The organism is Candidatus Nitrospira neomarina (assembly GCF_032051675.1).
GTDB lineage: Bacteria > Nitrospirota > Nitrospiria > Nitrospirales > UBA8639 > Nitrospira_E > Nitrospira_E neomarina.
On record NZ_CP116968.1, the window covers coordinates 2,824,717 to 2,940,059 of the forward strand.

95 protein-coding genes, 3 tRNA genes and 1 pseudogene (2 of these 99 only partly in view) are annotated in these 115,343 nt (G+C 50.5%); 26 read left to right on the plus strand and 73 right to left on the minus strand.

Going from position 1 to position 115,343, the window contains the following annotated elements; genetic code table 11:
- From PQG83_RS12115 to PQG83_RS12150, 8 genes are all read right to left on the minus strand, one after another.
- On the minus strand, positions 1 to 4,134 hold the 5' portion of the coding sequence (locus PQG83_RS12115) for a hypothetical protein (RefSeq protein WP_312741350.1). 942 nt of this gene lie to the left of the window's left edge; 4,134 of the gene's 5,076 nt are visible here — the first part of the coding sequence; the start codon lies at positions 4,132 to 4,134; its stop codon lies off the left edge, out of view.
- Positions 4,134 to 5,327, minus strand: a complete 1,194-nt coding sequence (locus PQG83_RS12120; RefSeq protein WP_312741353.1) for a hypothetical protein — start codon at positions 5,325 to 5,327, stop codon at positions 4,134 to 4,136. Before PQG83_RS12120 ends, PQG83_RS12115 begins: the two co-directional genes overlap by 1 nt.
- A gap of 37 nt (positions 5,328 to 5,364) precedes the next feature.
- Complete coding sequence (locus PQG83_RS12125) at positions 5,365 to 5,991, minus strand: phospholipase effector Tle1 domain-containing protein (RefSeq protein WP_312741355.1); 627 nt, start codon at positions 5,989 to 5,991, stop codon at positions 5,365 to 5,367.
- Complete coding sequence (locus PQG83_RS12130) at positions 5,988 to 6,410, minus strand: T6SS phospholipase effector Tle1-like catalytic domain-containing protein (protein WP_312741357.1); 423 nt, start codon at positions 6,408 to 6,410, stop codon at positions 5,988 to 5,990. The genes PQG83_RS12125 and PQG83_RS12130 overlap by 4 nt, the downstream gene beginning before the upstream one ends.
- Positions 6,411 to 6,552: 142 nt before the next feature.
- Entirely contained in the window at positions 6,553 to 6,972 is a 420-nt protein-coding gene (locus tag PQG83_RS12135) for a hypothetical protein (protein WP_312741359.1), read from the minus strand.
- A gap of 92 nt (positions 6,973 to 7,064) precedes the next feature.
- Positions 7,065 to 7,385 (minus strand): hypothetical protein, encoded by a 321-nt coding sequence (locus tag PQG83_RS12140; RefSeq protein WP_312741363.1) that lies wholly within the window; start codon positions 7,383 to 7,385, stop codon positions 7,065 to 7,067.
- 1,194 nt (positions 7,386 to 8,579) lie between these two features.
- Positions 8,580 to 9,722: a pentapeptide repeat-containing protein gene (locus PQG83_RS12145; RefSeq protein ID WP_312741366.1), complete on the minus strand. Its 1,143-nt coding sequence runs from the start codon at positions 9,720 to 9,722 to the stop codon at positions 8,580 to 8,582.
- A 226-nt stretch (positions 9,723 to 9,948) separates the two neighbouring features.
- The gene (locus tag PQG83_RS12150) at positions 9,949 to 10,533 is read right to left on the minus strand and encodes a GNAT family N-acetyltransferase (RefSeq protein ID WP_312741369.1); all 585 of its coding nucleotides are present in this window, start codon (positions 10,531 to 10,533) and stop codon (positions 9,949 to 9,951) included.
- A 631-nt stretch (positions 10,534 to 11,164) separates the two neighbouring features.
- Here PQG83_RS12150 and PQG83_RS12155 point away from each other — a divergent pair.
- The 3 genes from PQG83_RS12155 (at position 11,165) to PQG83_RS12165 (ending at position 14,479) form a co-directional block, all read left to right on the plus strand.
- Positions 11,165 to 11,785: a cation efflux transmembrane domain-containing protein gene (locus PQG83_RS12155; protein ID WP_312741372.1), complete on the plus strand. Its 621-nt coding sequence runs from the start codon at positions 11,165 to 11,167 to the stop codon at positions 11,783 to 11,785.
- A gap of 186 nt (positions 11,786 to 11,971) precedes the next feature.
- Positions 11,972 to 13,231 (plus strand): acetate/propionate family kinase, encoded by a 1,260-nt coding sequence (locus PQG83_RS12160; RefSeq protein WP_312741374.1) that lies wholly within the window; start codon positions 11,972 to 11,974, stop codon positions 13,229 to 13,231.
- 495 nt (positions 13,232 to 13,726) lie between these two features.
- Positions 13,727 to 14,479: an endonuclease/exonuclease/phosphatase family protein gene (locus PQG83_RS12165; RefSeq protein ID WP_312741376.1), complete on the plus strand. Its 753-nt coding sequence runs from the start codon at positions 13,727 to 13,729 to the stop codon at positions 14,477 to 14,479.
- Positions 14,480 to 14,583: 104 nt separating this feature from the next.
- Here the strand turns inward: PQG83_RS12165 and PQG83_RS12170 are convergent, their stop codons facing one another.
- Both PQG83_RS12170 and PQG83_RS12175 read right to left on the minus strand, forming a co-directional pair.
- A complete protein-coding gene (locus tag PQG83_RS12170) occupies positions 14,584 to 16,146 on the minus strand; it encodes a hypothetical protein (protein ID WP_312741378.1) in 1,563 nt (520 codons plus the stop codon).
- Between the two features lie 96 nt (positions 16,147 to 16,242).
- Positions 16,243 to 17,826, minus strand: coding sequence for a hypothetical protein (locus PQG83_RS12175; RefSeq protein WP_312741381.1), 1,584 nt, complete (start codon positions 17,824 to 17,826; stop codon positions 16,243 to 16,245).
- A gap of 877 nt (positions 17,827 to 18,703) precedes the next feature.
- On the opposite strand from PQG83_RS12175, the gene PQG83_RS12180 reads away from it, so the two are divergent.
- A complete protein-coding gene (locus tag PQG83_RS12180) occupies positions 18,704 to 19,270 on the plus strand; it encodes a YcbK family protein (protein ID WP_312741383.1) in 567 nt (188 codons plus the stop codon).
- A gap of 138 nt (positions 19,271 to 19,408) precedes the next feature.
- Here the strand turns inward: PQG83_RS12180 and PQG83_RS12185 are convergent, their stop codons facing one another.
- Entirely contained in the window at positions 19,409 to 19,768 is a 360-nt protein-coding gene (locus PQG83_RS12185) for a GAF domain-containing protein (RefSeq protein ID WP_312741386.1), read from the minus strand.
- Positions 19,769 to 20,096: 328 nt separating this feature from the next.
- Here PQG83_RS12185 and PQG83_RS12190 point away from each other — a divergent pair, with 328 nt between their 5' ends.
- Together PQG83_RS12190 and PQG83_RS12195 are read left to right on the plus strand one after the other, a co-directional pair.
- Positions 20,097 to 20,621, plus strand: coding sequence for a QcrA and Rieske domain-containing protein (locus tag PQG83_RS12190; protein WP_312741389.1), 525 nt, complete (start codon positions 20,097 to 20,099; stop codon positions 20,619 to 20,621).
- A gap of 2 nt (positions 20,622 to 20,623) precedes the next feature.
- Positions 20,624 to 21,946 (plus strand): cytochrome b N-terminal domain-containing protein, encoded by a 1,323-nt coding sequence (locus tag PQG83_RS12195; RefSeq protein ID WP_312741392.1) that lies wholly within the window; start codon positions 20,624 to 20,626, stop codon positions 21,944 to 21,946.
- Positions 21,947 to 22,179: 233 nt separating this feature from the next.
- Here the strand turns inward: PQG83_RS12195 and PQG83_RS12200 are convergent, their stop codons facing one another.
- The 10 genes from PQG83_RS12200 to PQG83_RS12245 form a co-directional block, all read right to left on the minus strand.
- Entirely contained in the window at positions 22,180 to 23,640 is a 1,461-nt protein-coding gene (locus PQG83_RS12200) for a mechanosensitive ion channel (protein ID WP_312741394.1), read from the minus strand.
- Positions 23,641 to 24,036: 396 nt separating this feature from the next.
- A complete protein-coding gene (gene mscL / locus PQG83_RS12205; protein WP_312741397.1) occupies positions 24,037 to 24,498 on the minus strand; it encodes a large-conductance mechanosensitive channel protein MscL in 462 nt (153 codons plus the stop codon).
- A gap of 339 nt (positions 24,499 to 24,837) precedes the next feature.
- Positions 24,838 to 25,251, minus strand: a complete 414-nt coding sequence (locus PQG83_RS12210; protein ID WP_312741400.1) for a hypothetical protein — start codon at positions 25,249 to 25,251, stop codon at positions 24,838 to 24,840.
- A gap of 120 nt (positions 25,252 to 25,371) precedes the next feature.
- Positions 25,372 to 25,767 (minus strand): hypothetical protein, encoded by a 396-nt coding sequence (locus PQG83_RS12215; protein WP_312741402.1) that lies wholly within the window; start codon positions 25,765 to 25,767, stop codon positions 25,372 to 25,374.
- Positions 25,768 to 26,219: 452 nt separating this feature from the next.
- Positions 26,220 to 28,007: a sigma-54 interaction domain-containing protein gene (locus PQG83_RS12220; RefSeq protein ID WP_312741405.1), complete on the minus strand. Its 1,788-nt coding sequence runs from the start codon at positions 28,005 to 28,007 to the stop codon at positions 26,220 to 26,222.
- A gap of 100 nt (positions 28,008 to 28,107) precedes the next feature.
- Positions 28,108 to 28,605 (minus strand): Rab family GTPase, encoded by a 498-nt coding sequence (locus PQG83_RS12225; protein ID WP_312741408.1) that lies wholly within the window; start codon positions 28,603 to 28,605, stop codon positions 28,108 to 28,110.
- Positions 28,602 to 30,398: an OmpA family protein gene (locus PQG83_RS12230; RefSeq protein WP_312741411.1), complete on the minus strand. Its 1,797-nt coding sequence runs from the start codon at positions 30,396 to 30,398 to the stop codon at positions 28,602 to 28,604. The genes PQG83_RS12225 and PQG83_RS12230 overlap by 4 nt, the downstream gene beginning before the upstream one ends.
- A 118-nt stretch (positions 30,399 to 30,516) precedes the next feature.
- A complete protein-coding gene (locus tag PQG83_RS12235) occupies positions 30,517 to 31,146 on the minus strand; it encodes a hypothetical protein (RefSeq protein ID WP_312741414.1) in 630 nt (209 codons plus the stop codon).
- A gap of 450 nt (positions 31,147 to 31,596) precedes the next feature.
- Entirely contained in the window at positions 31,597 to 31,809 is a 213-nt protein-coding gene (locus tag PQG83_RS12240; RefSeq protein ID WP_312741416.1) for a hypothetical protein, read from the minus strand.
- A 23-nt stretch (positions 31,810 to 31,832) separates the two neighbouring features.
- Entirely contained in the window at positions 31,833 to 32,192 is a 360-nt protein-coding gene (locus PQG83_RS12245) for a hypothetical protein (protein WP_312741419.1), read from the minus strand.
- 198 nt (positions 32,193 to 32,390) lie between these two features.
- Between PQG83_RS12245 and PQG83_RS12250 the strand changes: the two genes are divergently transcribed.
- The 7 genes from PQG83_RS12250 (at position 32,391) to PQG83_RS12280 (ending at position 40,417) form a co-directional block, all read left to right on the plus strand.
- The gene (locus PQG83_RS12250) at positions 32,391 to 33,221 is read left to right on the plus strand and encodes an Fpg/Nei family DNA glycosylase (RefSeq protein WP_312741421.1); all 831 of its coding nucleotides are present in this window, start codon (positions 32,391 to 32,393) and stop codon (positions 33,219 to 33,221) included.
- Positions 33,222 to 33,314: 93 nt separating this feature from the next.
- Positions 33,315 to 34,361: a PhoH family protein gene (locus PQG83_RS12255; RefSeq protein ID WP_312741423.1), complete on the plus strand. Its 1,047-nt coding sequence runs from the start codon at positions 33,315 to 33,317 to the stop codon at positions 34,359 to 34,361.
- A gap of 6 nt (positions 34,362 to 34,367) precedes the next feature.
- Positions 34,368 to 34,820: an rRNA maturation RNase YbeY gene (gene ybeY, locus PQG83_RS12260; RefSeq protein ID WP_312741426.1), complete on the plus strand. Its 453-nt coding sequence runs from the start codon at positions 34,368 to 34,370 to the stop codon at positions 34,818 to 34,820.
- 49 nt (positions 34,821 to 34,869) lie between these two features.
- A complete protein-coding gene (gene ftsY / locus PQG83_RS12265) occupies positions 34,870 to 35,796 on the plus strand; it encodes a signal recognition particle-docking protein FtsY (protein WP_312741428.1) in 927 nt (308 codons plus the stop codon).
- Between the two features lie 87 nt (positions 35,797 to 35,883).
- Entirely contained in the window at positions 35,884 to 38,043 is a 2,160-nt protein-coding gene (locus tag PQG83_RS12270; RefSeq protein ID WP_312749133.1) for a M1 family metallopeptidase, read from the plus strand.
- A gap of 9 nt (positions 38,044 to 38,052) precedes the next feature.
- Positions 38,053 to 39,162, plus strand: coding sequence for a TolB family protein (locus PQG83_RS12275; protein WP_312741430.1), 1,110 nt, complete (start codon positions 38,053 to 38,055; stop codon positions 39,160 to 39,162).
- A gap of 223 nt (positions 39,163 to 39,385) precedes the next feature.
- Positions 39,386 to 40,417 (plus strand): phosphatase PAP2 family protein, encoded by a 1,032-nt coding sequence (locus tag PQG83_RS12280; RefSeq protein ID WP_312741432.1) that lies wholly within the window; start codon positions 39,386 to 39,388, stop codon positions 40,415 to 40,417.
- A 153-nt stretch (positions 40,418 to 40,570) separates the two neighbouring features.
- Here the strand turns inward: PQG83_RS12280 and PQG83_RS12285 are convergent, their stop codons facing one another.
- Entirely contained in the window at positions 40,571 to 41,062 is a 492-nt protein-coding gene (locus tag PQG83_RS12285) for a hypothetical protein (RefSeq protein WP_312741434.1), read from the minus strand.
- Positions 41,063 to 42,008: 946 nt separating this feature from the next.
- On the opposite strand from PQG83_RS12285, the gene PQG83_RS12290 reads away from it, so the two are divergent.
- Both PQG83_RS12290 and PQG83_RS21150 read left to right on the plus strand, forming a co-directional pair.
- Entirely contained in the window at positions 42,009 to 42,728 is a 720-nt protein-coding gene (locus PQG83_RS12290) for a class I SAM-dependent methyltransferase (RefSeq protein ID WP_312741436.1), read from the plus strand.
- A gap of 150 nt (positions 42,729 to 42,878) precedes the next feature.
- A pseudogene (locus tag PQG83_RS21150) lies at positions 42,879 to 43,848 on the plus strand (IS30 family transposase).
- Between the two features lie 733 nt (positions 43,849 to 44,581).
- On the opposite strand, the gene PQG83_RS12305 reads toward PQG83_RS21150, so the two are convergent.
- The 5 genes from PQG83_RS12305 to PQG83_RS12320 all read right to left on the minus strand — a co-directional run bounded on the left by PQG83_RS12305 (position 44,582) and on the right by PQG83_RS12320 (position 47,763).
- Positions 44,582 to 45,403, minus strand: a complete 822-nt coding sequence (locus PQG83_RS12305; protein WP_312741440.1) for a toll/interleukin-1 receptor domain-containing protein — start codon at positions 45,401 to 45,403, stop codon at positions 44,582 to 44,584.
- 81 nt (positions 45,404 to 45,484) lie between these two features.
- Positions 45,485 to 45,820 (minus strand): TIR domain-containing protein, encoded by a 336-nt coding sequence (locus tag PQG83_RS21015; protein WP_376753525.1) that lies wholly within the window; start codon positions 45,818 to 45,820, stop codon positions 45,485 to 45,487.
- Between the two features lie 180 nt (positions 45,821 to 46,000).
- Complete coding sequence (locus PQG83_RS12310; protein ID WP_312741443.1) at positions 46,001 to 46,198, minus strand: hypothetical protein; 198 nt, start codon at positions 46,196 to 46,198, stop codon at positions 46,001 to 46,003.
- Positions 46,199 to 46,214: 16 nt separating this feature from the next.
- Positions 46,215 to 46,562, minus strand: a complete 348-nt coding sequence (locus PQG83_RS12315) for a hypothetical protein (protein ID WP_312741445.1) — start codon at positions 46,560 to 46,562, stop codon at positions 46,215 to 46,217.
- 742 nt (positions 46,563 to 47,304) lie between these two features.
- Positions 47,305 to 47,763, minus strand: coding sequence for a winged helix-turn-helix transcriptional regulator (locus PQG83_RS12320; RefSeq protein ID WP_312741448.1), 459 nt, complete (start codon positions 47,761 to 47,763; stop codon positions 47,305 to 47,307).
- Positions 47,764 to 47,869: 106 nt separating this feature from the next.
- On the opposite strand from PQG83_RS12320, the gene PQG83_RS12325 reads away from it, so the two are divergent.
- Positions 47,870 to 48,412, plus strand: a complete 543-nt coding sequence (locus PQG83_RS12325) for a redoxin domain-containing protein (RefSeq protein ID WP_312741450.1) — start codon at positions 47,870 to 47,872, stop codon at positions 48,410 to 48,412.
- A 109-nt stretch (positions 48,413 to 48,521) separates the two neighbouring features.
- On the opposite strand, the gene PQG83_RS12330 is transcribed toward PQG83_RS12325, so the two are convergent.
- From PQG83_RS12330 to PQG83_RS12340, 3 genes are all read right to left on the minus strand, one after another.
- Entirely contained in the window at positions 48,522 to 50,261 is a 1,740-nt protein-coding gene (locus PQG83_RS12330) for an ArnT family glycosyltransferase (RefSeq protein WP_312741453.1), read from the minus strand.
- Positions 50,254 to 50,568, minus strand: a complete 315-nt coding sequence (locus PQG83_RS12335) for a lipid-A-disaccharide synthase N-terminal domain-containing protein (RefSeq protein WP_312741456.1) — start codon at positions 50,566 to 50,568, stop codon at positions 50,254 to 50,256. The genes PQG83_RS12330 and PQG83_RS12335 overlap by 8 nt, the downstream gene beginning before the upstream one ends.
- A 114-nt stretch (positions 50,569 to 50,682) precedes the next feature.
- The gene (locus PQG83_RS12340; protein WP_312741459.1) at positions 50,683 to 51,441 is read right to left on the minus strand and encodes a glycosyltransferase family 2 protein; all 759 of its coding nucleotides are present in this window, start codon (positions 51,439 to 51,441) and stop codon (positions 50,683 to 50,685) included.
- Between the two features lie 246 nt (positions 51,442 to 51,687).
- Here PQG83_RS12340 and PQG83_RS12345 point away from each other — a divergent pair, with 246 nt between their 5' ends.
- The gene (locus PQG83_RS12345; protein WP_312741462.1) at positions 51,688 to 51,942 is read left to right on the plus strand and encodes a hypothetical protein; all 255 of its coding nucleotides are present in this window, start codon (positions 51,688 to 51,690) and stop codon (positions 51,940 to 51,942) included.
- A gap of 82 nt (positions 51,943 to 52,024) precedes the next feature.
- Here the strand turns inward: PQG83_RS12345 and PQG83_RS12350 are convergent.
- The 9 genes from PQG83_RS12350 to PQG83_RS12390 form a co-directional block, all read right to left on the minus strand.
- A tRNA-Pro gene (locus PQG83_RS12350) sits at positions 52,025 to 52,101 on the minus strand.
- A gap of 49 nt (positions 52,102 to 52,150) precedes the next feature.
- A complete protein-coding gene (locus PQG83_RS12355) occupies positions 52,151 to 52,501 on the minus strand; it encodes a MerR family transcriptional regulator (protein WP_312741465.1) in 351 nt (116 codons plus the stop codon).
- A 67-nt stretch (positions 52,502 to 52,568) separates the two neighbouring features.
- Positions 52,569 to 52,844: an integration host factor subunit alpha gene (locus PQG83_RS12360; RefSeq protein WP_312644181.1), complete on the minus strand. Its 276-nt coding sequence runs from the start codon at positions 52,842 to 52,844 to the stop codon at positions 52,569 to 52,571.
- A 172-nt stretch (positions 52,845 to 53,016) separates the two neighbouring features.
- A complete protein-coding gene (gene cimA / locus PQG83_RS12365; protein ID WP_312741469.1) occupies positions 53,017 to 54,597 on the minus strand; it encodes a citramalate synthase in 1,581 nt (526 codons plus the stop codon).
- 41 nt (positions 54,598 to 54,638) lie between these two features.
- On the minus strand, positions 54,639 to 55,874 hold the full coding sequence (locus PQG83_RS12370; RefSeq protein WP_376753526.1) for an aspartate kinase: 1,236 nt from the start codon (positions 55,872 to 55,874) through the stop codon (positions 54,639 to 54,641).
- Positions 55,875 to 55,878: 4 nt separating this feature from the next.
- Entirely contained in the window at positions 55,879 to 57,114 is a 1,236-nt protein-coding gene (locus PQG83_RS12375; RefSeq protein ID WP_312741473.1) for a hypothetical protein, read from the minus strand.
- 73 nt (positions 57,115 to 57,187) lie between these two features.
- Positions 57,188 to 58,249, minus strand: a complete 1,062-nt coding sequence (gene thrC / locus PQG83_RS12380) for a threonine synthase (RefSeq protein WP_312741476.1) — start codon at positions 58,247 to 58,249, stop codon at positions 57,188 to 57,190.
- Positions 58,250 to 58,290: 41 nt separating this feature from the next.
- On the minus strand, positions 58,291 to 59,601 hold the full coding sequence (locus tag PQG83_RS12385) for a homoserine dehydrogenase (RefSeq protein WP_312741479.1): 1,311 nt from the start codon (positions 59,599 to 59,601) through the stop codon (positions 58,291 to 58,293).
- Positions 59,601 to 60,785: an aminotransferase class I/II-fold pyridoxal phosphate-dependent enzyme gene (locus tag PQG83_RS12390; protein WP_312741482.1), complete on the minus strand. Its 1,185-nt coding sequence runs from the start codon at positions 60,783 to 60,785 to the stop codon at positions 59,601 to 59,603. The genes PQG83_RS12385 and PQG83_RS12390 overlap by 1 nt, the downstream gene beginning before the upstream one ends.
- Positions 60,786 to 61,035: 250 nt before the next feature.
- Between PQG83_RS12390 and PQG83_RS12395 the strand changes: the two genes are divergently transcribed.
- From PQG83_RS12395 to mutS, 4 genes are all read left to right on the plus strand, one after another.
- Positions 61,036 to 61,749, plus strand: a complete 714-nt coding sequence (locus PQG83_RS12395) for a pyridoxine 5'-phosphate synthase (RefSeq protein WP_312741485.1) — start codon at positions 61,036 to 61,038, stop codon at positions 61,747 to 61,749.
- Between the two features lie 173 nt (positions 61,750 to 61,922).
- Entirely contained in the window at positions 61,923 to 63,476 is a 1,554-nt protein-coding gene (locus PQG83_RS12400) for an NAD(P)H-hydrate dehydratase (RefSeq protein ID WP_312741488.1), read from the plus strand.
- Positions 63,477 to 63,482: 6 nt separating this feature from the next.
- On the plus strand, positions 63,483 to 64,013 hold the full coding sequence (gene tsaE / locus PQG83_RS12405; protein WP_312741491.1) for a tRNA (adenosine(37)-N6)-threonylcarbamoyltransferase complex ATPase subunit type 1 TsaE: 531 nt from the start codon (positions 63,483 to 63,485) through the stop codon (positions 64,011 to 64,013).
- A gap of 169 nt (positions 64,014 to 64,182) precedes the next feature.
- A complete protein-coding gene (gene mutS, locus PQG83_RS12410; RefSeq protein ID WP_312741494.1) occupies positions 64,183 to 66,831 on the plus strand; it encodes a DNA mismatch repair protein MutS in 2,649 nt (882 codons plus the stop codon).
- Positions 66,832 to 66,898: 67 nt separating this feature from the next.
- Here mutS and PQG83_RS12415 read toward each other — a convergent pair whose 3' ends face one another.
- The 11 genes from PQG83_RS12415 to rimP form a co-directional block, all read right to left on the minus strand.
- On the minus strand, positions 66,899 to 67,588 hold the full coding sequence (locus tag PQG83_RS12415) for a hypothetical protein (RefSeq protein ID WP_312741496.1): 690 nt from the start codon (positions 67,586 to 67,588) through the stop codon (positions 66,899 to 66,901).
- Positions 67,589 to 67,646: 58 nt separating this feature from the next.
- Entirely contained in the window at positions 67,647 to 68,186 is a 540-nt protein-coding gene (locus tag PQG83_RS12420) for a hypothetical protein (protein ID WP_312741498.1), read from the minus strand.
- 189 nt (positions 68,187 to 68,375) lie between these two features.
- On the minus strand, positions 68,376 to 69,644 hold the full coding sequence (locus tag PQG83_RS12425; protein ID WP_312741500.1) for a M16 family metallopeptidase: 1,269 nt from the start codon (positions 69,642 to 69,644) through the stop codon (positions 68,376 to 68,378).
- A 20-nt stretch (positions 69,645 to 69,664) separates the two neighbouring features.
- The gene (gene pnp / locus PQG83_RS12430) at positions 69,665 to 71,770 is read right to left on the minus strand and encodes a polyribonucleotide nucleotidyltransferase (protein ID WP_312741503.1); all 2,106 of its coding nucleotides are present in this window, start codon (positions 71,768 to 71,770) and stop codon (positions 69,665 to 69,667) included.
- Positions 71,771 to 71,896: 126 nt separating this feature from the next.
- A complete protein-coding gene (gene rpsO, locus PQG83_RS12435) occupies positions 71,897 to 72,166 on the minus strand; it encodes a 30S ribosomal protein S15 (RefSeq protein ID WP_312741506.1) in 270 nt (89 codons plus the stop codon).
- 98 nt (positions 72,167 to 72,264) lie between these two features.
- Positions 72,265 to 73,197: a tRNA pseudouridine(55) synthase TruB gene (gene truB, locus PQG83_RS12440; protein ID WP_312741509.1), complete on the minus strand. Its 933-nt coding sequence runs from the start codon at positions 73,195 to 73,197 to the stop codon at positions 72,265 to 72,267.
- 56 nt (positions 73,198 to 73,253) lie between these two features.
- A complete protein-coding gene (rbfA, locus tag PQG83_RS12445) occupies positions 73,254 to 73,673 on the minus strand; it encodes a 30S ribosome-binding factor RbfA (RefSeq protein WP_312741511.1) in 420 nt (139 codons plus the stop codon).
- Positions 73,674 to 73,695: 22 nt separating this feature from the next.
- A complete protein-coding gene (locus PQG83_RS12450; protein ID WP_312741514.1) occupies positions 73,696 to 73,983 on the minus strand; it encodes a DUF503 domain-containing protein in 288 nt (95 codons plus the stop codon).
- 25 nt (positions 73,984 to 74,008) lie between these two features.
- On the minus strand, positions 74,009 to 76,615 hold the full coding sequence (gene infB, locus PQG83_RS12455; protein ID WP_312741516.1) for a translation initiation factor IF-2: 2,607 nt from the start codon (positions 76,613 to 76,615) through the stop codon (positions 74,009 to 74,011).
- 28 nt (positions 76,616 to 76,643) lie between these two features.
- Entirely contained in the window at positions 76,644 to 77,852 is a 1,209-nt protein-coding gene (nusA, locus tag PQG83_RS12460) for a transcription termination factor NusA (protein WP_312741518.1), read from the minus strand.
- Positions 77,853 to 77,924: 72 nt separating this feature from the next.
- Positions 77,925 to 78,404: a ribosome maturation factor RimP gene (rimP, locus tag PQG83_RS12465; RefSeq protein ID WP_312741520.1), complete on the minus strand. Its 480-nt coding sequence runs from the start codon at positions 78,402 to 78,404 to the stop codon at positions 77,925 to 77,927.
- A 275-nt stretch (positions 78,405 to 78,679) separates the two neighbouring features.
- On the opposite strand from rimP, the gene PQG83_RS12470 reads away from it, so the two are divergent.
- Positions 78,680 to 79,609, plus strand: coding sequence for a P-loop NTPase (locus PQG83_RS12470; protein WP_312741521.1), 930 nt, complete (start codon positions 78,680 to 78,682; stop codon positions 79,607 to 79,609).
- Between the two features lie 162 nt (positions 79,610 to 79,771).
- Here the strand turns inward: PQG83_RS12470 and PQG83_RS12475 are convergent, their stop codons facing one another.
- Positions 79,772 to 80,533 (minus strand): SWIM zinc finger family protein, encoded by a 762-nt coding sequence (locus PQG83_RS12475; RefSeq protein ID WP_312741524.1) that lies wholly within the window; start codon positions 80,531 to 80,533, stop codon positions 79,772 to 79,774.
- 185 nt (positions 80,534 to 80,718) lie between these two features.
- Between PQG83_RS12475 and PQG83_RS12480 the strand changes: the two genes are divergently transcribed.
- On the plus strand, positions 80,719 to 82,287 hold the full coding sequence (locus tag PQG83_RS12480) for an HDOD domain-containing protein (RefSeq protein ID WP_312741527.1): 1,569 nt from the start codon (positions 80,719 to 80,721) through the stop codon (positions 82,285 to 82,287).
- 369 nt (positions 82,288 to 82,656) lie between these two features.
- On the opposite strand, the gene PQG83_RS12485 is transcribed toward PQG83_RS12480, so the two are convergent.
- From PQG83_RS12485 to PQG83_RS12495, 3 genes are all read right to left on the minus strand, one after another.
- Positions 82,657 to 83,361 carry a hypothetical protein gene (locus PQG83_RS12485; protein ID WP_312741529.1) on the minus strand — a complete coding sequence of 235 codons (705 nt, stop codon included), beginning with the start codon at positions 83,359 to 83,361 and terminating at the stop codon, positions 82,657 to 82,659.
- Between the two features lie 651 nt (positions 83,362 to 84,012).
- A tRNA-Lys gene (locus PQG83_RS12490) sits at positions 84,013 to 84,088 on the minus strand.
- 78 nt (positions 84,089 to 84,166) lie between these two features.
- On the minus strand, positions 84,167 to 85,471 hold the full coding sequence (locus PQG83_RS12495) for an adenylosuccinate synthase (RefSeq protein WP_312741531.1): 1,305 nt from the start codon (positions 85,469 to 85,471) through the stop codon (positions 84,167 to 84,169).
- Between the two features lie 184 nt (positions 85,472 to 85,655).
- Between PQG83_RS12495 and PQG83_RS12500 the strand changes: the two genes are divergently transcribed.
- A tRNA-Ala gene (locus PQG83_RS12500) sits at positions 85,656 to 85,731 on the plus strand.
- Positions 85,732 to 85,815: 84 nt separating this feature from the next.
- Entirely contained in the window at positions 85,816 to 87,678 is a 1,863-nt protein-coding gene (locus PQG83_RS12505) for an ABC-F family ATP-binding cassette domain-containing protein (RefSeq protein ID WP_312741532.1), read from the plus strand.
- A gap of 232 nt (positions 87,679 to 87,910) precedes the next feature.
- Here PQG83_RS12505 and PQG83_RS12510 read toward each other — a convergent pair whose 3' ends face one another.
- Positions 87,911 to 88,678, minus strand: a complete 768-nt coding sequence (locus tag PQG83_RS12510) for a hypothetical protein (RefSeq protein WP_312741534.1) — start codon at positions 88,676 to 88,678, stop codon at positions 87,911 to 87,913.
- A gap of 432 nt (positions 88,679 to 89,110) precedes the next feature.
- Complete coding sequence (locus tag PQG83_RS12515; RefSeq protein ID WP_312741537.1) at positions 89,111 to 90,433, minus strand: replication-associated recombination protein A; 1,323 nt, start codon at positions 90,431 to 90,433, stop codon at positions 89,111 to 89,113.
- 174 nt (positions 90,434 to 90,607) lie between these two features.
- On the opposite strand from PQG83_RS12515, the gene PQG83_RS12520 reads away from it, so the two are divergent.
- Positions 90,608 to 91,402, plus strand: a complete 795-nt coding sequence (locus PQG83_RS12520) for an alpha/beta fold hydrolase (RefSeq protein ID WP_312741540.1) — start codon at positions 90,608 to 90,610, stop codon at positions 91,400 to 91,402.
- Positions 91,403 to 91,728: 326 nt separating this feature from the next.
- On the opposite strand, the gene folE is transcribed toward PQG83_RS12520, so the two are convergent.
- The 17 genes from folE to PQG83_RS12605 all read right to left on the minus strand — a co-directional run.
- A complete protein-coding gene (gene folE, locus PQG83_RS12525) occupies positions 91,729 to 92,307 on the minus strand; it encodes a GTP cyclohydrolase I FolE (protein ID WP_312749135.1) in 579 nt (192 codons plus the stop codon).
- 74 nt (positions 92,308 to 92,381) lie between these two features.
- The gene (locus PQG83_RS12530) at positions 92,382 to 92,861 is read right to left on the minus strand and encodes a 6-carboxytetrahydropterin synthase (RefSeq protein WP_312741543.1); all 480 of its coding nucleotides are present in this window, start codon (positions 92,859 to 92,861) and stop codon (positions 92,382 to 92,384) included.
- A gap of 87 nt (positions 92,862 to 92,948) precedes the next feature.
- Positions 92,949 to 93,275, minus strand: a complete 327-nt coding sequence (locus PQG83_RS12535) for a 2Fe-2S iron-sulfur cluster-binding protein (protein WP_312741546.1) — start codon at positions 93,273 to 93,275, stop codon at positions 92,949 to 92,951.
- 12 nt (positions 93,276 to 93,287) lie between these two features.
- Positions 93,288 to 94,583, minus strand: a complete 1,296-nt coding sequence (gene nuoF / locus PQG83_RS12540) for an NADH-quinone oxidoreductase subunit NuoF (protein WP_312741550.1) — start codon at positions 94,581 to 94,583, stop codon at positions 93,288 to 93,290.
- Between the two features lie 275 nt (positions 94,584 to 94,858).
- Complete coding sequence (gene mdh / locus PQG83_RS12545; protein ID WP_312741553.1) at positions 94,859 to 95,806, minus strand: malate dehydrogenase; 948 nt, start codon at positions 95,804 to 95,806, stop codon at positions 94,859 to 94,861.
- Between the two features lie 42 nt (positions 95,807 to 95,848).
- Complete coding sequence (locus PQG83_RS12550) at positions 95,849 to 96,259, minus strand: hypothetical protein (RefSeq protein ID WP_312741556.1); 411 nt, start codon at positions 96,257 to 96,259, stop codon at positions 95,849 to 95,851.
- A gap of 17 nt (positions 96,260 to 96,276) precedes the next feature.
- Positions 96,277 to 99,372 carry a nitric oxide reductase activation protein NorD gene (locus tag PQG83_RS12555; protein WP_312741558.1) on the minus strand — a complete coding sequence of 1,032 codons (3,096 nt, stop codon included), beginning with the start codon at positions 99,370 to 99,372 and terminating at the stop codon, positions 96,277 to 96,279.
- Positions 99,373 to 99,541: 169 nt separating this feature from the next.
- Positions 99,542 to 99,850, minus strand: a complete 309-nt coding sequence (locus PQG83_RS12560) for a DUF167 domain-containing protein (RefSeq protein ID WP_312741560.1) — start codon at positions 99,848 to 99,850, stop codon at positions 99,542 to 99,544.
- Between the two features lie 703 nt (positions 99,851 to 100,553).
- A complete protein-coding gene (locus PQG83_RS12565; protein ID WP_312741563.1) occupies positions 100,554 to 101,342 on the minus strand; it encodes an energy-coupling factor transporter transmembrane component T family protein in 789 nt (262 codons plus the stop codon).
- 77 nt (positions 101,343 to 101,419) lie between these two features.
- Positions 101,420 to 103,834: an energy-coupling factor transporter ATPase gene (locus PQG83_RS12570; protein WP_312741566.1), complete on the minus strand. Its 2,415-nt coding sequence runs from the start codon at positions 103,832 to 103,834 to the stop codon at positions 101,420 to 101,422.
- 255 nt (positions 103,835 to 104,089) lie between these two features.
- Positions 104,090 to 105,646, minus strand: coding sequence for a bifunctional metallophosphatase/5'-nucleotidase (locus tag PQG83_RS12575; RefSeq protein ID WP_312741569.1), 1,557 nt, complete (start codon positions 105,644 to 105,646; stop codon positions 104,090 to 104,092).
- Between the two features lie 46 nt (positions 105,647 to 105,692).
- The gene (locus tag PQG83_RS12580; RefSeq protein ID WP_312741571.1) at positions 105,693 to 106,919 is read right to left on the minus strand and encodes an SUMF1/EgtB/PvdO family nonheme iron enzyme; all 1,227 of its coding nucleotides are present in this window, start codon (positions 106,917 to 106,919) and stop codon (positions 105,693 to 105,695) included.
- A gap of 369 nt (positions 106,920 to 107,288) precedes the next feature.
- On the minus strand, positions 107,289 to 108,578 hold the full coding sequence (locus PQG83_RS12585) for a 4Fe-4S dicluster domain-containing protein (protein WP_312644303.1): 1,290 nt from the start codon (positions 108,576 to 108,578) through the stop codon (positions 107,289 to 107,291).
- Positions 108,579 to 108,635: 57 nt separating this feature from the next.
- Positions 108,636 to 109,052, minus strand: a complete 417-nt coding sequence (locus PQG83_RS12590) for a response regulator (RefSeq protein WP_312741575.1) — start codon at positions 109,050 to 109,052, stop codon at positions 108,636 to 108,638.
- A gap of 172 nt (positions 109,053 to 109,224) precedes the next feature.
- On the minus strand, positions 109,225 to 112,662 hold the full coding sequence (locus tag PQG83_RS12595) for a molybdopterin-dependent oxidoreductase (RefSeq protein ID WP_312741578.1): 3,438 nt from the start codon (positions 112,660 to 112,662) through the stop codon (positions 109,225 to 109,227).
- Positions 112,663 to 113,548: 886 nt separating this feature from the next.
- Complete coding sequence (locus PQG83_RS12600) at positions 113,549 to 114,472, minus strand: carboxypeptidase-like regulatory domain-containing protein (protein ID WP_312741580.1); 924 nt, start codon at positions 114,470 to 114,472, stop codon at positions 113,549 to 113,551.
- A gap of 127 nt (positions 114,473 to 114,599) precedes the next feature.
- Positions 114,600 to 115,343, minus strand: the final stretch of a protein-coding gene (locus tag PQG83_RS12605) for a hypothetical protein (RefSeq protein ID WP_312741583.1). 4,137 nt of this gene lie beyond the right edge of the window; 744 of the gene's 4,881 nt are visible here — the last part of the coding sequence; its start codon lies beyond the right edge, outside the window — the gene reads right to left on this strand; it ends in the stop codon at positions 114,600 to 114,602.

A 115,343-nucleotide genomic window follows, 5' to 3' on the forward strand; every position in this document is an offset into this window, starting at 1 on the left:
GCCCTGCAGCTCGTAGGTGAGCTGGTTCACGAACGTCGTGCGCAGTCTCACGCCCGTGGCGAACCCGCTACGCTTGGCGGTCATCATCCCGAACTCACCCTCAAACTCGAACAGCTTCTTAACACCGCTCTTACCGCGCAGCATGAGGACGAGGCCGTCAGTGTTCGGCAGTGGGGGAGGCACAAGCGCGATAAGCGCGTTCCGCTCCTCCTGGCTCAGCCCTACGAGACCGGAGCCCGGCGCCGTGCTGGGTTTGCCCCACTTCAACCCCGTAGCGAATTCTTCGCGCGTCGTCGCCGCCCAGGCCATGCTAATGAACTCGACAGGACCGAATACCAAGTCGATCTTGCCGCAGCGGTGCTCGAGCGGGATGCCCCGGAGGAAATCCGAGAGCGAGAAGAACTTGATGCCGTTGAGGACGTTTGCGAATGCCTCATAGAGATCGACTTCCAGCAGCGGTGCTCCCGCGGCGCCGAATGACTTGCCGCCCAGCAGCGCGGGGAGCCGGAGGTACGTCTTCCCGATCTTCGGCTCCAGTTCGAGGGCACCCTTCGTCGGTAGCTCGCCCTCGGGGCGGTCCTTGTACTTGGCGAAGTTATAGAGGTCGCGGAGCGTCGTGAGGACCTGCTCGAGGCCATTGGCGAGCGGGTCGAACGTGACGCTCGCCTCCATCGCCAGACCGGAGGGCCTGAAGCTGTGGATCCCGAGCTCCTTGAAGGAAACCGGGACGGGGATCGGGACGACGGCTTCGTAGATGATGAAACCGACGAGGTTGTTGATCACGATCGTCTCACGGGCTTCCTTCGCATTGGGTAGCAGCTTCTGCATCGCATCGCTCTCAGCGGCCGCAACCGCCCCGCCGATCGCCGCCACATCGAAGACGTCAATGTCGGCGTCGAGCTTCAACATGAAGAGCGCGCCGCCGAAGACCGGGCCAAAGCTTAGGCTGTAGATCGTGAGACCCATGAGATTCGGAACGCTTGGGAATAGCACCCGGAGTGGCTTCGGGTCTTTCTCGCCGTGGCGTTCCCGATCGGCCCCCGTCGAAAGTTTGACCGTGAGCGAGCCACTGGCGCTCGCCGTGGCATGAAAGTGGAACTCGTGAGGCAAGCCGGCCTCGAGATACTCGATGAACCGGGCAGGAAGACCCGAGGCCGCCTTGCCTAAGGCCTCGATCGACTTCCTCAGTACGGGGTTGAGCTTGAAGTTTTGGTCGGCGTGCTTGCCGATCTTCTCAATGGTTTCGATCAGCTTGTCGGTGAAGAGCTTGCCTTTGCTGAACAGCGGTGGCCGATCGTGCAGCAGCAAGATCTTGTCGGGAAGATGCTTCCCGATGCCACCGAGGTGGTTTCCGAGCAGCTCTTTGAACGGCGTGAGCGGAAGGCCGATCGGGTCGTCATCGTCCTGCTTGAAGCCGCCCCCGACCTCGAAGGCGCCGTTTGCGCCGGCCTTGAAGACCGGAACATCGATATTGATCGTGCCCGCCGGCCCGAGCTGGCACGGCAGGTAGCGCCCGAGCTCACTATCCTCCTTGATTTCAAGCTTCGCAAAAGGCAACTTGGTCAGGGCAAAGGATGCCCCCGGAGAACCGCCAATGAGCCCGAAGGCCAGCTCGGCGGCGATGGCGGCATCGGTCGCGAAGATCGTGTGCTTCTCGAGGCCGTCCTTGGTTTTGCCGAATAGCACCTGGTTGATGTTGTCGGGCAGCTGAATCGTCGGCTCTAGCGAGAACGTGATATCGCCGCCAAAGTTGACCGTCACCGTGGGTTTGTAGGCGTTCACCTTCAGGTCGTGGAGTTGCGCCCCGCTCAGTGGGAGCGCCGGCAGGTCGATCGGAACGTCTTCGATGACTTTGCTAACGGAGAACTTCACCGACGCCGCGTCGACGCTGATTGTGCCTTCAATGGTCCCACTCGGCAAAACCTGCTGAACACGCTCAGGGAACGATTCGAAGCTCACTTGCGTCCCGCCCGCCAAGGTCCAGGGGCCATTGCCTTGCTGCGCGAACTTGATGGATGCCTCATGGATCGAAAGCGTGGGTGGCGCGGCATCAGTACCGACGAGTATGCTCGGAGCCCGGATCTCGAGCGGCTTCTGGGCACGAAGCACGAACTCGAGCCCCTTCTCTTCCATTTCTTTCTTGTCGGCTTGGGCCCGAAGCAGGTGCTCGGGGAGCGCTCCGAGCTTACCGCATTGGAGGCGGCCCTCAAGGTCCAGCTTGTCTAGTACGGTCAAGCGGGCGCCGGCGTCGAACATGAAGGTCGTTAAACCCTCGTTCCCATCTGGCGTGACTTCGCGCGCAAGGATGAAGTTGACGTCTCGGACCTTGAGCGTCGCCTTGTCGGTGAAGGCCAGCACGTCGAGATCTGCCTCGCCGCGCAGCGACCGGAGCAGGAGCTTGTTACGTTCGTCGGCGTTCTCGGCGTGGTGCTTGCTCAGCACGAGGGCGCTCGACATCTCACCGTGCGTGTACATGGCGCCCAGGCGGATGTCCTTTGCCTCGAAGAGATCGATGACAAGCTCGCCTCCAGCTGTCCACCCGTCTTTGTTGTCTTTATGGTGTTTACCGTGCGAGAACTCGACATGAAAGCGCTTGGCGAGCACCCCGGCGACGATCGGCTCAGCCCGCTCACCATTGTCCGCCGATACCTCGATCGAGAACAGATAACTCGGGGTGTCGCCGTTTTTCTCCCGCGCGAGTCGAAAGGCGGCGCGGTCCAGATGAAAGCCGGCACCGTCCTGCAGGAGATCCCACTTGCCGTGCATCTCCCCGCGGAATTCGAAGGCTCCCGTCGCCGGCGTGACCGCGACGCTGACCTCGTCGAAGACCAGCTTAGGGACCATGGCAGGGAGTGCAACGTGCGGCATGCCAAACGTCTCGACCACGTCGGCGACGAGTTGCTCGAGGTCGACGTGCGTGAGGGTGCCTTTGAATGTCCACTGTTCCTTGCCCTTAACCGCGCCTCGAACATACCCTTCAACGGTTCCGATACTGAAGTGCGATTCAATTTGCACGGCGACCTTCATCTTGCCAGCTGCGGAAGGTGTGGCGGTTACGGACAACGTCGGCTGCAGAAGCGTAAAGTGGGGTACCAGATGAATCCCGTGCTCCGGGGCCACCACGAGGTCGAACCGCGCTTCCGTGAGATTTCTCGCGTCAAAGTCATAGCCCATCACCAGATCACGCAACTCGGCACCTGTGTTTGCAAATGCATCGGGGAGTATTGAACGGAGGTCTTGACCGCCGATCAGATCCGCGACATCGGACAGACTCGGAAGTGATATTCGTGAAGCGCCAAACTGAACGCTCCATCCAGCATCGCCAAGGACCACCCTCACCTCTACCTCTGTCTTGGTCCCAAGGTTTGCTCGGGCGACAATCACCGCGCCGATGCCAGGGTGACCACCGTTCCTGGATGGGCGCATACCAACATGAAGAGACAGGTCCCGCACCTTCAACCACCCCGGCGTAAGCTGCCAGTTTTTGTCCACCGTTAGCCGCGTTGAAAGACGTACCCATGTGACCACATTGTTCTTGGGATTGAAGTTTACGTCCAAGCCAAACAGTGCTAAGTTCTCGATCGCCGAATTGAGCCCCGCGGGCAGGAAGTCCAACCCTCTCCCCAGAACGGCATTCGCCAAGTCCATACTAATAGGCTCATTTTGACAGGCGATCGAAAATATCCAGGAATCGTCGCATTTCGGGATTTCGAGTCTGACCGGCAACGTCATTTCCCCAACATGGGCTTTACCGGTAACCCACCCAGACTCTTGGCTTCCTTTCACGACCGTGTGCACGTCGATGTTCTTGATGGACAGCCACTTCAGACCGGGCAACGAGAGGTCATGCTCTCTGGAAAGGCTCAAATCGGTTGTGACTCTCAACTCGGGTTCAGAGTCCGCGAAGCCAAGTTGGAGCTGCGTAGTGCCGTTTCCAAAGGCGGTCGTCGTACCGATTAGGGTGAATTCTGGCTCGTCTGAGATGCGGCAGTTGTCCAGCACAATTTGGTTCCCTTGGACCGCCTCGCCAATAAATTCCCACCAGGAACCAAGCCCGAGTTGATTTGGATCGAGCTCAAGCTTGCCTCCATGTATAGCACCTCTCAGGTAACGCTCTAGAGCTGCAGCGTCCATTACTTCTTCAACCCTACTAGGCTGAAAACTCTCGCGATGAATTCTGAAGACTCTTTAATTTTAAGATAATCTAGAATTGGGTCTGAGTAAGTTCTAGTTTCCACGCTGTTTCTGATTGTTTTTTTCCATTCTTCGAATGCGTTCACCCCTTTCTTGGGCTTGGGCAACACCTCCCAATCCACAAGATCACGTTCAATGTTGGATCCGGACGCGACTTTTTTATCCATATTGCTGCCCACCTTTGAAGCAGCCTCCAAAAGCTGAACTACGGTCGACTCTTTAACAACCTTACCTGCAACCTTTCTTTCTTGCACCGGTATATTGAATTCGTCAACTATACGTTTGAAATCTGTCCATTCGCCCGAAAGATAGGCTTTGCCCCAGGCGCTTCGATAATCCTTAGATTTTTTTTCAGAGTCAAAGTCCAAACCATGCTTCTGAAAGTATTTTTTTAACATCTGTTCGACAACCCGAATGAAGATTTCATATTTTGGTAGATTTTGGTCGTCGACCATGATTTCGATTTTCAGATCATTATTCTTTTTGTTTCTGCGGTAAGTTATCAAACGAGCCAGAAACTCAGTGAAACCCTCATCAACGCACCATTTTATAGTTTCGTTAATATTCTGTTGCGAGGGTTTCCAGTCGTTGAAACCACCATTGTGAGCATGAAGGTGCAAAAATTCATGAGTAACTAGATGCTCTAGTTGATTGGGTGCCCTCTTTAATTCGGGACATGCTGAATTCACATATAACGCCTTTTCTGTTGGCTTCTTAAGCCTGACCCCCCCGAAACCAGGGTAATTGTGACTGAATCTGCCCCCCGTCAGGGCATCTTTAAAATCTCGGTTGTCCCGCAGCGCGAAGTCCAGAGTTGCCAACCCTGGAATAAGGCAAATCGCCTTTTTTTTGGCCGTCGTCTCCTTGTAATATTCGTTGAGATTCAGGCGGTCATCAACGTTAAACTTCTGTAACAGAGGATTCAGCCCTTTGATAAGCTCATCCGCATACTTATCTGCGCCGTCTTGGAAGAGCATCTTGAAGTCATAGGCCAACGAGAACGCCGGATTCTCCATCTCGAAGTAATTCTCACCGAGTTTGATGCTGAGTTCTAAAGGCTCCGCCCCAAACTCTTTACGAATTTCACTGATTCCTTTCGCAATGTCGCTGCAGCTTTTTGGTGGTATTGGCATGCAAGCTCCTTCCGGATCCCCCGGCCTGGCGCCTCAGTTATGCACACGGTGTGCCGCGCGCAATGCGCGTCGTGTTGACCACTTTGGCGCTCGCGGTCCGCGACAGGTAGATGCGCAGATTCTTGGGATCATAGTGGCAGTCGGGAAGGTTCACACGATCAATCGCTGACTGATGCACTGCCTCATCGTCGCCAGCCTGTTGGCCGATTAATCTGGCACGTGGTCCCATCACTTTGCACATCGCACTCATCGAATCCTGGAGCACCAAGTTGAAGCACGGTTGGTAATGGTCTAGGAACGACTTGTCAAATTCGAGTCCCAACCCTTCAGCCTTTTCAACCATCCAGTGCAAAGCTTCGTTCGCCAATCCGTCTGGATGGTAGCCGCCGCCGACGTTGGAAAGCACGCCCGCAAACCAGACTTGCTCGAGCGTCCCGGTCCAGCCCGATGGTCGCTGCCAGACACTAGGTGCAAACGGTTTGCGGCGTTCGTCAATGGCCAGTGCCTGATAAGCATGCAGGATAGTCGGATGCAGACCGACGTCATGGTATTTGTACTTGTTGCGATTGAACAGTTGTCCCAGCGCACCCGGTACACCAAGCGCACCCACCGTGTCCCAGACACCGATGAAGTGAATCGGTGGATATGCTCTTGCCTCCTTCATATTACGAAACGCATGTTTCCACTGCGGGTCATCCGTTGGTGTGTTGAGTGATAGAGGTCGTAGATCTCGGCGGTGTAATACTCGTCATCCTTTTGCAGCAGCCCCACCTTATGCATGAAGCCCGCAAGCGTCCGCACCGTGAATGCGCCGCGGCTAAAACCGAAGAAATACACCTCATCCTCCGATTCGTAGTTATAGACGAGAAAGCGGTACAGGGCACGGACGTTGTGCGCCATACCACGGCCAAAGGCTCCGCCGGTCCATTTATCGAGCCCGCGTTCGGTCCCCACCCCCTCATGGTAGTAGACCACCTGCTCGACCCCCGCGCCCGATCGCGGCCGCACTGCGCGTGCCACCTTGAGCACGTTAGTCGGCTGCGGTCGACCGGATTTTTCGTCTTTCCTCTCAGGTCGTTCCACGTTCCATCATCATTTTTCGCGCTGCCACAATTCCCTACATACACCTCAGCACACCGGCCCTCGCCTGAGTTTAAGCAATCCAGATAAGGTGCGAACCGCAGAGTCCGTACTCTAGGTTTAGAGGTTTGGCTTTGCGGTTAAGTTATGCACAGCCATAACGTATCCAAACAGGGTCCAATGGTGCTGGTAAGATCCCGTTATTCCTGAGCTTGGCTCGTTCAAGAGTCTCGCAAATATAGATTTCAGCGTCTCGATCACACCTGTTCCGCTCGCCACGGTTTTGGGCGCCCCTCAGACACACAAGGTAATCGGTCTCGGCCTTTCTGATTTCGTCGGCTATGTAGTCGAGAATTGGTTTACTGATAATAAGCAAAGTGCCTACGAATTCAATACCCTCATCTGTCAGGAACACAGCCTGAGCGTCAGCCGGAATAGATTGTCCTCGGCTGGTCGAAGAAAAGAAGTTACGAACGCTTTCGACTGTGGCGCGAAGGCCCTCAGATGTCAGAAACTTGGCGATCTCAAGTGATGCCCAGAGTTGAATTATGTTGTCGGGTGTCATATTGTCTCCTTTTGGATGGCTTTGCCTCTGCAACGCCTAATATTCCTCCGCATGAGCGGCGCGACATTCAAATTATTTCCTCGGCACTTTATTCATATCCGAACCCGCTCCATGCGGTTGGTAGGAGGCGGTCTCAGCAACGGTTGTTGTTTCCAGTGCGTACCAACCGGTCCCTCAAGCCATGAATCGATTAGTGTTCCGCGGACAAACCGGCTGAGGTCGCTATGGCATGTCGAGGTATACGCAAGTTGCTTGGTGTCTGAATACAAGGGGCCCAACACAATCGTGTTCATGTGATTCAACCATTTGAGCAAAAATTGAGCACAGACTTTCCGTCCTTTGAGAGGGAGGGTGCCCTCATAGGGTTGAACCACTCTTCTCAGAACCGCTTCTGATCGAAAATTTCTTAGCATCCCACCCACGGTCCCCATCGAACTGAAAGACCAGACCAGGTTCGCGCCAGCACGGAGCTAGGCCATGCGTGTCGGTAGCTGCGTGCGAATTGCAAAACGAATACGAGTAGCGCAGTCGAATACAGAGCTGCTAAAGATGAGCTCTTTGCTCTCAAGTGACATCGCGTTTCCTGCATCTCTTAACATTGTTTAGACGGATCCGCATAAGAGCCGGATCTGTCCGTTTCTGTCCGTATAACACGCCATCGAATTTTCTGAAAATAATGACATGATCCTTGCCATTTCTAGTGAGTCCACCCGAATGGCATTCGGTCGCATCTGCTTCCCTTAAATGTTCTGCAGTCCCCTGGCATTTTCGGTCACTTATGTGTGCTCTCGAAACACAAGGACCACACCATACAGCCAGCCTCGATGCGACGAATTCTTGTACAATGTTGTAAATATGTCAAGGATTCAGATCTTCATTTATAGTGTCTCCAGAGCTCTTTCTTTGCCTCCTGCCAGTCAAAAATCTGCTCCGGTCCGGATGGGTAAATATGATGGGTGCAAGATTGCGGTTCATCTGGCCGGTATAGTTTTCTCATTGGTGGACACTCAATGGCACACACGCAAAGGGAGGCAAAGTATCCTAAGCCCTTTGACAAATTCCGGCCAAATTCAACGAAAACAGGGGGTCAAGTCTGTTGTTAAGAGTTTCGTGCGAAGGAATGGGGAAGCAATCCGCAGGCAAAAGCTTAAAGAAGCAGTTGGAACAGGTGGACAGAAATTCGTCACCAACAGATTTGTTCCCATACCCTTAAAAAAAAAGTTCCATTCCCCCCTGATCCGTTGCCTGCCGCCCGTCCCATGGTCGGACGCTCTTTTTCCTGGCGGGCCTTGTGTGAGCCTGCCGAGTTGGCCCGCTCTCCCGTGGTTAGCGTCCGATCAATCAGATGAGACGGGCGGGGGCGTCAATGGTTTTAGGTCCTTTTGCCTCCACAACAATGGTCGCGCTCTTCGAGACGCAGCAGGCAAAACCTCGCCTGCCGGGGCGAAACCCGGCAACACAGAACATCACGCTGAGACGAGGAACAGGGGGTGGCAGTAATTCAACAACCGATCTGACCTCAGACCCTACCCGGCATCATCTGCGGCCCGAAGCGTTGTTAGCTGCATGCCATAGTTAGGCTACTCTTAATGTTTCTCGAATCCGCCTCACATCTGTTTCAGGAATTCCCTGCGCCGCTGGATGATGTCCTCTGCCTTTCTGGCCGCTGGACTGACGATCTTATCGTCAAGCGATTTTATCAGATCTTCTAAGCCATCATAATGATAGGGCGTGAGAACCCACGGATAATCTCTGAAATCCGAGAACATCCCATATTCATATGTGGACGAGAGAATAATCGGCTGTATGGGAAGCGATGGCAGGCCCGGAACGATCCGTTGCAGCTCCTGTGGGATGCTCTTCGCTTCCGTAATGTCGGCGATAACAAATCGCGCCATGTGAGCGAGCGTCGATATCGTTTCCGTGAGATTTCGATTCGATGGCCTCTCAAAGTCGAAGACCACAGGCACCCAACTTCCGAGTCGGAGTTCACGCCGAAGCGCATCCAGGATCGACTTTCGCTCCGGTGTAAATCTGCCAAGGATCAGCACGACCTTAGAGGTAACAACGTCGATGACGTCACGAATCTCCTCGTTACCGAGCAGAAGATAAAGGAATTGAGCTAACCGCAGGTCGTCCGTGACAACGTCGTTCTCTCCTTGCGGTGTAATCACCAGATTCGTTTGATCCTTGGGCTTACCTTGGATTTGCCAAGCAGACAATCCGTAAACGAAGGAGCCCGTAAGAACAGCGTCAGACAAGTCGCATTCGATAAGCGATGCATGCTCGAGAATGGCGTTGCTCAGGTTCGCGTTCGTGAATTTCGTCCTGAACAGGTAGGTCGCGGAAAGATCGGAGCCCTCAAGGTCGGCGTCTCTGAAAGTGGAACCGGTTAGATTGGTTTCTTTTAACACGGTCCTATGCAGTATCGCTCGATCGAGATTGACATAGGCCAAATACGACCAGGCCACATGCGCGCGGCTGAGGTCGGCTGATTCGAAGCTAGCCTGGGAGATGTAGAGACGCCATAGATTCGCTCCAGTTAGGTTAACGTTGTCCAAACGGGCCCCACTCAAGTTAGCTTCACTCAAATTGACACCAGTCAGGTCCACGCCCGTAAAATCTGAATCTCTCAGATCGGGGCGAACTCCAGGATGTTGGTCTCTCCACTCGTTCCAGGCAGAGACCCCCTCAGGCCCTTGCGTCAACAGGGCACGAATCTCGCTCGGGATGGGCTGCGCGATTGCCATATGACTATATCTCTACCTGTGCGCCTAACAATGTTTAGGCGAATCCGCATAAGAGCCGGATCTGCTCATTTTCGGTCCATAAAATACGCCATCGAATTCCCGAGAATAACGACATGATCCTTGGCATTTCTCGGTAGCATCTTCCTCCCTTAATTGTTCATGCCGTTCCCTTGGATTTTCAGTCACGCCTGTGTGCTCTCAATCCATAAAGGCCATATGGGTTCACTTAACGTGCGGCACGGAGCATAGGGAAAATGGGTTGTGAACTGCCAGCCTGAATTTCTCCCACAATCTCGAACCCGAAGCGCCTATAGAGAGGAATATTGACCGGGTTGGTCGCCTCAAGATAAGCGGCAACGTGAGCCCCATCACACACTGCAACGCCCTGCGCAAGCAACGCACTGGCGTACCCCTTGCCCTGAAACATCGGCTCAACCCCAATGGCAGGCAGGTACCAGTGTGCCACCGGGGGATGTGAGGCGCTTGCCTGTTCTAATATGGCAAAGACTTCCCCTTGCCGTTCAGTGGCCACGCCTTCTTGCAAGACCGTGCCGAGCCCCTCTTCGTCAGGGCTGACGCCGGGAGGGAGCCAGAGCGCTGCGGCTTTAAAGTCCTCGGAACGATAGGCCGATCCGTGGTCGAAGGCGCGTCCAGCAAAGTTTTTGAGTGCTTGTGGGAAGTAATGCAGATACTGCTTTGCGTCGGGAAACATCCAGCGAATGAACGGATCGGAGATAAACGCGGTCACGAGAGTGGCGATTGTTCTCTCGTAGTCGGAAAAGGATGCGCATGTTGCTGACGGTGCGGACATTTTCCCTCTTGGAATGATGGTAGGGTGGGAAGGTATTGACTATGGCCACAGGAACTGCGAGCAAACGTGACTGAGGCCAAATGCCGCGTGCAGCGCTTTGTTAAACTCTTTTGGTTTCGCTTAACCTATTCCCCTGTTCATGTTGTTCCATACCATTTTCGGTCACTCATATGTGCCCCGAAACACAAGGGCCACACGATTCAGCCAGTCTCGATGCGACGGCATTTTTGTACAATGGTGTAAATATGTCAAGAATTCTGATATTCATTCATCGCGCTTTCGTAGATCTTTCTTCGCTCACTGCCAGTCAAATATCTGCTCCCGTCCGGATGAGAAAATATGATGACCAAGATCTCGCTGAAACCTGTCTGCTCTACCTGCGCACAGATCCCTTGCCTCCCGCTCAGGATGACAATAGGTTGATGGCTTTTTTATCTTATGTTTAGCCACCTGTGCCACGGTGATCTTCGCTCATTCTGGCACAAATCTTTAATGAGGATTTTGGAAAAATCAAGATACTGAGAAATGCGGTTTCTCGCTCAAGGCTCACACAATTTCATTTGATACAATGAATTCATTAACGTGTTAGGCTTCATTAATTATCCCGCTACAAATTCTCAAAGATTCAACTATGGCTGATTGTTGCAATGACAAAGCGTGTGAAATCGAGGTGCTTCAAGATCGCCAAAGCTCGATACTCAAAATCGTGTTGGCGATTAATGCGGTTATGTTCTTCGTCGAACTGATCGCAGGACTGCTCGCTGGTTCTGTTTCCTTGATCGCTGATTCGCTGGATATGCTGGGCGATGCTCTGGTCTATGGCTTCAGTATTTACGTTGTCGCGCGCGGCGCAAGAATGAAAGCCAAGGCCGCTCTTCTCAAAGGCGGCATCATGGCGGCCTTTGGTCTGTTCGTGTTTGGGCAGGCGATATATAAAATGATTCTTCCCCATGTTCCCGTCTTCGAGACCATTGGCCTTATTGGCTTGCTTGCGCTTGCCGCCAATAGCCTGTGCCTTGTGCTGCTCTGGCGACATCGGGGAGATGACATCAATATGAGTTCCGTATGGTTATGTTCCCGTAACGATATTATTGCGAATATGTCGGTGCTGTGTGCCGCCGTGGGCGTATGGTTCACCGGTTCAGGCTGGCCGGATATACTTGTGGGTTTGGGACTCGCGGCCCTTTTTCTGCGGTCGTCGATATTCGTCTTGCGGGGTGCGAAGGAGGAGCTTCGAGTCATTCAGACCTGAATGGACGCTTAATTTTGGGCACCACATCTCCTCGTGATCCTAAAGAATCCTGGATTCTCCATCTGAGCACCGATCTTTCGCCCTTGGAACAGGATAACTTCTTGTTGACGGTCCGCTTGTTTCTCATGGTTCCCTACCGATTAACGTGTTTTACGCCCATTTCAGCAAACGTTCTATAATCGTTCCATGCGCATTCTTATTTTGAACAGCGGCAGTTCCTCTTTGAAGTTCCGGCTGGTTGATTACCCGCTATCTTCGTCCGAGGCCGAAACCAATCCCAATACGTTACTGCAGGGGATTGTGACAGGTATCGGGAAAGAGGCCTCACTGAAGATCAGTGCTCCCGAGCGCGCCCCATGTACCTACACCCGGCAAAACATGCTGAACCATGGACAGGCAGTGGGTTGGGTATGGGAAAGCCTTCAAGGCCTGATGACACCAGAGGGAGAAACCTTAAGAGGATCCGGGATCACCATTGATGCGGTCGGCGTTCGCGTGGTGCATGGCGGACACCGGTTTACACAATCTGTCCTGATCGATGAAACCGTCTTGGGCCAAATTGAAGAATTGAGCCCCTTGGCTCCGCTCCATAATCCACCCTGCCTGGAAGGCATCTATCAGATTCGTGCTCTACTGGGTCCACAGATACCCATCGTGGCGACCTTCGATACCAGCTTTCATCGCACGCTTCCCGAACATGCCCGCACCTATGCGATTCCCCGGGAATGGACGACACAGCATGGCATTGAGCGCTTTGGCTTCCATGGAATTGCCCATGCGTCTCTGGCCCACAGCTATGCCCGCTATTCCGGTCGATCGTTGGAGGCAACCCGTCTCATCACCTTTCAATTGGGGCAGGGCTGCTCGGTCACCGCCATGAAGAATGGAGCCGTGGTTGACACGTCAATGGGATTCACACCGTTAGAAGGTCTGGTGATGGGCACACGATGTGGCGATATGGATCCGGCCATTATTGGATACGCCGCCGAACATGGACACCTTTCGATAGAAGAGATCGACCATCAATTGAATACACAATCCGGCCTATTGGGCTTGTCCGGCCAGACCTCCGATATGCGTCAACTTTTGAAGGCGGTCCAGGAACGACAGGATCCTCGCGCCACTCTGGCCGTTGAGGTGTTCTGTCATCGGGCACGAAAATATTTGGGGGCGTATCTGGCCACCTTGGGTGGAGCGGATGCGGTCGTCTTTGGCGGCGGCATTGGTGAACGGGCTCCTGACATTCGCGCTCGAATCTGCCAGGGAATGGACTGGTGCGGTCTCTCACTGGATAGCCCTCGAAATTTCGAGGCCTCTGAAGTGCAGGCAGGAGAGGCCATTCCCATTCATAGCAAGGAATCCGCTATTCAATTGCTGGTGATTGGAACCGACGAAGAATCGTGGGTGGCCCGTGAAACATTTCAATGCCTGAGAAATGTCCGATGAACACAAGCGAAAACGTATTGGCCAGACGAAAATGCCCTTCAGGAGCTGACAAAACCATTCTCATTTAGTTGATTATCAACAAGGCAACATCCATTCTGTGGATAAACCATTTTTAGATGATCATGATGAGAGTTTGAAGACACTCCCGAGGATCAACTAAATCAAAAAAGTCAAGACATAATCTTCAATCTACCTTTACGACTACGCCAAAAATTTCTCACCCCTAGATGTAGTATCGAAAAATATTTTTCATACAATGCCCAAAATATGTGCATTCCGCTCATTTCTTTATCAATCCATCGGAAAGAGGCCTGTCCTGGCCATTAACCACCAAGTTATCCACAAAATTTGTGGACGGCATTTTTCTCTGCTGGTCTGTAATTTGCCAATTATAAAAATGTGATTTTTTTCTAATGCCTCCGATCAGTATCGCGGCATGATATGGTCTCTATAGCAATCGCCACTTCCTGATTTACAAAGATTTTTCATTCACCCATGGCCCGGACACTTCAACAGGTTCCCTTATCGCCGACTTCCCTCGACATTCGGATCGTGACCTATAACGTTCACCGGTGCTGCGGGATGGATCGTCGAATCATGCCCAGACGGATTGCGGAAGTTCTGTCGGACCTGCATCCGGATGTCATTGCCCTCCAGGAAGTCCTGGGGCTTGGCCCCAAGGGCCGGGGACAGGATGAACTGCTTGGTGCATTGATGGGGATGGGATGGGTCATGGCATCTGCCAGGCTGCGTCACGGATATCCCTTTGGGAACATGATTTTAAGCCGATTCCCGATCGTCAATGATGCACAACATGACTTGACCTGGAGAACCCGGCGCGGCCGATGTTGTCAACGCGCTGACCTCCGGTTGGGTAATCAGACCTTACATGTCTACAACGTGCATATGGGGACCGGTTTGCGGGAACGCAAGTATCAAGCGGAGCACCTGGCTATGATTTTGGACCAGCATCGAGGGGCCGGACCGAAAATCATTCTCGGGGATTTCAACGAGTGGGGGCGTGGTGTGACCACCGATATCCTCACCCCACGATTTCAGAGCCTGGACATTCGCCCCTTTGTCAAACGACGACGGACCTATCCGGGATTTTTGCCCCTCTTGCATCTCGACCATATTTTTTATGAGGGCCGGATTGACGTGAGCCATGTGCACCTTCCGAAATCTCGTGCTGCACTCATCGCCTCAGATCACCTTCCGCTCGTCGCGGACCTTCGCATTCATTTCTGACCTCGTGCTTGCATTTTTTCCGGACGGTTGATCCGAACGTCGATATTTGAATGAATGTCGTCCCAAGAAATCCTTTGCCTTCACCACTCTCTCTCCTTTCTGAATCACCACTGTAGGGCCATATCGGGATCGGGGCATTTCGGTAACGGCTTACAAATGAACGCCAGTATATAAATGTTCTTGTCAGGAACGGTGGCCGGAGGCGATGCCGGCGTTGCAGGACGTGGCGCCGGCCTCCGAACCGGGGTCGTCGGCAACCGGGTATAGGCCGACGCCTTCAGGGTCACCATGGACCGGGGAAAAGCCGGTCGAGCGATCATTGGAGTCATGACCGCTGGTTTTACCAAGACATTCCCTCTGGTTGGCTGAGTTGGCACCCTGATGGCCGTTGACTTAAACGAGGCCATCGCCTGGGGCCGCATTTTCATGATTAAGGGTTGCACAGGTTGGGCTTTCATGTGTTGTGGTGGTATCGGCGGCCTTTTCATCAATTGCGGTTGCACGGCTTGCAGGACAGCAGGATTTATTCTTTTTATCGAATTTTGATCCTTCACCGCATAGTTAAAACGCAAATCTACAGACATTTTCGGGTTGGAAGAAGTTGATGGGGTTTGTTTTGCCTCGACGACCACCTTCCGTGCAAAAACGATTGCCGTGACATAGGCCGGACAATCTCCGGAAGGCGGACTGCCACCGTCAGAAAAAACCTTGGTCGAATCTGACAACCGCCAGAACCGTGCCCGGAATATTTCAGAGTCAAACCAGGACCGCTTGATGGCCGCAGAACTGAATTCCAAGGTCACAGATTTCATCGTGGACACTTTTCCATCAGCCGAAAATCGCTCGCGGAGATCTGCCGGTGCTTCATTCACCAATGTTTTGATCTCCGCCTCGCTGAGAGAAAAGGGATTCCACGAACCTTCTTCCAAGGCATTTGACGGGGTAAAGCTGCTTGGGAAAACCGTAAAATTATCCTGCGCAGTGGTCTCACTGTCGAGGTCCTGATTAAAACATCCTTTCCACTCATCCCAGGTCATTGTGGGAGATTTGGCTCCAAGATTCTGGTACTGACTTCTGGCAATATTGACTTCATTCTTGTAACCCTCCAGGATCCACTGATTATCCAGATCTTTGAGCTTTGCCCGAAACGCAGGCTCATCGACCTCCCGCCAGTGTTTTTTCTCGGATTCATCCTCTGCGGCCTCACCCGTACTTCTCGCCTCCATGAATTCCTGCTCAGCCATAATATAGGCATCCTTATACTGGTTATAGACCCTGACCTTCGGGCTGTCCTGTAAAAGGCCTCCCTCACCGGGTACTTTCAGAAAGGCCAATGCCTCATGATAGGCCACTTCTTCTTCCGGTGTACGCGTCGAAGATGCAAGCCTGCCTTCTCTCAACACATATTCCAACTCATTCCACAAAAAGCGTGTTTCGGTGGGTAGCCAGGCCTCATCATGGGGAATCAGATTCACGAGCGTTGAAAATGCAGCCAGATTAGCCTTGCTCTTGAGAAGATCACTCCCAGTTTCTTGTGAAAAGAAATCCAGATCTTCTTTGGTATAGGCCAACGGTGTCACAGGAAAACTCAGAAACGTTCCTTCCTTTTCAAAAACCTTTTTGGCTTTGGACATCAAGGCCAATTGCACAATAGAGTCGATAGCCATGTCTTACCTCATTAAGTAGTTATGTTGGTCGAATTCCCGCATTCCCCTGATAGCCCCGCCCCAACTTTTATTTTTGAGGCGGGGCTCCTTCGAGAGTTAAATCCAATCAGTGATTTCGCTTAACGGATCAGGGCTCTTCGGTAACACATGACATTTGAATCCAATGATTTGATGACCCGGCACTCGCATTTCTTGTTTTTCCGAATCGTAGTGGAATTTTGAGGACCGTTCTCCGCTGGCAGAACTCCGTCCATGCGAGCCACCGAAATGAAATGGCCCAAAATGCACGGCGCCACCACCACTCGCCGACGACCGTTGCCAACTTTGTGCGGCCTCTGAAAAACCACTGCTATTCCGAAAGCCTATCACGAGATCTTTGATGAAAATGATGGCAGTGGGATAAGCCGGGCAGAGTCCTGTTGCAGGTTTGCCGCCGTCACTAACAATTTGCTTTGATGATTCGGGATTATTTTGGTCAAAGCGCCACAACTTACTATTAATAAAACTTGTTTTAAACCAAGGCCGAACAATTTGGCATTGGGTAATCGAAAAATTCATATAAAATTGGTTGCTGTCAAACGTAATTTTAGATTCCGATTGTCCACTGGCATTGCTGGCAGACGCGCCACCGCCGAAAATGCCTAACCATCCCCCTCCGGCACTGGTCTTAGACCGTTTCATTTGGTAACTGGAATTGGAGGAATTATTATAATCCGAAGATTGGAAACTAAAATTGGTCCATCCTGCCGCCTGCATGGGGTTGCTGGGCACGAGCGAGGTATAGAAGAAATCGCTTCCGGATGACATCCCGGTGATTCTGGCTTTCTCCAAATCATCCTGATATTGAGCTTTCAGCAGTGCCATATCCCGTCTCATAACCTGATCAATAAACGCGTTAATGCCTTCATAATCATTTTTGTACCCATTACTGACCCAATCTCCCATAGCTGCCTTGACCCTGTTGCGCAGAATATTGGCGTTCATCCCCCAATAATGCACCGCTTTGACATTGTCGGCTGTCAGGGCATCGATGCGGGCACTGTTGTATGCCAATGCCGCCGCTTCATATTCCGTCATCTTCTGGTTATACAGATTCACTAAGGCACTGGGTTCTGAGACCTCGACCTCTTCATCAGTCACAAGATTCTTTTTGACCCTCGTCGTCGAGAGCAGCCCTCTGAATTTTTCAATTTTTTCTTTTGTTTTTTCATCTAATTTAGTTTCCATGATCTGGCTCATGCGTAAAATGTACTCGAAACGCTCTGAAAGCGATCCTTCATTGTTCATGATACTCATGGCCGCGAATTGATTATTCGTTGTTGCCGCCAGGTCGGGGACAAAATCGACGAGCCGCGCAAAGCTTTCTGCATTCATATACTGTTTGCTGGCATCTTGTGCACGCAATCCTTCTAATACTGCCGGTGTCAACTCTGGCTGATTTGATTCACCTTCTCCGGCCCCACCTTCAATCACCATGTCCTTCAGGGCTTTCTTTTTCACCACACCCGTTAACCCTTGTGTTAAAAAATCAAAATCATCAGGTTCAACAGCCAATCCGGGTGTGCACCAACTAAAAAAATTGTCTTCCGATTTGGGGACGGTATCATCCCCGTTGGTTAGCACATTGTAGATTTTCCCCATAATCGAATTAAGCATAACGCTCGGTTCAACCTGTGGCATGACGACTCCTCCTTACAGTAAGACGTACCCTTTGAAGGATACGTGAAGATTAAATAATTGGGCCCATTTGGTTCATTGACGTGAGCAAGACTTATTCCCAATTTGCATGTGGTATGTTGACGAGTGTTGTAAAGACTTATCCCCCTTGTATTGCAACTCTTTTCAACCTTATCTTCAGTGCTCCCCTGACGCAGGCGTTCCTTTCATAAGGTTCACGGTGTATCCGATTGTTAGACATGGTTATCTGTTTAGATAACCGGTACCATCTTCACGGTTTGTTAAAAATTTGATTGGAGGCAGGACTTCACATCCGATCTCCACGTGATCCCCTGCCATTCACGAAGCCGAACAAAAGATGATGAAAGACATGACCCAAAGTTTATACGTCGAGACTTCGAAGATCAGGGTCAACCGAAAACGGGTAGGACATTCTGGAAATGCACTTCCAAAATGAAATTCATGGACAGGCCAATGAGCCGCTCACGAACCGGAGCGGTAACAAAATGAGAGAATGACGCCAAGAGAGAGAGGAAAATGCCAATGGAATATTTTGTTTAACTATATCTTCATCGGCCGGAACGCTGTAGGTTAAAGAAAAAACTATGAGATTACCTGTTGAGTCTCGATATCCCAAATGCAGAATGTCGGAAAGAGCAGCAGTGCAGGTGGATTTCCGCGAAAAAAAATGGCGCCAAAAGAGGCGATTGGCCATTTCCATTCATACCCGTTGTGGCTTCCACAATAAGGGGTGAGGAGAAGATTGAAAATTTTCTATAAATTGGTTGACCTCATCATCCTATTTTGTTAAACAATCAGTGTTTCATGCCGCTTTATTCTCCCGCTACACTTCCCCATTCATAGTTCGGAGGGTGTCACCATGTCTCAGGAAACAGAAGAACTTTGGTCCAGGCGTTTTTTCCTGAAGTCCTCCCTTGCAGGCATGCTGATTCTTGGCAGCCGGTTGATGTTTCCGGAATCCGCATGGGCCCAGTCCCTGCCTGAAGGCCGGCTTCACCTCTATAACGCCCACACCGACGAACGACTCCAGGTGACCTATCGCAATCAATCCGGCCAATATGACCAGCAAGCCTTAAAAGACATAAATTATCTCCTGCGATGCCATCATTCCAAAAAAATATGCCAGATGGACATTCAATTGCTGGAATATATGAATCAGGTAGAAAAGTTAGTCGGTCAGGGGAAGGAAATTCACGTCTACTCTGCCTACCGTTCGCCCTCATACAATAAATTGTTGATTCGCCTTGGTCGAGGCGCCGCGCCAAATAGCCTACATACGGTCGGACAAGCGATGGACTTCTCGATTCCCGGCGTTCGGCTTTCAAAAATTCGACGCGCCGCTGTGAAGCTTCGGTTGGGTGGAGTCGGCTATTACGGCCGGCGAGGATTCATCCATATCGATACCGGAGCGGTCCGGTACTGGTAAATCCTTCTTTCATTATCACGTTCCAACCAACATCTTCCGGTTTTATAAGGGCTCTGAGGAATAGTCGGGGAATTAAATCCTGCCTATAGGATGGGCAAATCCCATGGGTAAATTCCGCATAGGACACCGGCCCCGAACTTACGCTTCAAGTGGCAGCCACTTCCCTTTTTTATTACGAATTACCTTGCGATTGGCACAAAGGGAAGCGACCCATTCAGGATTTTTACCTCTTTCACGGCATGCTTCAATCGCTTTAACAGAAAATCGCGATCTATCAACTGGCGACAGAATTCCATCTGGGCCATCACCTGACGGCTTAAGACTTATGACGAACAGAGCCCCCAAATGATGCCCCTCCGGCGTTTTCAGTGGAGCCCCGGCATACAATCGAAGGTTCGGTTCCTGGGTGACCAAAGGATTATCAGCAAATCGGGTATTGATAGCATCAGACACAACCACGACGTCCGATTGCAGGATGCAATGTGCGCAAAACGCCACGTCCCTGGAGGTCTCTCTCTCTCAGAGATCCCAACCTTTGACTCTGCACATATTTCCTGACATTGATGCTTCGAGGGTGTGAGTCATATCCTTTAGAAAAACAGGCCTCTCCAAACTCAACCCCGTCAATGAAAATTTTTTTGATATTGACTGCCCCTACTTCTGTGCTAGCCTTTTACGGGGGTATTTTTTACATGGTCTTATATCTTAATCCCGCATTATTCCGGCTCTCTTCCCGAACTATGATATCGTTATGTGAACAGGATGGAGCATGCCCTCCTCAAATGAGTCAGGCATCGTATTGTCCCCTTTTCCAAAAGGAACCCTAATGATGGAAGATGGCTTGTCCACCCCGGTAGGAACCCGCCGGTCATTCTTTATAAAAACCACCGTATTTATTTCATCCCTTATCGGAATTTCCCTTGCTGTCCCATTGATCGGATACGTCATCGCCCCTGCTCTTCAACGACGAAACAAGGAATGGGTCTCACTGGGAAAAGCCGATGCGCTTCCGGTTGGTGAACCCAAGGCGATGGATTACACCTTGACGCAAAAGGATGGCTGGCAGGAAATCCACACCACCAAGGGCGTGTGGGCGGTGAAACAGCCCGATGGAGAGGTGACAGTATTTTCGCCAATCTGTCCCCATTTAGGCTGTGGTTATCGATGGGACCAACAGGACCGTCTATTTAAATGCCCCTGCCATGGAAGCGTCTATGACATAAACGGAACCGTGAAAGCCGGCCCCGCACCACGCCCGTTGGACACACTGCCCTCCAGAATCGAAAATGGTGACTTGCTGGTCCAATACGAAGAATTTAAATCCGGCCTGGCGAAAAAGGTTGAACTCTAAGCATGGCCTCCCGTCTTTACCAATGGATCGACCAGCGGCTGAAATTAAAGCCCCTGGAGCAAACCCTCCTGGACGAGCCTATTCCCGGAGGTGCCAGCTGGAACTATGTCTTCGGCTCGGCCACACTTTTTCTCTTTGTTTTACAAGCACTGACTGGCATGTTTCTCATGGTGTATTACGTGCCGGCGACTGACCATGCCTACGACACCGTTCAGTATATTCAACATGAGGTGTGGGGCGGATGGTTTGTCCGTGGCCTGCATCATTGGGGTGCCTCAGCTGTCATGGTGGCCATCGGGCTCCACATGTTGCAGGTTTTTTTTGACGGTGCGTATAAACGCCCTCGAGAACTCATGTGGATTGTCGGCGTCATCCTCCTCGCCATCATGCTGGCGTTCGGATTCACGGGATATTTGCTTCCTTGGGATCAAAACGCCTATTGGGCGACCCAGGTGGGAATCAACATGGTGGGCAGCGTTCCTCTTATCGGAGATTTCCTGGTGAAAGCCCTTCGTGGCGGGGAAACTCTTGGCGCCCTGACCATTTCACGTTTTTTTGCCATTCACGTCGCGTTCCTTCCCCTAATCATTGCAGTGGGAATCATGCTCCATCTTTTTATTCTCAGACGGGTGGGGCCCGCCGGCCCTCATGATGAAAGGAGAGCCAGAGCCGGGAGTGAAACCTTCTACCCACGGCAGGTTTTCATGGATGCGGTGGTCATGCTTGGAGTATTTGGCGTTGTCGCCATGTTGGCGATCAGCGTGGAGTTCCCATTGGCTGACCGGGCCGATCCGTCAGACCATTCATTTGTCCCCGTCCCGGAATGGTATTTTCTGTTTTTTTATCAGCTTCTCAAATATGCCCCAGGGGCATGGGGACCTCTGGCGACCTGGCTTCTGCCCACACTCTTTTTCATCGGATTGCTGCTCCTGCCTTTTGTGGATCGCAACCCCGAACGACACCCGTCCTCACGCCGGGTCGTGTTGGGTGCGGGGTTGGGGTTTTTGGTTATCGTGTTCAGCCTGTTGAGTATTTCTTTCCGCGACCTGTACGCCGTCCCCAAACGTGATCCGTCAGTGGCTCGGGGAATGGCATTAGTAGAAGAACACAAATGTCAAACCTGCCATCGGATTCATGGGGAAGGTGGAAACTTGGCCCCGGACCTCTCGTATGTTGCCGATCGACGACCCGACCGAGAATGGCATCTTCAGCATTTTAAGGATCCGCAATCCGTTTCCCCTGGTTCCTTCATGCCGAAATTTCCCCTAAACGACAAACAGCTGAACGACCTTACCAATTACATGCTGACGCTCAAGAGTGGGTAACACGTCTTCCTACCCTGCGAGTATCGGTTACTCTCGTTAAGAGCAGCCATCAGCATGGAGCAAATTGTCCTTTCAACTGAGGGCTGGGGGAGAATAAATCAGCCACGACACCGGCATCAGATTCGGCCGATTGCGAGGCGAGAGTCAATAACCTCATACCCGATTGCAGGCACATCCCGACTGAACACAACGTGTCCCCCACGGCCATGTTCAACAGCCGTGGGGGATAGGCTCTACCCTCGACGTTCGCCACGGGCTTGACTGAGCCAATGCTCCATTTGTTTGCCTGCTGCTTCCCGACCTCCTAGACCAAAGGATAACGCCACCGCCACCGCAATGGCTCCAAGCGTCAGGCCAAATGCCAGGTTGACGATTTCATTGGCCAACCCCATGGCTCGGAGACCCATGGCGAGCACCAACCCGAGAATCGCGAATCGGGCAATATTTGCAACCCCTCCAGAATTCGCTCCATGAACACGAATGATGGCTTCATATGCGAGATTCGACAACCAGAACCCGATGGCAATGATCGCACTGCCCAATATCACCTGACTACCAAACTCTATAAACATGGTGACCAATTCAGACACCTGATGAAAACCTAACTGGTTGGCCGCTTCAACAACCGCAAATAACATAATAAAAAAGGCCAGAACATTTCCGACCACAGACGAAGGAGTGGTTTGACCGAATGCCTGTCCCAATCCCAGCTTTTCCGGCAGAGCGTCGAAACCGAGCCCGCCTAATAAACTCGCCACGATTTGCGAGACTAATCGGGCAATAGCAAAGGCGATTCCTAAAATAATTGCCGCCGCAAAAATATCGGGAATGGCCGACATCATGGTATTCAACATATCGGTGGCCGGTCCTGTAATCACTTCAATTTCCAAGGCTTGCAGTGCGGCAACGACCGCAGGGACCAAAATCAGGATATACACCACCAAAGCCAGTAAATGAGACAAGGACATCGTTCCGCGCAATCCTATTTGTTCACCCAACCGGTCGGTTCCGGCAGCCGTCAACAAGTTACTCACCAAGTCCCTGACGATTTTGGCCAAGAACCATCCAGCAACTCCAATTAACACTGCACCGAAAATATTCGGAAGCATGCTTAACATTTCATTGACCATGTTTTGGACCGGAATCAATAGGCCGTCAATCTCCAGAGTCCCTAAGATGGCGGGGAGGAATAACAGCACAACCAGCCAAAACACCACATTCCCCAAATTAGCGCTGATGGGTCGCACCCCGGCCCCCGCACTCAATTTTTCATCCATCGTCGTCGATTGCAAAGCCTTGGACACAAGGGTTCGAAGTACGGTGGCGATAACCCACACGATTAACATCAATACTCCACCAGCCACTAATTTCGGAACAAAGGCCATCACCTGATCGACCAAAGTCCCTAGAGGACCGGAGACCATTTCCAAATGTAACGCGTTAAAAAATGCCACTAAAACTAATAAAAGAATTAAATAATAGATTCCTACCGCTGTACCTCCTTCCACATCCATGGTGGTACCGGTGGTCGAACGCAATCGCTGATTGACGTTCAACATGCCCAGACCCTTTCTGATTCCAGCTCTCACAACCAGAGCCACTATCCATCCCAGGATGAGGATACCCAATGCACCCAATACATTTGGCAACGTTTCCCCAAGATTCACTTGTAACGTTTCGGTCAATTTACTCATGTCCATAGATCACTCCTTTCGATAAAAATACATAACGCCGAACACCCCGTAGATATTCTCTACAGTTTGATGGTGAGACAGGAAAATACTATTGGTCAGCTTATATTGAGAAAAATACGAAAGGTAGCTATCGAATTAGGAAGGCTCTTACCTTAACAATTGAGGAAAATTAAGTCCACCTACGCGCAGAAAACCTCAATTTCCTGGATATTTTTCATATTATTTAAAAAACGGCATATGCTCATTGTCGGGCTGGACACCGTGTCAGAAATTATTTTTTACCCTTCAAGTCGGGGTTTTGTCGTCAGCACATTTTTTTAAATGAACCAGTCGGCTGGTCACAAGTCATCTCTATTTGCCCTAACCTTATGCCAACCCTGGGCCAGTTATGATCCATTACGCGGACTTCGCAAATTCGGAAGTACAATGTCCGCACTTGGTGGCTTGTATGGGTATCGTCATGTGGCAGAATTTGCATTCTTTCGTTGTAGGATCGGCAGGCGGGGCCTCTTTTTCTTCACGTTTCATCTGATTGATGGCTTTAATCACCACAAAAACGGCAAGGGCCACAATAAGAAAGCTAATAACCGAATTGAGAAATACTCCATAATTCATGGTGACAGCGCCCGCTGCCTGAGCGTCGGACAAGGCCAGATATGGCCCTGGAGGCACACCCTCCTTAAGGGTGACAAAGAGGTTGGAAAAATCAACGCCACCCAACAAGAGTCCAATTGGGGGCATCAACACATCGGCCACCAGCGATTTGGCAATGGTGCCAAAGGCCCCTCCAACAACGATACCGACTGCCATATCGATAACATTGCCTCGCATGGCAAACTCTTTGAACTCTTTAAGCATCACATCCTCCTTATCATGAGTGTGAACTTTAGAACCGGTTGTTTTCCAGGATGATCCTAAAAAGACTGCATCATCCTCTCTCAACACACACACAAATGCAAGATTATTCCAGAGCTTCCCGGTCATGGCCTAACCGGGCTTTCACCTCAAAATTTTCTTCATTCCGTGAAACAACGGGACCGGCGGTAGTCAAAAAAACCTGGGGCGGCCCGCCTATCCTCGCCCACTTCCAGTTGAAGACCCCCTCTAAAAGCCCCAACTGTTAAGCTCAGCTCGAATAGGTTAGCCGCCCTGCGCGTTCCGCACCCTGACAAACCGTCTACCGTTACGATCCCCCTTTTAATCATCTTGTGATGCGCATCTTTGCGTTTTCAAAAAAAGACATTCATCCATTAATCTTCCCATCTGACGATAATCCAACGGTTTTTTCAGCTCACGAAAATGCCTCGTTTCACCCGATTGAGGAAGATCTCCCAATACCACCACCATCGGAGAACCTGAGGCATGGGATGTTCCAGACCTCATGCCATGCTTCAATTGCTCCAGAAAGTGGCTTTCAATGAAAAGTACATCAAATCCCTTCCAGGTTTGTTCCATCATGGCCTTTGGAAATTCCTCAAGGTATTCGCAATCATACCCGTGCAGTTTCAATATCTGTCCCAGAAAATCACGAATTGAATGATCCCTCGTGATGATCAAGACGCGGCCTGGCCTTGGGCTAGACTGAAGAACTTCATTTTTCGCCGTTCCCATAAGGTCTCTTCTTTCCCGGAGGATGCGAAGAAAGTCTGGTCTCGACACGTCCCATTCCGAGTTGGTTGCTCGATATTCATCAGGTCTGAATTTGGAATAGGCACAATGCTCTCCTGGCGTTCAGACAGGCCCCCATCTTCCATTTGACTCACTGATCTCTGTTGGATCTCGTCTATTCCTACTCCAGCAGGAGGCTTCTCTTTGCCAAAGAACATCTGAATCGGATGCGAATTCCGTGAGCGAGAACAAATCCCTCGACACCTCCGGAATATAACTCCTGACCGTGATGACCGTTCCCTTATCTTTTTTGACCACTTCGATGACTGATATCCCTCCCTGAACCTTTCCGTCACAATGTGAATAGATGGCTGGTCTCGCGGAAATTTTCTCGCCATCCCAGGCAATCCGTGGCTCAAGCCCTTCCGGTTCTATTCCCAAGCCGAAAAACACCCCTAACATTCCGATGGCACCGCAGAGACTCATGAAGGAAATTGTATGGAAGGTTTGAATGTTCATTGTTTGGGTTCCACCTAGTCTCTGTGTACCCATAATCATTAACAATAATGATGCCAAATGAATTTCCCTTAGAATTCAATCATTCCCATTCACAATAGGGAATGTTTCCCATTGTGAAACAGCAGGGTGTCTCAGGGTGTCCCAGTCAAAAACACTTTGAAGCAGGCGAGTGAGAAAACAAAAGGACACAGGAAAGTAACAGCGTTGAGGGCCCGAACATTTACCCTGTCCGAGCCCCTCCGATTAGAACCTCGCCTTATGCATCACATGCATATCCGAGCGACAGGATAATTAAGTGTCCGATTTTTTTTGGTTCCAGGAGCCGGGAGTTTTATGCCATATGGCCATGCACATAGGCCGTCGATGGCAACCGATATTGACGGATACCCCATTACTTGTACCCTGGTTTTAATCCCCGACGAATGTTCAGGATTTATACAGAAATGGAGGAATCAGCGGGAGGATTCTTCTTGAGAGATATTCAACTCGGTTAAGCGGCGGTAAAAGGTAGAACGGCTCATACCGACCAATTTTGCGGCTTGCGCACGTTTTCCTTTCGTTTGGGTCAGGGCATCAAGGATAAGCTGGCGTTCATTTGGTTTACAAAAAGGCGAGGCCTGAACAATCGGAGGCCCGTCACACAATTCAGGAGGCAGATCGGTCGGAAGAACGCTTCCTCCACGGCAATGTATCAGTGCATATTCCAAGGCCCCTTTTAATTCCCGGACATTCCCCGGCCAAGAATAGCGTAAGAACCGCTGCATCGTTTCCGGAGCAATGCTCAGAACATGCATTTTCCCAAGGGCGACGCGGCTTTTCACGAAAAAGGCCGTGCTCAACAACGGAATATCCTCGCGGCGCTCTCGCAGAGGAGGAAGCCTTAATCGCGCAACACGGATCCGATAGAGTAAATCCGCACGGAAGGCACCCTTGTCGACCAATGTTTGAAGCTGCTGATTGGTGGCCGCCAATACCCGGACATTCACTTTCCGTGGCCGGGACTCCCCGAGACGGATAATCTCTCCCTCTTGCAGCACACGGAGTAGGGTCGTCTGAATCGATAACGGCATATCTCCGATTTCATCCAACAATAACGTGCCGCCTTCAGCCGACTCGAAAAATCCTGCATGGTCACTCGTCGCTCCCGTAAAGGCGCCGCGTTTGTGACCAAATAACTGACTCCCTAAGAGGGAATCGGTCAATCCTGCACAATTGACCGGCAGAAATGGATGATCATGACGCGGACTTAATTGATGTAACGCACGGGCGACTAATTCTTTGCCCGTCCCGGTTTCCCCATCAATGAGCACCGGCACATCTACCGTGGCAATGTCTCGAATCCGTTCATATACCATGCGCATGGCGGGACATTTTCCAACCAGATCGTGAAATTGTGTTGTCCCCACCAACTGCCGGCGCAACTCTTCTATCTCGGTGACATCTTTTAACAACAAAATGGTTCTTCGAGAATCTCGAGGATCATCTTGAACTTCAACTTCCACCGCGCGTGGAGAACGGTTTTTCCCATCCATCGCGACCGACACAACCTGACGCTGCGGCCCAGGTAACCGGCCCATTGCCTCGACCCTGGCATTGTCTTCTGTTTTCCATGGAAGGCCCTTACCGAGAGAGCGGCCGATCATGGTGTCAGGATCGATCTGCAATAACTCACGGGCTTTTCCACTCACAAACGTCACCTCCCGATTCGCATCGACCATGATGGCCCCCAATCCCAGCCCGTCGAGCAGGGCCATCACATCATCCCGCTCTTGTTCGCTTTTCGCTAATCGATTACCAAGTTGAGTTTCCGTGCGTTCATGATGATCGACGGCCTGACGGTGCGAAAGCTGTTCTTCACGGGCCTTTTGCAGTAAGGGCTGGATCGGAAGGATCTCGGGTCCAAAGCGTTGTAAAATGACATATCGAACAGACCCATGACGGACGGCAGTGGCTTCCAGAACAACGTCTTCTCCAAATAATGCCGGTTCACTCCACAAACCGGATTTCCATTGGCCGGTCTCAGCTGAATCCCACCATGCCTGCGCTTCATGGAGAAAATGTTGAAGAAAAAATGAATGCCCCATTAATTGTCCAGGAGACACCTCACTCCCCTGGGACAGGCCAGGAGGAGGAAACCAACTGGGCAAATCACCCACACAGTCGAAACGATCCACAGTTTTTTGGAAAATTAACGCATTAAAGACACTGAGAAGAGCGGGATCGTGGATGGAACCGGACATGAGTCTCACCAATCACTGCTAGCGACAAGGGGATGAGGGAATCCTGTTAAGGATGCTAAAGAATATCTACCGGTTGACGCGTTTTTCATCCAGTCCGTCTTCAGGATTTCAGCATCGCTTCAGATAACGCGGAAAACGCCGCCTCGACACCTTCCCCGGTTTTTGCGCTAACCATGGACACCAGACAGGCCTGGCCACTGAGATCAGATACCATGGGACACTCCACCACCCACTCGTCCACCAAATCATGTTTATTAAGCAGGAGGACAAAAGGAACAGGACCGATGGTCTTCAAAGCTAATTCATGTAATCTGCATGCCACATCAACCGTTTCTTGCCTTGTGCCATCAATAACCAGGATATATCCCGATGACCCCTGCAAATACGACGCCCGAACTTTTTGGAAGTCATCATCGCCATAGAGATCCCAAAGAACCAGCAGAATGTCCTGCCCGCGTACCGACAAAGATTTTTGGTCAATCTTGACACCAACCGTGGTGAGATATTTTTCGGAAAAAATGCCGGAGACCAATCGTTTCACCAGGCTCGTTTTCCCCACGGCAAACCCACCCAACATACAAATTTTTTTCTGAATCACGGTCCGGTCCTCGCTCCCGCTTTCCTGGTCTGTGTTATCCCGGGCTCCACCACTTTGAAGGACACTCGCCGACTGGCAGAATACGCCTGTCCTTCCCCTGTCCCAGGCTTCACTTCGGGGTCAACCCCTTTGCCCTGGGCTGACAGTTTTAAGACATGAAAAGGCTTTTCACTGATGAGCTCCAGAACTTTGTTCGCTCGCCGTTCACTCAGGGATACATTGATCGGGTGAGAGCCCGCAGGGCTGGAATATCCCATGACCTCAATAGCGGGCTCCCGACCGAGCAGCATAGCTTTGTTATCCAATTCCTGAAGAATGTGTTTCACCTGCTGAATTTTTACCAATTCCCGATTCGGCAACCGCTCCTGCCCTGGCAAAAAGTAAATCGCCTGCCCTTCCAATTCAACTTGAAGTGCTTCAAATTGTTTCATGTCCGTGTCAATGAGACGTTCCAGGGAAATCTCCGAAATCCCCGGGATTGCCAATGCGGATTGCGTTACTTTGGAAATCCAGTCATGGGAACTTTCCCCCATCAGGATGATCCGGCTATCCTCAACGCGTACCTCTACCGATTGGGGTGGTTGTAAAGCTGTCACTGCCCGCTTACGAACCATCTCCGGAGTAAGGGCAATAAACGGTTCCAAATGAAATCCGACCGCATGGGAAGAATATCCCACCTCTTCCAGCAACCGTTCAGGATCCACCGCCAGAGGGTCCCTCAACCCATGGAACACCGTTCGCCCCCCTTCCTCCTGAATCGTCGTTACCACAATACCCGGCTCGGCCCCGATGCGCTTCAACAACTCAGTCCACTGTTGATGATTGAGAGAAGCCTGATAGGCCCACCATCCCAAAATAGCCAGAAGAAGAGCACACAATACCCAGAATACGACCGGAATGCCTTTTCGTTTTTTCAGGAATTGTGCTTGGAGACAATCTTCCAAATGAGGCCTGGTCTCTAAAAACACAGCGGCATCGCCTTGAAAATTCTGCAGAGAATCGGAATACTGGGCATGAAGGGATTCAAGCGTGTTTTGAAGAAAATCCCGCAATTTCACAGGTGGGGTTCCCCGAATCACAGTGGCCAAAATAGCCTTGGACCCCTGTTCTATCCAGACCGTCAAATCGCCAATCCTGAGCGATTCCAATCCTTCATCCTGACCTTGCTGAAACGAATCTCTCACAAAATCCTGAATGGCCGTCAACATGCCGGAAATGGCCGCTTCCCCCTGGCTGGAAATCCCTTCGGCCATCACGTGATTGAGTAACAATCCCGTTTTTTTATGAATCAAAAATACCTGCTCCACTCTAAATCGAAGGGTATGCAACAACACCACTTCCACAAAAGGTCTTCCTGTTTTCCAGGCCTCCCATCGCCACTGAAGTCCTTGCCAGGACATACTATATTCCAACGTCTGGTTGAGAGATTGGAGCATTTCCCGCATGGCCCGGGAAATGGCTTTTCGAATGGCGGATCCCAAGATGGGGGCAATGGAATCACTAATAAGCTGGGGAGATTGTTTGATGGAAAGGGCCAACGCTTCTTGTGTAATCGGGAGCATAGAAGCCAATAACCGATTATCCTGCCGAGCTCGAAGCCGTATCGCATCCGGTAGGACGCGGCTCACCTCCTGCGCATCGACCACCAACGTATCGAGTCGTTGTCGTAACCGATCTAATTGAACCTGCTCGGGGGACAGCAACAACCGGCGAAGAGCCGAAAAATCCTCAGACTTTCCTTTGTCATATTCCGATGGTGCCTGAGTTGGAGACGAACGACCCGTACGTTCCATAATTGGCCTTCAGGGGGAAGCTGACGTTTTTCTGATGGTGGGAGGGGGAAAAAATTCGTGGAATTGATCGTCTGCCTTCGTCATGGGAGGTATAACGCCAAGGACCGCTATCAAGGCTTCATGATTGGTTCTCAGTGTCCTTAGCCCCCACTTTGAGGCGCAAGGCGACTTCCATCAACATTTCGGCCAATACAGCCCGATCGGTTTTCTCAATCTTCAATTCATTGACCGCTTGGTGAAATTGAGATTCCATTCGGCGCATGGCCTCCTGATCCTGCTCAATCAGCTCATGCTTCTGCTTCTGCATTTCCTCGTTCATTGCCCGGAATTGATCCGAAGCATGTTCCGTTAATTCCAAAATCCGTTGACTGACTTGGGCTTCAACGGTCTTGATTGTTTGTCCCATGTCCTGAATGGTAGAGACGCGTCGGTCCTGTTCCTGCTGTAATTTTCCGACCAACCCCAGGATTTCCTGATTCATTTGCATTTTCAGATCCTCAACGGACTTGGTGAGGTCTTCTCGTAGCCGCCCGCTTTCCTGTAACAACCGATTCTCCAATACAGCGAATCGTTTGTCGATTTCCCGACTTTGGGCCCCGAAGAGAATATCCCTGACTTTATCCAGGCTCCCCTCTTCCGACTGCGTTGCCCATTCCTCCTCTTGAGATGACGAAGCTCCCTCTGAGGAACTCGAAACTTCATACGCCACGTTTTTGAATGTTTTTTTTGAGGGTTCGATCACGCTCATAGTCGTCACTCCACGAGGTAGGTCAACAACTTCTACGTCTTAGGGGACACTTATTAAGCGCCATTATCCTAACATTGGTAAAAAATGGTAACAAGACACCAACCCCAGCAAATACAGCGGGAACTTTTTATCTTTAGATGAATTTTTTGTTGAAGCGTCAGAATCCCGTTTCATTTTTTCGTTACAGCACGAAGATGAAACGGCCACACGTATTTAGAACGTCTCCTCCAATTATCAAAGACCATTTCCATCTTAATGCACAATGAATTCATGCACTTAGAACAATAAATCATTAATGAGCGTATCAAAAAGGACAGAGGGAAGGCCTACGCGTTGGAAGGGGTAAAACCCAGAATCTCTCTACAGAGGCAACGCGAGGATTAAAACCACGATATGGGGGAATGGGAATAAGACGCTCGGGAAAGGCAGGAATCTAGATTGGTCTTTTCCCTAATCTTTTTCGGGCTCGGCATTTCCATGTTTATGCGTGACTCGATCCTCGTCAAACAGATCCGCCATTTCCTGAGCCATCACATCATTATCATGCGGGAGAGACATAACCGACAATTCTTTTTTGATTTTTTTTTGAGAGACAGCCTTAGGATCCTCGGCGTCGGTACGTTCAGGATCGTTGGGTTCTTCGGACGTGTTATCGTGATTCATGATGACATTCTCCTCTACGATGATTATTCAAACGATTCCAAATGGGACCGCTCAGGAAACTTGAGCTGACAACTGGGACAGGTTACAAAATAGACCGATTCACGAACCGAGAGCACCGCTCTGAAATCCAGGGACACCCCGCGATGCCGACAAGATGGACATGGGATTTCCTTGAGATGATAGGGGATATCCGGCTGTGTTTGTACATAAAACTCCATATCGGTATGGACGGGAAACATATAATGACACCCTATGCAAATCGCTTTCCATTCCCCATCTTCCGTTGCCGTCCTGGAGTCGATTCCAAAGCGATTGGCCTTGCAAATAGGGCACTTCACTTCTCCTAACCGCGCTTCAACCTGCTTGACGCTTAATTGGGTCATTCTTCTTCCTTATCCATTCTGTTGAACATTTCTCTTTTTCAAGTATAGGCTTCCCCCCAGAGATCCCGCAACCAACGACCCCAGGCCGCCGGAGGACTTTTTCAACACCCTGCTAATCTGATACAACCTTCCAGGCCATCAGGTAAAACTGACCCACGCACGCTCAACCCTTTTATTTTCCTCACGTCACCACCCTTTATGCCCGAGCTCCCTGAAGTCGAAGTCATTCTCAACCATCTGACCCGGCAGGTCCTGGGTGGGACCATTGCAACACTCACCATACACCGTTCGGACATTGTGCGCACGGGGCACGACCTCATCCCCTGGTTTCAGCGCTCAACGATCACCAATATCACCCGGAAAGGCAAATGTTTAATCTTTACCTGCCATCGAGGCAACGATACCCGGTATTTGCTTTCGGAGCAGGGAATGACCGGACTCTGGTTTTATAATCCTGCCTTGGCCTCAACTCCTCAACACATCCATTGCCGCATCGAGATTTCCGGAGCGGCGGCCACGGAACTACATTACTGGAATCCTCGCCGGTTTGGCCGGCTCTGGCTGTTCACCCCACCGGAATTGGATGCCTTCATGCAGCGCCGATTCGGCGTTGACGCCATGGATATAGGTGCACAACCCTTTATCCAGCTCATTCAAAGTTGTCGAGGCAGGCTGAAACCCTTTCTTCTCGATCAACATCGGCTCGCGGGTATTGGAAACATTTACGCCAATGAAATCCTGTTTCGGGCCCGGGTGCACCCCCAAGCTCGCGGCTATCGGCTGGGCGTCTCAGCCTGTCAACGGCTTTATGACACCATGCAGACCGTATTAGGTGAAGCCATTGCCGCTGGAGGGTCCTCCATCAGAGATTTTCGTGCTCCGGATGGGTCGTATGGACGGTTCCAGCAAGCGCACCAGATATATCAGAAGGCAGGATTGCCTTGCTTGCATGGATGCCCCACTCTGATCACCCGCCTGCAGAGTGAACGCAGCTCGTTCTTTTGTTCGATCTGCCAAAAGAGACGGTAGCCTCCCATTTCATTCCTTGAGCCAAACTGAAACCTTTGCTAGAATCAAGTATCAGTTTAATGGCGGCTAACCGGAGGTTGAGTCGAATACGACGTGCGAAAAATTAAACTACGAGAAGGGGTCGATTTAGCCAATCTATTCGGCCCGCACGATCTGCACCTCAAAATGATCGAAGGGGAGCTCCAGGTCCGAATGGCAGCCAGGGGCGATGAAATTACCCTTCATGGTCAACCGGAGTCAGTTCTGCGGGCCGAACACATTTTGCGGGAGTTGGCTGATTGGACCCGAACCTATTACGAATTGAAACCCGACGATATTTCACGAGCCATTCTGGCGACAGAAGAAAAACGAGATACCCCACTCAAACCCTATACCGTTTCGGCAAGCGCGCTTCCGACAAAAAAAGGGAATGTCAATCCGAAAACTCCCAATCAACAGGCCTATCTGGAAGCCATTAACAAGTCAGATCTGGTCATAGCCATTGGCCCCGCCGGAACCGGGAAAACCTATTTGGCGATGGCCATGGCCCTTGCCGCTCTCACGCATAAACAAGTCAGTCGCATCATTCTCGCTCGGCCAGCCGTGGAAGCAGGGGAACATCTCGGCTTTCTTCCGGGCGACCTCTTTGCCAAAGTGCACCCCTACTTACGTCCATTGTACGATGCGTTGTACACCATGATGGATATTGATCGGGCCAATCGGCTCATCGAACGTGGCGAAATTGAAATCGCCCCGCTGGCGTTCATGCGGGGACGAACGCTGGACGATGCCTTTGTCATTCTGGATGAAGCCCAAAACGCCACCACCGAACAAATGAAAATGTTTTTGACGAGGCTCGGACTGAATTCCAAGGCCATTGTGACTGGGGATATCACCCAAATCGATCTCCCCGATTCGCAGAAATCCGGATTGGCGCAGATTGCTGACATTCTCCTCAATATTGACGGAATACAATTCGTATATTTTTCCGAACAAGATGTGGTCCGGCATCGATTGGTTAAAGAAATTATCAAAGCGTACGACCGGTATGAGCACCAACTGCCCAATAACAACCCCCACAATCTCTCAGCCGACCATTCCACCGCATCTCCCGGAATCCATTCAAAATCAGACACCAACGGCGAGAGGCCCACGCGGTAACACCCGATGGCTGTGTGGCTTCGTTCTCATCTCCGGCGAGTATCCGTTCGCCCCAGAACGGTGCGCCGACTGGCACAAGCCGTGTTACAACAGGCAGGGTATGCTTCGGCTAATCTGAGTCTCACCTTCGTCGGCAAGATTCGCATGCAGAACCTCAACCGGACGTACCGGCAGCGGGACTATGCGACCGATGTGCTAGCCTTCCCCATGCAGGATGCCTTACAGTCGCCACTGGCATTCGTGGGTGATGTCGTGATTTGTCTTCCCGTGGCACTGGCTCAAGCTCCACGGTTTGGCAACACCGCCGATGAAGAAATCCTGCGTTTACTCATTCATGGCATCCTTCATCTGCTGGGGTATGACCATGAAACAACCGATCGGGAAGCCAAACGGATGAAGCGAAAAGAACGCACGATCTTCGGTCGCCTTTCTTCGCCTGCCCTCCGTCTTCTTGCATAACCAAAAGCCATGCATCACGTATTTGTCGTAATCGTCGGGAACATCAACTATGAAATGGGTTGAACGTCTTCAACAGGGGTTAGCAAAAACACGTCAGACCGTGCAAAAGTCATTGCGCCGCCTGGGGCGGGGTCACCTGGATCCCGTCGCCCTGGAGGATGTCGAATCCAGTCTCCTGGAAGCCGATGTCGGCATACACACGGTCGAGCGATTTCTTGAGATGCTGAAAGATAAAACACGGGTGTTCAGTGGGACCGATCCGACAGCAGTTCTCCATACTCTCCTCACGGACATTCTTCGGAAGGGCGAGTCCGAACCGCTGGAACAACTCATTCGACGCGGCCCTCGTCCATTTGTGATCTTGATCATCGGCATCAACGGTGTCGGCAAAACCACGACTATTGCCAAACTCGGGCATCGGTTAAAGCAACAAGGGTTACACACACTCTTTGTCGCCGGCGACACCTTCCGGGCTGCTGCGATTGAACAATTGGATATTTGGGGAAAACGCACAGGCATTGAGGTCATTAAACAAAAGCAGGGCTCCGATCCTGCCGCGGTAGTGTTTGACGGCATGGTCGCGGCGAAAGCTCGAAATGTGGACGTCGTGCTCATCGATACCGCCGGTCGGCTGCATACCAAAATTAATTTGATGGATGAATTGAAAAAAATCAAACGGATTATTGCACGGGAAATGCCCGACGCCCCACACGAAACCCTCCTGGTCCTGGATGGCACGCTGGGGCAGAATGCCATTGCACAAGCCCGACAATTTCATGAGTCACTCGGCGTCACCGGCTTAGCCTTGACCAAACTGGATGGAACCTCCAAAGGCGGAGTGGTCGTGGCGATCGTCGACGAACTCAATCTTCCCATTCGTTTGATCGGTGTGGGGGAAGGGGAAGCGGACCTCCAGGATTTTCAGGCTTCAGCGTTTGTCGAGGCCTTGCTCCCGACAGAAAACTCAGAGGACTGACCCGACCCAGCATTCTTCCACACAGCATTCTGTCGGAGAAAAACATGGTGTTCGGAAATTAACCAAGGAAATTGGCTAGTGGATTTTATGCACCGAATTTTCCCGCAAGCTATACGAGTCCCATCATTTGTCCTCGGATTGGTATTGCTGTGCCTGGCGATGGCGAATCCCGTCCAAGCCAAGGCATTGATGCCTATTCACCATGGATTACATATTGAACTCAATCCAGACACCCATGCCATTACCGGATCGGACATCGTTCATCTTCCTCCATCCCATCGCGCCAACTCATCTGTCTCATTTATCCTCCATCCTCAGCTCACAATCGATCGGGTTGAATTCAACGGCACACGGCTTCCAATCCCTCATCCCTCAAAAACCGCGATCCCGCCGTCATCAACGCGCCGGGTGATTGAAATTCCCCTCCCTCCCCTTCATGATCCGGACCAACCGGCAGTCCTGACACTGACGTATCACGGGCAGATTGATGATTCTCCAAAAGCCTCAGGTGGACTTCGCTTCGTCAAACCGGATGACACCAACGGACATATTGGACCCAACGGGGTGTATTTGACCTATGAAACATTCTGGCATCCCACATGGGAACAGACCCTCTCGACGTATGATCTCACCCTCAGCCTCCCTTCAGACTGGGAAACGATCACCCAAGGCCGGGAAGTTATCAATACCGTGACTGCCGGACGCCGAACCACCCAATGGAAGGTGAGTCTGCCGAGTGAAGCTCTGACGTTGGCGGCTAATCATTTTGTGGTGCAAAAGCAGGAATGGAAGGGCATTCAACTCGCCACCTATCTTTTCCCCGAAGACGCGCACTTGGCTCCGCAATATCTAGAAGCGACCATCGATTACCTTCAAATGTATACCGATCTTTTGGGTCCTTACCCGTTTACAAAATTTGCCGTCGTGGAAAACTTTTTCCCAAGCGGACTTGGTCTCCCCTCATTCACCCTCTTAGGTGAAGGGGTCATTCGGCGCGGATATACCCAACCCTATTCTCTCGGTCATGAAATCGTTCATTCCTGGTTCGGAAATTCCGTCTTCAATGACTTTGCTCAAGGCAATTGGGTGGAAGGACTCACCACCTATCTTTCCAATTACTATTTTGACGAGGCCAAAGGGCATCAGCAGGAGGCCTTCAATACCCGACGGCGGATGGTCTATGAATATAATCTGTATGCCGAGCCGGACAAGGAATATCCCGTGCGGGCATTCCACCACAAAGAAACCCGGTTGGATAATGCCATTGGCTATCAAAAAACAGCCATGGTGTTTCACATGCTCAGACACGAAATGGGAGACGTGAAATTTTTCAACGGAGTTCGCGGAATTATTCAGGAAGGGACGGGCACCTATCTGGAGTGGAACGATCTTCTCCGGATCTTTTCACAGGCGGCTGAAAGAGACCTCAGTTGGTTTTTCCATCAATGGATCGATCAACCCGGCGCACCAAACCTGGACATCCAGGATATCTTGGTCCAGGAAGATCCCGCGCAACAGGGACAGTTCACGCTGACCGGAACAATCCTGCAGGCGGACCCAATGTACACCATCCGCCTTCCCCTCCACCTCGATCTCCAAGGAGGACTCATGCATGACTCCGTCCTCAACGTGCGGGCCACACAACCGTTCACGCTGCATCTCCCGGCGAATCCGACCACACTGGCCATTGATCCCGAGCACCATCTTCTGCTCCACCTTCTCCGTGCACACATTCCGCCCATGTTAAATAAATGGGAAACCGACACCCGTCGGATTCTCATCAAACCTCAGACCCTGACAAAAGAGGAGGCTCAAAGCTTAGGATCTCTATTTCAACGTCTAGAGGAACAACCCGGCATCGAAACGATCCAATCCGATGATCCGGTCATTTCTGAAGCGGCCTCCTATCTGGTCATCGGGCCCTCTGCCCGTCGTTTGTTGGAATCCGGTTCCTTCAATAGCTGCGAAAAGTTCATGGACATGCATCCGGGACACCTCTCCATTGGGGAACAGACATTCGAGGGCCCGGAAATGGCCTTCCTGATTTCGTGCGCCCATCCCCAGGATGCGAACCATACCGTCACATTCTTTTTTGGATGGTCTCCTGAAGCCGTCAAGCCCGTTTCACGGCTGTTGTTTTTTTACGGGTGGGATAGCTATCTGGTCTTCAAGCAAGGAAAAGTGATTGCCCGGGGGATGTTTCAACCCGTACACTCTACACCCGAGATTATTCGCCATTCACCGTGAGGTTCATGAATGCATCCAACCTTCTCTAGCCTTCGATCCACATTCTCGATACGAAACATTCTCCCGTTAACCCTGCTGTCCTTGTTGCTAGTGTGGCATAACGCCCTGGCTGCCGAACCACCCAAGGATCAGGAACAACCGGAACCTCATTTGGCCAATATCCGGCAGCTCACCTTTTCAGGAAAAAATGCCGAAGCCTATTTTTCAGCTGAGGGTGACCGTTTGGTGTACCAATCAACCCTGGAACCGGATGGCAAGACCCTCAGGTCCTGCTATCAAATCTATATCATGGACCTCGATGGCACGAATGTCCGGCGAGTCAGCCTGGGCTTGGGCGGCACCACGTGCGGATACTTTTTCCCCGGCGGCCGGCGTGTTCTTTTTTCCTCCACGCATATCAGTAGTCAATTTTGTCCACCCGTCCCCGAAAGGACCGAACGCTACCGGTGGGCTCTTGATGATTATGACATCTTCTCCATGAATATCGGCGGCCGGGACGTACAACGGTTAACCTCCGCCCATGGGTACGATGCCGAAGCCACCATTTCTCCGGATGGAAAAACCATTGTCTTCACCTCCATTCGTGATGGAGATTTAGATGTGTACACCATGGATATCGATGGAAAGAATCTGAAGAGACTGACACAGGAAGTCGGATATGATGGCGGGGCCTTCTTTTCTCCCGACAATACACGAATTGTCTATCGGGCCCATCATCCGAAAACTGACGAGGACGTGAAGACCTATCGCGACCTGCTCAGTCAAAACCTTGTGGAACCCTCAAACCTGGAAATCTTCATCATGAATGCTGATGGCTCCAACAAGATACAGGTCACTCACAACGGGCGTTCGAATTTTGCTCCCTTCTTTGCTCACGATGGGAAACGCATCATCTATTCCTCTAACTTGTCGACACCGCCCGATCATCAGGGGCGTCCCTCTTTTCACTTGCATATCATCAATGAAGATGGCACGCACCCCGAACAAATTACCTTCAAAGGGCACTTCAATAGCTTTCCGATGTTCTCGCCTGACGGAAAACAGGTAGTATGGTCATCCGATCGGAATGCCGCCAACCCAAAAGAATTCAACATCTTTCTCGCTGATTGGGTACCCTAACCTGACGAATATCATGTGGACTGAGCGCTTTGATTCCTCGCTTTGATCTTCACTGGTCGGGAGGGGGATCAAGGAGGAGAAGAATTTCCATAGACGGAAGAAAAAATACGACCAAGGCTGTTGACGAATCCCGTTCCCCAATCCTGTGACTGACCAATCACCCGCACCTCCTTCACCTCGACGTTCGCAGTTTCTTCTCCGCCAGACTCCTCTCGTGATATTCGTGCTATCCGGGCTCCTTTTTCTTGGCTTATTTGCTTTTCTTGCTCAGATAGATGGTCCAACTCTCCAGATCGTTCATAGCTTCACGCATCCGGCCATCGACCACATTGGCACTATAGGAAACCATATAGGAGACGGGGTCACCCTGGTCCTCATTTCCTTGGGAATTGGGGCAGTGGGATTCCGATTTGGATGGCCTACCTGGAAATCCGCATCTATTCATACTTTACTTGCACATGGAGTCGCCGGACTCTTTACCCAAATATTGAAACACACCATCGGCCGCCCTCGCCCGAGACTCAAGCAAGGCCAGGACTGGGAAATGGCCCCGTCACTTGAAAGTGGATGGGACTCTTTTCCCTCCGGTCATACCACTGCATCCTTTGCCGTGGCCACAGTCCTGGCCTATCATTTCCCAAAAGCCAAAATGCTCTGGTTCGGACTTGCTGCATTTAGTGGGGCCTGTCGCGTCATCACCGGCGCCCATTTTCCTACCGATGTGCTTGGCGGTGTACTGGTGGGAATCGGAACTGCGCTGATAATCATTCATCCTCCTGAAAAGTGGAAGACATTCTTTCAGCGCACACTCACCCATGGTCTCCCCTGGCTGATCACGGCCTTTGGTATCGTATGGATTAGTGTTCCCCATCCAGGTATGGAATTGGAACCATCCCTCTCACTCTTTCTCGGCCTGATAGCTATAGTTATTGGATTAGGGCAAAGACTCTGGTGGATACGGGAACTCTCTTCCGCAGGATTTCCATCTGCCGGACAAATGCCCCCTCAATGGCCACGCCTGGTCATGGGACTTGGTTTAGCGACCACAACGGGAAGTGCTGTGGTGCTGGGAGCAAGTCTGATGGCGGGAATTATCTGGTGGCGGGGGACTCAATCCGAATTAACAACTGAGTGCAGGAATCGCTTTTACGCAGGTCTCAATCCCATGTGGATTGAAGTGATTATAGGACTCGGCATATTTTCCCTCACCATTGTGACTTTTGTCATTCGATCCGGTTCACTTTTGCCGGCTTAATAATATAAATCAGAAGTCACCAACTGTTGGGATCGAGTACTTCCTCGAAAATGCCTACAATCTTTCTGCCGAGGGGGTTTTGCATCCCCCCTCGGAATGACCGTTAACGAATGGCGAGAAATTGCCTCAGCGGAAATCCTATGTAGAATTTGGTTATTGTCCAAGATTCGGGTTTTGTCCCTCCATTGAATTTCCGCTCTCCATCCCGCTTTGGCTCTGGCTTTTAATTTGGCCTTGGCCTCCCATCTGATTATGACCTTCATTTTGGCGCTGCCCGGTAGTCTGGTTTTGTTTCGTCATATGTTCTTGTCCCGTCATCTGTTCCTGGCCACCCATTTGAGACCGATCACCCATCTGGTTCTGGCTCTCGGATTCGTTTGCTCCCGGTACACCGGACCGACGGGTTTTCAGATCTTCAGTATACTCTTTAGTTGCAGCTTCCAAGGCTTTTTGGCCATACAAATTTTCTCGCCCTGGGTCATTGGCCGTCGACACACCACTCACCGGACTTTTCGATTCTTTCATCGGATAACCGGGATGATCCGGCACCATGGATGGATTGGCAAAGGCGACAGTCCCTAATAAGCATATTCCGCCCAAACTTCCCAAAATTACGGAAGATTTATTTTTCATCACGTTTTTCATAATGCCTCCTGAGTAAGTTATCTTTAAAGTTGATTTGGAGTACCCGCGAAATTCCCGGATCCTCACTCTTCATTTTCCTCTTCTCAATCCTCGCTAATGAAAAATAGTGTCGCTAGGTTAAAATTAAGGAAGAGGATTAATGCTTTGTGTATGCCTCCTTCCCGAAAAGCGATTAAAAGTTGAGGCTCCAACAGGTAGAAAATTAATACTATTCAACTTCATCCTAAACCTCGTTTGCCAAGCCGTAACTGTCAAAAACCCTTGAAGGCCATGTTTAGGTATTTTTTTATTTCCGGCTGATCGGGCATGTCTGGTACGGAGAGGAACACCTCAGTAGCTTAACCCGTGAAGGTATTTACATATACCTACGGATGGTCCCGGCGGTATGGTAGTGGAATTTGTCCTAAGACGGGCCACTATCCATCATTCTTAACCAAAATGAAGGAGGTCTTTATGCAACCCCTCACTCATGATCTCCATCCTTGGTAAAGGACTTTTGTTTATATGAATTCTTGTTCCACACCTTGGACTCGAATCAGCGCTGCCCTTCTCACTCTTCCTTGGATGAACAGTTCTAGAGGTTGGCTTAGGACTCAGACTCTGGGGGATTCATAAATTGCTCCACGAAGGACACCTATCTCACAGGCGTTTCCCCTCAAAATAGCCGTGGCCTACTTATAAGCCGTGGTTCAGCAACCACAACGGAAAAAGCGGTGGTTCCACGAGCAAGCCTGGTGACGGTGACCATCAGGCAGTTAGGGGATTATCTAATCACTCGCATTTAATTGGGATAGACTCAGATCATTGGATTATTCCCACTGTCATCTGGACTCCTCATGTCATGGCTTCATCTTTTACTTGAAACTCGTCTCCTCAATCGTTATAAAAGTAAGATATTTGCCGTTTACCCCTATCCAAATCAGGCATGAATGCAAGGATGATAAATATGAACGAACGATTGACGCCTCCAGTACAACCGTCCAAAAGGCTAACGATATTCTACCTCCTGTCTATTGCTGTTCTCGCAAGCCTGATCGCAAGTTGTGCGGAGAAAACATGGGATATCAACAGATACATTCATGCTCTTGAACGCCCGGAACGTGATCAGCACCAACAACCCGAAAAAGTCATCGAGGCCTTGAATCTCGCGCCTGGCATGATGGTGATCGATATCGGGGCAGGCTCGGGTTATTTCACGCGCCGCTTCGCAGAATCAGTGGGAGACAAGGGGCGGGTCATCGCCATCGATGTCGAACAAAAAATGCTGAATTACAACAAACAGCAGTTGGATAAACTTGGGCTCGCCAACAGAGTCCGTTTTGTTCTGGCCGAGTCAGAAGGTCCCACATTTTCCGGGAACAACGCCGACATCGTCTTCTTGTGCGATGTTTATCATCACATGGAAGATCAGATCGATTATCTGGCCAACACCAAGCCTGCGCTTAAGCCAAACGGACGTGTGGTCATCATCGACTACTATGCCGATGCGCGGTCCGGCACACTCGGCTTTTCAAAACGCCATCTGGTTTCCAAAGAACAAGTGATCAAGGACATGGAACAAGCCGGCTTTACCTTAGCCAAAGAACACACCTTCCTCCCCCGCCAATACTTCCTGGAATTTGTCCCCAAAAAAACAAAAGATGACAGAATGATCAGTTCGAATTAATCAGGATCTCTTCGTGGGTTCCCTAAGGGGGGATGACTTCCTATAAATACTTCGTGAATTCAACTCGTAAGTGCAACTCTACCATGATGGATAGAAGGCAAGCTGCAGTAGGATCGTGGCTTTTCTCACCGCCAAGTAAGAGGAGCACCGATGAGTTACACACAGCTTACCGAAGCACAACGCTACCCAATTTATGCACTGATGAAAGCCGGTCATCGCCAAACCAAAATTGCTGCGGTCGTGGGGGTCCATAAGTCCACGATCAGCCGTGAGGTGCAGCGCAACAGAGGCTTGCGAGGCTATCGGCCCTTGCAGGCCCACCAGATGGCGGTTCACCGTCGCCAGACCAAGGCGCAATGCCGTCTTACCCCAGAGCACTGGAGCCTGATCGAGCGTCTGCTGCAGGAGGACTGGAGTCCCGAACAGTTCAGTCTGTGGTTGGCTGATCAACGGGTTCTCACCATCAGTCCCGAATGGATCTATCAGCATGTTCTTCACAATAAGGCCCAAGATGGCACCCTCTACCGAAATCTGCGCTGCCAGAAGACTCGCAAGAAACGGTACGGAGCCTATGACCGCCGCGGCCACCTGCGTAATCGGGTCTCCATCGAGGAACGCCCCGGCATCGTCGAAAACCGCACCCGCCTCGGGGACTGGGAGCTCGATACCATCATCGGCAAAGGCCGCCGCCAAGCCCTCGTCTCGCTGACCGAACGCCGATCACGCACGCGTGGCGCTGATCGCGAAGGTGCCCAATAAGGAAGCGGCGGGCGTCACCCGTGCCATCTTGAAACTTCTGGCGCCCCTGTCTGAGCATGTCCATACCCTCACGGCTGACAACGGAAAAGAGTTTGCCCAGCATGAAGCCATCGACAAGGCCCTTAAGGCCGACTTTTATTTTGCTTATCCGTACGCCTCCTCGGAGCGGGGCCTCAACGAAAACACCAATGGCCTCATTCGCCAGTATTTTCCGAAGAGCGGTGATTTCACGACCATCACCCAGAGGGATCTTGACCACGTCATGCACAAACTCAACAACCGACCCAGGAAATGCCTTGGTATGCAAACACCCAATCAAGTATGTTTTGGCATCAACCCATTTGTTGCACTAGTGAGTTGAATCCGCGTTTTTAATCTTTGGCTCTAGCCAGGATAAAAAACATTCTGAAACGCCCAAGGGACTAACTTCTTAAAGACAGATAGCGCTTGGCTGCGGCATCGTCAATCTGTCCGAATGTTCACTGTTCATTCCCAGCCCACGCTTAAGTCGTGTAGCACCATCTCCAACCTTTTTTGTCCGTCGGACAACGGTGCACATTTCATATTCCACACTAACAACTTCGAGTTTCTGCTGCGCGAGTGACAAACCGACCCAAATGCTTCGGTATACCCGTGGAATCTGTAACCCTACTTAGCTCCGCTCAGCCAATCAAGTTCGCGCCTCACCAAAGAAGCGTTGTCCTCGTTCTTCAGAAACTCGCCTTGGTCCCCAAGCAAATCCCACGTGCCCATCGCGATCACCTTGCCGCGGCCGCACAGACTAGGCGGCGCCTGAACCGCGACCGGGCACCAATGCGCCGCGCCGTTACGCTCAAAATCCTGTTTGCCTGCCGTGAGTGTTCCGTCTGACGCGTAAATGGTCTTATCACGACAGGGGCGAAATACCGCGTTTGCGCCCACTCGCAGCCACTCGATGCCGCCTGGTTCAACCCTCAGAGTCTGAACGTTGGCAAAGCGTAGCACCGTTAAACCTTCGGTGAACGGATGGGGGTCAGCGTCACCTGGCCCAACTGCGAAGTCGACGGGTAGGCCATACGGCTTCCCCTCCTCCGAGGCTGGACCTACGATATCGGTCACAGGCTCGATTCCAAAGTGGCGGGCGAGTTCTGACAGGTTCCCGTTGTGGTGACGATCGCCCAGCTCGAAGCCGAGCAACAAGACTCGTCCTCCATCAAACACGAATTGCCGAATCGCATCGATCGTGTCCGATTCGAAGCGAGCACGCCAAGGATTACCGATAACGAGTCCTCGGAAATCCGAAATACGATCGAGCCGAAGTTGCTCAGAATCGTCGATGAATCCAATGGCCATGCTCGTCCAAGTAGATTTGGGAGCCTTCCATGCAGCAGGTCGAAGATGGATCCGTATTGTCCCTGAGGCCAGTGAGCCTGACCTGCAGTGCGGACGATGCCCACCTTTTCCCCTAGAGTCCGATCAGCCTCGGCCACCTGGCTTAAAGTGCTAGCAATAGCTGAAATGTCGGCCCCCTCCCTCAACGTACAGGCCAACGCCCCGACAAGCTTACGAATGAGATCCTCTACCCCGTGTGCCCCGCGAGTGAGCGTCAGGGCTTGGAACATGCTAAATGGATGCGGCAGTTCCTTCTTGATGAGACCTCCGTGACATATTGGGATAACTTGGACCCGCCGTCCCCACCCGCCCCCGCTCTCGAAGTTGACCCAGGGCCGAGCAATTGAGCGTGGACTGCACAGAACTAAGACCGCGCTCGAATTATCAAAGGCACGGTCAAGCGCGTCAAGCCACGCCCGACCCAACTTTATGTCGACTCCACTGACGAATACCTCGAAGTCGGCGATCGCCTCTTCCAACGCCCGCTTCATTGCTGCGGCGAGCGGCCCTTCCTCTGCAATGTGGCTCAAGAACACCTTCATCATCGGGCTCATTTCTGTCTGAGGGAAGCGCCTGCCAATCCAGATATTCCAATGGAGCGTATGTAAAAATCAAGCAATCTGGCTCTACGACCGCGGCCTAACTGAATCCGCGGCTGAGCAGGGAAACGGAGGCCCATCGGTTCGAACCGCGCGTGACTGAATTTTGCTAAACTCTTCACAACCATCCTCTAATAGAATAATAGCGCGCTCAAATCCTAGACGACCTTGGAACATTCCAACCTCATGAATCACATTCATGCGTGCGTGGTGATTCCCATCAGCTTGTTCATCTTCAGCGGTCATCAAAAGAAAAGCAAAGCATGCTTGATCTAGCATTTGCGCAAGCCTAGTTATATTTGTTTTTCCGACTACTGGAACTCGATTAAACTCATCCCATGGCAGTTTTAATCTGTCACTCACGAAACCTTTAAGCTCTCGCCAACCTTGCGATCTCCCATGACTTATAAAAATATTGGTACCTATCCTTTCTTCCCTTACCCTCTTCCCCTCTATGTTTTGGATATGACTTGCAAGCCTAATAATTAATTTATGAAACTCATTGCACGCTTTGAAAGGAAAAGTGACAGAATTGGTCTTTGCTTATACAGACAAATGAGGAGGAGCAACCTGACCTTTTTCTATTCCCACCATATTTCTTGACATCGCCTGGCCTTTAGGGCACCAATATTCTATAAAGTCACTTTCATTTAGCATCTTTGCGATTTCAATTTTCTCAACTATCCCAGTTAAAAATTTATCAGTCTCTAAATCATAGTTTGCGTGAACGAGTGACAGCACAGACGATTTTGCTTCCTCAAAAAACTTTCTGAGGTTTATTAGCAAGCTCCAGTTCTTTATCAATAGAGGGGTTACTAGCATTTCCGTAGATCAGTGTAACGACATCATCAAAACGGTACTCCTGCCACGCTCCGCGAGACCTTGAAAGGGAATCCATAAGTCCCCACTCCTGGCTAAACACAGCCCCAGGCAGAGGTACTTCGAAATTTTGATAGTAAACACGCGAATGATACCCAAACCACGAACCCGACCATGCCTTGCCAATATTAGTAGCAGCCTCAGACAAAGCATTAATTTCGTCTGATCCATACTCCTTGTATGAATCAAGTGTACTTGCGATTTTAAATAGTTCAGATAAACTCAAATCTTTGTTCCTTGATTTGCCCAACAATGGTTGACCGGATCCGCATAAGAGCCGAATCTGCCAATTTCTGTCCGTAAAAACCGCCATCACATTTTCTGAGCACACCCTCCGTTTTGCCATTTACCTGATTCTATAATTATTCGAAAAAATATTCCAAGCGTTCATGCCTGTTTAGCAAAACCACAACCGTTGAACAAACGGGGAATCCCGTCGACCACCAAGAGCGAATACTCCACTGCAAGGTGAAATCCCCCTAAAGCCCTTAAGTCACACTCTTTATCTATTTTTCGACGCCTGCCGTCAGGCTTCAGGGGTGGACGCCCTAATCATTGGTCGGGCCTTGTGTGAGCGCAGCGAGTTGGATCGCCCCTCCATGGCCTGCATCCGCCCCATCCGATGAAGGCGAACGGCGCGTCAATGGTTTTGGGTCCTTTTGGGCAAACAAAAAGGCCTCGTCTGCCGGGGCGAAACCCGGCAACACAGAACAACACATTGATACGAGAGTTGGGTCAAAGTGCGATGCATTCACCTGCCAGCACTTTTTTACTGGCAAACCTCAAGATAGATTCTCGATACACATCGTAAAGCTGTAAGGCCAATCCAATTATTCTATAGGTTCCAGAAAAATGGAATCAGCAATTGATCTGAGTATTACTCTCCTTTCCTACTTCACAAATCGATACAAGAAGATTCCCCATATCTCTCGACATGGAAGGATATAATCCTGAATGTTTCACTAGAATTATTTAGGTGCAGCAGGCGCGGAAGGACGGTTCACCTTTTTGGGAGACTTGTTGGGAGCACTCGATTTTTCTTTCTTGCTGGACTGTTTTGATTTCGAGATGCCCCCATCATCCACAGCCTCCTGAAGCCGACGCACTTCGTCAAGAATTTTCAAAAATCGACAGCCGAACGGGGTGAGTTGATATTCCACTTCAACCGGAGGCTTTTGTCCCAACACCGTGCGCCGCATGATGCCGAAACGGATCATCTTTCGCCATCGCTCATTCATGACTTTGGCCGACAGACCTGGACAGGCCCGGAGCACCATACCTGGGCGATTGTGCCCCTCGGCACAAAGCTGGAGTAAGCGGACAGACCACTTACAGCCCACAATACTCTCCACCATCGAGGCCACAGGAATTTTCTTGCCATCCTGCAACTCCGACTCCACCCCCATCGACGGATCATCCTGAACCATTCAGTCACCCCCTTACCAAAAAGTGCCTTCTTGAGAGATTCCTGCAGGCTTAGTATCTTGCATGAAAGACCAATACTCAACTATCAATCACCCAAGGAGACTTTTGATGGAAACCCAGTTAGCTCCAGAATGGCAGACCACAGACTGGTTCAATACCCCCGAGCCCCTCAGCCTGTCCGGGCTTCGTGGACAAGTCGTGCTTCTTCATGCATTTCAGATGCTCTGTCCCGGCTGTGTATCGCATGGCCTGCCACAGGCTCAGCGTGTCGCCAAGCTCTTTCCCGACGTCCGGGTCATCGGGTTGCATACGGTATTCGAGCACCATGAGGCTATGGGGTTGTCGTCGCTGCGCGCGTTTCTGCATGAGTACCGCATTCGTTTTCCGGTTGCGATCGACCTGCCAGGACCGGATGGCGATCCACTTCCCCGAACCATGCGAGCGTATGCGATGAGGGGAACTCCAACCACGGTGCTGATTGACGCACAAGGCAGACTGCACCGCCAGGTGTTCGGAGTGCATGACGATCTCCTTCTCGGAGCGGAACTTGGATTATTGCGGGAGCACGCAACATCTTCAACAGAATTCCCGGCAAGACCCGAACAGCTGGTGAAGCCTTCATGTGCAGACGACTCCTGTGCAATCGGATAAAACGAATCTGTTTGTTGGTTCTATTCGGCCCAGGACTCACCGGTACAGTGCGCACAGGCTACTTGTCCAAGTAGATAGTCCGGAGACTTCCAACATCCCTTGCCGGCTTTTACAGCAAGGGTTCGCTGGTGAGGAGAGAAAAACCGCCGTGGTCCAAGACGACAATCCAATGTGCCATGGCTTCGGGAAGTTGTCCTCGAAGCTGAGTTTGGATGATGGCCATTTTTCGGCCGGGAGCCGCGAGGTGTTGGGGGAGTTCTTCGTCATTCACTCCAAGAAAGTGTACTTTGCGTTTGGCATAAAAACTGAGGGAGGGGCGCTTCCGGCCAAATTGAATTAATCGGTCGTCCCGGCCTAAGTTATAGCCGGCGATGACAGCTAACTCCTGCGGTGGTCCAATGAAATACTGTTGGTAAATTGAGAGTCCTCCTCGTGCGACCAAAACCGTGAAAATCAGCATCATCCCGCATCCCACCCAAAAGGCCAGATAGCGCTTGGTGTCAGATCGCATACACTGACGCATGAGCATGGTCCCTATTACCATGACAAGGCCTACCAGCGATGGAAGCCATGCCAGATCCACCTGGACCGCGGCCGGGAATTCTTTGGCAATTTGTTTCATGAACAACTGAAAGACCGCCGGCACAAACATCATTGCGATGCCTAAGAGGTATCCCACCCCAATGAGGAGACGAGTGGATGCGGTGAGTCCAACTGGACTTTCTTCTGTCAAAAAACGCTTCCACCACAGTGCGATGAGCACGGCTGCGGCCGGAAACAGCGGATAGATATAATGAGGCAGTCGCGTGGCCGAGAAGGTAAAGAACAACAACAATCCCACCACCCAGAGGCTCAGGAAACACTCCAAATGTTGCTCTTGCGTGGCAGGGCCTTGTCCCCGCCAGAACGCTTTCCAGCGCTTGACCGTGTGATACAACACGGAAGGGAGAAAGGCACTCCATGGGAAAAATCCAATCAACAACACCGGCACATAAAACAAGAGCGTCCCCCCATGGCCTTCCATGGGATTCATAAACCGGCCGGTGGTATTGGCTTGCGCCGCAGCCCAATAGGCTTCCCCATGGATTTGGAACATCATCACATACCAGGGAGCGGCGACAGCGGCGACCAAAATGATTCCGAGAAGGGGAAAGCCCCGTTGCCAGAAGGTTCCCCATTGGCGCGTGAGGGTGAGATAGGGGATCACACCCACCAGCGGAATGATGATGCCCACGGGTCCCTTGACCAACATGCCACATCCCATGGCCAGATAAAAGATGACGAAAAGCCCTCGCTTGGCCTGTTCATGGTGGAGCGCGTGCCAAAAACTATATCCGGCTAATGTGGTGAACACGACCAGTTCCGGATCGGTCAGCACCATCCGGTTGATACCCAAAAACTCCAGATTCAGCAGCAACATGCAGGAAGCAAACAGGGCTACCATGGGGCCGGCCCACTTTCGCACAAACACGTACTGGAGCCACAGCAGGCAAAGACCGGACAAAGCCGAAGGCAACCGCGCGGCAAATTCATTGATGCCGAACAGGGAATACGACCCGCTGATGAGCCAATACACAAAAGCCGGTTTGGCATAACGTGGTTCATAATTGAGAGTCGGGGAAATCCAATCACCGGTCTCCAGCATTTCCCGGGCCGCTTCGGCATTACTCCCCTCATCCCGATCTGTCAGCCCCAGCGCGCCCAGATCCGGACCAAAGAACCATCCACCATCTACGCCCAAGAGCCAGGCAGCCAGGAGCAGCACACACATCAACTGAAAAAGAGGCGATTGCGTTATTGAAGAGCGGAAAGAGGACGGAAAGAGTGCTTGAGGGGGAGGGCTATCCACTCATGACTCGCTTATTGGCCTGATGGAGCAGCATAATATTGCGGACATACACCACGGTTCCGACGCTTTGGCCGGCCATGAATACCAGATCGGCGATGTGAATGGCATAGGTCAGCACAATCACACTCCCCACCAGGCTCATGTACCAGAACGACATGGGAATTTGGCTTTCCTCGTTGCGTTCCGACACCACCCATTGCACCAACCAGCGTGAGAAAAAAATGCCTTGCCCCAAAAAACCAAAGCCGATCCAGAGGAGTTCCTCAGACGACATGGCCAGGAAAGCGTGCGTGAAGGAATCGAACATCGTTAGTAACAGGGAATGAATCGCCGAAAGGGGTCTATCAATTCAGATCCCTCCCGGTGCATAAAATGATTGTGGTATGTCAATTGTTTCCAGTAGGTGGTCAGCTCAAGAAAACTACAGTTCGGATTTTTCGGGATGACTACCCTTCATGGTGTAGTTCAAACAGCGTTTTTGCATCCATCTGACGGCGAAGAGATCATACAGACCGGCAAACAGCCTGTTGCCAATTCCATATTTGGATGTCCCATGGGCTCTTGGAAAATGCTGGACGGGTATTTCAGTCACCGTAAACCCATACATTTGGGCCAACGCCGGAAAAAACCGGTGCATGTTTTTAAATGGAGGAAGTCGTTTGACCACGGCCTGCTTAAAGACCTTCAAGGAACAGCCGGTATCTGAAATGCCGTCATGCACAGCCCAATTGCGAACCTGGTTGGCAATTTTTGACGACCATCGACGAACCAGATTGTCATGTCTGGATTGTCGTCGCCCACACACTAAATCATATCGTTCCACGAATGGAAGAAGTTTCGCAAAGTCATTCGGATCATACTGTAGATCACCGTCCATGGTGGCAACGAGTTCTCCTCTGGCCTCCCGAAAGCCGGCATCGAATGCTGCCGTCTGCCCGTGATTCCGGTCTAAATGAATCACCCGTATCTCAGGAAACTGTTTGGATAACTCATCCAGCAACGGCCCACTCCCGTCCACACTCCCATCATCCACAAAGACAAGTTCAAATGCCGCGGAGCCACTTTCAGGCCTTGACTCAAAAAATTTGAGTAATTGGCTCGCTAGTAGCGGGATGTTTTCCCGCTCATCTTTAATAGGAATGACAACGGAAATCCAATGGCGCGGCGGGTGGAGACTCATGGATTGCGCGAACTACGCTACAGATTTGAAAATAATGACAAAACTCACGTTGCGGACCCTCCTACCCGGTCACCATTTTACTGAATAACTAAAAAATCGGTCAAACCGCCCTTCATCACGAGAGGCACTCCCCGTGATCTCGTGACCCCGTGATCGTCATGCTACACTCCACACCGACGGTCACAATAAGTTGACCACGGGAACAGCCTTTTGTAAGGTGGAGGACATTTTGAAGGAGGAACATTCATGCAAGAAGACATTCTGCAAGCCTATTTGGAAATAGAGCAAGCGATGCAGCGCTATTCCATGTTATTACAGGAGCATGTGAGCCGGCTCGAAACACAGACCGATGCGGAATCCAAAAACCGATTCCATAGAATGAAAGCTGGCTCAAAGGCCATGAGAGATAGCAGCCAGATTTATCTCTCCTATGCAAAATATGTGGCGTATGGAATGCCCGAGGGTGAGGAGCTGGCTGAAGAGGAGGACTTACAAGCCTAGCGAGCCTTCGTACTGCCCAATCGATTCTCCCCTATGAACACACCGAGGAGATGAAGAAACCATTTTTGCTGAAAAGAAAACATGGTCGGGGCGAGAGGATTTGAACCTCCGACCTCTCGCACCCCAAGCGAGTGCGCTACCGGGCTGCGCTACGCCCCGACATTAACCTGACCAATCGTATTCCCATCCGTCGTCATTGGTCGAAAACCTACACCGTCGTTCGCCCCAGAATTTTCAGAATGCCTTGCAGTTCCACCTTCGCTTTTTCCACACGGTCTTTTGGGACTTGCACGGCTTTTTCTGACCGTTTTTTGCGATACCAATATCGCTTCAAGCCCGCAATCGTATACCCTTCATCATAGAGCATTCGTTTAATTTCAAAGACCGTTTCAATGTCGGCTTTCGAATAAACCCGATGTTTGCCCTGACTTTTCTTCGGTTTAAGAAAAATGAATTCCGACTCCCAAAACCGCAGGACATACGCGGGAAGGTTCGTCAAATCGGCGACTTCCCCTATTTTATAAAAGGCCTTATCCTCGTATTTGGTTCCACCTCCCATACCTGCAATCACCCCACGGTGTATCTAGCAAGAGAGTGAACGAGACCGATTGCGAGATTCTCGCCCGTCAAGAATTGACATATTTCTTAAAGAGTTGGCTTGGTCGGAAGGTCACCACGCGTCTGGGCGTAATGGCAATTTCTTCTCCGGTCCTCGGGTTCCTCCCTTTCCGCTCTCCCTTATTCCGAACAACAAAGTTCCCGAATCCGGCAATTTTGACGACTTCCCCTTGTTGAAGCATGGACTTGATCAAATCCAAGACATGCTCCACCATTTCCATGGAATCGGTTTTTTGGATAGCTGCCGTCTCTGTGATGATCTCGGCAATGTCAGCCTTGCGCATAAATCAAAACCCCCTCACCAGTGGTCTTGAAGACCGTACATACGGATTGTGAATTCACGCCTTTGACCCTTGTTGCTGGCAGCAACGTAACGGGCAACGCAGATGATGTCAAGAACCGGGCTCTTCAGAGGATTCCCCTTTGTCAGCCCATACGGAGGGACCGTTATCACTTTTACGGCTTCTCCTTCATGAGCTTATACTCAATACTGTCGGCCAGGGCCTGCCAACTGGCTTCAATGATGTTCTCCGATACCCCGACCGTCCCCCATTTTTCCTTGTGATCCCCAGACTCAATCAGGACTCGCACACGAGAACCCGTTCCATGTCGTCCGGTCAACACACGGACCTTATAGTCCAGAAGTTTGACTTCCTTTAACTGCGGATAGAAATGCTCCAGCGCTTTCCGAAGGGCATGATCGAGCGCATTCACCGGCCCATCCCCGACCGCGGCGGTATGTTCAACCACTTCCCCGACTTTGACCATGATCGTGGCTTCGGAAATAGGATTTTCATTCGTCTTTCGTTTTTCCACAATGATCCGGCACCCCAGGAATTCGAAGGAGGGAGTATGGGTTCCCATGGCTTTCCGCACTAACAATTCAAAAGACCCTTCTGCGCCTTCAAATTGATATCCTTCATATTCCAACGTTTTGAGAGAATCCAGTAATTCGAGAACCTTGGGATTATCCTGAGGAAGGTCCAGTCCGAAAGTTTCCATCTTTCCAAACACGGCACTTCGTCCGCTGCTATCGGAAATTAAGACGCGGCGATGGTTGCCGACAATATCGGGATTCACATGTTCATAGGTGAGCGGGTTTTTTTGCACCGCATGAATATGCACCCCCCCCTTATGAGCAAACGCGGTATCTCCCACATACGGCTGCCGTTTGTTGGGAGTCAGATTGGCCATCTCGGCCACATAATGAGAAATGGCGCGAAGGTGTGCCAAACGTCCGTCCCCCAGGGCTGTTCGCTCCATTTTTAATTCTAAATTGGCCATCACGGAGCACAGGTTGGCGTTCCCGCACCGCTCTCCGATGCCATTGATGGTTCCCTGGACCTGGACCGCTCCCGCTTGCACAGCAGTCAAGGAATTGGCGACCCCCATCTCCGCATCATTGTGTGCGTGAATGCCCATGGGCACAGAACAGCTCTGGCGAACCTTCGCAAAAATCTCACCAATGTCCCATGGCATCGTTCCCCCATTCGTATCGCACAACACGATTCGTTCCGCCCCGGCTTCTGCTGCAACTTGAATGGTTTTCATGGCATAGGCGGGATCCGTCTTATAGCCATCGAAAAAATGTTCGGCATCGTAAAAGACCTGCCGTCCCCTCGACCGGAGATAAGAGATGGAATCGGCAATCAGTTCTAAATTGATTGCCAACGTCGTTTCCAAGGCTTCCGTCACATGGAGGGTCCAACTTTTTCCAAAGATGGTCACAATATCCGTCTCAGCGGATAAGAGGGCTTCCAGCGTCGGATCGGCCTTTGCCGTATTTTTGGCTTTTCGCGTCGAACCAAACGCCACAATTTTGGCGTGCTGCAACGGAGTCGATTTCATGACTTGGAAAAACTCAATGTCCTTCGGGTTGGCTCCCGGCCACCCTCCTTCTATGAAATGGACCCCTAGCTCATCTAATTTAAGAGCGATACGAACCTTATCCTCCACCGAAAAGCTGACATCTTCGGCCTGAGCTCCATCCCTGAGGGTCGTATCGTAGATTTCGATGACCGGAAATTTGGAATTCATATCACCCATTCGCCCCTTCGATGTCGACACACAATCCCACGCTAGGCCTTTCTGCTCCCCGGAGGTACTTCTAATTCAAACTCCTGGTGCAAGGCCCGAACAGCTAACTCCATATATTTTTCTTCTACCACACAAGAGATTTTTATTTCCGAGGTACTGATCATCATGATATTAATGCCTTCACGGGAGAGTGTCTGAAACATTCTGGCTGCGACACCGGAATGCGAACGCATTCCCACTCCCACTAGCGAAACTTTGGCAATGGATTCGTTCACCTCGACCGTCCGCGCTTCCACTGATTTGGCAATATCTCTGATGAGACCCATGCCTCGAGGAAGGTCAGCTCTCGGCACGGTAAAGGAAATATCCGTCAGGGAGTCCTGACTCACATTTTGTATTATCATATCCACATTGATGGCGGCATCGGCAATGGAGCAGAACAATGTGGCCGCAATTCCAGGGTGATCGGGGACCCCGACCACCGTGACCTTGGCTTGATTCCGGTCGCCCGTAACCCCCGAGACTAAGACTTCTTCCATATCGACATCCTCTTTTACCACGCAGGTTCCAGGCCCGTCCTGAAAACTGGACCGCACTTCTACAGGTACCTGATATTTCGCCGCTAACTCCACCGAACGAGACTGTAGAACTTTCGCACCCAGACTCGCTAACTCTAACATTTCTTCATAGGAGATTTTATCCAATCTTCTCGCGCCCGGCACAATATTGGGATCGGCCGTGTACACCCCATCCACATCGGTATAAATAAAGCAGGTATCGGCCTTGAGCGCCGCCGCCAAGACCACGGCCGTCAAATCCGAGCCGCCGCGCCCTAATGTGGTCACATCGGATGCGGCGTTGATACCCTGAAATCCGGCCACGATGGGAACAATCCCGTCACGCAAGGCTCCCAGCACCCGGTCCGTATCGACACGGGAGACTCGGGCTTTGGTATGTGTGCTATCGGTCACAATCCCAACCTGACGTCCCGTAAAGGATTGCGCCCTGATCCCAAGACCCTTGAGGGTCATCGCCATCAGCGCAATCGTGACCCGTTCTCCAGAAGAAAGGAGCACATCCAGCTCCCGATCATCCGGATCAACGCTCAAGGTTTTGGCCATTTTCATGAGGCGATCCGTTTCCCCGCTCATCGCGGACAACACGACCACCAGTTGATGCCCCTCTCGGAAAGTGTGCTGAATAAGCCGGGCCACGTTTTGAATTCGTTCCAGGCTCCCCACTGATGTACCGCCGAATTTTTGAATATATAGGGCCATGGTTTTAGTGAGTGGCCATAAATCGCTCAAACAGTTTGGTAGCATCACGGAGGGGGCGATTGGCGACCTCACGTTCATTCATTGGTCCCGCATGATTTTCAGATTTCTCCCCTGGCCCTTCAAACACCAGATAAGGCGATATGAAAGACCCTCCATCCTTCTGCCAATTCGGACATGGAGTCACTATAACAACGATGCGGATGGAGTTGGTGCTTCCAACAGACGCATGAATGGCTCCAATGACCTGTTCGTCCACTTGCCCAAGATATTCCACTAATTGTGCGGGTGGCACCACCTGTCCATTCTTCAAGCCCCACTCGTAAAAAGGAATGTGCAGACAGACCAGGTCATGCCTGTCCAAGGCCGTCGAAGCCTGATTAGCTACCGCCTGCAACCATTCGATATCTCCCCCTCCCACATGTTCGACCTTGACCGTCTGAAGTCCAGCGGCCATTCCAACACCGATATACGGCCCATCGGGGGAAATCACGAGACCGTTGACTGGCCACCGCTCCTGTAAATGAGGCAATTCCACAGGCTTTCCTGACCCCCACAACCACAGACAATTGGCCGGTTTCAAGCCGGCACTCAGGCGCTCGTGATTCACAGGATGATGGCAGAGGATCACCCGGGACGCCGCCATGAGTTCACGTAAGATGTGCGATCCATCTCCGGTCGGCAGATACGCCTCGATCGATTGTCCTAAAGCCTCATATGGGTTGCGACAGGCCACTTTCCCGCTTGCGCCCACCCAGACCATAAGGTGACGATGATGGCTGCCCATGTAAAATTGAATATTTTCAGAAATCAATTGTTCATTAACGGCATCAATGAGTTCTCGGGCCTCCTCAGTCCCGATTCCTCCGCCATAGGGATCGGCCATAAATAGGTGAGGACCAATTTTTTTCTCATCCCCCCATCCATCCTGACCCCGGAGAGTCACCAAATGACAAAGATAGGCCACATCATGGGCGTCCAGAACAACCTCTAATCCCCCTGCCTCGAAAGCACCAGCACCGGTATACCATTTATGGGGATCGTATCCCAATAAAGCCAGCAGGGCCATTTCTCCGAAAAAGGGACGAGTTTCCCGGGGAACCCCTAAGCGCCCCAATTCGCCATGCTCCGCCAATTCATCCAGGTGCGGTGTCCGAGCATATTGTAAGACGGTTTGGTCTCCTAATTCTTGATACGACTGTCCTGTCAATCCATCGACGTGAATCACGATCGTTTTTCGCACGACCTGAGCCTCGCTGTGTTGAATTAATGAGTAGTTGAACGAACAATCCTGGTTTTCAGAAGACCATGAGGGATTATTGATTCGTTAATTGCGCTCTGACCGCTTCATGTGTTGCAGGAACCGTCACCGGTCGATAGGAGACCGAGATGGCCGTATCCGGATCCTTTAACCCGTGTCCGGTTAAGGTACACACAATGTCCCCCACCTTCGGCAACAACCCGGCACGATTCATTTTGTCAATCCCAGCCAGAGACGCAGCGGAAGCGGGCTCGCAAAAGACCCCTTCTTCACTCGCCACCATTTGATACGCTCGAAGAATTTCTTCGTCCGATACCATGTCCAGATATCCGTGTGATTCTTCCACCGCTTCCAGAGCCAAACACCAACTGGCCGGATTACCAATCCGAATGGCTGAAGCAATGGTTTTCGGCTCCTCCACGACATGACCCCTGATCAAGGGCGCGGCTCCTTCCGCTTGAAACCCGAACATACGAGGCACCCCTTGCGTTTGTCCGGCCTTGTGGTACTCCCGATATCCTCGCCAATACGCAGTAATATTCCCGGCGTTCCCTACCGGGAGGGCATGAATGACCGGGGCATACCTTAACTGATCACAGATTTCCATGGCCGCCGTTTTCTGACCCTCCAAACGAAACGGGTTAATTGAATTGACCAATTCAATGGCGGTTTCCTCGCACAAATCTTTTACGATCGTGAGGGCCTGATCAAAGTTTCCTTCAATCTGAATGACTCGAGCCCCATGCATGAGCGCTTGCGTCAATTTACCCAATGCGATATTCCCTGCCGGCACGACGACATAGACCGGCAACCCCGCCTTGGCCCCATAAGCGGCTGCCGAAGCGGAAGTATTGCCTGTCGAGGCGCACATGAGTCCTCTGGCCTTACTTTCTACGGCCTTGGAAACCGCCATGGTCATGCCCCGGTCCTTAAATGAACCGGTTGGGTTGGCCCCTTCGATCTTCAGATACAGACCCAGGCCAGGACAAATTTTCCCGGCTAAGCGCATTGCTGGAATGAGTGGAGTATTCCCCTCCAGTAGTGACACGATCGGAGTCTGCTCTCCCACCGGAAGGAATTTCCGATATTCCTCGATAATGCCACGCCAAGGAATCATAATGGCTTGTCCCCCTTCGTGACGCGATTTGGCTTCATGTCTTATTCCACCCCTTCCATCCGAAGTAACGTCGTTGGTTCTGATACCATAGGAAGCGCATTAATTTCCTGGAGTGCCTCTTGAACCGCTCGCTCTACCGATCGATGTGTCAGGATGACCAATGGCACCGTTTGTCCTTCCTTTCGCCCTTTTTGCAGGACAGATGAGATGCTGATCCCACGCTGTCCAAGAATTCCCGATATGGCCGATAGAACGCCGGTTTGATCTTTAACCATGCACCGCAAATAATACCGGCTTTCAATCTCGTCCATCGGCCGTATGGCAATAGGCTCACGCGATTCCCATTGGAATGAGGTCACAGGAACCCGTCCGGCAACCCCGGCGATACGATTGCGTGCCAGATCGATAATGTCTCCCACCACGGCACTGGCTGTGGGAAGCGATCCAGCCCCTTTGCCGTAGAGCACAACATCTCCAACCGCGTCACCAACCAGATGAATGGCATTATAGACCCCATTGACCTGTGCAATGGGAGATCCGGCCGGCACCAGAGCGGGATGCACTCGTGCCTCAATGGCATGCTCTTGAAGTTTTGCGATCCCCAGCAATTTAATGGTAAACCCGAGTTCACGGGCAAACTCGATATCCACAGTCGAAATACGGGAAATTCCCTCAGTGAAGATGGCTCCCATGGGCACGGGGGTCCCATACGCCAGATTCACCATAATAGCCAGTTTGTGAGCGGCATCCACTCCATCAACATCCAGTGATGGATCCGCTTCGGCATACCCTTCCCGTTTGGCTTCCTGTAAAATTTCCTCAAAATCACGGTGCTCATTGGTCATCCGGGTCAGAATATAATTTGACGTGCCATTCATGATCCCCGTAATCGACAAGATCCGATTTGCAGCTAAGCCTTCGGTAAGCGAGCGAATGATGGGAATGCCTCCCCCCACACTCGCTTCAAACCCGAGATCAACGCCTGCCTTAAATGCCGCCTCGAATATCTCTTCCCCATGGTCGGCCAACAACGCTTTATTTGCCGTGACTACACACTTTTTTCGTTCAAGGGCCTGAAGAATAAACCGTTTGGCCGGTTCATACCCGCCAATCAACTCCACCACAATATCAATAGCCAGATCATCCAGAATGTCCCTGACATCCGTCGTAAGTACCCCTTGAGGTACCGAAACCCCACGATCGGTTTTCACATCCAGGTCCGCAATTCGGACGAGGGCCACCGGAACTCCAACACGTTTCGTAATGAGGTTGACATTTTCCTGGAGAATCTTCACCACTCCTGTTCCCACCGTCCCAAACCCGATCAGCCCAACCTGGATTGTCTTTCGCATTACACCGCTCCATCCAGTTTTAACGCCTGACGGATTCCTCGAACGGCCTGGAAAATCCGGTGCTCATTTTCGACTAAGGCAAAGCGAACATACTCATCGCCGCCTTCGCCAAATCCAATTCCCGGTGATACCGCCACTTTGGCATCTCGTAACAATAACTTGGAAAACTCCAACGACCCCATTCCAAGGTACGGTTGCGGGATTTTTGCCCAGGCAAACATGGTGGCGCGAGGATAGTCGATCGACCAACCAATGCGGTTGAGTCCACGGACCAAGGCATTGCGCCGTCGCTCATACCGTCCCACAATTTCCTTTACGCAATCCTGTGGACCGTTCAGGGCAATTATACTGGCAATTTGAATAGGCTGGAACATCCCATAATCCAGATAACTTTTGATTTTGGTCAACGCACCAATGACTTCACGATTCCCGACACAAAATCCAACACGCCAACCCGGCATGTTATAACTCTTCGAGAGGGAGTAAAATTCCACGCCAATTTGTTTGGCCTCAGGAATTTGAAGCAGGCTGGGCGCTTTGTAACCATCAAACACGATATCCGCATAGGCCAAATCATGAATGACCCAGACTTGATGTTCCAGGGCAAACTCCACCACCTTTTTGAAAAATTCCAGATCCACCACTCGAGTGGTGGGATTATGAGGAAAACTGATGATCAAGGCCCGAGGAGCCGGTTGCGTCTGCTTGAAGGCCTTTTTCAGATTTTCGAAAAAATCCGAATCCGGCCCTAGTTCAACCCCGCGGACTTCACCACCCGCGATGATCACACTGTACATATGAATCGGATACGTGGGAGTCGGGGCCAGAACGACGTCACCCGGTCCCACCATGGCCAGGGCCAGATGCGCCAACCCCTCCTTCACCCCAAGGGTCACAATCGCTTCCGTCTCCGGATCGAGACTGACCTCGTAATTTCGTTGATACCAATCGCAAATCGCATGACGCAATTTCGTAATACCGCGTGAAGCCGAATAGCGATGATTGCGCCCGAGTCGCGCGGTCTCAATCAATTTGTCTACAATATGACGGGGTGTGGGCTGGTCAGGATTGCCCATACCTAAATCAATGATATCTTCTCCCCGCTTCCGGGCTTGGAGTTTTAACTCTTGAACCTGAGAGAAGACGTATCCTGGCAGACGTTGAATTCGGTAAAAAGGTTCCATTGTTTGTGTAAAATGACGAATCGTCCTTGATGGTTTGGGAAGGAAATGGATAGATAATCTTACGATTTAATAGAGTTTTTATTCTAGATGAGGTCACGCGACCAGTCAATTTCAGAGTGTGGGAATTTTCAGTCAAATTTTCACGATTCACTCCCCTGAACTGAAAATCTCTTTATTGCAGGAAGATTTTGCCTTTTGCCATAATGAGATCTCGTTAATTCATCACTCGCCCTGACTTTAAAGGACTTCCATGGCACGACTCGGCGTGAATATCGACCATGTGGCAACTCTTCGCCAAGCTCGTGGAGGTCATGAACCAGACCCTATTGTTGCGGCTTCGTTGGCTCATCTTGCCGGCGCCGATGGCATTGTGGTGCACCTCCGGGAGGACCGGCGGCATATTCAGGATCGGGATCTGACCATTTTGCGTGAAACCGTGCAGACGCATCTCAACTTAGAAATGGCCGCTGACGATGCGGTGGCCAAAATTGCCTTAAACATAAAGCCCGATCTGGTGACCCTGGTGCCCGAACGCCGCCAGGAACTCACCACAGAAGGAGGGTTGGACGTGATCGAACATCGGGAGCGTATTCAGACCATGGTGCAATTACTCCATGAAGGCGGCATTCCCGTCAGTCTGTTCATTGATCCTGATGTCAATCAACTTCGCGCCGCCCACAAGGTCCAAGCAGACTGCATAGAAATCCATACCGGTCGGTACGCCAATACCCGCCGTCAGCAGGAAGAAGATGTTGAGCTTGACGCGTTGGTTCAAACGGCCAAACTTGCGTCGAAATTAGGATTGCGTGTGAGTGCGGGGCATGGTCTGAATTATCGGAATATCAGGCGGCTGACCGGCATCTCAGAAATTGAAGAATTCAACATCGGTCATAGCATTATTGCTCATGCCATGTTTGTCGGACTTGAACGAGCGGTCCGTGACATGAAACATCTCCTGGGATAAGGTCTCCGAGAAGAAACAGGATTTCCTCAGTGTGAACGGTGAATGCTCCGAAGACACCCACGAGTCAATGCAAAAACTATATAAAGCTCGAATGTCGTCCTAACTCGTCTACGCATGACTTGCTGTTGCTCATGCTTTAACCAACCATTTCTCCTTGTCCCTAAAGTTTGCTTATGTGGGTCGTGACCGCTGAACAGATGCAAACACTTGATCGGCGTACGATTCAAGAAACAAAGGTTCCCGGTATCACCTTAATGGAGCGGGCGGGAACCGGTGCGATGAGCCACCTTATCCAAGCCCATGGTTCCCCTAAAGGCAAAAAGGTCGTCATTCTTTGCGGCAAGGGCAATAATGGTGGAGATGGTTTGGTTGTTGCCAGGCTCATGGCAAAAAATGGTGCAAAGCTGAAGGTAGTCTTGATGGCTCCACTCAAGGCACTCAGTCCCGATGCAAAGATTATGTATCGACGACTTAGCAAAATCATCAAACCATCTCTGGTAACCGTCAATCCCTCGGAAGAATCCCTGCATTCCCTCACCCAAGACGCCGATATTCTTGTCGATGCGCTCCTTGGTACGGGCCTCTCTTCTGCAGTTCGACCACCCTACTCCTCCGCCATCGAAACCATGAATGCCTCGCAGGCCTTTACCGTAGCCATAGATATTCCGTCCGGCTTGGATAGCAACACCGGAGCCATACTGGGAGCCGCTGTTCAGGCCGATCTGACCGTGACGTTCGGATTCCCGAAACTCGGCCTATATCTTGGTTCAGCCATAGACAAAGTTGGAGTCATCCAAGTCGTCGATATTGGGATTCCCCAGGAATTTGTGGTGGATCTGAACCCCCAGGTTCATCTTCTGTCACAAAAGATGGTTCGCTCCCTTATTCCTCTTCGCCCCCTGTCGTCACATAAGGGGACCTTTGGACATGCAGGAATTGTTGGTGGTTCACAGGGGAAAACAGGGGCCCCGGCTATGGCTGGACTCGGGGCACTTCGTGTTGGAGCCGGCCTGGCAACCGTGGCTACTCCTCAAAGCATTTCCCCCATTTTGGAATCAAAACTCCTGGAGGTGATGACTGAGCCCATGCCGGAATCGTCCCAACATCTCCTGGGAATGGAAGCCTATCCAGGCCTTCTTGATTTCGCCGCTAAAAAATCGGCTCTGGCTTTCGGACCCGGTCTGGGGACCTCTCCTGACACAACCGAGGTCTTGCGTCATCTCCTTCCTCAACTGGAGGCACCCTGCGTTCTCGACGCCGATGCCCTCAACGGATTAGCTCAACATCACCAAATATTTTCAGCATTCAAGCGGCCGCCAATCCTGACCCCACATCCTGGAGAGATGGCCAGGCTTCTGGGAGTCTCCTCCAAACAAGTCAATGAGGATCGCATCGGCGTCAGCAGACGGTTTGCCATGCAACATCAGGTGGTCCTGGTACTGAAAGGTGCCCGAACCATCATCGCCGAACCCAAGGGGCAAGTGGCCATTTGTCCGACAGGGAATCCTGGAATGGCTTCCGCCGGAATGGGAGATGTTCTAACCGGAATCATTACCGGTTTATTAGCTCAGGGCTTGAGCGGTTGGGATGCGGCCCGGGCCGGCGTCTATCTGCATGGATTGGCAGGCGATCTGGCTGCCGCCACCATCGGTGAACCAGGTCTGATCGCGGGGGATGTGTTAACCACTATTCCTCATGCATTGACCCATACCCTCTCTCATGCGTAGAAGCTCATGAATCAGGATCCCTCTCACGCCACACCTCATCTGACCTCAAACGGGAATGTTCTTCAACTACGGATGGCATCTGTCCAGGAAACCATCCGATTCGGTGAACGGTTAGGGCAACAGTTAACAGGTGGAGACGTGCTGGCTCTTACGGGTGACTTAGGAGCAGGAAAAACCGTTCTTACCTGTGGCATCGCCTGTGGGCTAGGCATTCCCATGGATCACGTCAGCAGTCCCACGTTTACCCTGATTCAGGAATATCCAGGGACTATTCCGCTTATTCATGTGGATTTATATCGGCTTGAGGGGCCATCCGATATATCCACATTAGGATTAGAGGAATATTTCACTCCAAACACCATTGTCCTCATTGAATGGGCGGAGCGGTTCCCTCAGATATTACCCTCCGACCACCTGGCCATTTGCTTGGAATACGGAGAGGAAGAAAACATCCGCCTCATCACCCTGTCTGGAACCGGACCCAAAACTATCCGCCAAATGGCCAACATACAAGGAAATTTGTCAAAACCACATTGACTCAAATTATCGATTCCGCATACAACTGAACCGACGTATTCGCGCGACCATCCCATCCAATATTCAAGAAAAAAGGAGCGGCATGGATCCACAAATGACATAACCTGCACACTCATTTCAGACGATTCTTACCACATCCAACAAATATAAAAACGAAACAGCTCACCTGATGAAAGACCAAGAACTCTCCCCGCTCATGCGCCAATTTCAGGATGTAAAGGCTCAACATCCTGATGCCATTGTATTTTTTCGTGTTGGGGATTTTTATGAAATGTTTTTTGAGGACGCCGAAGAAGCCTCAAAACTCCTTGGCATCGTCTTAACAGCACGAGGCAAGGCCAAAGGGGAGGCCATCCCTCTTTGCGGAGTCCCCTATCACACCTCAACCGGGTATATCGCAAAGCTCTTAAAGGCTGGGAAAATAGTGGCCTTATGCGAACAAGTCGAAGACCCTAAGCTTGCCAAAGGTCTCGTCCGTCGTGAAGTCGTGCGAGTCTATACCCCTGGCACCTTATACGATCATGAGTTGCTTCCCGCAGGAGAGGCCAATTTCCTGTCAGCGCTGTGTTACACCCCGTTATCCTCATCGGAGAATACCACTCTAGCCAATCGCTTCGGACTGGCCTCCTTAGACCTTTCAACCGGGGAATTTTGGATATCGGAGTCCTGGATGAAGCATTCGCTACAAAGTGTCGTCGATGAACTGGTCCGCCTTGAGCCCAAAGAAGTCATCTTTCCTGCTGGAATACAGGAAGCAATGACTTCCGCATTCCAATCCTTGCCTATCGCCCGTATCGTGCCTCGTGACGCCACGACCTTTGGGCTTGAGGAAAGCCAGGCCATCCTCACAAGAATTTTCCAAGTCAATCATATCGAAGACCTCCAGCTCCATGGCCTTCATTCCGGACTTCAGGCTGCGGGCGGCCTTTTACACTACCTGGCTGACACTCAGCCCACACTCGTGCACGCCCATATACGGCGACCATGGATTCGACTCCTCGAACATGAAATGCAATTGGATCAGACCACCCTGCGAAATTTAGAAGTGCTCAAGCCCGTATCCGAACTACGACAAAGCCCTACCCTACTCACGACATTGGACAAGACCAAAACTCCCATGGGCACAAGACTCTTGCGGGAGTGGATCGTCCGTCCCCTGACCCAGGTCACGGCCATACAACTACGCCAGGAAGCCGTGAAAGAATTGACCCTTCATCTTGGGATTCGCATGACGATTCGTGAGCATCTGAAAACGGTACAAGACCTTGAACGACTGAATAGTCGAATTGTTTTGGAAGTGGCCAACCCACGCGACCTCATGAATCTACATCGCTCCCTTGAAAATTTGCTGGTACTTCAACAACTTTTATCGTCTCTTACGTCTCCCATGCTACAAACCATCCATGAGACGTGGGATCCCCTCCTGGATGTCTCATCCTGGATTGGCGACGCCATTATTCCCAATCCACCCCTTTCGGCCAAGGAAGGAGGCATCATTCAAGCAGGGGTGAATGCAGAACTCGATGAGTTGCGAATTCTGGCAAAAGAAGGCACCAGGGTACTGGCCGAAATGGAAACTCGTGAACGCAACCGGACCGGCATCGACTCTCTCAAGGTAAAATTCAATCAGGTCTTTGGCTATTACATTGAAGTAACGAAAGCGAATTTATCGCGAGTCCCTTCCGATTACCACCGGAAACAAACCCTGGTCAATGCCGAACGGTTTACTACCGGTGAGCTGCAAGACCTCGAAGGTCGGCTCTCGAGCGCCGACCAAAAGATGAAAAATTTAGAAGGGCAGTTATTTGGTGAAATCCGTCTCCGTGTCGCATCTGCTACCATCAGAATCCAGGGAATGGCGCAGCAACTGGCCAGGTTGGACGTCCTGACAGGTTTGGCGGAGGCAGCTTCCGTCAACCGGTATCATCAGCCGACGGTCCATGAAGGCGGAACAATCCAGATCACGGAAGGTCGACATCCGGTTATTGAGCACCTCCAACAGACTGAAGGATTTATTCCCAACGATACAATACTAGACCTGGACACCAACAGACTTTTATTAATAACCGGTCCCAATATGGCAGGAAAAAGCACCTATTTGCGGCAGGTTGCCCTTATTGTACTGATGGCTCAAATGGGAAGCTTTGTGCCGGCTGAATCCGCCAGAATAGGAATCGTGGACCGGATTTTTACCAGAGTGGGTGCAGCAGATGACCTCAGCGCCGGCCAAAGCACATTCATGGTGGAAATGAGTGAAACAGCAAGAATTTTGGACACCGCGACTTCGCGAAGCTTATTGCTGCTGGATGAAGTGGGCAGAGGAACCAGCACCTATGACGGACTGAGTATTGCATGGGCATTGGCCGAATATATCTTAGATCGCGGACATCTGGGAGCACGAACCCTTTTTGCCACCCACTACCATGAAATGACTCAATTAGAGGCCCTCCGGGAAGGAATCAAGAACTATACAGTCCTCGTCCAGGAGAAAGGGCAGGATGTTCTGTTCTTGAGAAAGATCGTCCAGGGAAAGGCCGATCGAAGCTACGGAATTCAAGTCGCCAAACTGGCAGGGATACCAAAACCGGTACTGGATCGTGCCAAAAATATTCTGTCTCAGCTTGAACAGGATACCTCGTCTGCAAATGTGTCAATCGGTGAGGATTCCTTAGATTCCACTCATCTCGAACACCTCTCACCAAAACCTCATGTTATATTGGATGAAGTTAAACAAATGGATCTTTTTTCTATGACTCCTCTTGAAGCTCTCAATAGGCTTGCTGACTTTAAAGCCAGATTGAATGCGGACAATATATAAAAAAAGGGCCTGCGGACATCCGCAGGCCCTTTTCACAAAACCCTTTTAGTAAAGAGTTTCTTGTTACTTAATGTTTATCACCACCAGATGCCGGAACCTTGTATGGTTCTACTTTTTCAAACTTCCCTTGTGCAGGATCGTATATTTGGCCAGTCCCTTGATCAGAGTAGGGAATGATACCAACAATGGCCTGCCCGTCTGGGATCAATACATCATAGAGCATTTTACGGTTATTTGGCCAACTATCAGCCCGTATTGCCTCTAATACAGGCAATGCCCGGAGGCTATGAATACTTCGTGGTTTGTCAGGAGTTCCTGCTACCTCTGGAACTGCCTTGGCTGATGAAACCACCCGATGGTTTTGCTCGGTCTCTTGAACAACAATCTCCACCAACCCATAATTTGATGGCTTTGTGTCTGTCATCACGGCTTGGCTGGATGAATCCTTTCCTGCCTGGACAAGTGTTTTCCACACTTCTTCGTTGGCTGGGTAGACCTTGAGGTTCTTTCCTGGGAAATACTTCTGCCAGTAATACCCACTCTCCGCATTCCCACCAAATACGGCAACATTAACCCACACGGCCTTATCGTAAGGATCTACCACAGCCACCCGCCCCTGAAGGGTCGTTGGCTTGCTTAAATCACCCCACTCAAACCGCTCCTGGAAAGCTTCGATTGCCATTGCACTTGAGGCCATAGCCCCAACTAGCGCCACGGCTCCAACAAGGGCCAACCCTTTCTTCTTAGCACTTTTCATAATGGCTTCCCTCCTCGACTAAAATTTTAATTCTAATCATGAATTATCAGACAATTTCTTATTCTGGCTGTAACAGTTTAAATCCCGTGACCGTACGACCATCTACTTGCACTTCCATGGCCACGAAATCTTGGGCCGCTTTCGTGATTTGGTCCATTAACGCTTTATCCTTGACTGCTAAACGGACTGTCGTTTGAGGGGTATACCATCCTGAATATGGGTTGTTCTTTTCGTTCCCACCCTGATAACCCCAGGCACAACAGGAATACAATGAGTCAGGAAGCGTTTGAATTCGATCGTCGGAAGCTCTGCCTGGAGGATTGCCTGTTTCTGCCGGTGCAGAGGTGTTCCAATACTGAATTCCGAATAAAATTTCTCCCTCAGGGTTGTCCGCCCAATGGCCAAAAACCCGCCCCTTTAAACTGGTAGCTGGTACACCTTTGAAAGAAATATCACCCTGGTGAGTGATATCATTTGGGTCACCCTTTGACTTGTCAGGACCAGGACCAGCTGCATACCCAACGCTCACTAATCCAAGACTCAACAGGCCAAAGGCACAGAGAGCTACCAATTCCTGACGTAGAGATGACTTCTTCATCTGCTCCCTCCTTACAGTGTTAGAATGACAGAAAATTAAAAACGACTTACCCTTTGTTTATCTTCTAAAACCACTTTTCCTCAGTGCTTTATACCCCTAATCCAAAAAGGAAAACAAGGTATTCGAGAGGGTCCAATGCTACTCATCCAGGGCATGGTTGTCAAGCGAAAAAATAAGCGGTTTTGATGATCATCCCCACCTCGGAATTCCCCTTTTTGGGATGGGTCCCAATGCCGTGACCACAAACTGCTGTAGATCAAATAATTTCTGGCTTAAATGACGAATTTGTTCAGGGGAAATCCGATCAATCGCCTTCACCATCTCCTGGAGGGTGACATGACGCCCTTGGTACATTTCGTCTTTTGCCAATTTATTCATCCGCCCATATGTTCCTTCCAAGCCCAACATCAAACTTCCTTTTAATTGAGTTTTGGTTCGCTCTAACTCATTGCTCGCCACTTCCCGACGACATAATTTCCTGGTTTCTTGACAAATTCGGTCAATGACGGCTGCCATTTCATTCGGGCGAGTGGCGGCATAAACGGTAAGCGTCCCGCCATCAAAAAAACCAGAAAGATGCGAATAAATGGTATAGGCCAATCCGCGTTTTTCGCGGATTTCCTGAAATAATCGCGAACTGACTCCGCCTCCAAGAATGGTGCTTAAGACATGCGCCGCATACCGATCAGGATGCCCCACAGGCAATCCCTTAAATCCAACACACACATGAACCTGCTCCAAAGGCTTAACGTGAAGACTTTGGCGTTCCTGCGGCTGATCGGGCCATGGTGTTTTCTGGACGGATGAGGAAAGCTTGCCGTATCCACCATGGTTCCACTTGCCAAAATACGTGTTGACGGTATCAATGATTTCTGGAAAGGAAAAGTTGCCGGCCACTGTAACAATCGTGTGTTCAGGGAGATAATGCTGTTGCCTATACTGCATCAGCGCTTGACGGCTGAGTCTTTTCATCACCCCAGGCTCTCCCAGGATCGGACGCCCCAACGGGTGGGAGCCGAAGATATCCTTGGCATGCAATTCATGAATATAGTCCTCTGGGTCGTCCTGGGCCGTACGGATCTCCTCAAGGACGATTTGTTTTTCCTTAGCAATATCTTTGGCCGAAAACCTTGAATGGTGAAAAAGATCGGCAATGAGATCAAAAGCCAGCCTCATCTGCTGATCCAGAACCTTGACATAAAAAGCCGTGGCCTCATGAGTGGTAAAGGCATTCATTTCACCACCCAAGGCATCGATCTCATTGGAAATTTGAGACGCAGTCCGCTTTGGCGTGCCCTTGAACATCATATGTTCAATGAAATGAGAGAGACCACCCTCACCCTTTCCTTCGTCACGACTTCCGACCGTGGCCCATACCCCTAAGGCCACGGACTTCAAAGATGACATCCGCTCCAGGACAACCCGGACTCCATTATCCAATATGACTTTTTTATACACGCGTTGCGACTCAGGCAGGCTTAAGAGGTGAGCTGATCCTTATCCGTCTGTTCAGCCATGGCGTCTTTTCGGCTAAGACGGATTTTCCCTTGTCGATCAATTTCCAGAACTTTCACCAGAATCTGTTCCCCTTCGGAAATTTCGTCCGTAACCGATGCCACACGGTGCGGGGCCAATTGCGAAATGTGCACAAGCCCATCCATACCGGGAAGAATCTCCACAAAGGCGCCAAAATCTACAATCTTTCGCACCGTTCCGAGATAGATTTTCCCAACCTCCGCTTCTTCAACGATCCGCTGAACCATATCCATTGCCTTTTGGGCCGACTCCCCGTCTACGGCTGCAATCGTCACCACTCCTGAGTCATCGACATTCACTTTCACTCCACAATCGGCAATGATGCTACGAATCATTTTGCCCCCAGGCCCAATGAGGTCCCGGATTTTATCTTGTTTGATCTGGATGGTGGTGATACGTGGCGCATAGGCTGCCAGCCCGGTACGAGGAACAGCCAAGCATTCATCCATTTTCCCAAGGATGTGCAATCGTCCCTCACGGGCCTGCGCCAACGCCTGCCGCATCAGGTCGGGGGTTATTCCGGCAATCTTAATATCCATCTGAAGGGCTGTGACTCCATCTCGCGTTCCGGCAACTTTGAAATCCATATCGCCCAGATGATCTTCCATTCCTAAAATATCTGAAAGAATTGCGACGCCACCCTGTTCTAAAATTAACCCCATCGCGATTCCAGCCACCGGCGTTTTAATGGGTACTCCCGCATCCATCATGGCCAATGCCCCACCACAAATCGTGGCCATTGAAGAGGACCCGTTTGATTCCAAAATATCCGAGACAAGTCGAATGGTATAGGGGAACTCTTCCTTGGTGGGAAGCACTGCGGCCAACGCACGTTCGGCTAATTTGCCATGGCCGACTTCCCGCCGACCCGGACCTCGAAGCATTTTCGCCTCACCCACACTAAAAGGCGGGAAATTGTAATGCAACATAAATGACCGGAAATACTCCCCTTCCAACGCATCAATCCGTTGCTCATCATCTGAAGTGCCCAGGGTCACGACAGCCAATGCCTGGGTTTCCCCCCTGGTAAATAACGCCGAACCATGAGTCCGGGGAAGAATCCCTGCCTCAGAAGATATGGGACGAATGTCGGATAGACCCCGTCCATCGGCTCTCTTCTTCTTTTCCAGGATCATTCTCCGGACCTCGGAATATTCCAAATCGGCAAACACTTTTTTAACCTTCGCTTTTCGATCGGCATCGTCTCCGGCCACGGTCTCAATCGCTTCTTGGAGAATTTGGGCAAACCGATCCTGGCGTTCGGCTTTGGCTGCAATATACATGGCCTCACAAATGGGAGCGGCCGCGACTTGGCGTACGGCTTGCTCAATTTCCGCGTCGATGGCTTCCACCTGCAATACCCGCTTGGCTTTGCCAGCCTTCGCTTGTAATTCTTCAATTTTGGCAACAATATTCTTGATTTCACGATGAGCCAATTCGATCGCATCAATCATCGTGTCTTCCGAAAGCCCATCCGCACCAGCCTCGACCATCATCACAGCGTCCTTCGTTCCGGCCACCACGAGATTTAACTCGCTTTCCTCCTGTGCCTTCTTATCGGGATTGACCACAAATTGGCCGTTCACTCTTCCAATTCGTACCCCTGCTAATAACCCGGACCCGGGAATATCGGATACGGCGAGTGCTGCTGACGCGGCCACAATGCCGATGACGTCCGAGGACATGGTCTGATCAATAGAAAGCACTGATACAATGATCTGGGTTTCATAAAAGTAACCGTCCGGCATTAAAGGCCGAATCGGACGGTCAATGAGTCGGCTGGTTAACACCTCTTTTTCGCTGGGCGCCCCTTCCCGCTTGAAAAATCCACCAGGTATTTTCCCAGCTGAGTAGGCTTTTTCTTGATAGTTGACGGTCAGAGGCAGGAAATCGGCGTCAGCCTTCAAAGTCTTTGAGGCTACCGCCGTGGCGAGCACCACGGTATCGGCATAGGTGGCCAACACGGCACCATCCGCCTGCTTTGCCAGGCGACCAGTTTCCAAACGAAGCGGGCGACCACCAACTTCCATTTCAACGAAATGAATCATGTTTCAACCTTTCTGATCCTTGAGTGGATATATTGATATGGAGTGTGAGGCTTCGCGTCGCATTGAGAACCGGGCATCTGTCTCCCATCTCATTGATTCTGCTCACCCTAAAACCTGTAATCTGTCTTATTTTCGTATGCCCAGTGCAGCAATCACCGCTTGGTATTTTCCCTCATCCCGACGCCGCAAATAATCTAATAATTTTCTTCGCTTGCTCACCATTCGCAAAAGGCCCCGTCGGGAATGATGGTCTTTTTTGTGTGTCTTGAAATGTTCGGTCAACCCGGTAATTCTATTTGTCAACAAGGAAATCTGCACTTCAGACGAACCCGTATCCTTGTCGTGGATCCGATGCGATTCTATTGCCGCGGTTTTTGCTTCTTTCGTTAAACCCATAACTTCTCCTCCAGTTCCTCAAGGTTACATGAATTCAGTAAAAAATTTCATCTACGAATATTGTCTTATCCTCACTAAACAAACCCGATTTTTTTTGACTAGGCAAACACCGTTTCAATCGCCAATACGGGACCTCCCTTGGCTGACTGAAACACCGGGCCTCTCCCCAAAGCGAGCAATTGCCCATCTTTCTGTTTCACTCTCACCATTTTGTCCCCCATGAGCGAAACTTTTTGTTCCAAATACGAGTTGACCACACGATCCCAGGAGATCGCATTTCCATGGAGCACCTTTCGAGCGTCATCTCCATCGACCTCCACTGCGGGAAACCCTTCTAAAGCCTGGTCTAACCCCAAAAATGCACCATCCAGACGTGTGAATTCAAGCCCCCCAAGCAGGGATTCTATCCCAACTGCCTGATCAACATGAATAGGCCCGACCCGTCTTCGTTGGAGCCATTTCAAATGTCCACCCACCTGCAATATGTTTCCAATATCCTCGCAGAGCGTTCGAACATAGGTGCCCTTAGAACAGACAACCCGAAATGCCACCTCAGGGACATTCAGACTTTGGATTTCTAAATCATGGATCACCACCGTTTTTGCCGGTCGGTCAACCGTTTCCCCTCTTCTGGCTTTTTTATACAGGGGCTGCCCCCCGATTTTCACCGCCGAATACATGGGTGGCACTTGCTGGATAGACCCTTGAAAGGTCGAAAAGACGGAACGAATACGGTCCTCCGTCAGAGATTCCAGCGGGGATTCTTCCAATACCGTGCCCCAGGCATCCTGCGTATCAGTCCGTTGGCCCAATTGAAGCACAGCGCCATATTCTTTATCCCATCCCAACAGATACTGGGCAATTTTGGTTCCTTTTCCAATTAAAATCGGCAATACACCTGTCGCATGGGGATCCAAAGTACCAGCGTGTCCGACTTTCTGAATACCCAAACCCGACCTGAGGCGTTGCACCACATCATGTGACGTCCATCCATCAGGCTTATTTACATTCAAAACTCCATGTAAGGCCATCCCCTTCGCTGCCTTCCCTGAATTAGAATGGTCGATGCAAGACCCCACTGGTGCCATTACCCCTCTATACTCTTTCTCTTATTGGGGAGAGAGGAGGATGCCTCAGTCTCCCCAGAATCCCCGGATTCCTGGTGAAGGGAATCCAATAACTGTTCAATTCGATTCCCATACTCTGCACTCGTATCACGATAGAAGACTAATTCCGGCGTATAGCGCAGATTCAATCGTCGTCCCAATTCGGTCCGAACAAACCCCACTGCGCTTTTTAGACCGGGACCCGTCACCTGATCAAAATGGGCTTGATCCAAAGTGGTCACATATATCCGAGCAATTTTGAGATCAGCCGTCATCTTCACACCTGTCACGGTCACGAACTGGATACGTGGATCTTTCGTTTTTCTGGAAAGAATCTCTGCCACTTCCATCCGGATCTGATCGGCAACCCGCGTTGCCCGGCTACTATTAATTTTTGCCATGACGTGAAAAAATAATGGGAGCTTACAAGACTTCAATCTGGGATCGTAAAATCTCGAGGGAGGGATTTGATCGTATAAAGTTGAGGACTTGGTCTAAAACTTGATTGACCCTTCCCGTGTCATTCGCCACACACACCACCCCCAAAATGGCTTTCTGCCAAAGGTCTTGTTCATCAATTTCAGCAACGGAAACATTAAACCGATTTCGCAATCGGGTAATTAAGCTTGAGAGGACCTGACGCTTTCCTTTCAACGATTGGACATCAGGGATATGGAGTTCGAGCGTGCACAACCCCACGATCATCCCCATTCAGCATCCCCTTATCCATACAGCATTATAATTTTGTGGCCTCCTCTTCCAAAACGTAGGCCTCTAACACATCACCAATTTTTAAATCATTAAAATTCTCAACTCCAATTCCGCATTCATAGCCCTGCTGAACTTCCCGTGCATCATCTTTAAACCGCCTTAATGATCCAATTTTTCCTTCATAGACCATCACCTGATCACGTACAACTCTCACTTTGGTATTCGAACGGGATATCAACCCATCATTCACATAACAGCCGGCAATGGTGCCCATTTTCGGAACGGTGAATAGTTGCCGAACCTCCGCATGCCCCATCACTCGCTCCTTGATTGTTGGAGCCAGAAGCCCCTCTGCAGCCGAACGAATATCATCAAGTATATTATAAATGATGGTGTACAACCGAATTTCCACACCCTCACGTTCCGCAATAGCAGCCGCCTTCGAATCCGGACGAACATGAAATCCAATAATAATCGCTTTTGACGCAGCCGCTAATAACACATCGGTTTCGTTGATACCACCTACTCCACTATGAATGATCTTAAGCTTTACCGCGTCGGTAGATATCTTCAGAAGGGCATCGCCTAACGCCCCCACCGATCCTTGCACATCGGCTTTGATCAGTAGTGGCAATTCCTTAATTTCCCCATCTTTAGATTCTGCATAAAGCTCCTCTAGGGTTCTTCTGGACGTGGATGCGAGCCCTACATCTTTTTGCTTTTGCTGCCTGGCCTGGGCAATTTCTCTCGCAGCCCGCTCATCCTTCACCACGACCAGCTGATCCCCGGCTTCAGGAACTCCCAATAAGCCAATGACCTCAAGCGGTATCGATGGTCCAGCTTCCTTCAAGCGTTCACCTTTGTCCGATGTTAATCCTCGCACCCGGCCGCTCACTGACCCCACGACAAACGAATCCCCGATTCGTAGGGTTCCGGCTTGAATTAACACCGTGGCAACAGGCCCACGCCCCTTATCCAATTTCGCCTCCAAGACAATCCCTCGAGCGGAACAGGTAGAATCGCCTTTCAATTCCATAATTTCTGCTTGAAGTAACAACATGTCAAGCAATTGGTCTAACCCCTTGTTTTGCTTTGCCGATACTTCAACAAAAATGGTTTGGCCTCCCCATGCTTCAGGTTGCAAGCCATGCTCGGCTAAACTTTGCTTAACCCGATCAGGATTAGCCCCCGGTTTGTCCATTTTATTCACGGCAACAATAATCGGCACATTAGCCGCTTGCGCATGATTAATAGCTTCAATGGTCTGAGGCATCGGCCCATCGTCTGCAGCCACAACCAAGACGACAATATCAGTAACCTGAGCCCCACGTGCCCGCATGGCCGTAAAGGCTTCATGGCCCGGGGTATCCAAGAACGTCACGCCACGTTCACCAGCCTTCACAAATGACGCCCCGATGTGCTGAGTAATCCCTCCCGCCTCTTGATCGGTCACCTGGGTCTGCCGAATGGCATCCAACAATGAAGTTTTTCCATGATCGACATGTCCCATAACCGTCACCACAGGCGCGCGAGGCTCTAACTTTCCTTGCTCTCCTCCCTCAAGCACCTCATCCAAGAGGGCTTCCCCTCCCTTTGCAGCCACTGCTTCAACGACGAGGCCATAGCCCTCCGCAATAAGCACTCCAGCTTCCAAATCCATGGGTTGATTGAGAGTTTTTGCAATATTTAAATCCATTAATTTCCGAATAATTTCCGTGGGTTTTTGGCCGATCACTTCGGCAAAATCTTTCACGGATATCCCAGCAGTGACCTTCATAACTTTTTTCCGGGGTTTGGTGACTTCACCCACCGAAGGCTGTTGAACCTGACGGGTACGTTCCTCACGTCGCAACGTTGGTAATGGTCGAAGATCTTGCCAGACCGCAGCATCCTCAAAACGTGCGGCGAAGAGATCTTCGTCTTTGACACGCGCAACTTTTTTAATTTTCTTGCCTTTTTCCTCTATTGGAACCTCTCGCGAAATAACCGCAGCCTTCTTGTCGGGCTTTCCTTCGCCTTTCCTCTCTTTTTCAGGAGATTTACTAGAGGGAGGGGTTGCGACACTTTTCTCCTCAAGAACAGTTGGTGGGGCCACATCACCCTGAAGCCCTCCCGAGTCAGTGGGCGATAAGGCGGGAACCTCTTGATGAGATTCCACGGCCGGTATGCCAGGACTCTGGGTCAGAACGGAAGCCGTCTCCAATGGAGCCTCTGATTCCTCCTGGATGACCGATGCCTCCTCTCCCTCACTTTCCCCGACTGGAGACAATTCCGCCATCTCTTCCAGGATTTCTTCTTCTGTTTTTTTCTTCTTAATCAGTATGTGCTTTTTTTCGGCTTTTTTAGGTTCTTCGGCCATTGCCTCAGACCTATGTCTTCCGGAAGTCGATTCTTTTTTCAGTAGGCGCCCCCCCTCAGAGCTTTTTACACCCACAGGCCCTGAAACGGATGATTCCCCAGGTTTGGGAGTTGTTTCAGGAATTTTACCAAGAATAATATTCATCGCCCATTTGGCCATATTGTCTTCCACGGTATTACTATGGGAACTAACCTGAATGCCAAGTCGCACCAATTCAGGAATAAGCAAACGGCTCTCCATCCCAATTTTTTTGGCTATCTCATGAACTCTCATGCACGTCCTTTACTGTGAAGCCGTATCCTTACGATCCCGAGCTCTGCCCTGATTCTGTTGGTGCCACCGCTGGATTCTCCACGCTTTCCTCTTGTGAGGATCTTTCAATTTCCTTGGCGTTGTCCGCCGCCGGCTCTTCCGTAATTTGAGCTGCCTCTTCAGCCAAAGCTGCTTTAATTTCCTGGTCTCGTTCTAGCTTTTGCTTTTCGTATTCTGAGGAGCTAATGATATCAATTTTCCAACCTGTCAATTTTGCTGCCAATCGTACGTTTTGCCCATTTTTCCCAATGGCCAAAGAGAGCTGAGAATCGGCCACCACCACCAAGGCTGATTTTTTTTGTTCATCAATCCCTACTTTTTCAATGGAGGCAGGGTTCAGGGCTTCCCCGATAAAAACCCGAGGATCATTTGTCCATGGAATGATATCTATTTTCTCGCCATGCAGTTCACGAACAATAGCCTGAACCCGTGAACCTTTGACGCCAACGCATGCGCCAACCGGATCAACCGCCTTATCCCGCGAAGCGACTGAAATCTTCGTCCGGTCACCCGGCTCACGTACCACCCCTTTAATTTCAACAATTTTCTCTGTAATTTCAGGCACTTCCAGACCAAATAATTTCACCACGAATTGAGGATGCGCTCGGGAAAGGATCACTTGCACGTCCTTTGGAGTTCGTCGAACTTCTAGCAGCAAAGCTCGCACTCGATCGCCCCGTCTATGAGCTTCCCGTGGGATTTGCTCCTGAATGGGGAGAAGGGCCTCTGTTTTTCCAATGTCGACCAGGTAATTTCGACGCTCCTGGCCCAAAATTACCCCATGAACGAGCTCCCCTTCTTTTTTGGAATATTCCCGTTCAATCGATTCCCATTCAGCCTCTCGAACTTTTTGACAAATGACCTGCTTCGCGGCCTGTGCAGCTATTCGCCCAAATTCTTCCAAATCAATGAGTGAGCCAATTTCGTCTCCCATCTCAGCTTCATCATCAATTTTTCTGGCATCTTCCAATGAAATCTCTGTTTTAGAATCCAGCACGTTCTCGGCAATCGTCTTTTTCTTCACGATAGAAATTTCGCCGGTTTCCATATCAATGTCGACTTGAATATTTTCACCATGCCCAAATCGTTTCTTCGCAGCCGTGAGAAGCGCTGACTCCAAGGCCAAAATGACTTTGGCCTTATCAATTCCTTTCTCCCGACCGATTTGATCTATGACCAACATGAGTTCACTTTTCATATGTATCCCTCGCAAGGCACGATGAGCGGTTCAAACGGACATGGGCGATTGGTGCGCATTTCCAGTAAAACATTAGAACGAGACCTCTAATCTCGCTTTGGCAATATCTTCCCAGGGCACAACGACTTCCTGAGGATTCTTGGTTTTGTCATCCATCAAATGAATTCCCATGTCTGTGACAGTAATCAATTGCCCCAAGACAACTGATTTCTTGTTGATCGAGGTTTTCAGAGTGACTCGAAGTCGTTCGCCCACCACTCGTTCATAATCTTTTAGATCTCGGAGCGGTCGATCTAGACCAGGCGAAGAAACTTCAAACCGATACGCGGCTTGCTCTGGATGAAGAACCTCCCAGGTTCGACGCAGGGATTGATGGAATTGTTCACAATCTTCAATTCCAACTCCCCCCTTTTTATCAAGAGTCAATCGAACCAAAAGGTTGGCGGGTCTCCCGGTGCACTGAACCTCGAAGATATCCACTCCTAAGGCTCGAGCAATAGGCTCGCCCACTTGGCGAATCACTTGCTCAAGATTTTCAGCCGAAAAGGCCACCACAATTCCTCACTACGAGCGGCCACAAACCTAGACCAAAAAAAAGTGGGCTCACGCCCACTCTACTCGAAAATAACCTAGCACTTTCCATTTTTAAAGGCAAGAGCTTACACGATTCACCATCATCTCCCTAGCTAAGATACATCCATCCCTTAACACTCCCATCACCCGTGGAGTCGCGGTCCATGGGCATAAGACAGACTCTATGATAGGCTATTTCTGAGTAGGGTTGTACTCACTTGCAGGTGAAATCAATGAGAGAGGATTAAAAATCGATGCCTTGTATAATTTCAGTGGCCTCCGGTAAGGGCGGAGTTGGGAAAAGCATGGTCGTCAGCAATCTTGGACTCCTTCTCGCCAAAAAGGGACTTCGCGTTACGTTGGTCGACATGGACATTGGGGGAGCTAATCTCCACATCTTGTTCGGGATGTTCCATCCCCCATCCACTCTCACGGATTTTTTGACAAACACTCTCACTAATTTAAATGAGATCGCCCACCCTATTCCCAGCCTCTCTTCCCTGAAGCTCATTTCTGGTACCGGGGAAACCCTGATTACCGCAAACGTGCAACATGCCAAAAAAAAACGCCTTATCCGGCACTTACAGAAGCTGGATGCAGATATCATTCTGGTTGACGTCGGCGCGGGCACCAGTTATCACGCACTGGACTTTTTTCTCCTCGCGGACTATTACCTGGCTGTGGCCACTCCTGACCCGACTTCGGTCTTAGATCTGTATCGATTCATTAAACTTGCCGCCATTCGAAAGGTCCTTACAGCTTTTTTAGCCCGCGACCCAGTGGCGGACGCCCTTATGGACAAAGACTTCCATAGTGTCACAGCAGTCCTGGAAGCCGTTGGAAGGACGAACACATCAGGTGTGGGAATTGCTCAAGAAGCCCTAAAAAGGTTTCAACCGGCCCTCATCGTAAATCGCATGACTCCCAAATCCCGGGTCAATACTCTGCACTTACAACACCTTCTTAAACAATATGTTGGAACCGACCTCTCTATTTTAGGAAATATCCCGGAAGACATGCACGTGCAACAATCCATTTTAAAATATCTTCCAGTGGTAGAACTGGCCCCCACATCCCCAGCGACCATCGCGCTGAACCAAATTGCCGACAATGTACTTGAGATGGTGGAGCGAACAGCTGGATCACTTGGCCGGATGGAAGAGCCTAGAAAGATCCGAGCATAAATAAATGATTGACTACCGTCCTGGACTTGGACTTGTTTTTTGGAAAAATCCGTCGGCTCGCTTTCCATTATGAAAGGGTCGAAAGACTGCCCACAAGTTGGCTAATCTTCGCCTAGACTTTAAAGTCACATTTCCCACGAGACCTGCCGCAAATCGCCCGAGCTAGTTTGATGTCTTTGAAAGTTCTGCCAATGAATCTTGCAATTGTTTGACCTTTTTCTCTAACACCCTGCAATTCTTTTGAGCCGCCTCAGCTTCCTCCTTTAAAACATGCAATTTCTTCGTGAGTGTATCAACCATATCTTCGGCTGCTTGCAGGCTCCTCAAGGCATCAAGTCGATCTTCCTCTCCTTCCAGACATTGTGAATTGAGATGTTCAACTACACCTACCCATTCTCGAGCAACACCCCCAAGGGAACCAGGAACTGGAGGCAGGGTGGCCTCCTTACCTAACAGTCCAACGGCTTTCTGTACCCAATCGATAAACAGGATGGCTTCCCAAAAATTCAGATCACCCGCACCCCCGGATTCCTCCGCACGGGGTGCTTCGGCCCGTCCCCGCAGATCGGAAGGAGGAGCCGGCTCCTTATGATTTTCCTTGGCACCCGACTTGAGTGAGGAACCGTTATGGAATTGATGCAGTAACACCGCCACACAATGGCGACAAAAAGGTTGCTCAGTCGATGGACAGGAACACTTGGTCGACAAGGTCCCCGCTCGCAACTTAATAGTTTGCGTATACACGCCATAGACGCCATGGACCTCGGCCGTGATTTGGGTCTGGTCCGCATCAAGGATCTTGACTCGTTGGGTGGAAAAATATTGATGGCCTTCTTCGAAGACCGTTCCCCCAACCACGGATTGAATCATGTCAGCATCTAATTGGCTCAGCTCCTGAGCCGAGCAGGAAATTCTATTTCTCATACAGGTAACACCCAATCAAAATAATGAGTCCCACCTCCACCTCAAAGGGAAAGCACGGTTTAATGTTTCGGAAAATATTACCGAGAATTAATCTGAGAGCCAATTACCTCATTCCATTGCCATGATCTAGAACTACCACGTCATTGCATCACCGCCTGGCACTCTACCCTGCCGGACGTGCCATCATGAAATCCGCCATTTCCACAAGCCACACGTCCCCTGCTTCCTTTCTGGAAAGTCTGCTCGCCCAAGCCCCGGAAACATTGCCTATCCTCAGGCAAAGTTGCATCCAAGTTCTAAATCTTACTCAGGATAAACGCTCAAATGCCAGCGATATTGGAGAAATCATCATGCGTGATCAAGCCATGATGGCCAATGTCATTAAAATTGCGAATAGCCCTGCCTATCATACCCGCACACCAGTCAAAACCCCAACCTCTGCGGTGGCCCTTATCGGTTTTGACGTCATTCGGGCCATGGTGGTCTCTGCCCAATTAATTGAACAGGCCGATACCTTTGGGGCCGATACCACCAATCTGAAACACCTACTGGCTCGCGCTCTGGTCGCGGGGACCCAGGCACAGGAACTGGGAAAAGCCATCAATTACAGGGAGACGGGATCGTTATTTACCAATGCCATGCTCTACTCTCTCGGAGACCTCATCCTCGCCCTCTGTCGCCCCGACGTCGCCGAACAACTAGAAGTCCTACGCCGCGAGGATCCAGCCAGGATACCAAAAGCCGAACTCACTCTCTTGGGAAGACCGCTGCATGTCATCGCTGCCGCCATGGCCAAGCATTGGAATCTGCCGGACACCCTGGTTCAGCTATTGGAGAAAAAGCCCGCCTGGCCTAAATCCCATCCAGAAGCAGATCAACAGATCATGGAAGGTATTGTTCGAGCCGCTAATGAATTAAGTTATTGCCTCCTGAACCCATTAATTATCGGACAGGGAGAGGTCCTTCAAGGCCTGATCGAACAATTTCTTCCCCCTTTCGGCCTCTCCATGATCCAATTGGAACACACTGTCTCCAAAGCCTTTAGCCAGGCCTCAGAAATCGCCTCGGCCATCAATATTGACCGACAGCACTTTCTTCCCGCATCTGAGGCCGATGGGCAATTTCTTCACAATCAACACCTACATCGGCTCACTCAAACGATCCATCAGGCTCTAGACCCCGAAGGGATTCTTTCCAAAGAATCAGCAACATTGGCCCAACAAGCATCCTCTTCTCTCCAGTCCTCTCCGGCTTCCGATAAGCCATTACTGGATTTCACCATTCAGTCCATGAAAATTTCCGAACCCTCCTCGCTGCTTACATTTGTCACCCGAACGCTCCATGCTTCCTATGGATTTGAACGGGTCTGGCTCGCATTGGTCATACCAGGAAAAGATATGCTCCAGGCCAAAATCGGTTATGGTCCGCATGTGGAAACCATCCAATCAGCGTTTCATTGCCCTCTTTCCCATGGAAACTTCTGGGATCGACTGCTCCACAGGTTTCACCCTATTCAATATTCTTCCTTGGTCAAAGAAGGAGAATCCGGAGGGATGCCAACCGCCTTTTTAAAATGCTGGGGCGACCAACCCGGGTTTGCCGGAACCTTATATGCGCCCAACAGGCCTATCGGGGTCATCCTGGTGGATAGGTGTTCTACAGGGCATCCATTGACCGACACGGATTTTGCCGCCTTTGCCTTAGTGTTGTCCCAAACCAACGCTAACCTGGCTCGATTAACTCAACGCCACTAAGTACTAGACGTCACAATCTGAAGTTCTGCGGCACAAAAGCTCCCCAGCGTCGTTCTTGGGTCTGTTGAAAAAAGCCGCCAGCGGCGTTCTCGCCATTTTCCCGTGCTCACGTACTACGCGTACGCTCCGCGCGTAAAAACGGCTGCGGCCTTGCTGGACGGACTTTTTTGAACCGACCCGGAGCCTTTGATGAGTAATCTAATCCTGGGCAATTTTGCTCTTGAATCCTTATTATTCAACACTTCGTTCTTGCATAGCGCGCAATGAAAAACCACAAGAATTGTACCTTCACATTCCACCCTGAACTGATGACAGCCAGAAAGCTGTTCATGCCGGGAGGATCATGACCAAAGGATATGGTCTAATGACTCACAATGGAGAACGAATCTGTTTAAGATGGGGCAGACGGTAGAGGGCATACAGAAGCATGGCGATGGCAATCAACATTTCTTTGTGTTCATTCAGACCCCACAAAAATTCTTCATAAAAACGATCTCGGTAGCCCAATGGCGTTAGCCAAAAATAAATACCCTTGAGTTCACGATAGAGGGTGGCAAACGCAATGGTGAAAATGACCGGCCCTTCCGGGATAGCCGGTTTTAAATTTTTCGGCAACCGAAGAGGTCGTTGAAACTTCCAGACAAGGGGTAACAGAAAAAATATCATGAACAGAAATATCGCTGCCAATGTGCGAACAGGAAACCGGCTGCTATGGAGGTCGGTTGATCCACCAAAATTCGTACTCCACCAGATGGGAGTTTCCCACCCAAAATGGATCTGCCCCCAACCAATCTCTTCTCCGGCAAAAAGAAGCGTAGCGCCGGAAACCGCTCCGATCACACCAGCCGCAGGCCAATTTCCGCATTTCCAAAATTTCCAGCTTGACGTTAACAACATGCCTCCGCCTATGAGTGCGGACCAGAATGTCACAATCTCCACTGCGCCTTGTTCCCGGTGAACCTCTTCCAGGATGTGTGCCAAATAGAATTCTGGTGCCATTACGTAGATCAGTAAGAGCCCGAGAACAATGACAATTGGCGTGGCATACCCAATGCTATCTAAAACCTTTGTCATAGTAGTATTCATACCCTAAAGCCTGGCACACAAAACTGAACATGCGGAGGAAGCGACCACACACGAATAGGTAACCAGCAGGAAACCTTGGAAATGATCATGTCCTCACCACATTCTCCAAGTCCTAGAAAGTTAAGAATATTACGTCTTATACCTTCAATTGCACTTGTGTAAAATAAAAAGGGACCCTAGATACACCAAATGAAAGGCCGTGCCTTCCCCTTCGAGAAATTTCCCATTTTTCTTTTCCCCAAATCGAGCCCAAAGTGAAACTCCCCCACCAAGCTGGGGGCATCGTTTAAATATGTTGTCTAATGACATTTGCGTACCCTCCCCTCAAGAAACTGATGGGTAACTGCGCTGTTTTTATGAAATTCGTCACACAATGAAAGAGGGAAGATACTCAGGGAGTGGACTTATTTTTCTTAGAACTTTATTCAAGTCCAGCAGGGCAGAAAAGCTAATCTAAAGAGGAGAAAAGGAAAAATTTTTTCAGATGAGTCTTACAGCACGTTACACGAACACAACCTCGTGTAGGATAACTTGGTAAATCTAAGATTTTCTGGGGAAAATTTTTGAATTAACGTGACAACGAACCCTGTCACTCTCATAGAAAGAGATTGAGATGGAATGGCAATCTCTTGATACTTATGGTGAGCCGCGTGCGGCTCGAACGCACGACCCTCGCCTTAAAAGGGCGATGCTCTACCAACTGAGCTAGCGGCTCACCGGGTCGCGATGCTAACAATGGATTCTGTTGTTGTCAAACTTACAGCCAAAAAAACACAAAGAAGCATGTTAATTATTAGCCCTTGCGGGACCGAATCATTGGATTCTTCACAACAATGGTATCTTCACGTTTGGACCCGGTCGAAATCATATCAATTCGGCATCCGGTTAATTCCTCAATTCTGGCCAAATACCTTTTAGCAGCAGGCGGAAGTCCCCTATATCCTTTCAATCCCGTGGTGTCGGTTGTCCACCCACTCCATCGTTCATATACCGGTTCACAACCGGCCAGCACTTGTAGGTCACCTGGCATTTCTTTATGAAGTTTTCCCTGATATCGGTATCCTGTACAAATTTTCAATTCTTTGCAGCCATCCAGTACATCCAACTTTGTGATGGCCAATGAGGTGAGGCCGTTGATTCGAACAGCATATCGCAATAACACCATATCCAACCAGCCACACCGGCGGGCCCGGCCCGTCGTCGACCCATACTCATTCCCACGCTGCATGAGTTGCTGACCCATTTCATCAGTCAATTCTGTCGGAAACGGACCTCCACCCACTCGAGTCGTATAGGCCTTCGTGACACCTAAGACTCCCGTTATGGTAGTGGGACCGACCCCACTGCCGGTGCATGCCCCACCCGAGCAGGAACTTGAAGAAGTGACGTAAGGGTACGTACCAAAATCGACATCCAAATGGGTCCCTTGTGCCCCTTCAAACAAGACACGTTTCCCTCGCTCAAAGGCCCGGTCCAGGACCAATGCTACATCCGTAATATGCGGACGAAGTCGCTCACCATAGGCTTGATAATCTTTAAAAACCTTCTCAACGGTAAAACCATCCACATTGTAAATGCGCTCTAAGAACGCATTAATTTCCACCAGATTTTCCCGGATCTTTTGTTGCAACACATCCGGATTCAGCAAATCTCCCATGCGAATGCCAACTCGCGCCATTTTATCGACATACGCCGGCCCAATGCCTCGGCCGGTCGTCCCGATTCGGCGAGCCCCTTTCGCCTGCTCTTCGGCCTTATCAATAGCCTTATGATAGGGCATGATGACATGGGCTCGATTACTAATAAGAAATCGTTTTCCAACCGGAATCCCCTTGGTAGTCAAACGATCCAACTCCTCGATCAACCCAGCCGGATCAATGGCGACTCCGTTCCCCAAGGCGCACACCTTTCCTCGATAGAGAATACCCGAAGGAATCAAATGAAAAATAAAGGTGCCTTTATTGGTAATGACCGTATGGCCGGCATTGGACCCTCCCTGATAGCGGACAATGACATCCGCATCTTTGGCCAGAAGATCCACAATTTTTCCTTTTCCTTCATCTCCCCATTGGGAGCCGACGACAACCAACGCGGCCATAGCTTCCTCCACACGCACAGGACAAGAGCACGGGACAAAAAAAAACTCGGCCAGCGGGTCAGCCAGAGCTTCAAGGGTGAATCGTAGGTCTCAACGCATAATTTGTCAACGAGGGAGCTCTGCCTTTCTGGCTTCTGATTTTCTTGACCGAACCGTAGTCGCGTGATAGCATCATTTTCGGTGTGGGGCTGTAGCGCAGTTGGGAGCGCGCGTGAATGGCATTCACGAGGTCGCCGGTTCAATCCCGGCCAGCTCCACCAATTCATCCCTCCTTTCCGTCTTTTTGACCATGACAAAGGGGTTTTGACTCAGTTTTCATCTCACATTTTGGATGGTGTTTCCGCATGCTGCATATTGAACAAATCTCCAAGAGCTACCCCACGAAACCCCTGTTCATTGAGGCTTCGGCCCACCTCAAGCCTAACACCCGTGTGGGACTCGTTGGTCCGAATGGATCAGGGAAAACCTCACTGATGCGCATGATCCTCAATGAGGAGGAGATAGAAAGCGGAAAGATTCGACAACGGCCATTTCTTCGAATTGGCTATCTGCCACAGGAACTGGAGTCTTTGCCGGGAAATACCATTCTTGATGCCACACACCGGAATCAATTTCCCGATCACGAAGCCAAGCGGATTCTTGCGGGATTGGGATTTCAGGAGTCGGATTGGGAACGCAAGATTGACACCCTTTCCGGCGGCTATCGCATGCGGGTGGCCTTGGCTCACTTATTACTGTCAGCCCCCGACGTTCTCATGCTGGACGAGCCGACCAACCATCTGGACAAGCCCACGCAGCGTTGGCTGGAATCATTTTTACTCTCTTCAAATTTCACACTGTTGATCATCAGTCATGACATTGGCTTTTTAGACAACATGGTCACCCATATTTGGGAAGTCCGGAACCATACCTTGCAGGAATACCGGGGCAATTATACGCGGTTTCAAAAGCTCCGTGCAGAGCGAGACGCCCAGGAAGAGGCCGCCGCCAATCGACAATCTAAAGAAATTGCACGTGTCCAAAACTTCGTCGACCGGTTCCGATACCAGGCCAACAAAGCCAGCCAGGTGCAGTCCCGCATCAAACAACTTGAAAAAGTCAAACGTATTGAATTGCAGCGGGACACGAAACGGTTGCGATTTAAATTTCCGGATCCGCCGGCCAGCGGGAAAGACGTATTTGAACTACGGGATATCGGGAAACGCTATGGGGATAAAATCATCTATGAGGGCTTGGATTTTTCGGTTGAACGGGGACAACGCGTAGCCTTGGTCGGAGAAAACGGGGCTGGAAAATCTACACTTCTTAAAATCCTTGCTGGAGTCTTGGAATTCGAAAAAGGGTCCAGAACTTTGGGTCACGGGGTCACCCTCCACTATTTTGCTCAGCACCAGGCCGAAATCCTGAAATCTGAACATTCCATATTGGATTCACTGGAAGAAGCCGCGCCCATGACTGAACGAAATTTTCTAAGAGGATTGGCCGGCGCGTTTTTATTCTCCGGTGATGATCAGAAAAAACCCATCAAAGCCTTGAGTGGCGGGGAACGCAATCGAGTCGCCTTAGCCCGCATGTTAGTCGAGCCAGCCAACACCCTGCTCTTAGATGAGCCGACCAACCACTTGGATCCCACATCCGTGGATATGTTAACGGACGCACTGCTCCAATTTCCCGGAACCATGGTGTTTATCTCGCACGACCCCACATTCCTCATGCGAGTAGCCACGCGCGTCGTGGAAATCGACGATGGACAAGCCCGCGATTACATCGGCGACTATGAATACTATTGCTGGAAACGGGCCAAAGAATTGGAAGACCAGATTCCGCCGGAAGCCACACCCGACAAGAAAAAATCGAAGAAAAAAGAGAAGCCCCACAAAGAAAAACCCACCACCGAGCACCTCACCAATGGGAAAGCCAAGACAGCCGTCGCCACTCCTGACGCTCCCTCACGACGAGACCTCTCCAAAAGCATCGCCCGCCTGGAAAAGCAGGTCGCCACCGCTGAAAAAGAAATTGGTCAGCTCGAAGAACAAATCAAAGCTCGGGACGTGGAACTCGCCGACCCGGCAACCTATCAAGACTACTCCCGCTGGAATGCCCTCCACCACGAACGCGAACAATGGGGACACGACCTGGACCGCCTCACGCACAAATGGGGCGATCTCAGCGCCCAACTCGAAAAACAACAATCCCAGATTTCCTAATACCACACATTTCTGTTTTATCCCGCACAAAAAACCACTCCACCCGAAAAAGAGCCCAAGGCTTCAGACTCGCTGCATGCTCTAATCCAAAGGAGAAAAACTATAGAAACGATGCATACTTTCCCTTCAATTCCATTAAAATTAGGTGAATTTAAAATGACGCATGTAACACTATAGGGTGTTTCGTTACATTTTTAGGTCTTCCCTTCACCAATATTAAAGGTATCTTATTTTAAGAACCACTTTCCTTAAACGAATTTTTGAGATAATCCATTATGGTGGTATATGCCCAATGTCGTAGCATCAAAATCTCCAGACCAGTTAATTTGACGACTCCATCAGCTAAAAACGGTTTCAACGCTAAAGAACCCGTCCTCAAATCTTTAGGTAAGCGTTCAGCTAAGCTGTTCAGTCTAACTTTGCTCTTCTCTGATAATATGCCTGCACTATGAACTATTGCGTGTCTTATTTCTCTCATTTCATAATAGCGATCAAAGACCATATCCAGAGTAGACCGCCGGCCTTTAGGTGATTTAAGACCAGCATCATTAACAAGGAAATTGAAAATATTTACATGTTCGTTTTTATCTTGGCACCAAGATGCCCTTACTTTTTTAGTGATATCAGCTTCACTCAAATCTGGAAAGACTAAAGGAAGCGTTTTTTCATATATATCTTCTAGTACATCGTCCATTACAGCCACCATTCGAATTATGAAGTCTTCAGCTAATTTTTTTGGTGCCTCGCCTCTGTAAGCGCCTGGCAAGTCATTTCGATGAAATACAACCTCTACCTTCCTCTCCACCTCAACTGGTAGCCGTAGAGAATCAGGTATATACATTGTTGTACTTAATTGAAAATTATCTTTACGAGCTTCGTACCCTTTTGCTGCAACATCACAGGCATTCAGTAATAGAGCAGTATATGTATACAAATTTATGATTTTCTGAGTTCCTTCTTCCAGACAACCGATCGCAGCATTTTGTACTTCTGGCGTCATATACAATCCTTTTACCTAGTCAAGGACTTTCGTTCGCATTTCTACCTTTTCCACGTTATAGCTAATTTTGATGGAAAAGATTTACGTATTCGTTTAGTTTTTTTCGGTGTTTTGTGTCAACTCATTTTTGAATCCGATTAAACCTGTTCCTTCCATGTTTCCGCCGTCTCTCCTGGCCTTGTGGTGTGGCCGAGCAGTGCAGGCGACTTCGGGAAAAAGGCGCGCACTGTTTGAGCCCTTCGAGAAGACTCAGGCCAAGCTCCGCGAGTTTGCGCGCCGCCGGAGTCGGCGAACCGTGAAGGGAACCCGAAGGGCCACACCACGGCCAACATGGTTTTGGGTCCTTTTACCGAAACAAAAGGACCTCGGCTGCCGGGAGGAAACCCAGCTCTTAAATTCGGTACGCCACAATTACCAGGACGCGTTACGATCTCATTCCTCATCCAGATTAGACGAGGGAGAGGAAGGGCTCTTGGGGTGATAATATTTGCGACCTTCTAATTCTTTAGGAAGATGAGTTTGGGCTTTGGCTCCGCTTGGATCATCATGGGCATAACGGTAATTTTTCCCATAGTCCAAATCCTTCATGAGTGAACTCACTGCATTGCGCAGGTGCAGCGGGACGGAGAGATTGCCCTTTTCCTTGGCATCTTTCCTCGCTGCCCTCAGCCCCATATACGATGCGTTGCTTTTTGGAGCAGCGGCTAAATAGGTCACCCCATGCGCCAAGTTGATTTGTGCCTCGGGTAATCCGATGACCTCCACCGCATGGAAAACACCTGAGGCAATCAAGAGCCCCTGCGGGTCGGCCATCCCGATATCTTCAGACGCAAAAATCATCATGCGCCTGGCGATGAACTTGGGATCTTCTCCACCTTCCAACATTCTCGCCAGCCAATACAACGCCCCATCCGGATCGGAATCCCGCATACTTTTAATAAAGGCCGAAATTAGATTGTAGTGCTCTTCTCCATCCCGGTCGTATCGTAAGGCCTTCTGCTTCAAGGCTTGCTTGACGTGCGGTTGATCGATGGTGATCGGTTCGCCTGGCTTCGCAAATTGGCCAACGACAAATTCCAGGCCCGTTAACATCGACCGGGCATCGCCATTCCCATATCCAATCAACAGACGCTGCGCGTCGGGAGTGAGGGTGACGCGTGAGGAACCGAGCCCACGTTTCGTATCCGAAAGGGCACGATTCAAGATATGCCTCAACGCCTCTTCATTTAAGGATTGAAGCACCACCACCATAGACCGGGACAACAAGGGAGCAATCACTTCGAAGGAAGGATTCTGTGTGGTGGCTCCAATGAGTATGATATCTCCCCGTTCAACATAGGGGAGGAAGGCATCCTGTTGCGCTTTATTGAATCGATGGATTTCATCCACAAAAAGAAGGGTACGCTGTCCTGACACCTTCCGGCGTTGTTGGGCCGTTTTCAGCAATCCGCGCAACTCCGGCACGCCACTGAGCACCGCTGAAAACGGGACAAATGTTGCCCGGGTTTTATTGGCGATTAAACTTGCTAGGGTCGTCTTCCCCGTCCCAGGCGGGCCCCAGAGAATAAGTGAGGGCGCACGATCCTGTTCAATGGCCACACGCAGGGGCTGACCTTCGGCCAGGACGTCTTCCTGTCCCACAAACTCATCAAAGTCCAGCGGCCGCATCCTCTCTGCTAACGGAGCGTCGCGTTTATCGGAAGGTTCCTGAACGGGGAAAAGATCTTCTTGCGACTGTGGCTCAAAGGATTCCATAAAAATGCACGTACCCCTAAGCATTTCTGGAAGGCGATTCTGTGATTACCTCTCTATTCTCAGTATGCTATAACCACCGGTCATGCACCCGCAAATGAAACCAGCATATGGCTCCTTGATGACATCACTCGAGAAAATTCGAGGTGGCTCCCATCGACAAAAAAGGAGAGATCGGTGAAAGCGCTGATTCATGGAGTTACCGTCGGGTATTCCGATCAAGGGGACGGCACGCCGCTCGTCTTCATCCATGCCTTTCCACTTTCCAAAACCATGTGGCAACCTCAAGTCGATGCGCTGAAGGACACCTATCGAGTGATCACCATTGACCTTGGAGGACATGGAGAATCTGACATTGTGCCATGGAATGATACGTTGGACGATTATGCCAAGGATATCATGCACCTGCTCGATCATTTAGGGATTGCTCAAGCGGTGTTTGTGGGCTTATCGATGGGCGGATATACCCTCTTTTCGATCTACCGACATTATGCTGATCGGGTAAAAGCCATGGTTTTGGCAGATACACGAGCGCAAGCGGATAGTGAAGAAGGAAAAGTTGGACGTGGGTCGATGGCTCAAGTCGCTTTTACCGATGGTGCACCGGCCATTGCCGACCTCATGCTTCCCAAACTTCTGGCCCCTTCCACCATTGAGCGTCATTCTGAAATTGTGGAGCAGGTTCGACAGATGATTCTTCAAACATCAACGGGGGGAATTGTCGTCGATTTGGTGGCTATGGCCGCTAGACCTGATTCAACAGACATTTTATCCACAATCACCTGCCCGACTTTGATCATTGTGGGCGAGGATGATGTCGCTACCCCGATCTCAGAGTCTCAATACATGGCCAACCGGATAACCGGTTCAATCCTGGTCACCATCCCTGAAGCCGGCCATCTATCGAATTTTGAACAACCCGCCGCCTTCAATGAAGCACTTCGGAGCTTTCTTACATCACACCGGTTATGAGTATTGCCGCAACCCCAAACCGATCAGAAAAATATCCGATGAAGGAGTTGGGTTGGAACTACAGAAATGGAGAAACGACGGGCCTAACGGAAAGGAAATTGAGGGGAAATCAAAAAGAGCTTCTCTTGTCCCAGACCACACACAAAACCAGAAAGAAAAATAAGGATGAGACCGGCGCCTCCTGCGCAACATGCCCTTCCATGGGAAAAACCTATGAAAACTCAATAATGTCGCATTTAAACTGATTCCACTATAAGAATCAACTATCTAGAAAATTCCAGCCATCAGCTATTTTTGAACGGGAAAGATGAAATGGATGGAAACATCTAATCGCCGTCACATCCGCGCTGGCGAATGAGCTTAAGAAATTCGTTACGGGTTTGTTCTTGTTTGCGAAACACACCCAGCATTTCACTGGTGACCGCCACGGTATTCTGCCTTTCTACTCCCCGCATACTCATACACAGATGGCGGGCTTCCATGACAACAGCCACCCCACGCGGTTTGAGCTTCGTGTGAAGGGTGTCTGCAATCTGGACCGTCAACCGTTCCTGGACTTGCAGACGACGACTAAACGCATCGACAATCCGTGGGATTTTGCTCAAGCCCACCACATGCTTATTGGGAATATACCCGATATGACATTTCCCAAAAAACGGCAGAAGGTGATGCTCACAGAGGCTGAAAAAATCAATATCGCGCACGATGACCATCTCATCATAGACGATAGGGAACAGAGCCCCATTCAATAATTCATCGATATCTTGTTGATAACCTTTGGTAAGGAAGGCAAAGGATTTGGCTACCCGCTTGGGCGTATCGGTTAAACCATGCCGTTGGGGATTTTCTCCCAAATTTTCCAGTAGTTGCTTTACAATGATTTCCAGATTCGGGAGATTGGGCATTCGGACTGGCTGGCTATTGTGTGGATCGACTGCCTGTGGTTTGACAGATGAGGGCCGCTTCGTCTTACTCGGCATTAGTTCTCCTTTATCCCGTTACTGTTGGAAGATTCGCTGGTCACTCTTGGAGCACCCATATATTCAAAGAAGTTATCTCTGGTTTCAATCACCCCAATTTTCTCCAAATACCCGGAAGGAATCTGATCAACCAGTAGATCCCAAATTAAACGCGTTAAATTCTCACCAGTTGTCGTGACTTGTGCAAAGGCGGGATCAAAATTGAGATGTTGATGATCAAAACGATCGATTATCTTGTCTTTGACGAGTTGGTCCAAGGCGTCCACGTTTGTGATCAACCCTGTGCGCATATCCAATTCTCCGGCCACCGTCACCAGAATCGTATAATTATGTCCATGCCCGTTCAGATTATTACATTTTCCAAAAATCTTTTTATTAGTCTCCTCTGGCAATTGATCGGTATGGAGACGATGGGCGGCGCAAAACCGATAGGTTCTGGTGATGGACGATGCAGTCGGCATAACAGTCGGTCTCAGCATTCTTTCACATTGCAAAGCATGAACTGAACAATACGGCTGAGGCGGGTCCCCTCACTCCCTACCTTTACCCTTGGAAAAAGGACAAAGCTAGGCAGATCGTTCAACATCGGCTTCACCCCATTTTTCTTCGGGGACTTGCACAATCACATCTCCTAACACTCGAGCCTGACAGCCTAACCGATGGTAAGGCTCAGTCAGTGCTTCCCGATCGAGCAAATCCTGCTCATCAAAATCGATATCAGAAAGATTCCCTTCGCCCGCAACCACATCTACCCGGCAGGTCGTGCAGGAGGCGTTGCCCCCGCAATCATGATTCAATGGAAATCCAAGTATCTCCGCGACTTCTAAGAGGGAAAGACCTTCAGAAACTTCGCCAGACTTCCCTTCCGGATGAAGAAATGTTACGCGAGGCATAAAATCTCCTCCTTACTCAGCGCCAACTGGAACCGGCTTGAACGGACATCGTCCCAGGCGAATATGATCTTCGAACTCGTGACGGAACAGGCGTAGGCTATTTTGTACCAACACCGCAGCTCCGGTCACCAGAGTACAAAATCCGGTGCCTTTGACAAACCCACAAATTTGCAACAGTTTGGCCAGATCGCGCTCTTCTCCTGATCCATCTTCGATTTTCCGCATTAGGATCGCTAATTCCTGCGTACCAATTCGGCAGGGTGGACATTGCCCACAACTTTCCCGTTCAAAAAATCCGGAAAACTTGAGCGTTTGCTCCACCATGCACGTCGCATCATCGACAACAATGACGCCAGCAGACCCCAATCCAGTGCCAGCTTTCTTAAGCGAATCAAAATCCATGGGTAAATCCAATTGATCCGCCCCTACCATGGAAAAGGACGGTCCTCCGGGGAACACGGCTTTGACACCATGTCCGTTCGGCACGCCCTGTCCACAGATCTCAATCAGATGTCGGATGGACGTTCCCAACGGCAGTTCATACACACCGGGCCGATTCACGGCTCCACTGAGCGAAAACAACATCGTCCCTGGGGTAGTACTGGTGCCGACCTGACGAAACCATTCTGGTCCGTTTCGCAACAGTTGGGGAATATTCGACAGCGTTTCAACATTATTGACCAAGGTCGGCTTGCCATGCAGTCCAAACTCCGTGGGATAAAATGGTGGCTTTTGCTTAGGCTGAGCTGGACGACCCTGCATGGATTCCAACATCGCAGTTTCTTCACCCGCCACGTAACTGCCATATCCATCAAAAATTTCAATATCCAGGGTGAGACCTGTACCAAGAAAATTCTTTCCCAATAAGCCCTGCTCTGTGGCCTGCTCCTTAGCTCGCTCAAAGATGGCTCGCTCTTCGGAAAATTCATGATTTAAATAGATATACGCCGCCTTCGCTCCAATGGTATACGCCGCAATCAGGCATCCTTCGAGAAGTTGGTGAGGATGATGTCGAAGCAAATATCGATCTTTGAACGTCCCAGGTTCATGCTCCCCGGCATTGCAGACAAAATATCGCTCTTTGACGCGATGATTGACCACCTTGTCCCATTTCAGTCCGGTAGGGAATCCAGCGCCCCCTCGTCCTCGCAGATGGGCCTCTTTCAATTGTGCGATTATGGCATGCGGATCATTCTTCGTGACACATTGAACCCAAGCTTCATACCCCCCTTGCTGGCGGTACGCCTCTATGTCCCCTGGTTCTCCCTTTACCTCCCGCAACACCCGAGGTGCGAACGCGTTATCCACCGAAGCCCCCTTGATCTATGGTTTGGACCAACATGTGTTTTCCCATTTTGTTCACCACTTGGACGATAGTCTTTTTTTTACAAATCCCTTCCTTGAAAAACCAAATTTCCTTCCATATTCCTAAGGAAAATCAGGCGTCAAGGCGGGTTCAGCGTACGAGCACTACCCACTATACGAATGGGTCGCTAAAGTCGTCAAGGTAACAAGAGGACCAGAAGGCACGTCTATTTAGTGAAGAAAAACGATGGGCATGTTCGTCATGCCATCTATCACGTTTAGAGGGACTTTTTCATCATCTGATCGACATGGCTGCACAATTCCTTAACGGCTTCGGCTGAAACCTCCAGAGCTGCGTGTTCCTCGGGGGTGAGCGCATACTCAATAATCTCTTCCGCTCCGCCTGCCCCTAGTTTTACCGGCACACCCAGAAAGAGGTCGTGAAAACCATATTCCCCGGCACATAACGCCGCACAAGGCAGGATTTTCTTTTGATCTTTAGAGATTGCTTCAACCATTTCTACGACTGAGGCAGCCGGGGCATAATAGGCACTCCCTGTCTTGAGTAGATTGACGATTTCGATTCCTCCCTCGCGGGTCCGCGTGATCAGGGCCTCTAATGCCTCCGGCGACAACCATTCGGTCACCGGCCTCCCTGCCACCGTGGTATAACGATTCAAGGGCACCATTGAATCGCCATGCCCCCCCAGAACCATTGCGTGAATATTCTCAACCGAGACCTGCAAGGCCTCCGCAATAAAGGACCGGAATCGTGCCGAATCCAACACGCCGGCCATTCCAATGACCCGGTTCCTGGGAAACCCACTGACCCGATGCGCGACGTGGGTCATCACATCAAGAGGGTTGGAGACTATAATAAGAATGGCATCAGGGGAACGTGTGGCCGTCTCACGGACTACCACGGACACGATTTTGGTATTGGTTTCCAATAATTCATCACGGCTCATCCCTGGCCGGCGAGGTACGCCTGACGTAATCACCACAACGTCGGAATCTTTGGTCGCCTCATATTGATTCGTACCTGTGACGGCGGAATCGTAGGCACAAATTGGGCCGGCTTCGACCAGGTCCAATGCTTTGCCCTGCGGCAAACCTTCGACAATATCGACCAGCACAATGTCGTACCAATTTTTTTCTGCCAACCGTTGCGCGATGGATCCTCCAACATTTCCAGCTCCCACCACAGTCACTTTGATACGGCTCATGAAACCACCCATCCCTTTGAAAGGGTTTCCAGCCATGCGGGTTTAATCATCGTCATGGCTCGTCCACCCTGCGACTTTAAAGTTGATCGTACACACAAAATTATCTCCATCATAAAAATTGACTTTGATTTTTTTCTTTCCGTATTCCCGACTCAAAAACTCTTCCGGATGGTCGATAAACTCCTGGTAGGTTCCCGCCTCATACCCTCCTAATTCCTTAAACGCAACAATCATCCCGACCTTGACCTCCTGTAGCATTTTGGTCGAACAGCGAGGAAAGATTTCCCAAAATTTTTCACGGATATCATCTTGAGTTGGCTCGAACCGTTCTCCGTCCTCCTGCCGATCTTTCCGGTCAAACTTCGCCTGCCGTCGGACATAGGGGTATTGATGGCCGGTAAACAACTTATAGAGCCAAGGTGGCACATCAGAGTGTGAAGGTAAACTGGTCATACATCTCCCATATCCGCTCATCTGGCCGTAAGCCGTTGATAAATTTTCGGCAACTTCATCGGAAGTGATTCGACTTCATCGACAACTACATACCCAATCTCCCCATACATCCGTTTCACATAATCGGTGGGCGCTTGGTCAATGGTAATGCAGAAGGGATGGACGCCTTGAAGACGAGCTTCACGAAGAGCCATTTTGGTGTCTTCCAGGGAATATTCATCCGCATAGTCATCATCTAATGGTTTCCCATCACTGATCAGAATGAGAAGCCGGACTTTCGCCGCTTGCTGTTTCAATCGCTGCAGCGCATGTCGTATCGCCGCGCCATCACGGTTCTGCTGTTTGGAAGTTACGCCGCTGATTTTCAAACCGACACGCCCTCCGGGTCGTTGGTCAAAATCTTTCAACACGTGAACGTCCACGGATTGCCGGGATTGCCCGGAAAAGCCATATATCGCGTATTGGTCGCCAATCGCAGACAACGCTTCTGAGAGCAGGAGCAACCCTTCCTTTTCAATGTCGATGACGGGACGCGCTCGAGTTCCGATCTGCCGTCCGGTCGACCCGCTCATATCCACCAGAAATGCCACCGCAACCTGACGATCACGTTTTTGTCTGGTGGCATACACCTGATCAGAAGAATCGTTTCCTTGCCGTCGATCCACCATCCAATTCACTAAGGCATCCAAATCAATGTCCTCCCCATGTGATTGGCGCCCCATTCGACGAAAAGCTTCCGGACGAATCGCTTCAAAATAACGGCGGATGAGTCGCACCATCGGGCCATACGTTTGAAACGTTTCATCGACAAAGTCTGGTGACCCATCACGGCCTGCCTGTTCGATCACACGACACCATTGGGGTCGATAGTCACGTACCGTCCCATCCCACTCTTCGTACAGATACTCTCCCTCCCGGAGACGAGCCCCCTGTTGGCCCTCGCTCGGACGAAACGTAGGTTGAAACCACTGCTGCATAGGTGATTCACCAAAGGTTGGTTTCTTCGGATCTTGCGAAGGATCGGGTTGGTGAGGAGATCGACGCTCAAATTGACTGGGTATGTCCCCCCCAGCCTTTTCCCCCATTATGGCGACTTGATCCTGTTGCCCTCCTGTCTGCCCTTTCGACACCTGTTCTCCCTCTTCCCCTCCTTTGACGTGGTCTGGATTGAGAATGCCCCGATATCCCCAGTTACTCAATGGCTGATACGCCTCTTCTAAGTGTTCAGCCGCTTCAGGTTGGCCGCCTGAGTCGGAAACCCCGGAAGTATTGGAAAAGGGTTCAAGTTCTTGTTCTTGATTGTGCTTTTCCAGGGTTCCAATCCGGCGCTCCAATTCCTGGTAGAGCCGGTCGGCAAGTTCAACAGATTCATCGACGGTCGCGGTGGGGTGTAAGATGGTTCGGGCAATCTGCCAGATTTCATCAATCACCTCTTGAAGTCCCGGACGAGTGAATTCCTCCTTGGTGAATCCTGCAAACAGCAACAACAATGCGTCCAGCACAATCTCACGAGCCGTCATCCCATGGGAAAGCGTGCGAAGCTCCATGGCTTCTTTTGTCAAAGACGTCAAATCCTCTTGTAATCCTGGGTATTCATGACGGAGCAAAAAGTCAATTCGAGCATCCTCCACAATTTCCCACAAATCCCGGATAATCTCGGGTTGAGGGTAGCGTTGAAAGAGATTTCCCAATGTGTGAATGGCTCTATTGGGGCTAAGAACTTCTTCGTGGTATCGGGTCTGCACCCTGGTGGCCACACGTTGCAACACTTCAGTCGAGAGCGCATACGTGCCAAATTCCACATGCCCAACTTCATGGGCGACCATGACCGTATACCATCGTCGGTTTCCTTCACGGGTTTCCGATCGCCTCATGACCAGAGGAAGATATACCGTTTTTCCGTCCGCGCTCACCTGAGCTTTCTCGGTGACGGGACTCGTTGACATATGACTGGCACCGAACGAACCTCCCCCCTCCGGGAGCCCCTCTATGGCCACATCCTCTCCACACAACGCCCTGGCAAACATTTTCAACGATCTGGCGACTTGACGAAGTGACACTCCACTCATTGCCTGCTCAACAGCTGAACAGGCCTGCCGCGTTTCCAGACCAAAAAAGGCGCGTCCAGCCTCAACACTATACTCAAGGGCCTCCATACCCTGGCCAAACCACGCATCAAACACACCGGAATGGTCTTCCTTGCCGGCCAAGACGACCACCTCGGGAACCTGAGTAAAATACGCGAGAGTAGCCTCGGCATCCCGATCCGCCACAAGAAGGCCGAATTTCAAGATTCGAATCTTCCACTCGACCGTCGAGACCCTAGCCAACACTTCTGGCGCCTTCGCCAAAAAAACTACCGCCTGTTCGGGAGAATGATCTGCGAGGTTCGTACCTAGATCAATGACCCCTTGCTTGACATTCTCATTAAGGATCTCAAGAAACAAACTTGGACTGGCTCGAAAAAACTCCAAGGTTCCAATGTAATCAGGCTTTCCAAGGCTGTTTTGAACCATGAGTTTCATGCCAAACCCAATCCAGGACTTTGCCGATCCCAACGGAATAGCTTTAGCAATGGAGGGACACTCCCGGAAAAATTCATTTCCTAATACATAATTCCAATCGGCCAGCTCCATCCCTAATCGAGCCCATTCCCGAATCTCAGGAAGGGCAATCTCCCCGCACAATTGGGGAAGTACCTTGAACCATTCATAGGCACATTGTGGAGCGGCCTCATTTGACCCATCGGCCAACTCCAAGACATGGGCCAACAATTCGGCCCGATTCGACTCTTTTTCCAGAAATCCGAGAATCATAGGGCTTTCTTTGAAGTACCGAAGACCGAGTGCGCCAGAGGCCTGAGCGAATGTTATCCCTAAATCCAACCATGGGATGGCACTGTCTAAGCATTTTTTTCGACACACCTCACCCATGGCCCATACGGCTTCACCCTGTATTTTTGACGAAATCTCTTTTAATTCAATGAGTAACTCTAGAACAGGCATCCGGAGACGAGGGTCCGCGAGTTGTTCATCGAGACCATGCGCCGTGGTCGCATCAAGTCGGTCGACCAATAACTCATGAAGTTCATCTTTTGGGGTAAAGGAAGACATGTAATTGATTAATAACCGAGGGAGTTAAACGGGTACAAGACGGGTTCTTCCCCAGCACATTCCCATACCGCATCCTAACCACAACTACGGCTGGGCATTATAAAAGTGGCTTCAAGGGTTGTAAACTCACCCAACAATCTTGCAGATTCTTCTCTTTAATCTCCGTAACTCATGAATGTTCAGAATTTTTCAAGGAAAGACTGTCCGTCAGGGCTGCTGCTACATCGGATAAGGTTTTCCCTTCAATAAAGATTCGCTTCTGTCTTGAGCTAACACCAGATTTCAGCTGCACATATTGGCGGGGAACACCAACATGTTGTGCCAAAAATCGACACAATTCTGCATTGGCCTGACCATCTACCGGCGGAGACGCTACGCGAATCTTCAAGGCTTCCCCATGGAACCCAACAATCTCCGTTTTTGATGCTCGTGGCTGAATATAAATTCGAATTTCTATACCTTTGGATTTTTCTATCACGCACCTGGCCCATTCCATGTAAAATTCCTATATCGGATACAAATTTTTGACCTTTTTTTGTCAGAAAAAAAGATCGATACGAGAGAGATAAACACAAAACATTATCACATAAATAGCAATAACATATTAATTTTCAATATCTTATGTCATGAACCAACATCTTGACATGAACCCAGATGGTGAGTAAAATATTTTTAGATTGATAACGGTTATCATTTTCGAAAGGAAGTTCATTCAGTAACGGCTTTTTTATGTTCATCTGTATCTGCAAAGGTATCAAAGAATCCGATGTCCGTGAACTTGGGCAAGCAGGTATCACCTGTCCCTTAAAGCTTGCGGACGCCCTCGAACTTAATGACAAACGGCAGTGCTGTGGCCGTTGCATCAAAAAGATTTCAAAATTTGTCGCACTCGCTAAAGAAGAAACCTCCTGCCAACACATCCCCATGGTCAGTTAGGGGTTTCCGTTCTTACAACCCCTCTCGATTCACCTCCATTCCTTCTCAGGTCTTTCACTTGACCTCTCCTCCATTATAAGGCATCTTTTTTAAAGCTTTTGGGGAGCCAATCTTTCCAGAGCCAACCTTATCCAATCCAGCCAACATTTGCCGCATTTCAAAAGGGATGAGAGGACTCAATTTGTTGCCTGCCTATGGGAAGAGCTGGTGGATACGCCAGGCGAAATGATGCAGACCACAAATTCTTAAAATCTCACATCAAGCGTTCCAATGCCCTGCCATCGCAACCAAATGCCTACAACGACCAAAATCAGCATCACACTCATAACCGCATAGTCTTGGAGACCCAATTTTCCCGTGGAGTAAAAATGCCGTGTCGCTAAGGGATGGAACCCTTTGGATTCTAAAGACATGGCCAGAAGATTTGTTTGACGAAGGGCATGCCCAATCAATGGGATCACGAGAGGCACATACTTACGAATGCGTTGCAGAATTCCGCCCGTCGACACATCTAATCCGCGTGAGCGCTGCGCTTGAACCACGCCCGCCCCTGCTCCCAACAACATTCCCACCCACCGGAATGCGAGGGAAAAGACAAACCCTGCCCGTGAAGGAAGTCCTAATTGCTGAGAGGCCTGCGCGAGTTCTTCAACCGACATCGTCGAAAGTAGCCAAATCCCAGCCCAGAGCATAATTAACAATCGCAAGCCCATGCCTAAGCCAACCATGATGCCTTCCCAGGTCACTCCAAGCCCATGCAAGAGGGGCACAGGTGTCACACCTTCGACAAAGAAAGGCCAGAGTGCCACGCTATAAACAAAAAGGAGAACCGTCAGCATCCACATTTTCCTCACATTGGCCCACGCGCCAGACAAGGCTAACCCGCTCATTACGAATCCAAAGAGTACCAGCAAGTAGAACGGATCCGAAAAACAGAGGGCTAGCCCAAACACCCCAAGCACCGTTAGAACTTTGGTGCGTCCATCTAACCAGTGCATCCACGAATTCCGGGAAAGATACAAGGAAACAATCATCAGTATTTACCAATTCCTACGAATCTCACGCACCCCAAACACGCTCTCCATTATCTGAAAAATATCGGCCACAAGTTTTATGGAAAACCTGGTCGGCAGGAAGCCTTCAGTTCTTCCACCGTTAGCAAGGTCTGTCCCCATCGTTGACTAAAGCGAGAAATGGCCGGAATCTCTAATGATGCTGATTGGATCAAGCCCGGATCAGCAAAAACTTCACGGGGGGTCCCATCAGCAAGAATTCTCCCGCTGTGAATTAACAAACAGCGCCGGGCATAGGCGGCAACAAGCCCCATCGAATGTGTGATCATCACAATCGTATGCCCCTGTTGGTTCAATCGACGAATCATGGCCATCATCCGGTCAGTTTCATCAGCATCAAGCCCTGTCGTCGGCTCATCAACAATCAACACAGCCGGTCTGGTAGCCAACACGGATGCGACCGCAATCCGCTGTCGCTCTCCTTTTCTTAGGGAAAACGGATCTAAGTTTCGACTTCCCTCAAAGGGCAAACCCACAGCAGCCAGCGATTCTTGCACCCGATCGACAATCTCATCCTGAGAGCAACCCATATTCTTCGCGCTGAAGGCAACTTCTTCCCAGACGGTATCCGCGAAAATTTGATGATCAGGATTCTGAAAGACTAATCCGACGCGCCTCGCCAATTCATTCATCGATGTGGTGCGGGTATCCATACCGTCCACAACGATGGTGCCGTGGGTCGGCATCAAGAGGCCATTGAGTAATCGTGCAAGCGTACTTTTCCCGGATCCATTCTGACCCAGCAAAGCCAGAAAATCTCCTGGACGGATGGTAAATGACACCTCATCCAGGACCGTCTGCTCTTCATACCGGAAAGAAACATTGTCAACCTGAATCAAGGGCAAAGCCATGGTTGATTTTCTCTCCGGCAGGTAACCCAAACGAAGCGAGTCATCCAGGACCGCCGCCGGAGGAGACAGACGAAGATTCAATACCTCAGCCTGGGTCCAGGCTTCCTCGACCGAAATTGGCAAGTGTTCCACGCCCCATTCTTCAAAACATTCTGTTAGGGCGAAGGGTCGAAGACCATAATTTCGCATCAACCGAGGCTGTCGCAACAAGACTTCAGGTTTTCCCTCCCAGACGATTTGCTCCTGATCTAAAACCAGAACCCGATCCGCTAGCAAAAGATAGCACTCATCATGCTCCGTCATAAGCACAGTAATCCCGTCTTGTCGAAGATTATGTAAAACCTTACGCAATTGTGCTCGTCCTGCCGGATCGTAATCTGAACCGGGTTCATCTAAGACCAATAGCGCCGGTTCCTGCACGAGCACAGAAGCCATCACCAGCCGCTGCCTCTGGCCACCGGACATTCTCATGGGATCACGGTGGGCACAATCGCCCAATCCGATTTGACTGAGGGCATGAACGATCCGCCGTCGGACCTCGTCCGAAGAAAGCAGGGGATCACGGTATTCCAATGGATGCAGCAGTTCCCCCTCAACAGTCGTCGCTACAAGTTGCGTATCAAAATCTTGAAACACCAAGCCGACTCGTCCGGCCTGTTTCCACACGGGATCATCCACGGTTCTACATCCCTTCACCCGGAATGTTCCGGAGAAAACCCCAGGGATCATATGAGGAATAAGACCATTACAGGCATAGCATATTGTGGATTTGCCACTTCCACTCCTGCCTAACAGAACGACGAGTTCCCCAGCAGCCAGGGAAAAGGAAACATTCCGGAGAACCGGCGCTGAACCCGAGGCATATTGGAAGGAAAGTCCACGACAGTCCACCATAGCGTCGTCGAGATGATCATTGGCCTTCTCGCCCTCCCTCGATTTATATGACCGCAGAGTTTGGGAAGGATGAATAGGGGAAGAATCTAATTCTCGAATATCTTCATATCGTAATCGCCACCGTTGCACCCTCGGATAGAGAAAACTCAATAATGGAGGACCGAGGAACAAGCCCATTACCACATTATTAAAAAAGATCGCTGGAGCGAGAATAACGAAGGGTAACAATCCCAACCACTCCACTCCCCACGCAATCATTCCGGCACAAGCAGCTGACGCAATCACACACACCACGCCATATTCCATCATCTGTCGCCAGGATTTCCCCAAAGGGGGCTGCCCAGAGGAAACCCACCCCAAATGCCCCCACAATACGTACGGAAGATACCCAAAAATAAAGTTGCCTAATAATCCAAAAAAACTTGCAGGCCCCAGGGTGCCGAAACAATCTCCGATGACATTGCCAATACCTGCACCCCAGGCCGCAGCGGGACCAAACAACAGCGATGCGACAATAGGAATAGCATTCGCCGGGCGTAATTCCACAAAACCAGGAACAATCGGAATGCCGACTTTAAAGGGAATAAGAATCGCCGCATAAATTGCGGCAATCTGAGCCGTTAGAACAATCTGCCTGGTATCCCGCCAGACAGCCAGCAAGTCAGCCCACCATCGTCGTGAATCGCGAGCATTTTGAGGAATAGACATGAATATATGAAAGGCCCTAGGACGGAAGGTATCCAGATGACTGATGAATCATGAATATTTTGATTGTCGTTCCAAATATGGCTTCCGAAGCGACATGTAAAAAGAACAAGAATGAGGCAACGCCTCAATCATCTAGACAGAAGGAGAAGTAGACGGGGACTTTGAGGTTGCCCAATGAGCTACGCCCTTACACGGCGAAGCGCTCGAGCGTGTAGACATGAAGCCGCTCAGCAAAGACAAGGAACGCCATTGACGTCATTTTTCTTCGTTCCCGTTCATGAATACCATACGATGATCAGCCTCCGCATAGAGCGGACCTTCAGCTAAGGCATTCAGCAACAAATCCCTCAGCGGGATTTGATGATCCGTTCGGGGTGTGACATGTGTCAACATGTCATAGCCATCCCCGCCGTCAGCCACAAATGCGTCCGTCGCCACGGTATAGGTTTTGGAAATATCCAACGGCACACCTCCAACCATAATACTGCTCACACGAGACCCGACAGGAGCCTTTCCTTGATACCTGACCTGGAGACCGGAAATCTGGAAGAACCGCCCAGAATGATTCGGCCATTGGCTCACACTATGCTCTAAAACCTCACGAAGCCTCGCTCCCGTCACCTGTAGGGTCACAAGAGCGGAATCAAAGGGCAGTACTGACAGCACATCGCCAAGTGTGACCGGACCCGGTTCCAGACTTCGGCGAATCTGTCCGGCATTAATCAAAGCGATATCCGTGCCCAACGTGTTTCGCATACGATCGGCCAACAAATTGCCTAGATTGGCTTCTTGGGTCCTGATAACCGGTCGATCGCCCTGGAGCCGCACCGCCGCCGCCCCCAACACCTGGGTGGCATGCCGGGCAAACCGCTGTCGATATTCATGTAAAAGTTGTTCAACCTTTGGCTCTACTGGAACCGCCACCGTCACTGGAATATTATAGGAACGCGCCTGGACCACCGATCCGCCTGAAATCGTCAGATCTAATCGCCCGATTGTTCGTCCCTGACGATGCGTCTTCACATACACCGATTGGGGTCGGGTCATGGTTTCAACGGGCTCCATCAACCCGGGAGCATACAATCCGTCAAACCCTTCGGTATGTCCACCGATGAGCACATCCACCCCCTCAACGGTTTCCAGAATTTTTAAGTCTTCTTCACTATCCTGATGCGTGAGGGCAATGATCAGATCAACATTGCCTTCCATTCGTAACCGCAGGGCCTCCGCTTGAAGAGAGACAATCGGATCCACCAACGATAATTCCTTTGCCACCTCCCGGTTAAAGGTACCAGGAAAATTACTTTTTCCGACAATACCTAAGACCCCGACGACCACATTCCCCAGGCGGGTGACAAACGAGCGCCGGCAAGGCAGGAGGGATCGCTCAGACTGAAGATTCGTGCATAAAATTGGGAAATCGGCCAATTCGACCAATGTGCGAAGATGGTCTATTCCATAATCAAAATCATGATTTCCAGCCACCATCGCGTCATAGCGGATCAGATTCATGGCCCGAATATCCGGTTCACCGCGAAACCAGGAAGACAAAGCCGTTCCAATAAGGATATCCCCGGAATCCACCAACAAAACCGGCCCGCCTTCTCGCCGAACTTCTTCGACAATTGTGCCTCGCCTGGCCAACCCCCCAATTTTCATCTCTCCGGCTTGATCAAGCGGAAGCGCAACCCCATGATGTTCACTCGAATGTAAAATCACCAACCTGTCAGTCGCGTGGGCTGAATTCACCCAGAGAATCAAGATAAGGAGGAAATGCCCCCAATACCCTGCGCTTTGTAGTATCTGTCGCATAGAAGGGTTCAATTCAAAACGCAACACGGTAGCTCCGCGTCATACATTAAGATTGCACACAACGAAACCCGATATGCGCATAGGGGTAACTTTGTCGAAACCAATTTCGAAATGACCGGCGCAAGAGCCGGCTCGGGGTATGAGGACCACCACCTTTCACGACATAATGATCCTGGTCAAAAAATCTGGCCGAATAGCCAGGGTAAGTGGGTAGGGGTGAAAAACCTTGAAAGGGGTGAAAAAGAGTCGATGTCCATTCCCAGCCGTTCCCCACCATCTGAGCCACTCCAAAACCATTGCGTTCATAAGACTGGCTGGTAACCGGAACGGAATCCCACGATTGAGAATCAACATTTACCTGTAGAACCATTGACGCCTCATCACCCCAGGAGAAAGGCCGTTCATTACCAGCCGGAGTGCCAAAGGCTGCGCGATGAAATTGCGCCTCGGTCGGGAGGGTCATCCCGACCCAATTTGCATACGCTTGCGCCTGTCGATGCGTCACATACACTGGCCAAGATTTCGGTAAAGGGATCTCTTGAAACATGGTTCGCATATACCAGTCATCCCCTCGTTTGACCCAAAAAGCCGAAGGCTCCCCACCATCCTGCACAAATCGCAAATATTGTTGGTTCGTCACTTTATACCGGCTGATTAAAAACCCAGGAACAGCCACTTCATGTTGGGCGAATTCATTGTCCCAGCCAAACCCCTCGTCCGGTTTCATCCCCAAGGTCGCTATCCCTTCCGGGACTTCTATCATCTCATCCTTGGCCGTTTCATCTGAGATTGAAAAAGATGAGACGGGAGAAATATCGGATGGGGGGTTCTTGTGCTTCGGATCCAAATGGTGCAGTAAATAGGCGTTGGTCTCAGCATGCATCAGACGATGTTCAACCACCATATGAACAATCCATTCTGGAACAGAGGTCAACAGGCGATCCACTTCTTCACGAGCACGCGCATTGTATCGATACACCTCATTGATGGTTGGCCAATCGGAGGGTTGGTCAACGGGAAAGCTTCCAAGAGAAGGATCAATACCGGCTTCAAATAATTGATCAAATGATTCATGAAATGATGGCATGCCCAAGGTCCACCGACCAATCTGATTCCAGTCAAAGGCCTCAAGATGTCCCAAATAAAAAATTAAGCGATTTCGCTCAGGAATGGGACGCTCATACATGGCCTCGGCACGCATAAACGAAAATAATTTATCAGTGCGTGACCTGGCCGAATCCAATTCTCTCTGCAATTGTGGCGATTGCGACATTGCGCCTCCTCAACCGAGATACAGCTAATAATGTCCCAGCAAATTAATTGACCCACCAAACTAACTATACCAAGTCGTCTCCCCCTATAAAAGTTCAATGAACGAGAATCAAAATTCCAACCAAAAGGGGGAAAAACCCTGTCACTAATAGAATAGCAGGCAATTTTATATCAAAGTGTATGATGATGGTTTCACCATCTAATGGCTGTTCTGTGCAAGGGAAAAGGCACCCCATAGGCATTAGGATAGATTTTAAACAATAACCTTTCTTTTTCCCAAGACTTCTTCAATGATGCACGCAGCCAAAAAAAAAGCAGAGGGTGACGACTGTCACCCCCTGCTCTTCGGGTTCCCCTCTGGGCTACCTGCTTACAGCCAGTTCACCCGCTCCGCCGGGCGGATGTAAATCGGCTCTTCCACTTGCTGCCGTACCGCTTCCTTGCCCGATTTGTTGAACCCCAACACCGTGTCGTTGTACATCTCAAACTTCCGCCCATGGATTTGGGTTTCAAACACTTTCGGCCCCGGAATCACGTCATACCGGAAGATGATCTGTTGGCTCGCCCGCCACAACTGCAGCACCGCCAACAACTCCCGGCTCGGCACCAGATACTTCTCAATCGCATTATCCACCCCCGGCCCGAACATCTGCCGGATGTAGCCTCGCGGCGCCTGCCGCGGGGGGATATAAAACCCGTTGGGTTCCGTGCCCCATTGCGGATACAACGGCAACGCCACTTGTTCCACCCGGATGGTATAGTACAACGGATTCCAGCGATCTTCCGCCCAGAGCCCGTCATCGCCCACCTTCACCAACCCTTGCAGCCGGATTTTGCCCACGCACGCCGCCATACACCGCGTCTCCATCGGCTCACCCCCCGTTAAGGGGTCTTTGCCTTCCACCCGCGGATAGCACGCAATACACTTCTCACTCACCCGCGTCGTGCCCCGGTACATCGGCTTTTTAAACGGACATTGCTCCACACACTTCTTGTACCCCCGGCACCGGTTCTGGTCGATCAACACAATCCCGTCTTCCGGCCGCTTGTAGATGGCCTTCCGCGGACACGCCGCCAGGCACCCCGGATACGTACAGTGATTACAGATGCGTTGCAGGTAGAAGAAGTACGTCTCATGCTCCGGCAAGCTGCTGCCTTGCATTTTCCACGGCTCTTCTTTCGTAAACCCCGTCTTATCGACCCCTTCCACGATCGCCCGCATCGAGGTCGCCGTATCTTCATAAATATTCACAAACCGCCATTCCTGGTCGGTCGGGATGTAGCCAATGGCCGCCTGCCCGATCTTGGCGCCCGCGTCAAAGATCGTCATCCCTTCAAACACTCCGTACGGCGCATGATGTTTGCGGCCCACCCGCACGTTCCACACCTGCCCGCCCGGATTGACCTGCTCAATCAACTGCGTGATCTTGACATCGTAGAACTGCGGATAGCCCCCGTACGGCTTCGTCTCCACGTTGTTCCACCACATGTATTCCTGCCCTTTGCTGAACAGCCACGTCGACTTGTCCGCCATCGAGCAGGTTTGACACGCCAAACACCGGTTGATGTTAAAGACAAACGCAAACTGCCATTTCGGATGCCGCTCCTCATAGGGATACAGCATCTTTCGTCCTAACTGCCAGTTATACACTTCAGGCATTGTCGTCCTCCGTTTCGGTGAAAATTTCGGGGCTGACCAGGCACCGCCAGCCAACCCTCAGGTTGGCAACCCCCCGGTATCAACCCAATTTAACTGTCGCATCTTTCTTACAGCCATCGCTTCATTCACGATAGAACCTAACACACTCAGATCTATCGTTTTGAGCAGGACTTCGCAGCGCCCGAGTTGTTTCACGGCCTGCAAGTCCACCAGGCCTTCATACGCCGTAAAAATTACAGTAGGAGTGGATGAAACCTTTCTCACTGCCCGCACGGTTTCCACCCCATTCATCCCACCCATTTTATAGTCCACCAAGATCACATCAGGCTCATCCCTATGATCTCTGATAAATTCCATCAAGGCCTCTCCCGAATCAAAGGCACGTACCGTGCAATGTAACCGAGAAAGTTTTTTCGCGATGTTTACACGAATCACCTCATCATCATCCACCACAAATACATAGGGTTTGCTCACCGACAGGTCCTGGTAATTGGTTGTGATTTACGTCGATCTCAACTGTCATAGCATCCTCCAAAGGACTAATCTCCGTAAGATTCGTCATGTAAGTAGGGAGGCTGGGGGAGGTATTCGCAATGTTTCTTTCTAGACGGCAATCAAGAAAAAAAACCCCCAGCCTCCAACTCACCTACACTTTGATCTTAATATGATCACCCTTCAGCCATTTGATCATGAACTCATTCTCCTGGCCTGGCGTGAACCCGGTCCGGACCGGTTCCCACGGCCCCCGACCACCGATGCCGCCATCCTCCGCTTTCGTGATCCGGATGAGACATTCCTTCGGCGTCGTATTGACCGCATGATGATCAATCGCAAAACCCCATTTGAATTTCCAGGCAACTGGATGTTTACCCGGTAACGAGTCGGTTTGATGCATCGGCATCAGCCAACTACGAGTAAAGGACTGCTGCGCTCCATACCGGAAGTTCGATTGATAGCCGGTATCCAGTGCAATCGCCCGTCCGTCCGGCCGGGTTTCATGCCCCTTTACCGACTTCGCCGTCGACACGAACGGCGCATGCTTGGCCATCGTGACATGGTACGGGAAGGCCGGGTTGTACTTCGCCCGGATCATCAATCGCGCTACCTTGTAATAGGGATCGCTGGGCTTCCAGCCACGATACGGCCGGTCCACCGGGTTCCCATCGACGTAGACATAGTCCCCGTCGTTGATCCCACGATCTTTGGCCGCTGATGGGTTGATATGGATTTGATGTTCACCCACCCCTGGCGTCCGCTTATCCATCCGATAGGCATCACCAAAGTTGGATTCATACATCTGCACCCAGTCATTCACCGACCATTGGCTATGCACCCGATGCCGGGTCTTCGGCGTTACGCAATAGAACTGATACCCCTTCTCCCAGAGCGGATTGGCGTATCGTTTAATTTCCGCCCAGGGCAACTTGATGTTGCGGACGGTTTTGTCGTCATGATGTTGCGCCGTGATCGGCACACCATAGTCATCCGGCCGGATATACGGATTGGATGACATAATCGCATTTGGCAAATAGGGAGTGGCCTCTGGCCCTTCACGATGCACGATGAAGTTTTCCCCATATTCAATGGCTTCCGGCTCCACCCGGTAGGTCTCCAGGCGACCGCTGCGGGTCCACATCGGTTTCGATTCGTTGGTCTCTTCCCAAAATGGATGTCGAGGATAGGTCCGGGTCATCACCATCCAACCCTTTTCCGATTTCAACATCGTGTCCGCGTTATACCCATAGGAACAGTTACCGGCATCCAACAATCGTTGGAGGTACACGTCCACGCGATTGTCATAGACAAATTTGAAGTAATCGCGGAACCGGCCATCACCGGTCATTTCGGTGAGTTTAGCCGCCACGCCCGCCACCGTATCCAAATCGTTCCGCGTGTCATACAACGGCCGGATGCCGCCTTTCCATACTTGGAACCATGGATTCGACACCGTCGCCGTATGCTCTGGATAGGTAAACTCCATCCAGGTATTCACGGCAAACGACACATCGAAATGGTTGACATCCGAGGTCATTTCCACTTCTTGATGCACGAGACATTCATTATGCGGATCCACGTTCTTGACCATGTCATAATGGTGCTTCGAATTATTCAACACATTCACGTTGGCCACCCACCGGAATTTACTCGGTGTCGGCATATGCGTCTTTCCGGTAAACACCCGACGACCATATTTGGGCGTATTCACAATCAACGCCGTATCGCCGTGATTCCAATATCCGACTTCTTCCCCATAGTAGTAACTTCTGGTTTTTATTTCTTTTCCATGAGCATTGGGGTCCGTCGTGATCTTGAATGGATCCTCTCCGGTATGCACAGCAAGACCGGATCCTGACCATGGTGTTGCCGCCCATGTACCCGCCTTGTAATTCCCGGACCAGGTATGGCAACCGCTCCCGAATTTCCCCATATTTCCGGAATAAATGAGCGTCAATGCCGCCGCACGACCGTTTTGCGTCATGTGGAAGTAATGGCACACACCCTCTCCGTTATGAATAGCCGCCGGTTTGACCGTACCCATATCTCGCGCCCACCGAACGATCAGATCCTTCGGCGACCGACAGATTTGATGGACCGTATCCAAATCATAGTCTTGCAGATGGACTTGATACATTTGGAAAATCGGCATCACGTCCACTTCCCGGCCGGTAAGCAACCGAACCCGATGCGTCCCCGTCAACGCCGGATCAATACCACTCTTCTTGAAATGCCAGCCTACCAATTCACGATGAATGGGTACCGCTTGATTTTTATTCAGATCCCAGACCATGATTCCCCCTAACCTGGCGATTTCCGCAGGTTTCAGGGTCTGCACTTTGCCCGAATAGGTACTGGTAAAATCAGGAAACTGGTAATCTTTAATGACATCACGCGGATCTAAATATTGAAGGGTATCGGTACGAACCAGCAGTGGCATATCGGTGTTGGCCCGCACGAAATCCGCATCGAACAAACCCTCATCCACGATCATTTTGCAGGCCCCTAAAAAGAAGGACCCATCTGACTCGGGACGGATGGGAATCCAGTAGTCGGCTCGATATGCCGTCGGATTGTATTCCGGGGTAATGACCGCAATTCGCGCACCCCGTTCAATCGACTCCAGTTTCCAGTGGGCTTCCGGCATCTTGTTTTCGACGAAGTTTTTACCCCAACTGGTGTTGAATTTACAGAACCGCATATCTGCCAAATCGATATCGCAATTTTGAGTCCCATTCCACCAGGGCTGGGAAGGGTCCTGGTCGCCGTGCCAGGTATAGTTATTCCAGTATCGTCCTCCTTGAGCATTTTCAGGCCCGACTTTTCTGACGTAGGAATCCAATAGAGCCCCGCAGCCGCCATTCATCCGGGTAATGCCCATTTTCCCAATGATACCCAAAACAGGCATACCGGCCCGGAATTTAAATGACCGGACTCCAGAGCCTTTCATCATTTCAATCATCTCCGGTGGATAGCCTTGCTCACGCAGTTTGCGCGCCCCATATTCTCCGCTATACCGGTTGGCAATGATGATCATAGCCTTAGCCAAATAGGTAAACGCCGTATCCCAGGACACCCGCAACATGTCGTCCAAATACCGCGCATTAAACTTGTATTTCGTCTGAATAGCAGGAGTGAATTCCGGGCTTCCGTCATCCATCCATTCCTTCCACCCTCGACGCATCAAGGGCCCCTTTAAACGGTATGGACCATACACCCGACGATGCATCGTAAAACCCTTCAAACACATACGGGGGTTGTGCGCGAACGTCCCACGGTTGCCATAGAGATCTTCATATGTTTGATGGTCATAATTTTGCTCAACCCGCATCACGACCCCGTTCCGCACAAACGCACGAATGCGGCAGGCATGGGTATCGTTGGGGGAACAAACCCAGGTAAACGAACTGTCATAGCGATATTGGTCGTGGTAGACCCGCTCCCATGAACGGTCAGGATATTCACCAAGGGGGTTACCCACTTCAATGACTGGCTGCAAGGCGGTTAAGGCCAGAGCCTTATCGGCAAGTGCGACTGCCGCCACAGTCCCGGCAGAAACTTTCAAGAATTGACGTCTAGAAAGAAACATTAAAAGACCTCCTTTTTTTAAAAAACTCATTACGGATAGCCATAATTAATTAAAGATTCCGTAATTGGACTTCAACCCAGACCTGCTTGCACCTCCTTTCTTACCATCCCGATTCAACCGATAATGAACGAACACTGGTCACCAGTGTCACCACATTCCTCCTCACTCCTGAATAGCAATCTTTAGTCCAAAAAATTGTTCTCCCCATATTTTCCTTAACTCCTTGAAAACGAGAGGTTAATTGAATTTACTGCTCGTTATGGAAGACTAATCAGGCCACGAAAAGCATCGCGAAATGTTCGCGAAACATCGAAATCTCAATGGCTGGAATTTCTGCGTATCCTTTTCAGGCGTCCTGTTTTTTTGGCAAAACAGGTAAATTTCATATATCTCAAATTGGAATTCTGGCAACCCGAACGCTCCTAGCAGATCTCACACTCAGCACAAAAGAGGACTTTGGTTTGGTGAATTAAAAAAAAGGTAGGACAAAAGGACGAAGGGATATACGGGATTTAATGACAAGGACATCTTTGGGAAACGAGGGGCTAAAAACAAATGAATCACGCCCGAAGAATAACGTAGAGGTTCTTAGTGAAAGGGGAGAAATCGAATTTATGCCCAGGGGAAAATTGGGTTCAATCGAGACTTAACCAATTGGCAACCAGATTCCGTACTGAAAATCCTATCGAGGATGGATAAGTAAGAACCTGCATCTCCCAAAGAACATGGATCGTTGAGGCAAACATTCACTGAATAAGATATTAACCATTCGGGGATTGGAAGAAGAAATCAGCGCGAATAAATGAATGACTCAGCTCAAAAGATTCTTACCCTCAAAAACAGGGCCATCACGCGAATCTATATGATAACCCCTTCATGGTGTTTGTTATGAGGGATGTTGGAGACGAAGTGAAGGGATGATAACTTCTTCCCCTAATAGCCCCAATCCAAAATGGGGATTTTCTTGAATTTCATGAACACTGCGACGACCCACGGGTGATTGATATTCGAAATTCACAGAAATTAACCCATTCGGTTCAATAGTCACCTCCCGAGTTAAGTATTTCTTCATTCCGGCATGCCAGACCGATAACGTATAGGCTCCTGGTGGAATGTCGGATATCTCAAACCGTCCATCCTCAGTTGTAATCGCATAATAGGGATTGTCAACCACCACCCCCCAGGAAAACATATATGGATGAAACCCGCATTGCATCACAAAGATATTCCGATCCTTCTGCAAATGAATTTTTTCGATCATTGGCTTGCCGGGTAAATGATCATGCCTGTGGATCAAATCTAATACTTTATGAAAAGGATTCATTGGAAGAGGGCGATTAAACAAGACCCTCGCACCACGATCACGAGCAGTCTCGTATCCCTGAATATCATGTTCCACTGGATCCATATTAATGACCGTCAGTTCATCCTGATCCCTCAACACATTGACAAATGGCAGAAAATCACAATCCTTCGCTTCGATTGTCACTTTTGGCAAATCAAAAGCTTTCCCTTTTTCAATACCCTTGAGCATCACAATCGCGTCCTTCAGCGAGCCCTGAGATCCCAGGATGAAATCTTCAACAATACGCCATCCTGTTCCGGTTGAAATTCGCCCACAAAAAACCGGATCAGGTATCGTGACCAAATTAAAGGCCATGGCTTTAGGCATCCCTCCAGCTAAAGTTACTAGTCCACGAATCGTTCCTCCTTGTTTAACCTGACTTTCTTCATAGGCCCAAACCGGGATGGCCCACATTCCCAGGATACCCAACGTCATCCCAATCAACTGTACCACCGTGCTTTTCATGTATTCCTCCGCCAGCAAAAACTCCAAATGTTTCTCACCATCTTGTCTTATGGGGTTGTGACCAGCACGGGGAAGCCGTGTATCGGCTTCCCCGTTCCCAAACCCGTCAACTAAAAATCATGCCGGCTCATTTCAGGTCGACGGGTTTAATATGGACTACTTGCTCGTGTGGCAACTTGGCTTCTTTAATGCCAGGAGCCTTTCCATCCAATGATAGGATTCGTTGGTCACTTCCTGGGAGTACGCGTAGATACCCCCATTGCCCTGATTGGGAATAGGGCAACCGCTGGTTGCTCCAGACGTAATCCCCGGTACGTTGATAAGGTCCGCCTGCGGCTGGAATGAAGGCATCCAACGCCTCTGACCCCGAAAACTCCACGACGTTGATTTGATCGGCTCCTCGCATAAATGGTTCGATGGGCCATTCATGACTTTCAACGCCGAACATGCCATTTTGTTCATTGCTGGCACCAAAGACATGAATGCGAACGGGATCACCGGCATGGGCCTCGATGATCGGTGTGATGGGGTCTTCCGGATTTTCCTCAGAACAGGGCTGGAATATCTTATCCAGCGTACATCCCTGTTCCTCACGGAACAAATACGGTTCCGCTCGATAATTCACCCCGACCAGCCCAGCCACGTTCTGCACGTAAGGCATGAAGCTCGTACCGATGATGTTGTCCTCGTCCTGGAAGAACAAGGCCGCATCCCGATAATTTGGTCGATTTTCGTATCCAGTCACTGTCCGGTCCACGATCACGTCGGCAATCCAACTGTTCTTATTGGAGATATCCTCACCTGTTTTGGGATCACGATACGTCGCGCCTTTCGGCCCGATAATGATCGCGCCGTAAAGCCCGTTCCGAGG

Excerpts from the sequence above, each read along its gene's own strand:
- PQG83_RS12120 (WP_312741353.1), bottom strand. The coding sequence starts at position 5,327 with ATGCCAATACCACCAAAAAGCTGCAGCGACATTGCGAAAGGAATCAGT.
- PQG83_RS12125 (WP_312741355.1), bottom strand. The coding sequence starts at position 5,991 with ATGAAGGAGGCAAGAGCATATCCACCGATTCACTTCATCGGTGTCTGG.
- PQG83_RS12135 (WP_312741359.1), bottom strand. The coding sequence starts at position 6,972 with ATGACACCCGACAACATAATTCAACTCTGGGCATCACTTGAGATCGCC.
- PQG83_RS12140 (WP_312741363.1), bottom strand. The coding sequence starts at position 7,385 with ATGCTAAGAAATTTTCGATCAGAAGCGGTTCTGAGAAGAGTGGTTCAA.
- PQG83_RS12145 (WP_312741366.1), bottom strand. The coding sequence starts at position 9,722 with ATGGCAATCGCGCAGCCCATCCCGAGCGAGATTCGTGCCCTGTTGACG.
- PQG83_RS12150 (WP_312741369.1), bottom strand. The coding sequence starts at position 10,533 with ATGTCCGCACCGTCAGCAACATGCGCATCCTTTTCCGACTACGAGAGA.
- PQG83_RS12155 (WP_312741372.1), top strand. The coding sequence starts at position 11,165 with ATGGCTGATTGTTGCAATGACAAAGCGTGTGAAATCGAGGTGCTTCAA.
- PQG83_RS12160 (WP_312741374.1), top strand. The coding sequence starts at position 11,972 with ATGCGCATTCTTATTTTGAACAGCGGCAGTTCCTCTTTGAAGTTCCGG.
- PQG83_RS12165 (WP_312741376.1), top strand. The coding sequence starts at position 13,727 with ATGGCCCGGACACTTCAACAGGTTCCCTTATCGCCGACTTCCCTCGAC.
- PQG83_RS12170 (WP_312741378.1), bottom strand. The coding sequence starts at position 16,146 with ATGGCTATCGACTCTATTGTGCAATTGGCCTTGATGTCCAAAGCCAAA.
- PQG83_RS12175 (WP_312741381.1), bottom strand. The coding sequence starts at position 17,826 with ATGCCACAGGTTGAACCGAGCGTTATGCTTAATTCGATTATGGGGAAA.
- PQG83_RS12180 (WP_312741383.1), top strand. The coding sequence starts at position 18,704 with ATGTCTCAGGAAACAGAAGAACTTTGGTCCAGGCGTTTTTTCCTGAAG.
- PQG83_RS12190 (WP_312741389.1), top strand. The coding sequence starts at position 20,097 with ATGATGGAAGATGGCTTGTCCACCCCGGTAGGAACCCGCCGGTCATTC.
- PQG83_RS12195 (WP_312741392.1), top strand. The coding sequence starts at position 20,624 with ATGGCCTCCCGTCTTTACCAATGGATCGACCAGCGGCTGAAATTAAAG.
- PQG83_RS12200 (WP_312741394.1), bottom strand. The coding sequence starts at position 23,640 with ATGAGTAAATTGACCGAAACGTTACAAGTGAATCTTGGGGAAACGTTG.
- mscL (WP_312741397.1), bottom strand. The coding sequence starts at position 24,498 with ATGCTTAAAGAGTTCAAAGAGTTTGCCATGCGAGGCAATGTTATCGAT.
- PQG83_RS12210 (WP_312741400.1), bottom strand. The coding sequence starts at position 25,251 with ATGGGAACGGCGAAAAATGAAGTTCTTCAGTCTAGCCCAAGGCCAGGC.
- PQG83_RS12215 (WP_312741402.1), bottom strand. The coding sequence starts at position 25,767 with ATGAACATTCAAACCTTCCATACAATTTCCTTCATGAGTCTCTGCGGT.
- PQG83_RS12220 (WP_312741405.1), bottom strand. The coding sequence starts at position 28,007 with ATGTCCGGTTCCATCCACGATCCCGCTCTTCTCAGTGTCTTTAATGCG.
- PQG83_RS12230 (WP_312741411.1), bottom strand. The coding sequence starts at position 30,398 with ATGGAACGTACGGGTCGTTCGTCTCCAACTCAGGCACCATCGGAATAT.
- PQG83_RS12235 (WP_312741414.1), bottom strand. The coding sequence starts at position 31,146 with ATGAGCGTGATCGAACCCTCAAAAAAAACATTCAAAAACGTGGCGTAT.
- PQG83_RS12240 (WP_312741416.1), bottom strand. The coding sequence starts at position 31,809 with ATGAATCACGATAACACGTCCGAAGAACCCAACGATCCTGAACGTACC.
- PQG83_RS12245 (WP_312741419.1), bottom strand. The coding sequence starts at position 32,192 with ATGACCCAATTAAGCGTCAAGCAGGTTGAAGCGCGGTTAGGAGAAGTG.
- PQG83_RS12250 (WP_312741421.1), top strand. The coding sequence starts at position 32,391 with ATGCCCGAGCTCCCTGAAGTCGAAGTCATTCTCAACCATCTGACCCGG.
- ybeY (WP_312741426.1), top strand. The coding sequence starts at position 34,368 with ATGGCTGTGTGGCTTCGTTCTCATCTCCGGCGAGTATCCGTTCGCCCC.
- ftsY (WP_312741428.1), top strand. The coding sequence starts at position 34,870 with ATGAAATGGGTTGAACGTCTTCAACAGGGGTTAGCAAAAACACGTCAG.
- PQG83_RS12270 (WP_312749133.1), top strand. The coding sequence starts at position 35,884 with ATGCACCGAATTTTCCCGCAAGCTATACGAGTCCCATCATTTGTCCTC.
- PQG83_RS12275 (WP_312741430.1), top strand. The coding sequence starts at position 38,053 with ATGCATCCAACCTTCTCTAGCCTTCGATCCACATTCTCGATACGAAAC.
- PQG83_RS12285 (WP_312741434.1), bottom strand. The coding sequence starts at position 41,062 with ATGAAAAACGTGATGAAAAATAAATCTTCCGTAATTTTGGGAAGTTTG.
- PQG83_RS12290 (WP_312741436.1), top strand. The coding sequence starts at position 42,009 with ATGAACGAACGATTGACGCCTCCAGTACAACCGTCCAAAAGGCTAACG.
- PQG83_RS12305 (WP_312741440.1), bottom strand. The coding sequence starts at position 45,403 with ATGATGAAGGTGTTCTTGAGCCACATTGCAGAGGAAGGGCCGCTCGCC.
- PQG83_RS12320 (WP_312741448.1), bottom strand. The coding sequence starts at position 47,763 with ATGGTTCAGGATGATCCGTCGATGGGGGTGGAGTCGGAGTTGCAGGAT.
- PQG83_RS12325 (WP_312741450.1), top strand. The coding sequence starts at position 47,870 with ATGGAAACCCAGTTAGCTCCAGAATGGCAGACCACAGACTGGTTCAAT.
- PQG83_RS12335 (WP_312741456.1), bottom strand. The coding sequence starts at position 50,568 with ATGTTCGATTCCTTCACGCACGCTTTCCTGGCCATGTCGTCTGAGGAA.
- PQG83_RS12340 (WP_312741459.1), bottom strand. The coding sequence starts at position 51,441 with ATGAGTCTCCACCCGCCGCGCCATTGGATTTCCGTTGTCATTCCTATT.
- PQG83_RS12345 (WP_312741462.1), top strand. The coding sequence starts at position 51,688 with ATGCAAGAAGACATTCTGCAAGCCTATTTGGAAATAGAGCAAGCGATG.
- PQG83_RS12355 (WP_312741465.1), bottom strand. The coding sequence starts at position 52,501 with ATGGGAGGTGGAACCAAATACGAGGATAAGGCCTTTTATAAAATAGGG.
- PQG83_RS12360 (WP_312644181.1), bottom strand. The coding sequence starts at position 52,844 with ATGCGCAAGGCTGACATTGCCGAGATCATCACAGAGACGGCAGCTATC.
- cimA (WP_312741469.1), bottom strand. The coding sequence starts at position 54,597 with ATGAATTCCAAATTTCCGGTCATCGAAATCTACGATACGACCCTCAGG.
- PQG83_RS12370 (WP_376753526.1), bottom strand. The coding sequence starts at position 55,874 with ATGGCCCTATATATTCAAAAATTCGGCGGTACATCAGTGGGGAGCCTG.
- thrC (WP_312741476.1), bottom strand. The coding sequence starts at position 58,249 with ATGATTCCTTGGCGTGGCATTATCGAGGAATATCGGAAATTCCTTCCG.
- PQG83_RS12385 (WP_312741479.1), bottom strand. The coding sequence starts at position 59,601 with ATGCGAAAGACAATCCAGGTTGGGCTGATCGGGTTTGGGACGGTGGGA.
- PQG83_RS12390 (WP_312741482.1), bottom strand. The coding sequence starts at position 60,785 with ATGGAACCTTTTTACCGAATTCAACGTCTGCCAGGATACGTCTTCTCT.
- PQG83_RS12395 (WP_312741485.1), top strand. The coding sequence starts at position 61,036 with ATGGCACGACTCGGCGTGAATATCGACCATGTGGCAACTCTTCGCCAA.
- PQG83_RS12400 (WP_312741488.1), top strand. The coding sequence starts at position 61,923 with ATGTGGGTCGTGACCGCTGAACAGATGCAAACACTTGATCGGCGTACG.
- tsaE (WP_312741491.1), top strand. The coding sequence starts at position 63,483 with ATGAATCAGGATCCCTCTCACGCCACACCTCATCTGACCTCAAACGGG.
- mutS (WP_312741494.1), top strand. The coding sequence starts at position 64,183 with ATGAAAGACCAAGAACTCTCCCCGCTCATGCGCCAATTTCAGGATGTA.
- PQG83_RS12415 (WP_312741496.1), bottom strand. The coding sequence starts at position 67,588 with ATGAAAAGTGCTAAGAAGAAAGGGTTGGCCCTTGTTGGAGCCGTGGCG.
- PQG83_RS12420 (WP_312741498.1), bottom strand. The coding sequence starts at position 68,186 with ATGAAGAAGTCATCTCTACGTCAGGAATTGGTAGCTCTCTGTGCCTTT.
- pnp (WP_312741503.1), bottom strand. The coding sequence starts at position 71,770 with ATGATTCATTTCGTTGAAATGGAAGTTGGTGGTCGCCCGCTTCGTTTG.
- rpsO (WP_312741506.1), bottom strand. The coding sequence starts at position 72,166 with ATGGGTTTAACGAAAGAAGCAAAAACCGCGGCAATAGAATCGCATCGG.
- truB (WP_312741509.1), bottom strand. The coding sequence starts at position 73,197 with ATGGCCTTACATGGAGTTTTGAATGTAAATAAGCCTGATGGATGGACG.
- rbfA (WP_312741511.1), bottom strand. The coding sequence starts at position 73,673 with ATGGCAAAAATTAATAGTAGCCGGGCAACGCGGGTTGCCGATCAGATC.
- PQG83_RS12450 (WP_312741514.1), bottom strand. The coding sequence starts at position 73,983 with ATGGGGATGATCGTGGGGTTGTGCACGCTCGAACTCCATATCCCTGAT.
- infB (WP_312741516.1), bottom strand. The coding sequence starts at position 76,615 with ATGAGAGTTCATGAGATAGCCAAAAAAATTGGGATGGAGAGCCGTTTG.
- nusA (WP_312741518.1), bottom strand. The coding sequence starts at position 77,852 with ATGAAAAGTGAACTCATGTTGGTCATAGATCAAATCGGTCGGGAGAAA.
- PQG83_RS12470 (WP_312741521.1), top strand. The coding sequence starts at position 78,680 with ATGCCTTGTATAATTTCAGTGGCCTCCGGTAAGGGCGGAGTTGGGAAA.
- PQG83_RS12475 (WP_312741524.1), bottom strand. The coding sequence starts at position 80,533 with ATGAGAAATAGAATTTCCTGCTCGGCTCAGGAGCTGAGCCAATTAGAT.
- PQG83_RS12480 (WP_312741527.1), top strand. The coding sequence starts at position 80,719 with ATGAAATCCGCCATTTCCACAAGCCACACGTCCCCTGCTTCCTTTCTG.
- PQG83_RS12485 (WP_312741529.1), bottom strand. The coding sequence starts at position 83,361 with ATGACAAAGGTTTTAGATAGCATTGGGTATGCCACGCCAATTGTCATT.
- PQG83_RS12495 (WP_312741531.1), bottom strand. The coding sequence starts at position 85,471 with ATGGCCGCGTTGGTTGTCGTCGGCTCCCAATGGGGAGATGAAGGAAAA.
- PQG83_RS12505 (WP_312741532.1), top strand. The coding sequence starts at position 85,816 with ATGCTGCATATTGAACAAATCTCCAAGAGCTACCCCACGAAACCCCTG.
- PQG83_RS12510 (WP_312741534.1), bottom strand. The coding sequence starts at position 88,678 with ATGACGCCAGAAGTACAAAATGCTGCGATCGGTTGTCTGGAAGAAGGA.
- PQG83_RS12515 (WP_312741537.1), bottom strand. The coding sequence starts at position 90,433 with ATGGAATCCTTTGAGCCACAGTCGCAAGAAGATCTTTTCCCCGTTCAG.
- folE (WP_312749135.1), bottom strand. The coding sequence starts at position 92,307 with ATGCCCAATCTCCCGAATCTGGAAATCATTGTAAAGCAACTACTGGAA.
- PQG83_RS12530 (WP_312741543.1), bottom strand. The coding sequence starts at position 92,861 with ATGCTGAGACCGACTGTTATGCCGACTGCATCGTCCATCACCAGAACC.
- PQG83_RS12535 (WP_312741546.1), bottom strand. The coding sequence starts at position 93,275 with ATGCCTCGCGTAACATTTCTTCATCCGGAAGGGAAGTCTGGCGAAGTT.
- mdh (WP_312741553.1), bottom strand. The coding sequence starts at position 95,806 with ATGAGCCGTATCAAAGTGACTGTGGTGGGAGCTGGAAATGTTGGAGGA.
- PQG83_RS12550 (WP_312741556.1), bottom strand. The coding sequence starts at position 96,259 with ATGACCAGTTTACCTTCACACTCTGATGTGCCACCTTGGCTCTATAAG.
- PQG83_RS12555 (WP_312741558.1), bottom strand. The coding sequence starts at position 99,372 with ATGTCTTCCTTTACCCCAAAAGATGAACTTCATGAGTTATTGGTCGAC.
- PQG83_RS12565 (WP_312741563.1), bottom strand. The coding sequence starts at position 101,342 with ATGATTGTTTCCTTGTATCTTTCCCGGAATTCGTGGATGCACTGGTTA.
- PQG83_RS12570 (WP_312741566.1), bottom strand. The coding sequence starts at position 103,834 with ATGTCTATTCCTCAAAATGCTCGCGATTCACGACGATGGTGGGCTGAC.
- PQG83_RS12575 (WP_312741569.1), bottom strand. The coding sequence starts at position 105,646 with ATGCGACAGATACTACAAAGCGCAGGGTATTGGGGGCATTTCCTCCTT.
- PQG83_RS12580 (WP_312741571.1), bottom strand. The coding sequence starts at position 106,919 with ATGTCGCAATCGCCACAATTGCAGAGAGAATTGGATTCGGCCAGGTCA.
- PQG83_RS12585 (WP_312644303.1), bottom strand. The coding sequence starts at position 108,578 with ATGCCTGAAGTGTATAACTGGCAGTTAGGACGAAAGATGCTGTATCCC.
- PQG83_RS12595 (WP_312741578.1), bottom strand. The coding sequence starts at position 112,662 with ATGTTTCTTTCTAGACGTCAATTCTTGAAAGTTTCTGCCGGGACTGTG.
- PQG83_RS12600 (WP_312741580.1), bottom strand. The coding sequence starts at position 114,472 with ATGAAAAGCACGGTGGTACAGTTGATTGGGATGACGTTGGGTATCCTG.